Annotated in this window: 53 protein-coding genes and 3 pseudogenes; 21 read left to right on the top strand and 35 right to left on the bottom strand. The window is 41.5% G+C overall.

What is annotated here, in order from left to right; all coding sequences use genetic code 11:
* Nucleotides 1–40: 40 nt before the first annotated feature.
* The 17 genes from ABR397_RS10390 to ABR397_RS10470 form a co-directional block, all read right to left on the bottom strand.
* A complete protein-coding gene (locus ABR397_RS10390) occupies nt 41–250 on the bottom strand; it encodes a contact-dependent growth inhibition system immunity protein (RefSeq protein WP_350305690.1) in 210 nt (69 codons plus the stop codon).
* Between the two features lie 44 nt (nt 251–294).
* On the bottom strand, nt 295–879 hold the full coding sequence (locus ABR397_RS10395) for a contact-dependent growth inhibition system immunity protein (protein WP_350305691.1): 585 nt from the start codon (nt 877–879) through the stop codon (nt 295–297).
* Between the two features lie 83 nt (nt 880–962).
* Nucleotides 963–1,283 (bottom strand): contact-dependent growth inhibition system immunity protein, encoded by a 321-nt coding sequence (locus tag ABR397_RS10400; RefSeq protein WP_350305692.1) that lies wholly within the window; start codon nt 1,281–1,283, stop codon nt 963–965.
* Between the two features lie 66 nt (nt 1,284–1,349).
* Nucleotides 1,350–2,210, bottom strand: coding sequence for an RNase A-like domain-containing protein (locus tag ABR397_RS10405; RefSeq protein WP_350305693.1), 861 nt, complete (start codon nt 2,208–2,210; stop codon nt 1,350–1,352).
* Nucleotides 2,211–2,212: 2 nt separating this feature from the next.
* Nucleotides 2,213–2,692: an Hcp family type VI secretion system effector gene (locus ABR397_RS10410; RefSeq protein WP_350305694.1), complete on the bottom strand. Its 480-nt coding sequence runs from the start codon at nt 2,690–2,692 to the stop codon at nt 2,213–2,215.
* Between the two features lie 389 nt (nt 2,693–3,081).
* Nucleotides 3,082–3,399 carry a YjeO family protein gene (locus ABR397_RS10415; RefSeq protein ID WP_350305695.1) on the bottom strand — a complete coding sequence of 106 codons (318 nt, stop codon included), beginning with the start codon at nt 3,397–3,399 and terminating at the stop codon, nt 3,082–3,084.
* A 575-nt stretch (nt 3,400–3,974) separates the two neighbouring features.
* Nucleotides 3,975–4,865, bottom strand: coding sequence for a 4-hydroxyphenylacetate catabolism regulatory protein HpaA (gene hpaA, locus ABR397_RS10420; protein ID WP_350305696.1), 891 nt, complete (start codon nt 4,863–4,865; stop codon nt 3,975–3,977).
* 26 nt (nt 4,866–4,891) lie between these two features.
* Nucleotides 4,892–6,268 (bottom strand): 4-hydroxyphenylacetate permease, encoded by a 1,377-nt coding sequence (gene hpaX / locus ABR397_RS10425; protein ID WP_350305697.1) that lies wholly within the window; start codon nt 6,266–6,268, stop codon nt 4,892–4,894.
* 98 nt (nt 6,269–6,366) lie between these two features.
* Nucleotides 6,367–7,173: a 4-hydroxy-2-oxoheptanedioate aldolase gene (hpaI, locus tag ABR397_RS10430; RefSeq protein ID WP_350305698.1), complete on the bottom strand. Its 807-nt coding sequence runs from the start codon at nt 7,171–7,173 to the stop codon at nt 6,367–6,369.
* Nucleotides 7,174–7,184: 11 nt separating this feature from the next.
* Nucleotides 7,185–7,988 (bottom strand): 2-oxo-hept-4-ene-1,7-dioate hydratase, encoded by an 804-nt coding sequence (gene hpaH, locus ABR397_RS10435; protein ID WP_350305699.1) that lies wholly within the window; start codon nt 7,986–7,988, stop codon nt 7,185–7,187.
* 4 nt (nt 7,989–7,992) lie between these two features.
* Nucleotides 7,993–9,465, bottom strand: coding sequence for an NAD-dependent succinate-semialdehyde dehydrogenase (locus tag ABR397_RS10440; RefSeq protein WP_350305700.1), 1,473 nt, complete (start codon nt 9,463–9,465; stop codon nt 7,993–7,995).
* Nucleotides 9,462–10,685, bottom strand: a complete 1,224-nt coding sequence (locus ABR397_RS10445) for a Bcr/CflA family multidrug efflux MFS transporter (protein ID WP_350305701.1) — start codon at nt 10,683–10,685, stop codon at nt 9,462–9,464. Before ABR397_RS10445 ends, ABR397_RS10440 begins: the two co-directional genes overlap by 4 nt.
* A gap of 2 nt (nt 10,686–10,687) precedes the next feature.
* Nucleotides 10,688–11,074: a 5-carboxymethyl-2-hydroxymuconate Delta-isomerase gene (locus ABR397_RS10450; protein WP_350305702.1), complete on the bottom strand. Its 387-nt coding sequence runs from the start codon at nt 11,072–11,074 to the stop codon at nt 10,688–10,690.
* Between the two features lie 13 nt (nt 11,075–11,087).
* Nucleotides 11,088–11,966, bottom strand: a complete 879-nt coding sequence (hpaD, locus tag ABR397_RS10455) for a 3,4-dihydroxyphenylacetate 2,3-dioxygenase (protein ID WP_350305703.1) — start codon at nt 11,964–11,966, stop codon at nt 11,088–11,090.
* Nucleotides 11,967–12,030: 64 nt separating this feature from the next.
* A complete protein-coding gene (gene hpaE / locus ABR397_RS10460; RefSeq protein WP_350305704.1) occupies nt 12,031–13,497 on the bottom strand; it encodes a 5-carboxymethyl-2-hydroxymuconate semialdehyde dehydrogenase in 1,467 nt (488 codons plus the stop codon).
* On the bottom strand, nt 13,494–14,258 hold the full coding sequence (locus ABR397_RS10465; protein ID WP_350305705.1) for a fumarylacetoacetate hydrolase family protein: 765 nt from the start codon (nt 14,256–14,258) through the stop codon (nt 13,494–13,496). The genes hpaE and ABR397_RS10465 overlap by 4 nt, the downstream gene beginning before the upstream one ends.
* Nucleotides 14,255–14,887 (bottom strand): fumarylacetoacetate hydrolase family protein, encoded by a 633-nt coding sequence (locus tag ABR397_RS10470; protein WP_350305706.1) that lies wholly within the window; start codon nt 14,885–14,887, stop codon nt 14,255–14,257. Before ABR397_RS10470 ends, ABR397_RS10465 begins: the two co-directional genes overlap by 4 nt.
* A gap of 383 nt (nt 14,888–15,270) precedes the next feature.
* Here ABR397_RS10470 and hpaR point away from each other — a divergent pair, with 383 nt between their 5' ends.
* The 5 genes from hpaR to ABR397_RS10495 all read left to right on the top strand — a co-directional run bounded on the left by hpaR (nt 15,271) and on the right by ABR397_RS10495 (nt 23,459).
* Entirely contained in the window at nt 15,271–15,717 is a 447-nt protein-coding gene (gene hpaR, locus ABR397_RS10475) for a homoprotocatechuate degradation operon regulator HpaR (protein ID WP_350305707.1), read from the top strand.
* A gap of 561 nt (nt 15,718–16,278) precedes the next feature.
* Nucleotides 16,279–19,218, top strand: a complete 2,940-nt coding sequence (locus tag ABR397_RS10480; RefSeq protein WP_350305708.1) for a hypothetical protein — start codon at nt 16,279–16,281, stop codon at nt 19,216–19,218.
* A gap of 342 nt (nt 19,219–19,560) precedes the next feature.
* Nucleotides 19,561–20,715, top strand: coding sequence for an Ig-like domain-containing protein (locus ABR397_RS10485; RefSeq protein ID WP_350305709.1), 1,155 nt, complete (start codon nt 19,561–19,563; stop codon nt 20,713–20,715).
* A gap of 265 nt (nt 20,716–20,980) precedes the next feature.
* The gene (locus tag ABR397_RS10490) at nt 20,981–22,183 is read left to right on the top strand and encodes a hypothetical protein (RefSeq protein ID WP_350305710.1); all 1,203 of its coding nucleotides are present in this window, start codon (nt 20,981–20,983) and stop codon (nt 22,181–22,183) included.
* Between the two features lie 133 nt (nt 22,184–22,316).
* Nucleotides 22,317–23,459: a hypothetical protein gene (locus ABR397_RS10495; RefSeq protein ID WP_350305711.1), complete on the top strand. Its 1,143-nt coding sequence runs from the start codon at nt 22,317–22,319 to the stop codon at nt 23,457–23,459.
* Between the two features lie 180 nt (nt 23,460–23,639).
* Here the strand turns inward: ABR397_RS10495 and ABR397_RS10500 are convergent, their stop codons facing one another.
* From ABR397_RS10500 to ABR397_RS10525, 6 genes are all read right to left on the bottom strand, one after another.
* Nucleotides 23,640–24,383, bottom strand: a complete 744-nt coding sequence (locus ABR397_RS10500; RefSeq protein ID WP_350305712.1) for a 4'-phosphopantetheinyl transferase family protein — start codon at nt 24,381–24,383, stop codon at nt 23,640–23,642.
* Between the two features lie 45 nt (nt 24,384–24,428).
* The gene (locus ABR397_RS10505) at nt 24,429–25,442 is read right to left on the bottom strand and encodes a fimbrial protein (protein WP_350305713.1); all 1,014 of its coding nucleotides are present in this window, start codon (nt 25,440–25,442) and stop codon (nt 24,429–24,431) included.
* Nucleotides 25,443–25,663: 221 nt separating this feature from the next.
* On the bottom strand, nt 25,664–26,626 hold the full coding sequence (locus ABR397_RS10510; protein ID WP_350305714.1) for a fimbrial protein: 963 nt from the start codon (nt 26,624–26,626) through the stop codon (nt 25,664–25,666).
* Between the two features lie 27 nt (nt 26,627–26,653).
* Nucleotides 26,654–29,134 carry a fimbria/pilus outer membrane usher protein gene (locus ABR397_RS10515; protein WP_350305715.1) on the bottom strand — a complete coding sequence of 827 codons (2,481 nt, stop codon included), beginning with the start codon at nt 29,132–29,134 and terminating at the stop codon, nt 26,654–26,656.
* 23 nt (nt 29,135–29,157) lie between these two features.
* A complete protein-coding gene (locus tag ABR397_RS10520) occupies nt 29,158–29,826 on the bottom strand; it encodes a fimbrial biogenesis chaperone (protein WP_350305716.1) in 669 nt (222 codons plus the stop codon).
* Nucleotides 29,827–29,877: 51 nt separating this feature from the next.
* Entirely contained in the window at nt 29,878–30,414 is a 537-nt protein-coding gene (locus tag ABR397_RS10525; protein ID WP_350305717.1) for a fimbrial protein, read from the bottom strand.
* A 1,672-nt stretch (nt 30,415–32,086) separates the two neighbouring features.
* Between ABR397_RS10525 and ABR397_RS10530 the strand changes: the two genes are divergently transcribed.
* Entirely contained in the window at nt 32,087–36,136 is a 4,050-nt protein-coding gene (locus ABR397_RS10530; RefSeq protein ID WP_350305718.1) for a DUF6137 domain-containing protein, read from the top strand.
* A 141-nt stretch (nt 36,137–36,277) separates the two neighbouring features.
* Nucleotides 36,278–36,721, top strand: a complete 444-nt coding sequence (locus ABR397_RS10535; RefSeq protein WP_350305719.1) for a hypothetical protein — start codon at nt 36,278–36,280, stop codon at nt 36,719–36,721.
* Between the two features lie 167 nt (nt 36,722–36,888).
* Here the strand turns inward: ABR397_RS10535 and queF are convergent, their stop codons facing one another.
* From queF to ABR397_RS10550, 3 genes are read right to left on the bottom strand one after another with little or no spacing between them, the layout of a single operon-like run.
* Nucleotides 36,889–37,722 carry an NADPH-dependent 7-cyano-7-deazaguanine reductase QueF gene (queF, locus tag ABR397_RS10540; protein WP_350305720.1) on the bottom strand — a complete coding sequence of 278 codons (834 nt, stop codon included), beginning with the start codon at nt 37,720–37,722 and terminating at the stop codon, nt 36,889–36,891.
* Nucleotides 37,719–38,573: a queuosine precursor transporter gene (locus tag ABR397_RS10545; RefSeq protein WP_350305721.1), complete on the bottom strand. Its 855-nt coding sequence runs from the start codon at nt 38,571–38,573 to the stop codon at nt 37,719–37,721. The genes queF and ABR397_RS10545 overlap by 4 nt, the downstream gene beginning before the upstream one ends.
* Complete coding sequence (locus ABR397_RS10550; RefSeq protein WP_350305722.1) at nt 38,560–39,150, bottom strand: helix-turn-helix domain-containing protein; 591 nt, start codon at nt 39,148–39,150, stop codon at nt 38,560–38,562. Before ABR397_RS10550 ends, ABR397_RS10545 begins: the two co-directional genes overlap by 14 nt.
* A 243-nt stretch (nt 39,151–39,393) precedes the next feature.
* On the opposite strand from ABR397_RS10550, the gene ABR397_RS25025 reads away from it, so the two are divergent.
* The 7 genes and pseudogenes from ABR397_RS25025 (at nt 39,394) to dtpB (ending at nt 45,828) form a co-directional block, all read left to right on the top strand.
* Entirely contained in the window at nt 39,394–39,915 is a 522-nt protein-coding gene (locus tag ABR397_RS25025) for a transcription termination/antitermination NusG family protein (protein WP_407072874.1), read from the top strand.
* Between the two features lie 8 nt (nt 39,916–39,923).
* Nucleotides 39,924–40,025 (top strand): annotated as a pseudogene (locus tag ABR397_RS25030) (IS30 family transposase); the annotation flags it as partial.
* Nucleotides 40,026–40,353: 328 nt separating this feature from the next.
* Nucleotides 40,354–41,052, top strand: a complete 699-nt coding sequence (locus ABR397_RS10560; RefSeq protein ID WP_350305723.1) for a helix-turn-helix transcriptional regulator — start codon at nt 40,354–40,356, stop codon at nt 41,050–41,052.
* 42 nt (nt 41,053–41,094) lie between these two features.
* Nucleotides 41,095–41,303 (top strand): annotated as a pseudogene (locus ABR397_RS10565) (IS5 family transposase); the annotation flags it as partial.
* 598 nt (nt 41,304–41,901) lie between these two features.
* Nucleotides 41,902–43,464, top strand: coding sequence for a 4-hydroxyphenylacetate 3-monooxygenase, oxygenase component (gene hpaB / locus ABR397_RS10570; RefSeq protein WP_350305724.1), 1,563 nt, complete (start codon nt 41,902–41,904; stop codon nt 43,462–43,464).
* 21 nt (nt 43,465–43,485) lie between these two features.
* Nucleotides 43,486–44,004, top strand: coding sequence for a 4-hydroxyphenylacetate 3-monooxygenase, reductase component (hpaC, locus tag ABR397_RS10575; RefSeq protein ID WP_350305725.1), 519 nt, complete (start codon nt 43,486–43,488; stop codon nt 44,002–44,004).
* 354 nt (nt 44,005–44,358) lie between these two features.
* A complete protein-coding gene (dtpB, locus tag ABR397_RS10580; RefSeq protein WP_350305726.1) occupies nt 44,359–45,828 on the top strand; it encodes a dipeptide/tripeptide permease DtpB in 1,470 nt (489 codons plus the stop codon).
* Between the two features lie 239 nt (nt 45,829–46,067).
* On the opposite strand, the gene ABR397_RS10585 is transcribed toward dtpB, so the two are convergent.
* Nucleotides 46,068–46,787, bottom strand: a complete 720-nt coding sequence (locus tag ABR397_RS10585; RefSeq protein WP_350305727.1) for a class I SAM-dependent methyltransferase — start codon at nt 46,785–46,787, stop codon at nt 46,068–46,070.
* Nucleotides 46,788–47,846: 1,059 nt separating this feature from the next.
* On the opposite strand from ABR397_RS10585, the gene ABR397_RS10590 reads away from it, so the two are divergent.
* The 5 genes from ABR397_RS10590 (at nt 47,847) to ABR397_RS10610 (ending at nt 69,851) form a co-directional block, all read left to right on the top strand.
* A complete protein-coding gene (locus ABR397_RS10590) occupies nt 47,847–54,365 on the top strand; it encodes a Tc toxin subunit A-related protein (protein WP_350305728.1) in 6,519 nt (2,172 codons plus the stop codon).
* Between the two features lie 410 nt (nt 54,366–54,775).
* Nucleotides 54,776–61,849: a Tc toxin subunit A-related protein gene (locus ABR397_RS10595; protein ID WP_350305729.1), complete on the top strand. Its 7,074-nt coding sequence runs from the start codon at nt 54,776–54,778 to the stop codon at nt 61,847–61,849.
* 56 nt (nt 61,850–61,905) lie between these two features.
* Complete coding sequence (locus ABR397_RS10600; RefSeq protein ID WP_350305730.1) at nt 61,906–66,339, top strand: SpvB/TcaC N-terminal domain-containing protein; 4,434 nt, start codon at nt 61,906–61,908, stop codon at nt 66,337–66,339.
* Between the two features lie 64 nt (nt 66,340–66,403).
* On the top strand, nt 66,404–66,700 hold the full coding sequence (locus ABR397_RS10605; protein ID WP_023043406.1) for a phage holin family protein: 297 nt from the start codon (nt 66,404–66,406) through the stop codon (nt 66,698–66,700).
* Between the two features lie 172 nt (nt 66,701–66,872).
* A complete protein-coding gene (locus ABR397_RS10610) occupies nt 66,873–69,851 on the top strand; it encodes an RHS repeat-associated core domain-containing protein (protein WP_350305731.1) in 2,979 nt (992 codons plus the stop codon).
* A 568-nt stretch (nt 69,852–70,419) separates the two neighbouring features.
* On the opposite strand, the gene ABR397_RS10615 is transcribed toward ABR397_RS10610, so the two are convergent.
* The 7 genes and pseudogenes from ABR397_RS10615 to ABR397_RS10645 form a co-directional block, all read right to left on the bottom strand.
* Nucleotides 70,420–71,898, bottom strand: coding sequence for an MFS transporter (locus tag ABR397_RS10615; RefSeq protein WP_350305732.1), 1,479 nt, complete (start codon nt 71,896–71,898; stop codon nt 70,420–70,422).
* A gap of 76 nt (nt 71,899–71,974) precedes the next feature.
* Complete coding sequence (locus ABR397_RS10620) at nt 71,975–72,556, bottom strand: DUF1062 domain-containing protein (RefSeq protein WP_350305733.1); 582 nt, start codon at nt 72,554–72,556, stop codon at nt 71,975–71,977.
* 300 nt (nt 72,557–72,856) lie between these two features.
* The gene (locus ABR397_RS10625; protein ID WP_350305734.1) at nt 72,857–74,494 is read right to left on the bottom strand and encodes a bifunctional metallophosphatase/5'-nucleotidase; all 1,638 of its coding nucleotides are present in this window, start codon (nt 74,492–74,494) and stop codon (nt 72,857–72,859) included.
* A gap of 18 nt (nt 74,495–74,512) precedes the next feature.
* Nucleotides 74,513–75,283: a ribonuclease T2 family protein gene (locus ABR397_RS10630; protein ID WP_350305735.1), complete on the bottom strand. Its 771-nt coding sequence runs from the start codon at nt 75,281–75,283 to the stop codon at nt 74,513–74,515.
* 81 nt (nt 75,284–75,364) lie between these two features.
* Nucleotides 75,365–77,320 carry a bifunctional 2',3'-cyclic-nucleotide 2'-phosphodiesterase/3'-nucleotidase gene (locus tag ABR397_RS10635; RefSeq protein WP_350305736.1) on the bottom strand — a complete coding sequence of 652 codons (1,956 nt, stop codon included), beginning with the start codon at nt 77,318–77,320 and terminating at the stop codon, nt 75,365–75,367.
* A 59-nt stretch (nt 77,321–77,379) separates the two neighbouring features.
* Entirely contained in the window at nt 77,380–77,613 is a 234-nt protein-coding gene (locus tag ABR397_RS10640; RefSeq protein WP_350305740.1) for a hypothetical protein, read from the bottom strand.
* Nucleotides 77,555–78,037 (bottom strand): annotated as a pseudogene (locus tag ABR397_RS10645) (RNA-guided endonuclease TnpB family protein); the annotation flags it as partial. The pseudogene ABR397_RS10645 and the gene ABR397_RS10640, both read right to left, overlap by 59 nt.
* 261 nt (nt 78,038–78,298) lie before the next feature.
* On the opposite strand from ABR397_RS10645, the gene rdgC reads away from it, so the two are divergent.
* Nucleotides 78,299–79,210: a recombination-associated protein RdgC gene (gene rdgC / locus ABR397_RS10650; RefSeq protein ID WP_350305737.1), complete on the top strand. Its 912-nt coding sequence runs from the start codon at nt 78,299–78,301 to the stop codon at nt 79,208–79,210.
* Nucleotides 79,211–79,312: 102 nt separating this feature from the next.
* Complete coding sequence (locus ABR397_RS10655) at nt 79,313–80,209, top strand: aminoglycoside phosphotransferase family protein (RefSeq protein WP_350305738.1); 897 nt, start codon at nt 79,313–79,315, stop codon at nt 80,207–80,209.
* Nucleotides 80,210–80,844: 635 nt separating this feature from the next.
* Here ABR397_RS10655 and ABR397_RS10660 read toward each other — a convergent pair.
* Nucleotides 80,845–82,167 (bottom strand): SLC5/6 family protein, encoded by a 1,323-nt coding sequence (locus tag ABR397_RS10660; protein ID WP_350305739.1) that lies wholly within the window; start codon nt 82,165–82,167, stop codon nt 80,845–80,847.
* Nucleotides 82,168–82,405 lie beyond the last annotated feature (238 nt).

Here is an 82,405-nt window from a genome sequence, read left to right on the forward strand (position 1 = left end):
ACCTCTTTGTTTACTGTTGTATTAAAGCAATTTTAATTACTCATCTTTTTTCAGGATGTGCATTTAAAAAACTCTGGGTTCTTTGAGATATATGATTTAAAAATTCAAGTGTTGTGGCATTCCATAATTTAGGGCAGAAACTAGAACTATAATAGAGTACTTGAAAGTTTTTCTCTATATCTCCTGAATTCTGGATAAAAGACTCTATCTCCTTCATTAAAATATCTATAAATGGATACTGTTCGTTCATTAAATTAAACCTATGTGTGTGCTAACTATATAAAAATACTATGGTTAGTTATCGTTATCTAAATGATTTCGTACTCTTTTTGATACATGATTTAGAAAGTCTAAAGCAGTAGTCTCCCATAAATCAGGGTTAAAATCATAACGATACAGTTCTCTGAATTCTTTTTCTAGATCTTTAGAATTATGGATAAAAGACTTGATCTCCTCTAATAATTCTCTTTTCATCCCTTTAGTTGTTGTTTCAAGATAGTCATTTATCGTATCGTCAATCTCTGGACCAGATATTATTTCGCAATCTTGATTAAAATAAGCGCCTATTAAACGGTTTAGTTCCATTTTTTCTCCATTGAATTCTAAATAATCCTGTACTCTTTCTGATACATGATTTAGAAAGTTTAAAGCAGTAATTTCCCATAAATCAGAATTAAAACTATGACAATGCAGTTCTTCGAATTCTCTTTCTACATCTTCGGAATTATGGATAAAGTAATCAATATCTTTTATTAATTCTTTCATAAGCATGGGAGGCTCGCTATTTATATACTCAGTTATTACCTCATCTATTGTTATTTCGCCAAATCTATAACAATCTTGGTTAAAATAAGTGTCGATTAAACGATTGAGTTCCATTTTCTTCTCCATAAATTTTAATTAAATCTTGGGAATACTGTTAATATATAGTATTGTTTGCCGTTAAATTCAGAATGCCTTAATTATTTATCTTTTTCAGTATGTTCGTTTAAAAAAACCTGTGCTCTTTTGGATACATAGTTTAAAAAACCAAGTGCTGTGGCAGTATCCCAAAAATCTGGGTCGAAGTCACTATAGTAGAGAGCGTCAAAGTCTTTCTCTATATCTTTTGAAGTGTTAATAAAAGAGTTAATTTCTTCTATTAATTCTTTTATCATTTCCTGAGTTGCAACATTAAGAAAGCAATCTATGACTTCATCCATAGTTTCTCCATACAATAAGTCATAATCTTGACAAAAATAAGCACCTACTAAGATGTCTAGAAATGGATATTGTCCGTTCATTTTAATTAAACCTTTTATATGTTGGAATGTGTAATCTTAGTCTTTTCAAGTTTGTCTCTGTAAATTCTAATATACTGGAAATGCAGTTAATATATAATAGGGTTGACCATTGTATTCAGAGTACTTTAAAATAACCTTGACTTTATATAATTTGTCTATATATCGTGATCCTCTGGTAATACCAAAACCAATAGAAGTACTTGAAACATATTCAATAGGAGCTGTAATTCCTTCTGGAAGAGCATATTTAGCCCAATTCTCTAGATGTATACTATTTGCTTTTAGAGCTTTTGAAATCACTTGTTCTGCCACATCTTGATTGTAAAAAGTACTTGCTCTAGATATGGTTAATAGCCTCGCTCTCAATTCCTGCTCCGATAACCCAACATGCTTAGCCAAAGTATGACCACCCGGTTTTAATCCAGTCTCTGACTCATGCTCAACTAATTTAATCCTGCCTACCCGAACAGAGGCAACTCTAACAGCTCCCACTATTGAAGCAAATGAAAGCGGTACAGCGATATCAACGGTGAGCCCTATTTCAGACGCGGTGTAATCATCAGCACCAAATTCTTTTGCTAAATCTACCGCCTCGCGATAAGTTTCCGTCATGGTTTCTCTGCCGGTTATTATTTGACTGGCAGAAGCATTCATTACATCAAGACTATGCGCCCCGACAATAACACAGGCCGCTTTAGTGAGTGTTGTCGGGTCGGGTACCAGACAAAGACCGCCGGCACCAATAAGTTCAACCACCCCGGCGGCTAAACCCGCCCCCCCTAATATTCGGTTACTCCAGGTTTCCTCTTCAGTAATGGTATTATCCGACAGAACTGCTGCCAACTGAACCGGCGACAAAACAATGCGTAACCCATTTTCAGATTCTGAATCAACAGCAGCATCAGTCAAATAATTGACGTTATTCATGGTTAATAGATCCTGTCATCCCAGAAGCTGTAAGAACCAGTTGAACAAGCAAGATTGTTCCAGGTGATATTCTTGTAAGTAAAACAGATAACTTCTTGCGGTGTGTCTGAATTATTGTCTTTGGAGTGCGGATAATTGGATTTTATGCTGGATATAAAAGCATAGCCTAGCCTGATAGAATAGTATTTTTCTAACCCTCCGGTTGGCGATGTTCGGTACAATTCAAATAAACATTCCAGTTCTTCATTCTCAGAAAAACACTGCGCCAGTAAAGGAGAAGATTTATCGATAGGCTTTATTATCATGACCGGATGATGAGAAGCATGTTGCTCTCTGGTCATCAAATGTTGAAGAGTGTAAATGAAAATTTCATTTTCATGACCATGCTGGTAATTATTTCCTATGGAGTTTAAGGAGCCGCAGCCTGCGGAGATTAAACCCTGCTTTTTACCTTTCAGTGTTAAATAAATCATGTTTGCCATGTTGATTGCCCCTTACATACTGTTTGTTTTATTCTTCTGTAGGGTGCGTGGAAAAATCAACCAAAAATTTGTAAATTTGGAATAATTTACATTAATAAGGCGGATAGAAAGGAAATATGGCGAAGAAATAGGGTCGATATTATCAATGTCATCAGGTGATTTATCTTTTTATATCATGTTGTTAGTGATAACGAGAGGTTTCTTTCTTCACGATGAGATGTTTATAAAGACATTTTTAATTCTGTGATTTCTATGTGATTTGAATATCAGGAAATACGTGGTTTTCAAATGCCAATATTGTCATAAAATCAAAGTATAAAATGGCGTTTAAACCCGACAGGATATTCAGGTAGCATCTGATAGCTGCTACCTAATTATTTGAAATTATTTTAAATACATACCATTAATCTGATAAAAAACCGCCATATCCAATATCCCAGTAACATAAATGTAATGACATTAAGGGAACGTGATTTGAATCTTTTTTTTGCAGTTGCATAAATTAATGGCGATATAATCAGTAAGCATGTGGGTGCAAATAGATCACGTTTATCATCTATAAGTGCCCTATAAGTTGCACAGATGTTATTTAAATCCTTACCAACTACGTAGTGTTCTTCTTCTAAATAGGACATCAAAAATATAAATAATGCGCAAAAAATGGCATAACTGATATTTAAAGCTAAGGTTATAGCTAATCTGCTCATTCTGACATTCTCATTATTAAATGCATTGTTTTTTCTCTATTTCCACAAATAGTAAAATAGCGCTTTCTCTTTAGTGGGCGTACTTTATTATTAAGTTTCTTTGTGTTGTAAATAAGCCAATTTATGTGCCCATAAATAACTTTGACTAGTTACATCATGTGGACTATCAACGTGCCATTTATAGCACATAAAGAACGTTGCATCAGAACTCAAGGATCCGCATTCATCTGCCGCATAGTAAGGATTTTTCATATGTCATTTCCTTTTCTTGAATAAATTTATCTATATCGGCACTCCGGTCGCCATAACTTATCCTTAATAGTTCTAGTAAGTCATATAACTCCAGTATATTCATAATTTTAATTCTGGGAAGAGATTTTGTAACAAAAATGATTAAATCTGGCGTGAGCTGATAGCAGAAAATATAAAGATTTGAAAAATAGATAGTGTAGTAATCATCACCTCATTTGTAGTTTAAAGTAAAAGTTTCCGGCTGATATTAAAATTTTCAAGTTTCATATTTTTCTTATGGTTAGAATAAAAAGTGCCTATCTTGCTATAAATGGTATTGGTGTTTATGTTTCATGAGTATTTTTTTCCCGCCAAAGACTGGGAGAACAGCCAACTAATCGATTAAAAAAGCGGGCAAAATAGGCGGGATCTTTGAATCCAAGCTGATAAGCAACTTCAAATACCGCGCAATCACTGAAGAGTAATAACCGTTTGGCTTCACGTAGTTGACGGTCGAAAATTAATCGTTTGGGTGGGCGATTGGCAAACCGACGGCACATATCTTTCAATCGCGATTCGGTAATTCCTAGCTTATGGGCATATTCCGGTACGGAAAGATGATTACGATAATAGTTGTCGATTAATTGGTTAAATCGCTGAAATAATCTAATTTCCCCCCGCACCCCATTTACGGGGTGATCATCAAGGGGAATATTGCGCAATAGCAAGGTGAATAGTGCTTGCGCTAAAAATGTCAGTGATTGCGTCCGGCCGATAAAGTTATTGGATGATTCGCGGGCTATTAACGCCCAGTAATGGTTAAAAGCTTCCAGCTCTTCCGGTTTATCTGCGACAGATAAGCAAATCGCCGGAATATCCAGAATATCTTTGTTGACAGGATAGAGGGATTCTAATAGCGGCAATATCAATTCCTGCCGCACGGTAAGTACATATCCGTCACTGTCATCCTGAGTAAAAAAAGCATGAGGAACGGAGGGCGGCGTCAGGATAAACAGCGGCGCTTGTACAGAATAGTGTTGATCGTCCAACTGCAATTCAATATGGCCGGTGATCAAAAAATGAAGTTGGAAGAAACCGTCATGACGATGAGCTTGCATATCACGACCGAAAAATGCAGCCATTCGGCCAAAAGTTTGGTAATGCACATCATCTGTGCCTTGGGTCTCATCATAATCTTTGCTGATATCAATATTGGCAATGATAGGCCCGGTCATGAGGGTTTTCCCTTTATTATTGAAAATTACGTTGTTGCTCTCAGTCTGGAATGTTTCATTGGGATCGCACAAATAATGGCTGCGCCAATGACCAGTAATCCGGCAACAAAATAGAGACCCGTATTAAAGCTCCCTGTCTGATCTTTCAGCCAGCCGATTAATAACGGGCTGACGGCTGAACCTATGTTACCTGTGGCGCTAATAACTGCAATGCCGATCGCTCTGGCGCGTAAGCTGATAGCTTGATCCGGTGTTGTCCAGAAGACCGCCATTGCGGTAAATGAACCGGTTGAAGCCATAATAATCCCAACCAACTGAATGAGACTGTGGTTGGTCAGCGAGGTCAATATCCAACCCATGGCAGCGAACAAATAGGGCAGAGCGGTATGCATTTTACGTTCTTGTAACCGGTCTGAACGGCGGCTCCAGTAAACCATCCCGATAATGGTACAAAACTGAGGAATGGCGGTCAGAACGCCGATCATGATGTTACTGCTGCCCTGATTGAAGCTTTGCACAATCTGTGGCGTCCAGATATTAATCGCGCTTAGTGTGTTGGTCAGGCAGAAATAGGACAGGGTATACATCAGCATGATCGGCGTGAAAATCTCACGCCATATACTGCGTTTTTGCATGGCCTGATGAGTTGATGAGCCTGCCGGTTGAACCGGAGCAGGTTGGTCGTTATCCATCATCTCTTGTAAGCATTTTTTATCTTCATCTGTCAGCCACTTGGCCCGCTTTGGTGAATCATCAAGATAGAACCAAACAATAACTCCCAGTAATACCGAAGGAAAACCTTCCAGCAGGAATAGCCATTGCCAGCCGTGAAGGTTCAGAAGGCCATCCATTGCCAGAATATAGCCGGAAGCCAGAGAGCCAAACGCCATGGTCACCGGCATTGCCACCATAAACAGCGCATTGGCGCGGGCGCGATAGTAAGCCGGGAACCAGTAAGTCAGATAGAACAGGATACCCGGTACGAAACCCGCTTCGGCGATACCGACCAGCATACGCAAAATGTACAGACTGGTTGGTCCGGTGGCGAACATGGTGGCCGTGGAGGAGATCCCCCAGAGCACCATGATCGTAGCTATCCAGCGTCGCGCTCCGACAATACTGAGCATGATATTGCTGGGAATGCCGAAGATGACATAAGTGACATAGAACAGGGTTGCTGCCAGACCGAACATCGTCGCATTTAGTCCAAGATCTTTGCCCATGGTCAGGCCGGCAAACCCGATATTAATTCGATCCAGAAACGAGAATACAAATAAGACGAACAGGAAAATGATCAGGCGACGGAATAGCTTGTTAATGACGGATTGCTGTTGCGCCGTTAGCTGTTTATGTTGACCCGCCGGAAGATCCGGCTGTTGCGCGGCAGTGGATGAATCGCTCATTGTCATTTTCCTTAATTTACTGTTTTATGCGTATTACGTTGTTTAGGAAATAAAAAGCTTATCGGGTAAATCAGTTGTTAATACTGTGATTGCTGAGATTAATAAACACTGGATGTAGGTGCTGCCGGAAGGTCTTTACCGGCGCCAAACCGTGCCGCCAGCGCTTCTGCCGCACGAGCCAGCAAAGTCGTATCAATGCCGACAGCAACAAACAACGCACCGAGTTTCAGGTAGTGCTCGGCAACATCGGGTGCTGACATCAGAATGCCTGGCGCTTTACCCGCCGCTTTGATTTGAGCGATAGCCTGCTCAATCGCCGCTTTCACTTCGGGGTGATGGGGATTATTGGTAAAACCCATATCGGAGCTTAGATCCGCTGGGCCGATAAAAACACCATCCACACCGTCTACTTTAAGAATCTCCGGCAAGTTACGTAGTGCTTCACGGGTTTCTACCTGAACCAAAACGCATATCTCATCGTTGGCACGATGCAGGTAATCAGGAATCCGGTTCCAGTGGGAAGCTCTTGCCAGAGCACTGCCCACGCCACGAATGCCCTCTGGCGGGTAACGAGTGGCACGAACCGCTTCGTAAGCCTGCTCGGCGTTTTGTATCATGGGTATGAGTAAGGTTTGGGCGCCCACATCCAGTAACTGCTTGATGATCACCAGATCATTCCAGGGAGAGCGTACAACGGGATGGCTTGGATAAGGTGCGATTGCTTGTAATTGGCTCAGAATAGTCTGAACGTTGTTCGGCGCATGTTCACCATCGATCAATAGCCAGTCGAAACCGGCTCCGGCCACTAATTCTGCACTGTAGGGGCTGCAAAGCCCCAGCCATAAACCGATTTGTGGATGGCCTGCTTTTAACGCCTGCTTAAATGTGTTGGTTAATCGATCCATATTTTCCCCCCTTAAACGAAACGGCAACTGATGGAACCGAGTGGACCGTAATCCACATGGAAAGTATCCCCTTTACGTGCCGGAACCGGGCGGGTAAAAGATCCGCCAAGGATGATTTGCCCCGCTTCAAGTTGAACACCATGTGGCGCCAGTTTGTTTGCTAGCCATGCAACACCGTTAGCGGGATGATTAAGTACCGCTGCGGCGACGCCGGATTCTTCAATCACGCCATTGCGATAGAGCAAGGCGCTGATCCAGCGCAGATCAAACTCGTCTGGCTTAATCGGGCGGCCACCCATAATTACACCGCCGTTGGCGGCATTGTCAGAAATCGTATCGAACACTTTGCGCGGGCGTTGGGTTTCCGGATCGATGTTGTGGCAACGGGCGTCGATCAATTCCAGCGCCGGAATGACATAATCGGTTGCATTGTAAACATCAAACAGGGTGCAATTCGGGCCACGCAGCGGTTTTGCCAGTATGAATGCCAGTTCGACTTCAAGACGGGGCACAATAAAGCGGTCGCATGGAATATCGCTGCCATCAGGGAAAAACATATCATCCAGCAGAGCGCCGTAGTCTGGCTCGCTGATTTGTGAACTGGCTTGCATGGCTTTGGAGGTCAGGCCAATTTTGTGGCCTTTGAGTACGCGGCCTTCCGCAATTTTCAAATTCACCCATTCACGCTGAATGGCATAAGCGTCGTCAATAGTGATTTCAGGGTGATCCAACGAGATCTGGCGTATTTGCTCACGGCTTTTCTCTGCCTGATGCAGACGGTGTGCAACCTGTGATACGACTTCTTTCTGTAACATGCGGTTAAACTCCTGTGTCCTCTATGCCGCCAAAGCAGAGATATTTCACTTCCAAATAATCTTCGATGCCGTAACGTGAACCTTCGCGCCCTAGCCCCGATTGTTTAATGCCGCCAAATGGAGCCGCCTCATTAGAAATCAAACCTTCATTGATGCCGACCATACCGCTCTCCAGCGCTTCAGCCACACGGTAGATCCGGCCGATATCACGGGAATAAAAATAAGCCGCCAGGCCGAATTCAGTATTATTTGCCAGATGAATGGCTTCTGCTTCATCACGGAATTTGAAGAGTGGTGCGATAGGCCCGAATGTTTCCTCACGGGAGATAAGCATGGATTCAGTGACGTCAACCAGCACGGTAGGTTCGAAGAATAAGCCGCCCAGAGCATGTGGTTTGCCGCCAGCCAGTATGCGTGCGCCATGAGAAACGGCATCACTGAGGTGTTCTTGCACTTTATCGACAGCTGCCTGATTGATCAGCGGGCCTTGCTGTGATTTGACGTCGCTGGCTGGACCAACCTGCAATGCATTGACTGCTTGTGCCAGACGTTCTGCGAAGGTGTCATAAATGGTTTCCTGAACCAGAATACGGTTAGCGCAAACACATGTTTGACCGCTGTTGCGGAATTTAGCGGTAAGTGCGCCCTGTACAGCAGCATCAATATCCGCGTCATCGAAAACGATAAATGGCGCATTGCCGCCCAATTCCAGTGACAACTTTTTCACGGTATCGGCGCTTTGGGCCATCAGTAATTTACCGACGCCCGTTGAGCCGGTAAACGAGAGTTTACGCACAATCGGGCTTTGGGTCATAACACCGCCGATAGCCTTAGCCTCTTTTCCTGTGACAACATTCAGTACGCCAGCAGGGATGCCTGCTTGTTCAGCCAGCGCGGCTAAAGCCAGAGCTGAAAGTGGGGTTTCTGCGGCGGGTTTCAGTACCACAGTGCAGCCTGCCGCCAGTGCCGGGCCAACTTTGCGGGCGATCATGGCATTAGGGAAGTTCCACGGTGTAATAGCAGCGACAACGCCGATAGGTTGTTTGATCGTGATGATCCGGCGACCGGGCAGCGGGCTTGGGATCGTTTCACCGTAGGTACGTTTGCCTTCTTCCGCAAACCATTCGATGAAACTGGCGCCATAAGCGATCTCTCCCAGCGCTTCCGCCTGCGGTTTCCCTTGCTCCAGACTCAACAATTCTGCCAGAGCCTGTTGATTCTCCATCATTAACCGAAACCAGCGTTGCAGAAGTTGGCTGCGTTGTTTGGCGGTCATTGCTTTCCAGGCAGGCAAGGCTTGTTGAGCGGCGGCAATTGCCCGTTCTGTTTCCGCCGCGCCCATATTACTGACGTGTGCAATAACGTCGCCATTTGCTGGGTTAGTCACCTTAAACGTGACTTTGTTATCGGCATCGATCCATTGCCCATTGATATAAGCCTGTTGGCGCAATAGTTCTGTATTCACATTATTTGTCATTGTTTTTTTTCTCCTGAAAACACTTGGATGAGTGGCGTCTGTTGGTGAGAAGTTGCCAGTAGCTGGCATAACCAACTCAACCCGGCGCAAACGGCCATCACAAGGGCCATAGCAAAAGGGGTTTCATCTTGCAATAAAGAGACGGCAACGCTGGCAAGCGCCGCCATCGCGAATTGCGAAGAGATAGCGAGTGCGCTAGCGCTGCCGGCAAGTTGACCGCGATATTGAAGCAATAGGGAGAGGCCGTTAGTACCAATGGCATTAACCAGCGAGATTACCAACATGACCAAAATAACGATCACAGTCAGATTTTGCTGATAAAAAATAACCAGCAAAATACCAAACAGTAATTGAGCACTGGTTTGGATAAATAACAGACCAGAAGGGCTATAAAATTTTAGTAACCAAACATTGATCAGCACCATCACTATCATGCCCAGTGCATTACAGCCGAACAGTAATCCGTAGTAGTTCGCCGGAACCTGAAAATAATTGATATAGACGAAAGGCGAACCGCTGATAAAAGCGAACATGGCGGCGCAAGTGAATGCCAATGTGCCGATAGTTGCCATTGCTTCACGGTCAGCCAGCAATTTGCCGTAGTTTTTAAACGCGGTGATAAGTTTTCCACCGTCATTATTGGCAGGCAGCGTTTCCGGCAACAGAAATAATAATAATAACCCACTGATACAACCGACCAGCGTCAGCAAAATAAATATGGCTTGCCAGTTGAAATAGGTTAACAGTAAGCCACCGAGTAAGGGGGCGATAAGTGGCGCTATCATCGTCACCAGTGTCATTAATGACAGCACCCGGGGTAATTCCGCTGGGCGATAGATATCACGGGCAATGGCTCGGGCCATAACAACCGCTGCGCCACTGCCAAATGCCTGTAATGCACGCAGTAAAATCAAATGTTCAACTTGCGTCACCTGTGTACACGCCATACTGGCGACAACGAATAACACCATGCCGCTGAGCAACAGTTTTCTGCGTCCTAAACGGTCGCTCAATGGGCCATATAACAGCATGCCAATGCAAAAACCAGCGAAAAACGCGCCGAGAGTATATTGCATTTGCCCTTGTGTTGCCTGCAATTGCCTTGCCATTTCCGGCAAGGCTGGCAGGTACATATCAATCGACAAAGGCCCGAATGCCGCCAGCACACCCAATAACGGGATCAGCCAGCGCGGGGGATGTTGATTAAAGGGCTTCGGCATCACTATTCCTTACGAAACAAAGCGTGAACATTGTTTTGTTTGTAGTTCAGTACTGGGTCCAATTCTTCCATCGAAAAAGAGAGGGCGAGGTAACGCTGCGCCATCAGTGAGGCAAAATGTTCTTTGATCAGGCTGAACAGCATCTCGCCAACCTGTTGACGGCTTTCAAGGCTGCGCCCGGCGCCGATTTTCAGCGTCATATGGACGAAAGCGTAATCATGTTGACCGTCAGCCATGTGCCAGGTATCCAGCCAGACAGCACGGCTGCGTATTCCGGCTAATGGGAAAATACCGGTATCCGCCAGTGCTTGATTCACTTTGGCGAACAGTGCTGGCAGATTGGCTTGTTCACGGATATTTTCCGTACATTCAGCATAAAAATGTGGCATAAGTGACTCCAAATCAGGCTGTGGCTTGCTCATCGGTAATGTCATCAGGCAACGGGAATACCGCGTTGACTTGCCCGGTGCCGGAACTGGGGAACAGTTCGGTCAGGAATTCCACCTTACCGTCATATTTATCCCAACCGAGCAGGCCCAGCAGCATCACGGTATCGTGCATATTGCCTTCGCCGTAGCAGTAATCCGCATATTCCGGCAGCATCTTGCAGAACTCTTTGAATTTGCCCTCTTTCCAAAGCTGTACCACCCGGCGATCCATCTGTTCATCAAATTCGCGGGTGTAGCTGTTCATGCCCTCTTCTGCGCGCTGATCATCAATAAAGCGGTGAGAAAGAGAGCCGCTAGCCAGTACAGCAACTGTGCCGTCATATTTCTCAATGGCTTTCAGAATGGCTTCCCCAAGACGACGACTGTCTTCAAAAGCATGAACAGTACAGAACGCGGAGATAGAAATGACTTTAAAATGTCGGTCACTATTCATGTAACGCATTGGCACCAGCGTGCCGTATTCCAGTGTCAGGCTTGGGATTTCATGCGCCTGAGCACGAACCCCCATATTGCGCGCCTCTTCCGCGATCATTTGTCCCAATGCAGGGTTTCCGTCATATTCATAGCTCATATCGCGAATGAAATGTGGCAATTCATTACTGGTGTAAATACCGGAGAAATGGTCGGCGCAATTGATGTGATAGGCGCTGTTCACCAGCCAGTGGGTATCAAATACGATAATCGTATCGACACCCATTTCACGGCAACGACGACTGATCTCTTTGTGCCCGTCAATGGCTCCCTGACGGCAACCATGATGTTTTCCCGGCAGTTCAGAAAGATACATTGATGGCACATGTGTAATTTTGGCCGCTAACGCTAACTTACCCATAAAATCCTCATTTGATATCAGGACGGCGAACCGGAGTTCGCCGTGGTTAACGCTGATGAAACCGTTATACCCCCCAACGCGGGATGGGATGATCCCCCATAGAGATACAGACGTTCTTCATCTCTGCAAACACTTCAAAACTGTATTCACCGCCTTCACGACCGGTACCGGAGGCTTTCACCCCACCGAATGGCTGGCGCAGGTCGCGGACGTTCTGGGTGTTGACGAATACCATTCCGGCTTCGATATTACGGGCCAGACGCAATACCTTGCTGACATCCTGAGTCCAGATGTAAGAAGCCAGACCATATTCCACGTCATTTGCCAGACGCAGGCCTTCTGCTTCATCTTTGAATGGCAACAGGCACGCAACAGGGCCGAAGATCTCTTCCTGCGCAATGCGCATTCGGTTATCGACATCCGCCAGAACTGTGGGACGCAGGAAGTTGCCGCCTTTCAGACGCTCCGGCAAATCAGTGGGTTTATCTGGGCCGCCGGCCAGCAACGTTGCCCCTTCTTCAATGCCCAGACGAATGTAACCGGAGACTTTTTCCCAATGCTGTTTGCTGATAAGCGCGCCAACCTGCGTGCCGGGATCTTGTGGATCGCCAACCCGCAGACGATTCGCACGTTCAGCAAAACGTTGCACAAACTCAGGGTAGATGCTTTCTTGAATAAAAATGCGTGAACCGGCAGTACAACGTTCGCCATTGATAGAGAAAATGGTGAACAGAGCGGCATCCAGCGCACGTTCAATATCAGCGTCTTCGAAGATCAGAACCGGCGATTTACCGCCCAGCTCCATGGAGTATTTTTTCAGGCCGGCATTTTTCATGATCTGGCGGCCGGTTGCGGTACCGCCGGTAAAAGAGACCGCCCGAACATCGTGATGTTTCACTAATGCATCACCGGCAGTAGCGCCGTATCCTTGCACTACGTTTAAAACACCGGCAGGGATGCCGGCTTCCAGCGCCAGTTCTCCCAGACGGTTTGCGGTTAATGGGGAGAGTTCTGACATTTTCAGCACAGCAGTGTTTCCCAGCGCCAAACAGGGTGCAACTTTCCAGGTCGCGGTCATAAATGGCACATTCCACGGCGAAATCAGCGCACAAACACCGACTGGCTGCACCAGCGTATAGTTGAGCATCTTATCGTCAACCGGATAGGTCCGGCCGTTCATTTGCTGACAAATCTCAGCAAAGAAGTTGAAGTTGTGAGAAGCGCGTGGGATCAGGACATTTTGCGTTTGATGAATAGGCAAACCGGTGTCTTTGGTCTCCATTGCCGCGATTTCAGGCACATTCTCATCAATTAGCTCACCCAAACGGCGCATCAGGCGTGCACGTTCTTTCATCGGCAGATCAGCCCATTTGGGGAAAGCTTCTTTTGCCGCGGCTACCGCTTGATCAATCTCTTCCTGACCACCGGAAGCCACTTCAGCCAGCTCTTCACCGCTAGCCGGGTTGGTGGTTACAAAATACTCTTTACTGCTGACGTTTTTGCCGTTGATCCAATGATTAATCATCGTCATGACAGGCTATCCTCATATTCTTTCTGGCTGACAATATGGTTGACCAGACGTCCAACGCCTTCAACCTCAACAATAACTTCATCTCCCGGTACGACATCAGACAACCCTTTGGGTGTCCCGGTGGCGATCATGTCTCCCGGTTGCAGCGTCATAAAGTCGCTCAGATAGGCGATCAGGAAGGGGATATCGAAGATCAGATCGGCGGTGGCGCCGCGCTGACGCAATTCACCATTGACCCAGGTGCTTAATGTCAGATTATGCGGATCCGAGACATCTTCTTTATCAATGATCCACGGGCCGATGGGGGTCAGGGTGTCGCGGCTTTTTACCCGGAGGTTAGGGCGATAATAGTTTTCCAGATAGTCACGGATCGCGTAGTCGTTACAAACGGTGTATCCGGCAACGTAATCCATCGCCCGTTCTTTAGCGACTTTATGGGCGGTTTTGCCGATGACAACCACCAACTCGGATTCATAGTGCATGTATTCCACATTATCCGGGCGAACGGAAACCTGACGATGGCCGATCAGCGTATTGGAGGCCTTGATAAAAACCAGTGGTTCTTCCGGCGGCTTAAATTCAAGTTCAGTGGCGTGATCAGCGTAGTTCAGACCGAGGGCAAACAGGGTTCCGTCGGCGGGTGGCAGCCATTGGACGGATTCGCTGCTGACTTTGCTGCCATCCGGCAGGCAGACATTTTCCTGATCATCAACCGTCACATTCAGATCCTGGCCCTGATAACGAACTCTTGCGTGTTTCATGCGTTTTCTCCTGCTTGCACAACCTGATTCTCCAGCGATGGGAAACCTGCTGCCCGAATAACCACATTGTCGCCTGGTTTGATGGAAACCCGTTGATGCGGAGTACCAAGCAGGATCACATCACCTTCTTTCAGGGTGGCGAAATCACTTAATGCTGCGACTAACTCCGTTGCTGAACGCACTAGATCGGTTGTTGACCAGCGATCAACTTCCTGACCATTGATTTCAGTAATGATATCCAGAGCATCAATTGATTCAGGATGAGTCATTTGACCTATAGGGCAAAAACCATCACGACATTTCGCTTTAATGGCCGGGCGATAGAATGCCGTTTCAGGTAGGCTGACTTCATTGGCTAATGCATAACCTGCGATATATTCGGCTGCGTTTTCAGCGGCAACTTTACGGGCGGTTTTACCTATCACCAGCGCCAGTGTTGCGCCGCTCTGAACCTCTTCCCCCGCAGGATGCGGAATAGCATCACCGGAGGTGATAACGGTATTCCGCGGTTTGATAAACCATACCGGGGTTTTAGGCAGAGTGTTATAAGGTGCTTGCTGAAATGAGTCATGCCAGAAATCAACCTGGCTCTGATGGTTGAGGGTTACGGCGAAGACAGTGCCTTTCATTAACGACTCCTCTGAGCTTAAACAGACAGCTTTAAGATGTATTTATTAATATATTAATAAACCACAAATCAACTTGTTGCAATATGTTAATGTAATTGTTAATTTTAATTGTGATCTCAGTAACAATATCTTTGCTAAATTTGTTTTTTATCATTATTAATCAACATATTAATATTTTTCCAAATAAAATTATTACTATTGTATTAACTTTTTATTGACCTTGTTTTCAGGGTTTATTTTTGTTTACTTATTAATATTTTTATGATTTTTTCTTTGAGGTTGATGGAGTGACGTGCTAGTCTTTTTACTGTGGTTATAGTGACATAGACGCTCTCGACAGAGAGTAAATCAGTGATTAACTAAGATGAGAGCCTTCATTACCCATGCATGAATCTCTGACAATTGCATTACTTCAGGCGCGGGAAACTGCGATGGGTTTTTTCCGCCCAATCCTTAAGAGTCATAATTTGACTGAACAGCAGTGGCGTATTATTCGCGTGCTGTCTGATAGCCGGTCAATTGATTTTTATGATTTATCCTGCCAGACCTGTATTCTTCGTCCAAGTCTGACCGGGATACTGACTCGCATGGAACGTGATGGATTGATCTTTCGTCTTAAACCGATGAATGACCAGCGCAAACTTTATGTTTCTTTGACGCAGGATGGTCAGAAACTTTATGAAAAGGCGAAAGAACAGGTGGAACAGGGATATCAGGCCATTGAAAAAGCCTTTTCGCCGGAGAAGATGGTTCAGCTTTCAGCGTTGTTGGAGGAGTTAATTGCTGTTGGTAAGAGCTCAGCGGTAAGTGTGGATAAAGAAGCGAAATAAATAAAAGCCTTATTCAAATAAATTTATTGGGTAAGGCTGGTTTTTTTTCATAATGATAATTATTTTATTTTTAGTAATATACATTCGGGATGATATCAATTTGTAAATATTTAAGCTTGGCGAATAACTCTCCATATTCTTTCTTGTCATTCAGTTTTTAATTTAAATTTTGATAAGCTTTAGTTATGGAAAACTTCACTTCAATGGTTGGTTAATGCCCAATTTTTGAGACATATTTCACATATTATAACTAAAGCAGAGGCAATATTTATTAATTCTTCTATTTTAATATTAGTGCATTATGCATTTTCATTCAGGAAAATAGATATATCAGTTGCAGGATGAGTGCTACGAATTCTTAGTGGTTAACTATCTATTTTGGTTATATTATTTTATATTTTCAGATAGAAAATTACTGTTCTGTTTGATAAATGATCCATGCATTTAAAAATGCTCTTATCTCTAAGTATATTTTCTTCAATTAATTACCTGTTGCTATATATAAATTAGAATTAACTATAATAGAGTGAACTAATTGCTACTCAAGAGAATGGTGAAATAATGCTTATAACAATGATAGAACCAACGGTTAGCAGAATAATTCACGATAATTCAGGGATCGATATCGTTGTTAGAGTGACGGATAATGACGGTAACGTATTGCCTGAGGAAAAAATGCAATGGATGATGATTAGTGCTGTGGGCCAATTGAAAGTGGGGGGAACAGTCAGCGATCATCAAGGTATTTCACGTAATCATTTCAATTTAGTTTTAGCAAATTATGTTGTTGAGAAAGAAAGCCTGCTAATTGAAACATCTGATGGCTGCATACATGTTGTGGGTGAGTTGAATATCGTTGTTCCTGCCCATGGTTCCTCTGAGAATAAGGATTTGATTGTTTTCCATCCGGTATCTCCCCATATTGTGACGAGAAGGCCAACTGTTCCAGGGGCGTTTATCGCTGGGCAAAATACATTGACGATCGCTTATCCTGCCGACGGTGCTCATCTTCCCTATAATGCCCGTACCATTTGTTGGGCCTCGTATGTCGATGGTAATGGCATTGGCATCCCTAATTGTGACATAAATGTGAGTACATCTGGATATCTGTCGGTGCCGAATGTTAGTGAAAGCACCAAGCTGAAAACGGATGACAAGGGATGGCTCTGTTTGTGGTTGGGACAGTTTCCAACTAGTCTTATGAATACGTCTGGGTTTACCGATGAATTTCTTGGTGGAATAAAACTTACCGCAGCTGGTACTCAGGATTCGGATAGTAAAACGTTTAATATCAGTAAGCAATGGGGAGGTCGGCAATATTCTATGCCATTTAAATGGGAAACTGTTTTATCAGGAAATACGGAATATGCTCCTTTGGCTCGTAAAGGACGGTACGTTAATTTAACAAAAAATCCGATGGCTTATAGAAAATTAATCTATATTCCGAATAATCAAACTCAAACTCAAATCTATGATCTGATAACAGATATAAATGGTGAGTATATTTCCGTATTTACCCTTCCTGACCCTGTTTCTTCACCTGATACACCGAGCAGTGCCAAATACTTCTACTCTCGTACCATTTTAGGCGATAACACGGTGGATGATGATCGCTATGGGGTTATACTAGGTTCTTTGTTGAAAGGATCCCCTTTTTCTCCTAACGGAACTCTGACTCTTTCTTGTCCTAATACTACAATAATAACTAAACATACACCGTATACTATTGAAGCTACTTATACGCCGCTATCGGGTTCTCGCAGGGTGCCAATCGTATGGAGTTGTACTTCCCAGGATGTCGCTTTTGAAAGAACAGAAACGTGGACAGATGCTACTACAGGCATTACCCGTAATATAATCACCGGTGGTGGGAACAGTTTCGTTTATGATGCAGGGATCATTGTCGTCACACCGGATAAGGATAATCAGGTGGCTAATGGCACAGTAGTGGTACGCTTTAAAGATCCAGGACCGATACCTTCTTTCTCTGGGAAAATTACCTTAGATTCCCCAGAGGGTAACAGATTGCCAGTCAGAAAATTGCACCGCATTTATGCTCAATGGAAGAAATATGACGGTGAAAAAGTTACCGAACAGCCCATTGAATGGAGTGCTGATCCAGCAACCAAAATCACGTTTTCTCCTCTATTTCCTACGGTAACGGATAAAGATGGTCGATGTTTCGTCGATATTATTTGTGATGTTATCGAAGACGATCTGACAGTGGTTATTTCTGCACAGGGAAGCAATTGGGATATTGACCAATATGATGTCTCTTCATTATCGCTTGTTTTTGAAGCCGAACTATCCCCGTCGAAAGTGAATAAAATAACAGGCATTACAATAGACAAGCAGTTGGCGGATAACCTTCCAAAAAGCCAACCTGTTATTGGAGAAAAGATACCCGCTAGCCAGCTTATTCAGGTTACAGCAACTGTTGTGAATAATAAGGGTGATGCTCAATCAGGAGCAATAGTTCAATTCAGAACGATGGCTAATGTAAGTAATATGCACATTTTTGATAAAAACAAGAAGGAGATAATACCTAGTCCTAAGGATGATGTGAATACATTTAAAATAAACACGGATGGTAAAGGAAAAGCGATAATTTATATGGCTTCGCCGATTAAAATAATTACCAATATTTCCGCTTCATTGACATTGCCAAAGGAGAGTGGTTCGCCGGAGTATGAACAAACATTGGTGTTTTGCACTTTTGACGATAGCGGTACTTTGCCTGCACCGGAACTGCTTACCGATGAACATGGAAGGGTGGAGATTAAATCTGAAGTCTATTCGGTGAAGGCATTTACTGAAGAAAAACCATCTAAACCTGATTATTGGTGTGCAGCGTGGCTATATGGAAAAGTTGACGGCTATTTGGATGATGCTCTTAAAGGCAGACTGATAAATGTTTTTCCAGTACAGAAAAATAGCCCAGTGACTTTTGATGTACCTTATCAATGGATGGATACGAAAAATAAGTATGGTAACCAATTAGCATATTTGCTTTATGAAAATAACGGTAGTTCTAAGCTGTCTAAAAAATTAGTTTTTCCTGCAACTGGTGCAGCGACTGCAATGCCAGATATTGATGAACCTGGAGAAGAGGGTTATTGCAAAGTAGTGTACTTATATGATGAGTCGGCGACGTTGCTGACAAATAATGATTTGAATAAGTACGGTAATATTTTAGAATTTTATATTCCTCGCTACCCTGATTGTAACACTAATGATAAGCTGGAAATTAATATTTATTTGAATGGTTGGGACTTAAACGGCATTAATCCTCGTCATAAGCAAATACAGCAAGTAAAGTATCTTAAAGAATTGGTTAGCAAAAAAGGCCAGTATACTTTTTTCATATCAAAGGATCAGGTAGCTGGTTTTGGTATTAGTTATAAAAAAGAATTTGGCAATATGTTTATCCGGTATAAAGTGAATGATGAATATTTGTCTATGATATATATAGTAAAAATAGATTTTTCGGATATATTATGAAAAAGAGCCGTAGAACTTAATGAATGGCGAGTTTTTTATGATACACGTAAAATGAAAGTTTTGACTATATTCTCCACAGATGACAATGGTCGGATAGGATATATTGATTTAATAGTGTAATAATAGGTAATAGAAAATTAAAAATGTTTCTATATAAGTTAGATATAAATTTATGGGATTATTAGGAATGATCCTATTGGTAGAAGGAGGTTTGATAAATAGCTATTATCTGGCTTTTTATCTTACGGTTGTAATGGTAGTGCTGACAGTCATAGTGATAATTTAAATATATTACTTAAGCACATTGATATTTCTGACATATAGATATTTATGGAGTAAATAATGAATATAACAGATCTTCATATAGACAAGCAATTAGCAGATAATATTCAGAATGATAAAATACAATCAATTCCACCTGGTAATCAATATATTCGGGTTGTAGTTACTGTTAAGGATAATAACGGTAAGCCTGCTCTATCTGGAGTACCGATTTACTGGGAGACAACGGTTAATACAAGTGATATGGTTATTTTTAATGACCAAGGTATCAAAATAAAGCCTAAGACTAATGTGTTTGAAACAAATACGAATAGTTGGGGACAGGCAGTTATTTATATTTCTTCGTGGGTGAAAATAATTACTAGTATCTCCGTGGCATTACAAAAGGGCAAAAGTCCAGAGTATACCCAAACGTTGGTGTTTTGTAATTTTGATGATAATGGTACTTTGGCGCAACCGGAACTGCCTACCGATGAGCATGGAAGGGTATCAATTAGACCTGAAGTCTATTCGGTGAAGGCATCTACTGGACAAAAACCACCTAAACCTGATTACTGGTGTGCGGCGTGGTTATATGGAACAGTTGAAGGCTATTTAAATAAGAACATTATTCAAGGCAAATTGATAAATGTTCTTCCAGTACAGCAACATAGTCCAGTGACTCTTGATGTGCCTTATCAATGGATGGATACGAAAAATAAGTATGGTAACCAATTAGCATATTTGCTTTATGAAACTAACGGTAGTTCTCAGATGTCTAAAAAATTAGTTTTTTCTGCAAGTGGTGGTGCGACTGCGATGCCAGATATTAACGATAATGGTAATGAAGATTATGGTAAAGTAGTATATTACTATGATAAATCGGCAACTTTGCTAACAACGGATGATTTAAACGCGCACGGTGATTTAAAATTTATTATCCCTGCTTATCATAATCACGACCGTAATGATAATTTGAAGATTAGCGTTTATCTGAACGGCTGGGACTCGGATGATGTTCACAACCATGCGCAGCATAATTTGGAATACCGTTTAAGTCAGATTATGGGAGATAGCACCTTCTCTATATCGAGAGAGCAGCTGGTTGGTTTCGGAGCTAGTGATGAAGGCACCCTTGGAACGATGTATATCCGGTATATGGTGAATAATAATGATGATGGTGACAGTTTGTCTATGATATATAAAGTAGATATAAATTTTTCGGATGCAGAGTGAGAAAAAACCGTAGAATTTAATGAGTAATTAGCCTGTCGAAATTTTATTATTGGGTATCATGGTTTTTTTTCATGGTACGCGCAAGGTGACAGTTCGTCTACTGGTAAATTTTAACTTAGAAGGTAATTAAAAGGTGGGGTTTTTTAACTTCGCCTTTTTAAGGTCTTTGTTAAATGCTTGTGTTTTTATTAATTTTTTTTGTAATTAAATGGAAGTTACCTAACTACGTTATTATTTCTAGTGTATAGATATTTTGGGAGTAAAAATGAACAAAATAATAGGTATTACAGTAGATAAACAGTTGGCGGATAATTTGCCAAAAGACTTATCTATTGTTGGCGATAAGATACCAGATAACCAGAGTATTCAGGTTACGGCTACTGTTATGAATGATAACGATGATGTGCAATCTGGAGTCATCGTCTACTTTAGAATGTCAGTTAATTTAAGCTACATTTGTATTTTAGATGAAAACAAAAGGGCCATACAACCTGACTCGAATGTATTTACAGTAACCACAAATGATGATGGTGAAGCAATCATTTATATTGCTTCATCGGATAAAATAATTACTCATCTTACTGCAACACTGATCATATCAGAGGAGGATGAATCTCCAAATGATGAACAAACGCTGGTGTTTTGCACTTTTGATGATAGTGGAACCTTGGATATAGCGGAATTGACTCTCGATCAGCATGGCAGGGTGCATATTGAACCTGATGTCTATTCAGTGGAGGCAAGCAGTACGCAAGTGATACCTGGTCCTAATTATTGGTGCGCGACGTGGCTGTATGGAAAAACTGATGGTTATCTGGATGATGATATTAAAGGCCGAATAATAGATGCCTTTTCAATAACGCAAAATAATTCGGTAAGTTTTAATGTGCCTTGTCAATGGATGGATACCAGACATGGACATCGTAATCAACTGGCATATTTGCTTTATGAGGTTAACGGAGAAGGCAGGCTATCTAAAAAATGGTCTTTTTTGGCAACGGGTGTTGCTACTGCTATGCCGGATATTAACGGATTAGTAAATAAGGACTCAGTAAGTACGGGTTATTGTGAAGTAGGATACTTATATAGTGAGTCAAAGGGTTTGCTACTGACAGATGATGATTTAAACGCACACGATGATAACTTAGCGTTTTATATTCCTTCCTATCCTGGTCTTATTAGAGCTATCGATAAGCTAGAAATTAATATTTATCTGAGTGGTTGGGATTCAGAAGGAGTTAATGTCCGTAATAAGCAAATCCAGAAAAAAATGAGATTCAAAGACTTAAGTCGTAGATCTGGTAAACATGTTTTCTATATATCGAAGCAGGATGTGGCTGGTTTTGGTAGTAGTTATGAAGGAGAGCCCGGAAAGATGTTTATTCAATATCAAGTGAATGGTAGGTATTTATCTAAGCCATATCAAATAGATATAAACTTTGAGGACATATCATTAAGAGAGATCTAGAATTTAATGAGTGGTAAATTTATTGATATTTTACTATTGGATATCACGCAATGTATTTCGTGATATCCTAAAAATGAAAGATTCATATACAGATAAATATGCAGCAGATAGCGTAGTTAATCTGGAGTGAGAAATGAACAAAATAGCAGGCATTACAATAGATAAGCAGCTGGCAGATAATATTTCGGGGAGTCAATCAGAACCACAGGAAACCCAGCGAATTCAGGTTACGGTCACTGTTATGAATGGCAACACTGCGGCTCAATCTGGAATAACAGTTTACTGGAATACAACGGTTAATTTTAGCAATATGCTCATCTTTGATGAAAGTATGAATCGTATATTACCTCTACCTGGTCAGGTGAATACGTTTACAACAATTACGAATGGTTGGGGGAATACTATAATTTATATTGCCTCTTCGATTAAAATAATTACCAATATCACAGCCTCATTGATATTACCAGAGGAAGGGGAATCTCCAGATTATGAACAAACGCTGGTGTTTTGCACTTTCGATCATAGTGGTACTTTTACAAGTCCAAAACTGCCTAAGCCTGGAACTTTAAATATTCTATCTTCTCATTATTCGGTGGAAGCAACTGGTGGGATAGTATCTGGCCCTAATTATTGGTGCGCGGCGTGGCTGTATGGCAAAACTGACGGTTATCTGGATGATGCAATTAAAGGTCGATTGATAGATGTCTTTCCGGTAAATAAGGATGCTCAAGTTTGTTTTAAGGTACCTTATCAATGGTTGGATACGAAAAATCAATCTGGTAATCAATTGGCATATTTTCTTCATAGCATTAATGGTAATCCAATTCTGTCTAAAAAATTGTATTTTTCTGCGATTGGTACCGCTACTGCAATGCCGGATATTGATGAATCAGGAGATCAGGAATATAAGAAAGTAGAATATTTATATACTCCGGCAGTCAGTGGATATCTGACAAATAATGATTTAAACGCGCACGGCGATATTTTAGACTTCTATATTTCTCCCTATCCTGATTTCAACAATAATGATAAGTTGGAGATTAATATTTATCTGAATGGATGTGACTCAAATGGAGTTAATAACCGCCATAGTCAAATCCAGAAAATAAAAAATCTCGGCGATTTAGTTTGGAAAAATAATCAGCGTACTTTCTCTATATTGAAGGATGAGGTAACTGATTTTCGCAAAGGAGATATGTTTATTCGATATGAAGTGAATGATTATTATCTGTCTATGGTGTATCGAGTAAAAATAGAATTTTCGGATATATCATAAAAAGGCGATATAGCGTTTGATGGGAAGGTTGTTGATATTTTATTATAATATCTACCTGCTTATTCAGCAGGTTTTTACCAAATATTGTAGAAGATGTAATTATCTAGGTAAAAACCCAACTGACGATAAGAGTACCCGTTTTTTGACCTGGAACAAATACCCACTCAGTACCGGTCTGAGCTACTGAATAATCAGCGTTAATATTTCCTGTGGATAGATAATAAACTGCCCACGGAATACTGTACCTGCCGGATAATGAGGAGTGAGTGTTTCCCGTAACACTAATGTTATTTCATTATTTTCGAGGGATAGGTCAGTAATTTCAGCCGCTTCAAAGCCAAAGAACCGTTTTACTTGTGGATAAAGCGCTTTATACAAGCTTTCTTTTACCGAAAAAGCGAGGGTAAATGCCTGTTCAAAGGGGAAATGACAATGTTTCAGGCGTTGTATTTCTCTGTCATCCACGATCATTGTTATGAGTTCATCCATATTTTGACGGCTGACAATAGTTTCGATATCGACACCAATTAATCTGTTATTCGTTTGTGGTGCTGCCAATACAATTGCACAATGCGCTGAATGAGAAACCGAACCGCAAATATCTTTTGGCCAAATTGGGGCACGATCATTGCCTGAGATCAGATTAAACGCCGGTTGCCCTAATTGTGCTAAAAGTTGTCTGGCGCAATAACGTGCTGCCAGATATTCAGCCCGCCGTTTATTGACGGCCTTGGCTAACTGAGCAGGGAAAGGAAGATCTAACTGTTCGAACAGTTCATCGTGATAATGTGACAGATCAAAACGGGCTTGCCAAAGATGTACCTGAGGATACTGAATAACGGTTCCATACTCGATTTGAGTGATAAAGCCATTGCCATATTCCGGCAGCGGTGCTTGGGTGGTGTGTATAACTGTCTGTTCCATGTTTATTATCCAGATAATGAAATATCCTACAGTCTATACTTAATATCACTCATATTGAATTGTAAAATGTGCGATAGCGTTAGCTTCTCCACCTGTTATTTTACTATCGGTTTGGTAATAACGAGCGGTGAAAGGTAATGTATAGGTGGCGTTTGCTGTTGCATATCCGAAAACCAGTGGGTTTTCCAGAGAAACCGGTGTTGTTCCCATATATAAGATTTGTACGCCAACGCCTTTAGCTGTATTTCTCCTATTGGGATTATTTAATTGAATGACACTATCTGGAGCATAATCTATTTTTTCTGCTGAAAAAGTAATTTTGGGCTTAACATTTTCTGTACATTTAATTTCGATATTAAAACCCATATTACCCGCAGTAGAGCCTATACCTTTAAATAAAGAGCTGTTCACACTACCAAAATTTACCATTGGCCTTGGGGTTGTTGTCGAGCAAGTTTGTGTTTTTATCATATAGTTATTTTTAATTTTTATTCTTATTAACTCTGTACCTGCAAGTGTCTGTAATATAGCAATCTTTCTTGGCCTGAGTACTTTACCGGATGGCAATGCCCCTTCTTGGTAAAGATAAACACTGATTTTTCCTATATCTTTTAATGTCATTCCATCTTTATATTTATAAATGTAATTACTGCCGCTTGTTGCGGGTAATTTCATATTCTCTTCTTCTCCAGAGGCAATAAGATAGAAATAGAGATTATCTATTCCTGTGGTTATCATACCTGTACCATGAGGCGTATTTCCAGGTTTAGATGGATATACATCTCCCATAAAAATAAGCGATTCGCCTGTTGGATCACAATCATGGGGATTAAGAAGGGGCGTGTTTTCATTAATATTCATCAGTTGGGCGAGTTGCAATGGCCTAAACTCGCCTATAAGAATGCTTTTTTTCTCATTTATATTGGGATTAATGTTAATACTATTAAGATCAATGTCTAAGCTAATTTGTCTTGCGTTTAATAAGCAGCGTGCGTATGTATTTGTCATGCTGAGTAATATTAATGTAAATATTGTGATTATCATTAAGTAGCGTTTCATATAGATTCCAGTTGAGATTTATTCTTAATTACTGATAATTCAATGAAGCCAGAATAATGCTATTATCTTTCTGATATAATTTACTGATGAAATTAATATGGCAGATTTATTTTTGGTATAAATCTGCTTTTAATTCTTGCTTAATACTACTGTGGAGAGTTTCTCTTTTTATATGTTAGCATAATGTTAATATGCTAATCTCAATGGAGAAGATTGTAAAGCTATTTATATTCAATTGTAAAATGTACTGTGGCGTTAGCCTTTCCCCCAGTTATTGTTTTATTGGTTTGATAATAGCGGGCAGTAAGTCGTAAATAATAGAGATCTTTTTCACTTCCCCATTTAGCTATAGGAATACGTGTGTTCATATAAACAGGTCTATCTTCATGTAACAATTGAACACCAATACCGTTGGCTGTATTTCCATCGCCGTATTGATGTAATTTAATAATGTTATTTAGGCTTGAGCTCACGACTTCCCCTGAGAAACTAATATCAGGGATATTTTCATCTTTACATTGAATCACAATATAAAAACTATTATCGCCTGCTGTAGAACCTTCTCCTTTAAATGCAGAAGAGTGAATCTTTTCGAACTTTATTTCTTGATAGGGTGTTGATGTCATGCAGCTTTTACTGCCAATGATATTGTCCTTGTTATATATGATATTTATTAATTTTTTACCATCATCTGTTGATAAAGAAGATATTAGCCCTTTTTTTAGTGTGGAGCCTGATCGGATATCGCTTTCTTGAATAAGCTTAATTTTTATTTTCCCGATATCTCTTAAAGTTATTTTTTTATTGATACCATCATGAGAACTACCATTTCCATCATAAGATACGAAAAAATATAAATTATCTACACTTGTATTTATCCAGCCACTATCTTTGTATAATTTTATTTCACCTGATTTTGTTTTATAAATTATGTTTTCATTATTATCACAGGTAGCAATAGTTGTATCGGCTTTAATTCCCACTTTGTTAGCCAACTCCATTGGACCATATTCAGCAATGGTAATAGGTCTTCGAGTGTTAAAATCTGCATTGATAATTTCATTTATATTAACATTTAAATCAATAGCTTTAAATTTTTTGTTTAATGTACATGTGGCAATTGATTCTGTAATATTGAATAGTGTCAATATTAATATTGCCAGTGTAATTAATTTATTTTTCATATTGTTCCGAGATAAATATTATGTTAGTTACTGACAACCCAATGAAGCCAGGATAATACCATTATTTTTCTGATATAATTTGCTGTCAAAATTAATATAACAGCTTTGTTTATCGCCTAAATCGGCTTTTAATTCTGCTGTGTCACTCACACCGCTAAGGAAGACTTCACTTCTTTCATTCACCATACCATTGACGCCATTCTTGCTGGTGATTACTGTTCCGAACGGGAGTTTTTTACCTTTATGCTGTAAAGATAAAAATACTCGATGACCAACGCGAATCGAATAATCCGCCAGCACCAATGCGCCTTTCGTTGGAATAACTTTAGCCGTCGGGTTATCAATATCGACGTCATCACTGAATGTATTGGTATCAAGAGATAACGAATTTTCCCGATATTGCGATATATAAGGAACAACGGTATATCCCCGCCAGTCTGTACTGATAGAAGTATTATTAAGGACTTTTGCGTTGACTGCCCCAGGGGCGCGAATTAAGGCACTGGCGCCGCTTTCGCTGATATTTTGAGCCAGAGTAACGCCATAGGGATGGGCAATAATTGCACCTTCTAACCCATAATTAATGCGTTGATTTTTACCATGATCCGTGGTGTAACCGGCATTAATTGAACCATATGAGCCTCTATAATACAGACTGGCGGCATTACCTGATTGTTTTTCTTTCTCTGATTTTTCATAACTGTAATCCTGAGAAATCGTATAACTTAGATTTTGTTGTTCCAGTAATGAGCCGGATAATGACATCGAATGCTGGCTGTCACCGTTTGTATTATAAGAGGTGTTATAATCTACGGTTGCACTGTGATTATCTGATGGCAGCCACTTGTCCAAAGGAACACTGATATTAAGTGAAAAAACCTGATCGTTATTAATTTTTGAACGATTACGGTGATAGTTATATCCCAATGATAAAGAGATATCACGAATACTGGTGTTATAAGACATAGAATATGATTGATTCTTGCTGGTCTTATCTTGCCAATAATCTTGTTGCCAAGCAGATAATGAAAAACTGCCATATTGACCTAAGCTCTGGCCCATTGTTATTTGCATCCGGTTTTTTGGCGCGTTATTTCGGTGGTTATCAGTAAATTGGCGGCTATTATTAGCATCGCTAAAGCTGTAATAACCATTGGTATTATAGCGATAGCCGGCCAATGTCACCGTTGTATTGGTCGCGGTAAAACCTTTGCTGTAACGTATCTGATAAGACTGGCCGGTTTTCTTTTCTCCGGTTGAGAAATGCGTTTTTGCATTTGTCACATCTATTGACACTGCACCAAATGAGCCAAGATTATGCCCTAAGCCTAATGCACTGCCTAAATAGTCAGGAGAAATAATGGCGCCGCCATAAATCGTGGTGCTGTCCCATAACCCGTAAATCGCCTCTGTTTGAATAAACCTTTTTTTACTGGTTTGTTTGCCGCCACTGAATTTACCGAGATTAACCAGGTATTTTATTTGACCTTCACGGATCATCAACGGTGAGGCAGAAAAGGGCTGAGTAAATTTCCTGACTTTGCCATTTTCTTCATAAATGGATACTTCCAGATCACCATTAAGGTTGCTCGGATAAATATCGGTAATTTCAAAGGCGCCCGGTGGAACAAAAGTTTGATAGATAAGATTATCTTTCTGATGGACTTCTATTCTGGCGTGAGTCATGGCAATACCGCGAATAACAGGGGCAAAACCTTGCTGGCTATCTGGCAGCATTTGGCTATCAGACATCAATTTAACGCCATTAAAAGTAAAACTATCGAATACCATACTGTCGGTTGATGTTTCCCCCAGTACCAGACGAGATCTTAATGGACGAATGTCCCGTTCAGCATAGGCTTTAAGTGATTTCCATTCAGATGTCGTGCTATTACGGCTGTAATAACTACTATGGCGAACACGCCACGGACCTAAATTAAAGCCACTGCGTAAATTCAGATATTGATTCTGTTCACTCTGATTTTTATTCCAGGATTGCATCCCTGTCAGATGATAATTGGTGAAAAACATAGGCACACCATCATTCCATTGATCAGGAGAGATATCGCCCCTGATTTGTGATCTCATTGCCGCCTGAGGAAAATTCAGGTGCAAAGTAAGCTGGCTTAAATCCAGCTCTGTTGATGCCTGTTTGATATATTTCTCTGGTTGAGAAATGATTTCTTGTTCAGAAAGTGACGCTAATTCAGGAAAGCTTTCCGTTTTTACCCCGATTTCCTTGAGTAAGCTGACAGATAGTTCAGGGCAAAGTTTATCTCCACACTCGATAAAGGAGAGATTTTTAATGCCGATATCTTTCTTATTGACAATAACATTCACTTTATAGATGCCTGGAATGTGAGAATCTGTTTTTGCCAAGCTATCCAGGTTAATATTTTCCCGGTCTTCATCTGATAATTGTAGTGCATTGATATCAAAGTACAGCTCTGCATATACTGGTAATGATAAACAATAAGCAATTAAAGCAAAGCTGATTATCTTTTTCACAATACTCTCATCAGATTATTTTATTAGAAACTAAACAGGCGCTCTTCTGTTGTTCCACCGTAGTCATTGATAGCCGTCAGAGTGACCTTTTTTATACTACTTTTAGTTGGAAATACCTTATCGCTAAAAGGCGGAATAAACCCGGGTTTATCGATTGATTTCCCGTCAATTTTCATTTCATTAAGATTAACGTAATAGGCTGTGGGGTTGGTTAATTGAATGCCATTGGTATTACGTGATATTTCTAAACGATTGATGGCATTATTAGCGTCATTATCAGATAACCCGGTTGGACGATAAATCAGTTTGATAATGTTTTTTATCGTGATGATCATTTTGCTGTTGTCATTTTTTTCCACGGCTGGAATCGCGTTGACATTTAGCAAAAATATTGATTCCCGATCCGCTGGCAGATGATTGCCGATATATGAAACACGGATCTGGTGTTCGCTCTCTTTCGATACCTTAAACAGTGGCGGTGTGATAACAAACGGTACTTTGTTTTGACTGTTATCGATATTATCTACCCACGATTGAACAAGATAAGGCCTTTCTGTGTCCGAGTTTGTGATAGAAATAGTGGCTTCTTTTTGTGAGCCATTATAGATAAGGCGAGTTCCACCTAAAGTTATTCCTGCTTGTGCCTGAAATACAAATATGGCAAGAATAAATGAGATAATAATACGAAACATTTTTGTTCCTTAAACTAAAAATGACTCACAGGATGTGAGGTAAATATTTACTTATGGATAAGTAATTGTGAATCTTACTTCACTGGTAAAGGCACCAACAGTAATTGGATTTTTTGTTGATACTAAATCAGCATCAAGATTAATAGTTGTAGCCCTATTCTTTACCTTAATAATACCATTAGGTTGTATTTGTTGGTTACTATTATCTTTGTCATATAGAGCAATCGCGACATTTTTAAGTGTTGTCGGGAAATAATTAGTATGACCGTTGGTAGATCCATTGTCTACCGTTCCTGCTGTAAACTGAGCCTTAATATTTGAGTAATCAGGACAGCTTGTAAGGTTAATCGTAACTGGTTTCTTGCTGTTTAATAAGGACGTATTAGCCGGTTTATTTAATGCTGTAGTTACAACTCCAAAATTTATGTCAAACTCTTTGCCACCAGCGCCAGTGCCACCAGTAATAGAACAAGTTGAATCTAAAATTGTCCCTCTGAATTTAATGACTCCATCAGCAGATAACGCATTGAAGCTGGTAAAGATTCCCAATACCATAGCCAAAGAAGCCCAAATAAAATTCTTTTTCATTTTAAAAATACCTTACCTTAATAAAGATGTGTGTTTATGTATAATAAAACCATATACCCAACCAGAGTTATAATTTAATGGTTGATTATATAATTGAATTAATTTACATAGTGATATATAACTCGACTGAGTTTTTACCTCTATTTTGCATATGCTTTTAATTTTCTACTAAGCGTTTTTTACTGATAAATAGTTGGTCAGTAATTTCTGTGATCTTTTCTGGATATATCATCATGTTTGTTAATAATAATCTTTGATATTAATTTTAGCCTAGGAAGCAATTTTTTCTCCCAAGTATCATCTATTACTGCAAATCTCTTAACGTTATTAATAATGATTCTTATTTTTGTTAAAATATCGCAAATACTCAGATATGATAAATTTTCATACCAACCATGAAACTTTTACCAGGTGATTGTTATAATGCAGTGAAAAGCTCTTTTGGGTAAGATATATGCATGGATAAATTTATCTTTATTGTCTGTTAAGCGGATGCCCACTAGTGAAATAACTGCATTAATGAAAACGAACTATCATTGTTAAGCTCGGTACATGTATCTTACACCAATGTTCTGATTGAGCCAACCATAGGGCTGCTATATTAATACAATTAACCAAATTGCCATCTTGATTATAACTACGATAGCAATAAATTTTTCTTAATATCATTAACTTGTTTTCAAGTTGGAACTTTCATCTTTCTTTAGGGCTATTCTCATGCGATGGAGAGGAGTATTAACTAAAATATGATCTTTTTCAACAACTTAAATAAAAAAAGAGAGTTTTTTTTCTGTTTTATAAAAATATCTTGTTATTTCATAATGTTATAATTATAAATTAATCGTTTGATTTGGTGTGGTTGTATGTAATTTTCAGATTTAAACAATTGATTAAATGATTTGAGCAGAGGAAATAGTAGTGATATTTATTATCCAATCTAATGTTTTATCATTAATAATGATATGAATCAGACGATTTAGTTCGTTTTTTCTGGTGGTTTGTTGGAATATTCTATTGTTAGTGATTCTGACGTGTATTTTATGATCAAAATCATTATCGGTAGTTTTGATTGTGAAGATTTAATCATTAATCAGGCAAGAATAACTGTATTAGCAAGGGTTAATCTGTGTTTCCGCTGTTTTTTTACCGTAGGCCTTAATAGTAGTAACTTAGGGAAATTACATGGAAATCATGAATATGGGCGTTGTAATGGAAAGATGAACTATCATAATAAGGTAGATGGAAAAAGAAACCATCAGTTCCAGATAGGTTTTCCGACAAAATAATAATTGATTTTTAAATGTGCTATGTGATGCATGGATTCGATGGTTTTATATCTCATTTTGTCGTTAGTGAAATTCAACTCAAGGAAAAATTCAGTCAGCAGAGAAGCCAAGGTGATTAACAGGACGTATACACAGTGTTGAGTGAAAAAAATCAGCCAGTAAAATACTGGCAGGTTATATGAAAGCACATAATGTCGATACAGGTAGTTATTAAACTGTTTAAAATTATCCATTGTTATTTTCCATGTATTGACTATCGAGCAGGCAATTTAACACAGCATCGCATGTTATAGAAAATAAAGCGGTGGGAGGAAAGTCGCGACTCATACTTGTCAACGCCAAAACTCACCTAGGATTCTGGTTTTAAAAATAAGAAAATAAAACGTATGACTGCAAAATTTGAACGATTGCACCAACTTGCCCAGCACGTCGATTTTTCGGCCCTTATTCCCCCTTTGGTAGCACTTCCTGCCGATGAAGCGCTTGCTATCACAGCGGTTTCTCCACAGGCTGATGCTGCTCTGCTATGCACCCTCTACAGCAAGCATATTACCGAGCGGCACGATTGGCTTAAACAGGTAGTGGAAGTCTGTGGCCCGCCTCCCTGGATTGTTCGTAGCGCTGGTCTGGAGGATGGCGGCACTTTCGTCAATGCGGGTGGTTATGCCAGTGTAATTTGCCATCGCACAGCAGATTTTGCCGATACTGTTGCTACGGTTACTTTTAGTGGATTTGAATCTCAGGCTATTGCACAGCAGCGGCTAATAAATTCTGATTATCAACCGCAGCCAATCACCTGTTTTGTTCAGCGGTTGATTGAAGGCATTCCCTCTCTCGTGGAACCCTTACAGGCACCCTATTTGACCGCTGATGTATGTCATGACTTGTACAAAATTATCATGCAGTTGCATCAACATTTCGCTGAAGTTGCGTTAGATACTGAGTGGGTATTGGAAACAGATCATGGCCTGGTATCAGCCACCGGACTGACCTTGGCTACCTCCGATGGCGTCCGGGGAGAACTGGCGTTTGGTTTTGGCTTTGCGTCGGCGCAATCACCTGGTTCAAGAGTAAACTCGGTCGCCTATCATTGGCCGACATTATCTGCTCCCTTGTGGTATGGCTCACAATTACGCCAAGTGCACGTCAATAAACTTTGGTTAGTACAGGCGCGCCCTGCACCGGGTTACACGCTTGAACGCCGTGTTCAACGGTTAACAGCCGAGGTACGAACCGAGTTGGCGCGTTGTATGCGCGCAGTACCGGTAACAGCACTATTGCATCCTACTGCGCCCTCTTTAGGTAGCTTCCTTTCTGCATCGACATTGGATGATGCCTGGTCTCGTTACCTGCGTCTCCCCCCGTCGGTGCAAACGGCGCTTACCGCTGTCTTCATTGAATATGGGGTAGCCAGTGAACATGCCGGCATCATGTTCCGCCAACAAAATTTGCCGGTTTTTCTTATCCAACTAACAGATCTACCCGCTGTTCCTTGGGTAGTCATTGATGGTATGGGTGAACTGGCCTACTTTAGTGCACAAAAGCCGCTTATCGTACTGAAAACGGAAACAGCCAAATCGGTTAATTTGCCGGCCTCAGTACAACATGTGTTTGACGGCCGTGAATCCCTGCCAATAGCGGAGCTTACATCTCAACGTATTACCGATCTTCTGCAAAACGCGTTGACCGGTTTACCCGTGTTAACGGAAAAAGCCTATACCACTCTTAAACAACGCTCAATTTTTCCAACAGACACCTGGCTACAAAAGGGTAATGTTGTCCGGAGCCCCAGTTTGACCGGTTGGCTCCTTGCACAGGCAGGTGAGAGAGCCATGGAGTTTCTACCTTTTGATTGGTCGGCAACTGATGTAACAGCAGATTATCTTTGTGTTCTTACAGCCAAAAGCAGTCCGCAATCTGCGTTACCGTGCTTATGCAAGGCTATCCCAACACTTGCAGACAGGATTATCCAACTCAATGATCTGCGTCTACTTATGCAATTAATCAAAACCGAAGCATGGATTGAGAAATTGCCATCCATCCGACTGGCTCCATGGGTTGATGCTGCGATAACCGAACCATATAGCGATGCACACCTGTTGCTGGAATGTATACTTCATATACTCGCAGATACAGAAATTCTGCCCATTTACGAGGCTGCCGATCGGCTAGATATCGTACATTGTTTGGTCGGCGCAGCAGAATCCGGGCTTTCTCTTGTCTCTCTATTAGAAATAATACACCACAACCAGCTAGCACCGACTGCGCTCGCTAGCCTGGTATGCGCACCCAAAGCATTTGCTGCCTATCTGGCTTTTTTGGCTCCTCTGAAACGCTTTAAGGTGGCTGCTGCATTGGCTGGCGCCAGCGAAGCAGCCGATTTACTGCAAGCTACAGCCAGCCTGGTGAAGGCCCTGCATGACGCAAACTTACCAACATTGAAGGGACTTTGTCGTATTGACCTGGTGGATACTTATGATCAGGTGCTTAAAGCTGTATTAACCGATGTGGTAGATCGGCGCGATCCCGTCACATATCAGTGTTACCTCGATCTGCTAAGTGGTTGGATTGCCTTTGCTCAACTGTCGACTCTTTCTGCCACGGAGGAGGCTGCATTACGCTCTTTTCTAAGATGGATAGAGCGTGCTCGTTATCAATCCATGCCCGACAATTTTTTTCTTGAGTTAAAAGAAGATATTGCGGAATGTTTGGGCGATGACTTCTTACGCTGGCAAGTTCTCATACCCATTGCCGGTAATATGGATCTTGGTCAACTCCCTCTAGAAAATGCACATCAACTACACAATCTCTTACATCAGTGGATGCTGGCTCGCTTCCGAACTGGAACAGGTTCTGAACTGCCTGCTCCTCTACGTAAATTGATAAATATCGCAGATGGTTTTGGCGATGCGCGTTCTTGTCTGCTGAGGTTAACACGGAACATTTTAGAGATCTCACTCCCCTTTGTGGTACACAAGGCCAGCTTCCTTTTCAATGAGAAAGAGTTGATTGTTGAATTTGCCGAACTACCGAACGCTCCGGAAGAGGACATTGGTCGTTTACATGTATTCGAAGCGTTGGCATTACGTATCGTCGAATGGGAACCTACATGGCGGGTATCATTGAATCGGGTCTGTCAGTTAGGCACCTGGACGCTTTTTTTGCGCATGCAGCGTACTGATGGCGCAGGCTGGCAAGCTAAGGATTTACATCAACTGGTGCTCTGGTTACGAGTGCTGTTCGATACTGCTTATGATTTCTCGTATGTTCCTAATGATGACGTTTTACATGTATATGAAATGGTTGATCATGCTCCTTGGCGTGAGCTGTTTCGCGCTTATGCTACTTACCGGGCGGCGATTAATTTTTCTACTCAACGTATCACCGTCTATTCATTGCCCTTTGCCACAACGCTGGCAGCACTTTGCCTGAATCAGTCTGTACGTGATGAGGTAACAGCAGCCTGCATTGCTGGTTTTGACAGCGCCTGGAAAGCCTTTCACTACATTGTTGAAAAATTGGAGAGAGCCGCAACTGACCAAAACCAGTGGGGGATCCTTCACACCACAGCAGGGCAACTGGGATTGTTGCTTTCAGCGATGTGGCCGGAACAGACATTGATACGGATGGCGCAAGCGCCGCTATCACCAGTTGCCGCTGAACGAATTGGTGTCAATCTGTTACATCGCCGTGACCTGACTGCCACATTGCAACAATTGATTACAGTGCCGGAAAATGCGGCTTTGCGTGATTTGGTGTTACACCATATTCCTGAAATCGCTGTGAATGTAAACTCTGCCTCTACAATTGCAGATGAAGTTACAGGTTGGCAAAGTAAGTTTAAGCGCTGCAAGGAATACCTGCTTGCTCATCATGCCAATTTACTCTCTGACAGCCAATGCCAGCAATGCGTCAAGCAGCTCGGACTGGTGCCCTATGGCATAACTGAGGAAATTGAAACCTCGATTCAACGTGCTCTGGTTCACACAGCCGCAGAGGTGAAAGGCCGTTTTAAACTGGCCGAAGTTGACCCTATTGCTATTATTCGCGCCATTGGTACAGAGGCTGGCGCCAGTGTGCTTCAATGCAAATCAGGTAGTTTGTCATGCGGAAAGATTTTGGGAGAAACCAATTCAATATCAGTGAATTACATTCGGCAATTGATTATCAAAGTCGCCTGCGACACGACAGGTGATAATGCAGAAGAATTAATCAAGCGCGGACGGCTGGAGATCCCTCCACGCGATGCGATTGAATTTGTGGTACGCCTGGAAGCACTGTTTGACTGTGTTTTGGGATGGTTGCGATATGAGCCTTTGTCAATAGAGATTAATGAATTTTCGGCGGTCGTGAATAATGCTCTTAATGCGCGCGTATATACTGTATCAACATGTGTGACATATGAGGAATTGATGCCGCGCCCGCACAAATATTGAAACCATTAACTGTTTTATTTTAAATTATTTTGAGGGCAGATTAAAATGATGTATTTTTGGCCTAACTTTTGGGGCTTCATCTTTTTCGTGTCCATTTTTTTGTTATCTGTTCGTGTGTTTCTTTCGTTGGAAAGGAAATTTATGAAGGCCATTTTTTGTATCATAATTTTCTTTTCTTCATTTTGTTCTATTAGAACTATGATTGGTATGTTTGGGGACAATTTTGAAGCTGAAACTAAGATGTTACTTAGAGGAAATTTTGTAGGTAACGATAAAACCGATCCTGCTTTTTTAGCATCAATAAGAGATATTAGAAAAATTACAGGATTTCAGTTAGTTAACATATATGTTCATTCAGTATGGCATGGCAAATACCATTTTCGTGGTAAAAAGATTCCATTTAATATTTATGAAGTTAATCTTGAATGGAAAAATAAGAAAAAAGATAGGGTAGAGTATGATTGCTTTATGATGTCTTATGCTAATGATATAGAAAACGATTATTTGAGAGAAATGAAATATTCAGATGATTGCTGTAGAAAAGATGAATGGATTCTTAAAATAAAAGAAAGCATTAATCAATAAGAATATCTCTATGATAAATAAGGTGTTGGATGCAATGCCTTTTTTGATTGAGTGGGCCTAAATTTAGGCTCACTCAGTATCTTGATATGAGGTTGAACTGATCCAGATTTGGCACTAATATTTATCTGTAATCCCTTAAAAGAATAAAAGGGATTACAGCATATTGATTATTGCCTTGCCAGTCGGAAATGGGAAGGTTTAAAAGGCATATTGCTACGCCAAGGATTAATATCCAGGCCTCCTCTGCGAGTATAACGCGCATAAACTGCAAGATATTCTGGTTTACAGAAATAATTCAGATCATTAAAAATACGCTCCACACATTGCTCATGGAACTCATTATGCTGTCTGAATGATACTAAATATCTAAGAAGTGCTTCCCTATTAATACGACGACCCTGGTAATGAATCTGAACCGATCCCCAGTCAGGTTGATTTGTAATGAGACAGTTCGATTTCAGCAAATGGCTGACAAGTGTTTCTTCTGTATATTCATCATCTATTGCATTGTTCAGGTAAGCATTACTGAATTTAAAATCAGCGATATTTATATCCTGATTATCAATGCATACTCCTTCAAAGTTTCCAGCCTGTTGAACACTGATGTCAGTAACAGGATAGAGTTCCAATGCTACGTTTCCAGAAGCACAATTTTGGAGATCGTTAACGATGGTATTATGCACATCGTCCCAATTTTCAAAGTTTGTCTGATTCAGGCTGTTCAAATAAAGTTTGAAACTTTTGGACTCTATCAGATTTTCACTGTGAGCATTAATGGCCACTCTTCCTGTGGCAACTTGTGGTAAACCATTTTTATTTAACCAAGATAGCTCATAAAGATTCCAGATATCCTCGCCATACTCAGGTGTATCCTTAATTGATAAGGATGATCTGCCGAGAGATCTGGGGACACCATGAAGTAAGTCTGGTGAATATTTTTCTGGATAAGTTGTATCTTTACCAAGTGGTAATTCTGAAATAGTGAAATGGGAATCGCTCATTTTAGCTCCTTTGATCTCTGGTAAATAAATTTATTAAATAGATATCTGAACATGTATATAGGTACGATGCCAATAATTGCATAAATGAGTTTAATAAGAAGCTGACCTCCAATCATACTCCATATCATATGTTGCCCCATGTGGTGGAAGGCCAGGTTTATAAATATAAAACTATCAACAAAGGATGATATGATCGTGCTAGTTATTACCCTGAATGGGAGGAATCTGGCCTTTGTCAATAATTTTAGCCGGTAAAGAAGATAAGCGTTTGTGTGTTCAGAAACTATGTATGATACAGATGAGGCAAACAAAACACCCATCATATCGAACACAATATTGTTGAAACTGGAAGAAAATTCCCAATTATCCAGTGCTGGTATTTTCGTACTTAGGTAAAGCAGAAAACAAAATGTAAGGTTATTCAGAAAAGCAGAATTAATCGCTTTTCTTGCAAAACGTAATCCATAAAATTCGTTAAGTATATCTGAAATTATATATGTTAATGGATAAATGAATATGGCGGCAGGAACTGTTAATCCAAATACATGGGCTGGTTTTATACCAATAATGTTAGATGATAGATATAACACTGATAAAAAGATGCAAAGATAAAGATATAAAAACCAATTTCTTTCGTTTCGCTCCTCAAATTCATAATATGATTTTGTTGTTCCACTCGAGTATAACTTTCTGTATATCTCCTTATTTTCCCTGTGAGAAAGATTTTCAATTATGTCGCTTTCTACAATTTTATCCAAGGGAGACGTGAATGTTTTCCCTGTTGTAGTAACTAATATTATTGCCTTTACACACTTTCCCCGTTTAAATCCCATTAACTTAAATTTTCTCATCAATCCTTTCCTCAATAATATAACCAATCAACAAGTCGTCAGAGATTATTTCACCTTTAATCTCAATATTTTTATTCCTAATTGTTACGAGTAATTCATCATCATTACCCTTAAAAAAACGGCGAACAAATAACATCTCGCCGCGAAGATAATATGGTTTTTTATCTGATTCTAACTTGATGCAAATGATGTTCCTTTCATTTGTGTAACAGTATGTGTTATCACACTCAACGATTAATTGGCTAATTTTTCTTGAAAAAATTTTATGAAGTTGGCTTTCTTTTATGATGGGTACGCTTATAGGGTTTATATTTCCGTCAGGATTATTCTCTGATTCTTCTATGGAAGCAATGTCGTGTTCTTCCAATAGTTTTACAGAAACGCCAAAGAAATTGGCAACTTTTTCTACTGTGCCTTTCTGTATGTTTTTTATCTTGCCATCAAGAATCTTATATACAGTGGATCTTGTTACACCTGACTTTTCTGAGAAAGATAATTTGGACTCTTCTCTGCTCTTTATTAAATAGTTAATGTTTTTAACTACATTATCTTTTGTTTTTTTGACAGGTAAGGACATTTTTCATTCTCTAATGTGTTTCGGCAATACAGCAATCCTATTCTATTAAGAAACTATTTAAAAATCAAAAGGATTCATAAAAAAGGACAGTTTGTGTGTTTTTTTGTGTTTTAATCTGGTACGATTTCCATCGATAACTATTTTTCTTTATTTCAATTTTCCGATGTAACGTCAGACAACTCCCGACTGGTACGAGTTGGGCGGAGGAGTTGCCTGTCCTACAAATTAAATCTGGGTAACTATATGAAATCGTGGTATATTCTCTATCATCATGAACGCCGTTCCCCTTCAATAATGAATACTCTCTCTCGCGAGGGAGTAGAATGTTATATGCCCGTCAGGGAATGCTTTGTTCCTCGTCCAGATCGCAAGTCATTGCGTAGGGCAAAACCCAAAGCTTTGTTTCCTTGCTATATGTTTGTTTTTTTTAATCCTGAAGATATTCATACAACCAAGATATCGGCGATTGATGGTGCCATTGGGTTTGTTCGATTCGGGAGTTATCCCTGCAAAGTACCTGAAAGCGTTATTGCTGAACTTAAACTTTGCCGTCCAGAGATGTTGAGTGCAAATAATGAATGCCTTGAGTTCAGAAATCCTCCTGATATTTTGTCAGAGAATATCCACCTTCTAAGTACGGCTCTAGCCGGAAAATTAAAAAGGGAAATCAGAAAGGTCATCGAAATGCCGGATGGACATCTACGCTTAATGGCTCTGCTTGATCTTATTGGTATTAGTGAACAACACATTAAGCTTACGGCCTGAGATTTATGTTTTGGAAAGACTTAAGCCCTGAACAGGTGGCTGATTATTTGGAGCAACATGAAAAGATATCTTTGCATCAAGAGACGATTTATAGACTGATTTATCAAGATAATTAACACTCATTGACCGCAAAACACGGGGTGGGAAAACACCAAATGAATTATTTAAGAGAATACGGACATATTTACTTCCAGATTAACGATGTTGCACTTATTATGTGAATCTACCAAATAATTTTATTTTGAATGCCTAATTGAACGATGCAGAAGAAATATAATGCGTAATCTTCATCGATTATGTGTGCTTTTGTCTTCTGTTATATCATTTTTTCCGTTATTTGTTATTTATGATAAATTGGGGGCACTATTACCTGCCAGGACATACACTTATATATTAAATAGTTTAATGGAAAAATAATATCTTAAGGGCTGCTTGTATATGAATCAATCGAGATGCAAAAATTTTCCTTTAGTTACGCATCAACTAACAAATATGTGGGATAGAAGCTCTGAACTGTGGTTTGTAAAAGATAGAGAATGTCGTTTAATTTATGCAAACAGAGCATTTATTAAAGTTAACAAACTCCCTAAAAATTTTGATGTTATTGGATATTCTGAAAAAGAATTACTCACACCATTTAGTCATTTTGCCCATTTGTTTGAAGAGCACGACAGTAAGGTTTTAAAGCGTATGCAGAGAATATCCGCCATAGGCATTTACCCAGTAAATAAAAGTAAACAATTTAGATCTTATTTTTATAGCAAATTCCCATTCATGGATGAAAATAATCAATGTATTGGTGTAGCTTCTCATGCCAGAGAAATAGAGTCTTCTACAATATCTCATTATATTAAACATCATATATTTGTTCCTGTTAATTTTAGGCCGCCGAACGATATATTAAAAGAGAAAGAATGGATAGTCATTTACCTGTTTTGCTACGGCCTCAATAACAAAGATATAGCTGTAGAAATGGAGATATCATGCCGTATTGTGGAAAAATATTTTGAAAGTATCTGTGAGAAATTATCTGTCGGATCAATTATAGAATTAAGATCCCTTTGTAAAGAAAAGGGTTATGACCTATATGTTCCGCCAAAATATTATCAAGATGTGGGTTATTTTTTATTAAATTAGTTTAATGTCCAGTGAGGGGAATATCTACAATTACCGCGCCGCATTCCTTATAAAATCAATAAAAAAGGGAATAGTGATGGTCGTACACAATTTGATGAATAGGCTTATTATGACCGTAATGTTGTCGAACGCTGTTTTGGTTTTTTGAAAGGTAATCGACGTGTTGCAACACGCTAGAAAAAACAGCACGAAACTATCTGTCGATGGTGAAATTAGGCTATATTAGACTCTATTTTCCGGAGATTATATAATTAAGGGACAGTGACTAGTACTACAGCCGTAATTACTTCTCTCAACAGAAAAGACACTCATAGAAAAGCTTAATTCATGCGGTTTTTCAGAGTTGTGAGCATCAAGGAAAATGCAACTTTCTGGTACCTACGGCTGTAGTACTAGATAAATAATATGCCACAACGCTCGTCCAGCTTAGTGCGCATCCTTCGCGGTCACCAGATAGCCGATATCCAGCAGCACCTCGACAACTACCGAACCAAAACCGCCTGCCTCATCAGTGATGACGGCAACTTGCCGACTCATGTATCAATCCCTTCTTTGAAAGTCGTGTCGATGATCTTACGGGGTATCCAGGGACTGGAGCGCTTTCGGCGTAGAGGTTTATCGGCAGCCAGAGTGGAATTTGCCTATAACATCGTCTGGATCACACTTTAATCACAAATCGCCATTTCCCAACGAAAAGTACCAGCGAACCTTCCAAAAATCTATTCAAGAAAAACCGTTCTGAGGTTTCAATTAAGAAACACAAAATAAACATTAAATTAACATTTCCGTGCCAATATTGATTATATTTATATCAAGATCGGCGCTTTTTATTCAGACTGTGAGGTAGACATGAAACCAGAAAATTTCCGCGCCGATAAAAAACGCCCGTTTACCGGTGAAGAGTACCTGAAGAGCCTTCAGGATGGCCGCGAAATTTATATTTATGGAGAGCGCGTAAAAGATGTCACCACACATCCCGCATTCCGCAATTCTGCTGCCTCAGTCGGTCAATTGTACGATGCCCTGCACGCGCCTGAAACCCATGATGCTTTATGCTGGAATACCGATACCGGTAATGGCGGGTATACTCACAAATTCTTCCGCTTCGCCACTTGCGCTGACGATCTGCGCCAACAGCGTGACGCTATCGCCGAGTGGTCACGTCAGACCTATGGCTGGATGGGCCGTTCACCTGACTATAAAGCGGCATTCGGCAGTGTGTTAGGCGCATTCCCTGAATATTATGGTCAATTCGCTGATAACGCCCGTCATTGGTATAAAAAGATTCAGGAAACAGGGGTTTATTTTAACCATGCAATCGTTAATCCCCCCATCGATCGCCATAAACCCGCCGATCAAACCCGTGATGTTTTTATCCAACTGGAAAAAGAGACGGATGCCGGTATTATCGTCAGCGGCGCAAAAGTGGTCGCGACCAACTCGGCTCTGACTCACTATAACTTTATCGGTTTTGGTTCCGCGCAAGTCATGGGAGATAACCCTGACTTCGCCCTGATGTTTGTCGCCCCAATGGATGCCGATGGGGTAAAACTGATTTCCCGCGCGTCTTATGAACTGGTAGCCGGTGCGACGGGTTCCCCGTTCGATTATCCTTTATCCAGCCGCTTTGATGAAAACGATGCGATTCTGGTGATGGATAAGGTCCTTATCCCTTGGGAAAATGTGCTGATTTACCGTGATTTTGACCGCGCACGTAACTGGGCGGTTAAGGGGGGTTTCGCCAACCTGTTCCCATTACAGGCTTGTGTGCGTCTGGCGGTGAAACTGGATTTTATTACCGCCCTGCTGCAAAAGAGCTTGGAATGTACCGGCGTGATAGAATTCCGCGGTGTCCAGGCGGATCTGGGTGAAGTGGTTGCCTGGCGTAACCTGTTCTGGTCGCTGAGTGATGCTATGTGGGCAGAAGCCAAGCCGTGGCAAGGCGGTGCTTATATGCCGGATACTCAGGCAATACAAACTTACCGCGTGATGGCCCCAACCGCTTATACGAAAATTAAAAATATTATTGAAAAAAACGTGACCAGTGGCCTGATTTATCTGCCATCCAGTGTCCGTGATATGCATAACCCAGAAATTAATAAATATCTGGAACGATATGTTCGTGGTTCCAACGGTATAGATCACGTTGAACGGATCAAGGTGTTAAAACTGATGTGGGATGCCATTGGCAGTGAGTTCGGCGGTCGCCATGAGTTATACGAAATCAACTACGCCGGCAGCCAAGATGAAATTCGCCTGCAATGTCTGCGCCATGCCCACGGTTCCGGCAATATGAAGAAAATGGCGGATATGGTTGATCGCTGCCTTTCTGATTATGATCAGAACGGCTGGCTCAGACCACACTTATACAACAATAACGATATTAACCAGTTAGATACGCTGCTGAAATAATCGGTAGCAGGAGGCCAATTTATGTCTGTAGAAAATGAACATCGCCTGCGTTTCAGAGATGCAATGGCAAGCCTGTCAGCAGCAGTGAATATCGTCACCACCGATGGTCCTGCCGGATGCTGTGGTATTACTGCCACTGCGGTATGCTCGATCACCGATACGCCACCCACTCTGATGGTATGTCTTAATCGCAATAGTGCTATGAACGTGGTTTTTCAGGAAAATGGCCGCCTGTGCGTCAACATCTTAAACCATGAGCAAGAATTGATGGCACGCCACTTTGCGGGTATGACCGGAGTCAGTATGGAAGAACGCTTTCGCTGGAATATCTGGCAAAAAGGTCCGCTGGGCCAACCTGTGTTGACCGGTACTCTCGCCAGCCTTGAAGGTGACATTGAGCAGGTTCAGGAAGTCGGCTCTCATAATGTGTATCTGGTTCACATCAGGCATATTACTGTAAGCGAACAAGGCCATGGCCTGATCTACTTCAAGCGTAATTTCCGTCCGGTTATGCTGGAAACTGTTGCTGCCGCAGTTTAACAACCTACTGATTAGGCTCTAAGCTGCTCCTCCAATATTCAGGCCCGAAACGGCCTGAATAGCCCTCTCTGCTTGCTTTATTCAGTTAATAATTCAACTAAATCCTCTTCCTAACCATTTTTGATGTTCACTTGATGAATATGCTGTTAAATTTTATACGCAATCTTTATGTTAGTGTGATCAACCATTGAGAACCTATTTTAACCACATAATAACCTACCTATCTCAATGTTCACCTAAATAAAGTGCATAAAAACATAACTTTAGAAATACATCATTTCACAGGGATGTTAACTACCCTGAATTTCCTGGTGTATTCCAAGATAAATAATGACTAATCAGAGGTAATCAACTATGAATAAACCCGCTTCGCTTGGTTTATTACAACAACCCAAGCCGTTTTTCACGATCTTCTTCGTCGAGCTTTGGGAACGATTCGGCTACTACGGCGTACAGGGCATTCTTGCCGTTTATTTTGTACAAAAATTGGGATTTTCTCAGGAACAAGCATTTACCACTTTCGGGGCATTCGCAGCGTTGGTTTATGGCCTGATCTCTGTTGGTGGCTATGTCGGTGACCATTTACTCGGAACTAAACGAACCATTGTGTTAGGTGCTATCGTTCTGGCAGTGGGTTATTTTATGACTGGCATTTCTATCCTAAAACCTGATTTAATTTTCTACGCATTAGGAACGATTGCCGTTGGTAACGGTCTGTTCAAAGCAAATCCAGCCAGCCTGCTGGCTAAATGCTATCCACCTAAAGATCCTCGTCTGGACGGGGCCTTTACTTTGTTCTACATGTCAATCAACATCGGCTCGCTGTTCTCACTCGCTATCGCGCCGGTTATTGCTGAAAAATTCGGCTATGCCGTTACCTATAATATTTGTGGTATCGGTCTGATTATTGCTTTATTGGTCTATATCTTCTGTCGCAATACGGTTCGTAATATTGGCTCTGAACCAGACCATCAACGAATCAACTACAAAAACCTAATCCTGGTTCTGGCGGGAACTGTTGCGACGGTTTTCGCCTGTGCATGGCTGATGCACAATGTGAAAATTACTAATATTGTTCTGATTAGCTTGTCTGTGATCGTGGTGTTTATCTTCTTCCGTGAAGCATTCAAGCAGGATAAAGTTAGCCGTAACAAAATGTTTGTCGCTTTCATTTTGATGCTTCAGGCCATTGTGTTCTTCATCCTGTATGCTCAGATGCCAACTTCTCTAAACTTCTTCGCAATCCATAACGTTCATCATCAGCTGCTTGGTTTTAATATCAATCCGGTCAGTTTCCAGGCGCTTAACCCATTATGGGTTGTGGTTGCCAGCCCAATACTAGCGGCTCTGTACACTCACTGGGGTTCTAAAGGTAAAGACCTGACCATGCCGGCTAAGTTTACCGTCGGTATGTTCCTGTGTTCTTTAGGTTTCCTGACTGCCTCTGCTGCCGGTTTATGGTTTGCTGATGAGCAAGGTTTGACTTCACCCTGGTTTATCGTTCTGGTTTATCTGTTCCAAAGCCTGGGTGAATTGATGATCGGCGCATTGGGTCTGGCAATGGTTGCTGCACTGGTTCCTCAGTATCTGATGGGTTTCATTATAGGGATGTGGTACTTAACTCAGGCAACCTCATTCTTACTCGGCGGCTATGTAGCAGCCTTTACTGCGGCACCGAAAGGGATTACTGATCCACTGCAAACATTGCCAGTCTATACCAGCGTATTCGGCAAAATTGGTATTGCAACCTTTATTGTTGCAATCATCATGGCGATCACGGCGCCGTTGCTGAACCGTATGATGAATGAGAAACAAAAAGCATGATTTGTTCTAATTGAAAATCTCTCCAAAGGAGGTAATACCGCCCGTTTGAACATTTTTATTCGGGCGGGGTATTTTCGTTTTCCCATTAACGCCTCTGTTCAAAGTAAAATATTAATCATTTTACTTTTCATAAAATACCCTTCAAAACAATATTAAATCACCTTCGAAACTAGTCATGTGGAATCCCTCACCGGCATTTTGCAACAAGCAAGGAATTCCATCAGTCAGATATGGAATATCTAGAATTTAGTCGCTTTGAACATGACGAAAGGTGGGTAATATCGTAGACCTTCAGTATCCTTTGAAGCATCAGCGTCACTGTGTTCAAAAAGCTCAATAGTTTTGAACCCGGCCTCATTCAAGGTTTTGTAATATGTATCTTTATGCCAATTCGTATCTGAAATCTTAAAAATACTTCCATTTGACAGCTCTAAATACACTGGCTTGATTTCTCCATCACTGTATTTTTTATTTAGATCACCACTCATAAAAGAACTGAACTTAATCCCAACGGAATCCGGATTGGTATCCAATACGTAAAAAATGCCACCAGGTTTTAATGTCCTGTGAACTTCCTTAGCGATTTTCAAAAGATTAGATTTTTCACTGTTAGTAATGAAAACGTAACAGCATATCGCTGCGTCGAAAGTATTATCATTGAAGTTAAGGACATCAGTTGTAATTTGATGATAAGAACTATTACCACGATTGATGTTGCTGGAAGCTTTGTCTACCATGGTTTGTGAGATATCTACTCCAGTTACCGTCTTTATGCCTCCAGCAATTAGCCGACGTGACACTTTCCCTCCACCACAACCGTAATCAAGAACTGATATGTTTGGCCCTAAGCTCTCCTTAAGGTTCTCAATCAACGGTGTGTACCCAAGTCTATCTTCCAAATAATCATCATATTGATCGAATAAGTTTGAAGCCTCTTCATTCATCCAGTCAGTATTCATTTGTTATCTCATATTCATTTATGTGTAGTAATAATCCCAAAAGAAGTAGATTTGCCCGTTCAATAAAAAAGATTTGTGATTCAGATCGACGAATTTTCTTCTCGTACTCCAGAACCTGGGATACCACTGAAAAATCCGATTCAGGTATTACAGGCAGTAAACATATTGGCTCAAATGTTTCAAATGGACGATCCCGTATGGATTGGACTTTCTCTTGAATCGAGAGGGTATTTTTGGGGAACATCATAATATCCTTAAATTTCCAATTTCGGAAAATAAGCACTCTTTCGAATTTAGTTTTTAAGGGCTTTTAAGAAAAAACATAACCGAGTTAAATAAACAGGCTTAACAGAGCCTAAAATAACAACTTGGCTTTTGTCAACACCTATATCATATTTAGCAACATTGTTTTTTCTTTAATTTGATCACATTTCTCCAGAACCCCATTGTGAAAAAAATTCAATATCAAAATGACACAAATACAACCATATGTATATAGGTATTATCGATATATTGAGTTAAGTCACAACATTCACTTTTTTACAGGAGGTTTCTTTCATATATACCAAATTAACTTAAATCCTGCATCTTAAAATTAATTAGGAATATTACCACTCTAAAAATAATTTTAAAAAAATAATCACTAAATTCATTGAAAATCATTATATTATACAGAATTTATATATAGCCGATATAATAACCACGCTCTTCGCTCATCACAAAATATTAATCACTTTACTTTTCACAAAACACCTTTCAAAACAATGGTAATTACATCATAACCTTATCATTAGTAAATTTAATTATTATTGATGTTATTATAAATTTTGTTATTGCATTACCACAGTCATTTAGAGAAACAATAGATAATAACGCCATGAAATAGTTAATGACCGAATGATACCGTTTTATCTACCCGTGATTTTCGACTTATTTCAGCCCGTTATCAGACGCCATACTTGCTGCCTTATTGTAATGAATATCAATAACTTCTTTATTGTATCCATGATACGTAGGGCAGCATAAGTGTTTTATTTTTAACATCTAAAAGGAATAAACATGAACACACTCACGCCAGAACGCCTTGAAATCACACCGCAGGAACAAAAAGCTAACCGACTGCATGAAGCAAGTATTCTCAAACGCGCCAATCCTCAATTACAAAATGCGGTACATCTTGCCATTACAGAGCCTCATGCCGATCAGCAAGGTTATAACAGTAAATTTGGCGGCCGCGCCAGTCAATATGTCGCTCCAGGCGCGGTCTCTTCTATGTTCTCTCCCGCCGCTTACCTGACTGAACTTTATCGGCAGGCACGCGGTTTACATGCAGATAGTTCCGATTATCATCTGGATAAACGTCGCCCTGATTTAAAATTACTGACACTCAGCCAGCAAAATATGGATGATGAAGTTTCTACACTTTCTCTATCTAATAAGGTGTTGCTTGAAGGAATTAAGACACTGACCGGGTTGGAAGACCATACTAAAATAATGGAAATTCTATCAACCTTCCGCCCTTCTGGTTCAATGCCGTATCACGATGCTTATGAAAATGTGCGTAAAGTTATCCAATTGCAAGCTCCAGTATTTGAACAATTCAGTGAGTCACCGGAAATCACCAAACTAATGTATCAAACTTCCCTATTGGGAATTAATGCTTCTGTCTCGCCTGAGTTGTTTAATACTCTGACAGAAGAGATCACAGAAGTTAATGCAAATGAGAATTTTAAGGAAAACTTTGGGGATAGAGATCCATCAGAACTTCTCACTCTGGATGCCTTGAAACACTATTACAATTTAACCAATGAAGAATTAGAACAGTTTTTAAATCACGTATTAATAGAAAGTAACTCTACTTATACAAATGACCAACTTATTAATATAAGCATTGATACATCAGGTAAAATACAATTGAGGCGCATAACACGAACACCTGACTCAAATTATAAAAACCTCAATTACATGAATTTATATCCTATTCAAAACAGACGTTTTTATGTTGATATTAACTATAAGAAAAAAGCTGGGCAAGTTAGTATTAGGCTTAGCTATCCCAGAAGTGAATATCTCACAGGTATATATAAAACGACCATAGAAAACACGAATTATTCTTCGCCAATATTTGAATTAACCGACGAAGACATTCAAAAAGAATTTACTCTTCTAAGTTATCGTTATAAAGAAAATAGTGGTTCGAATCTATCTGACGCATCTTATGCCAAGTTCCAAATTCAGGATTATTCACCTGAAATTTTTTTGTTAAAACTTAATAAAACCATTCTTTTGTCCCATGCAACAAAGCTTCTCCCAACAGTACTGAAAAAAATCGTCTTTAGTATCAATAAGAAACTAGATATCAATACAGAAATATTAAAGAAAATCTTTCGTGTTAAATACTATATGCAACGTTACGGTATTGATGCTGAGGCTGCATTGGTACTATGCAAAGTATCAACTAATATAATTAATCTTTCCAATTCCGATCTAATAAAATTACTAGCAAATATCCACCAACTAACTGTTAATGAGCTGAATTTGCTGCTGATTTCCATAGGTGAAGGATCAACCAATTTATCTGAGATCAGTGATAGTAATTTTTCTATTCTGATTGACAAACTTTATAGCGTTACCCAGTGGTTGCGTACACAGAAATGGAATATATGCCTGTTATTCATGATGACTACCACCGACTATAACAAAACCCTGACTCCAGAAATCCAGAACCTGTTAGATACTGTCTACAATGGCTTGCAGGGCTTTAACGGCGAAAATGAGGCAAATCTTCTGTTGAAAATGTCTCCTTACATCGCTGCTGCTTTGCAATTACCGTCTGAAAATACCGCTCACCACTTACTTATTTGGGCAAATCAGCTAAAACCTAGCGACGGTGCAGCAATAACGGCAACAAAATTCTGGGAATGGTTGCAAGCCCAACACAACCCAAAACAATCAACTACTGTAACAAAAGAACAAGCCGTCCAATATTGCCAGTGCCTGGTACAACTGGCGCTGATTTATCACTCCACTGGCCTTAACGAAAGCACCTTACGTCTGTTTGTCACAAAACCACAGCGCTTTGGCTTTACCGAAATAACAGCATCAACACACAATGCATTATCACTGATAAGGCTGACACGTTTTACTGATTGGGTTAACTCCCTGGGTGAAAACGCCTCTACTGTCCTGACCGAATTTGAAAAGGAAACATTAACGGCAAAACAACTGGCTAACGCAATGAATCTTGATGAAAATCTGCTATTGCAAGCCGGTACCCAAGTGCCGAATGCTTTCTCCCACTGGACATCTATCGACACTATCCTGCAATGGGTTAATATCGCGCGTCAATTACACGTTTCTCCGCAGAACGTTTCAAATTTGGTGGAATTATTAACCTCAACCCTCCCCCCTGCCTATGACAAGTGGGAAAACATAGCTACGGTATTAACCGCCGGATTAGACACCCAAAAGGCAAATATCTTTCACGCTTTTCTGGATGAATCTCACAGTGCTGCATTGAGTGAGTACTATATCGGTAAAATCGTCAGTCAAAACTCAGCGATTAAAAACCGTGATGACCTGTACCAGTATTTATTGATCGATAACCAAGTTTCTGCTGCCATCAAAACCACGCCGATTGCTGAAGCTATCGCCAGCATTCAACTGTATGTTAACCGGGCACTGAAAAAGATGGAGGGTGATACAGTCACAAGTGCCATCTGCCACCCGTTCTTTACCAACTGGGATAAATATAACAAACGCTATAGCACCTGGGCCGGCGTCTCTAAGCTCGTTTACTATCCAGAAAATTACATTGATCCGACCATGCGCATCGGACAGACAAAAATGATGGATGCGCTGCTGCAATCCATCAGCCAGAGTCAACTGAATACCGATACGGTAGAAGACGCCTTTATGTCTTATCTGACAGCGTTCGAGCAGGTGGCTAATCTGGAAGTCGTCAGCGCCTATCATGACAATGCCAACAGTGATCAAAGATTAACCTATTTTATCGGACACAGTAAAACCGAAGTGAATCAATATTATTGGCGTAGCGTAGATCACAATAAATTCAACGATGGTAAGTTTCCTGCTAACGCCTGGAGTGAGTGGCACAAAGTTGACTGTCCAATAAATCCCTATAAAGACACTATCCGTCCGGTAATTTTCCAATCTCGCCTGTATCTGATCTGGCTGGAGCAGAAGAAAATTGCTAAACAGACAGATAATAAAACCATCGAAGATTATTATTATGAACTAAAACTAGCACATATCCGTTATGATAGTACCTGGAATACACCAATAACCTTTGATGTCAATGACAAAGTATCTGCTATTTTAAAAATGTCAAATCCACCAGCAAATTCGGAATTATTAGAGTCATCAGAGTCATTAAAACTAGGATTCTATTGTATAAACTATCAAGACAAAGATAAGTTGTTGGTAATATTTTATCGCAAACAAAATGAACTGGATGAGTACAAGAGAAAAGTAGAAGAATTAGCAGAAATAGAAGAAAATATAAACGAAATAGCAGAAAGACTTAGTGCAGAAGATATAGCATCAGTTTCTGCATATCAACAAAAAGAAAAAGAAGAAAAAAAATTAAAAGCATTAATACAAAAGTTAATGAAAGGACTGTATATCTCCTCCAATATGTTATTTGAAAATATAGAGCCTGAACAACACAAAACTATTTATGAACTCACCTATAGTCAATTTGATACTAACAATGTCATAAGGGTGAATAACCGGAATCCTGTTACCCATGAGATTAACGACTATAATATCCTGGCTGTTCACAATGATACCAACGGGGCACAATATATGCAGTGGGAAACCTATCGCATTCGCCTTAATACGCTGTTTGCCCATAAATTAGTCAGCCGCGCCACTGCTGGAATCGATACTATTCTGAATATAGAGACCCAGAATATTCAGGAACCTACTTTATGGCCTGATAATTTTACTGCAATATTACCAATATATAACCAGAATTTTCACGGTAACAGCAGAAATATCACAATAATGTTAGGAAATGATGCAGAAAGACCTGACGAAGAAAATGTCATTTATCAAGGTGAATTAAATGATGCAATTCAATTAATTGATCTCTCTGAAACTTATATATCCGTAATAAATGGTAGTAATAGTACTAAGCCAGGAAATGAGCAGGAGAGTGGCGATTGTTGGATTTATTTATTTGTAAAATATTCTGACCAACCAAGATACATTGGAGAATTTTGGTTTATTAATAAAACTAATTTTCAAGGTTATTATCCAAAAGGTTATATGGAAAATATTGATCCTATTTTTACAGAAAATAAACTGGGAACCGAACCCATGGACTTCAGCGGTGCCAATAGTCCCTATTTCTGGGAACTATTCTACTATGTCCCAATGTTGATTGCCCAGCGTTTACTGCACGAACAAAACTTCGATGAAGCTAACCGTTGGCTGAAATATATCTGGAACCCGTCCGGTTATATTGAGAACGGTCAGATTCAGCATTACAACTGGAACGTTCGCCCATTGCTGGAAGATACCCGTTGGAACGATGATCCATTAAATTCGGTCGATCCTGATGCTGTAGCACAATATGATCCAATGCATTACAAAGTCGCTACTTTTATGCGCACTCTTGATCTATTGCTAGACCGTGGAGATTACGCCTATCGTCAGTTAGAACGAGATGCGCTCAATGAAGCTAAGATGTGGTATATGCAGGCACTGAATCTGCTAGGCGATAAACCCCATCTACCGCTCAACTCAACATGGAATGATGAAAAAAGCTTGAGTGAGGCCGCTGATCCTGAGAGGCAAAAGGCACATTCCCATGCAATAGCAGCCTTACGACAGGGTGAATCTACACAGGTGAGTAACCAGACAGATCTTTTCCTGCCCCAGGTCAATGAAGTAATGCTGAGCTATTGGCAGAAACTGGAACAACGGCTGTACAACCTGCGCCATAACCTCTCTATTGACGGTCAGCTTCTACATCTGCCTATTTACGCTACACCAGCAGATCCGAAAGCATTGCTCAGCGCCGCTGTCGCCAACTCCCAAGGCGGAGCAGCTCTCTCACAACCATTTATGTCACTGTGGCGTTTCCCACACATGCTGGAAAATGCACGCGGCATGGTAAGCCAGCTCATTCAATTCGGCTCCACGTTACAAAATATTATCGAACGTCAGGATGCTGAGGCATTAAATACGCTATTACAGAATCAGGCGGCAGAACTGATATTGATCAATCTCAGCGTACAAAACAAAACCATTGAAGAGCTGGATGCTGAAAAAACTGTGCTGGAGAAATCCAAAGCCGGGGCGCAATCACGCTTTGACAGCTACAGCAATCTATACGATGAAAATATCAATGCGGGTGAAAATAAAGCGCTGGATATGAGAGTGGCTTCCCAAAGTATTACCGCCGGATTAAAAAGCCTGCATATGGCTGCCGCTGCACTGGATATGGTACCGAATATCTACGGCCTGGCTGTCGGGGGATCACACTATGGTGCTATCGCCAATGCGATTGCTATTGGTGGTGGTATTGCCGCAGACGGTTTATTGATTGAGGCCGATAAAGTCTCGCAATCTGAAATATGGCGCCGTCGCCGTCAGGAATGGGCAATCCAGCGTAATAACGCACAAACCGAGCTGAACCAAATCGACGCTCAACTTGGTTCACTGGCAGTACGCCGTGAAGCCGCAGTATTGCAGAAAACCAGCCTGAAAACCCAGCAGGAACAAACCCATGCACAACTGACCTTCCTGCAACGTAAGTTCAGCAATCAGGCACTGTACAACTGGCTGCGTGGCCGACTAGCCGCCATTTACTTCCAGTTCTACGACCTGGCCGTATCCCGTTGTTTGATGGCTGAAATGGCCTATTGCTGGGAAACTAACGATAAATCTACCCACTTCATTAAGCCTGGTGCCTGGCAGGGAACCCATGCTGGCCTGCTCGCAGGTGAAACCTTGATGCTGAATCTGGCACAGATGGAAGATGCCCATTTGAAGTGGGATAAACGCGCTCTGGAAGTGGAACGTACTGTTTCATTAGCAGACGTTTATACAGAGCCTAGTAAGGATAGAATTGATTTAGCAACCGAAATCACAGACTTACTCGAAAAAAGGAAAGATAAATTAGGCAATGACAATAATGGCATCCGTCTCAATGACAATAAATTGATAGCCACAGTCAATCTTGCCAGTTTGAACATTCGGGAAGATTACCCGGCATCTGTTGGCGAAACCCGACGCATCAAGCAGATCAGTGTCACCTTGCCAGCCCTATTAGGACCATACCAGGATGTACAAGCCATTCTGTCCTACGGAGGAGGTGAAACCGGGCTGGCCGAAAGCTGCAAATCACTGGCAGTTTCCCATGGAATGAATGACAGTGGACAATTCCAGCTGGATTTCAATAATGGCAAATTCCTGCCATTTGAAGGCATTGCCGTTGATGATAAAGGAACATTGCTATTGAGCTTCCCAAACGCAACTGACAAACAGCAAGCCATGTTACAGACTTTAAGTGATATTATTCTTCATATTCGCTATACCATTCGCTAATTAACTATCTCAACCAAAGACTAAAACAGGCCTCTAAAAGGGGCCTGAATCTTTCCTCATTGCTCCCTTTGCTCACCACAAAATATTCATCACCTTATTTTTCATAATACACCATATGCAACAAATGCAATTATTTCATTTTGTTATTGTAACTAAAATATATTACTTTGGATGCAATTATAAATTTTGTTATTGCATTGCCACTGCCATTTAATGAAATAATAGATAATAACGTTATGAAATAGTTGATGGTTGAATGATGACTTTTTATTCGTTGTTTATTTTCAACTCACTATCAGACGTTATACGTGTTGCCTTTACTTTAATGGATATAAATAACCTTTCTATATATCTACGTTACTCAGGGCAACATCAGTGTTTTATTTACTTAACATTTCAAAGGAATAAACATGAACAAACTCAAGTCCGAATATCAACAAGCATTAGGAGAAGGTTTTAATAATCTGACTGATATTTGCCACCTCTCTTTTGAGGAACTTCGCAAAAAAGTGAAGGACAAACTCTCGTGGTCACAGACCCAGAGCTTATATCTTGAAGCACAACAGGAACAAAAGAAAAATCTCCTGCACGAAGCCAGTATTCTGAAACATGCCAATCCTCAATTACAAAATGCGGTACATCTTGCCCTGACAACACCCAATGCTGATCAGCAAGGCTATAACAGTAAATTCGGCAATCGCGCCAGCAAATATGCAGCTCCAGGCGCAGTTTCTTCCATGTTCTCTCCCGCAGCTTATCTGACTGAACTTTATCGTCAGGCACGGGATTTACATGATGAGGAAAACTCAGATTATCATCTGGATAAACGCCGCCCAGATCTAAAGTTATTGACACTCAATCAGAAAAGTATGGATACAGAGATTTCCACACTTTCTCTGTCCAATGACATTCTGCTGAAAGGTATTAAAAAACTGACGCAAACTGAGTCTCATAATCATGCTCAAGTGATGGAAAAGTTATCAACCTTCCGCACTTCTGGTATGATGCCGTATCACGATGCTTATGAAAGCGTACGTAAGATTATTCAATTACAAGCCCCGGCATTTGAGCAATTCAGTTCATCACCAGAGACAGCAATCACCAAGCTAATGTATAAAATCTCCCTACTCGGGAATAATGCTTCTATCTCGCCTGAATTATTTACTATCTTGACAGAAGAAATTGCAGAAAACACCGCTAAAGACCTTTATGAGAAGAATTTTGGTGAAATTAAATCTTCTCTTGAAATTGAACCGTCTCTGACAAGAAAGCTGGAATATCTGAAAAATTATTATAATCTGACGGATGAAGAGCTTAACCAGTTTATTGGTAAAGAAAGCAATTTCGACCAACAGAAATACAGTAAAAATCAGCTAATTGCTAAAGCAGTCAACAATGACAAGAAAATCGATGTTTATCAAATTACTAGGGAATATTCCTCCAATGACAGTCAGATAGAAGATGCCAGCTTATTCCCTTACGGAAATAAGAAATATAAATTAATTTTTAAGACTAAAGACAACATAAAGACTGGCACTGAAATATCAATTAAATCAAAAGACACAGAATTTAAACTACAAAATAAATCAATTCAGGCAGACAAAGAATACTCACATGATATTACCTTCGATTTTAGTCAATCTTCTGAAATTAAGCTGGCGTTGGTAAATAATGGCATTCAATCACAAGATACCGTAACATTTACTATTAAAGACTATGATTACTCTTCTCTATTGAAACTTAATAAGTTTATTCGCTTATCCAAGGAGATAAACCTGCCACCGATGGTATTGAAGAAACTTACCCTTAGCGACCTAAATATCAATGCAGAGGTATTAGAGAAAGTTTTTCATGTTAAATACTATATGCAACGTTATGGTATTGATGCTGAAACTGCAATGATACTATGCAAAGCACCCATTTCAGAAAATCCTTCTCATCCCGATCTAACCAAATTACTCGCAGACATCCATCAGTTAACTATTGATGAACTGAGTTTACTGTTGGAAGCCATAGATGAAGGAACAACCAATTTATCTGAGATTACTCATGACAACCTAACTATTCTAATTGACAAACTCTATGCTGTCACTGGCTGGCTACGTACACGAAAATGGAGTGTATATCAGCTGTTTGTGATGACGACCGATAAATATAACGAAACCCTAACCCCGGAAATGCACAACCTTCTGGATACCATCTACAATGGCTTGCAAGATTTTGACAAAAAAATGCTGAAAGCAGAGGAGGAACTAAAGGAAGCCAAAGAAAAGCGGGAAGAATCCAAAGAGAGAGAGGCCAAGGAAGAGCTGAAGAAAGCCAAGGAAAACCTGCCAAAAGCCATATCGCCTTATATTACCGCCGCTCTGCAATTGCCATCTGAGAATGTTGCTCTCTCCGTGCTGACTTGGGCAGATAAACTAAACTCTGGCAAAGAAAATAAAATGACGGCAGATTCATTCTGGAACTGGTTGCGGAAAAAACCCATTGAAACTCAATCGAAAACAACTGAAGCAACTACACTAATTCAACAAGCTGTCCAGTATTGCCACTGCCTGGCACAACTGGCGTTGATTTACCGTTCCACCGGCCTTAACGAAAACGCCTTAAATCTGTTTGTGAAAAACCCTCAACGTTTTGTCACTAAAACCGAGACAACACCAAAACATGATGTATTAACACTGACAACACTAACGCGTTTTTCTGACTGGGTTAATTCTCTGGGTGAAAAAGCCTCTTCTATACTAACTGAATTTGAAAAGGGAACATTAGCTGAAAAACAACTGGCTGATGCCATAAATCTTGATGAGAACCTCCTGTCGCTAGCCAAGGCCCAGGCCCAGAAAGATTTCTCCAATTGGACATCTATCGACACCATCCTGCAATGGATTAACGTTGCGCGTCAATTGAACATCTCTCCAAAGGACGTTTCGGCGCTGGTTCCATTATTAACTAGAGACCCCTCCTCTACCTATGAACAGTGGAAAAATGCAGCTGCGACATTAACCGCCGGACTGGATACCCAAAAGGCCAACACCCTGCATGCGTTTATGGATGAGTCTCGCAGTACCGCACTCAGTACATACTATATTTATGCTCATCACCAAAAAGATCGACAAGATAGAAAAGATGCGGTAATTAAAAACCGTGATGATCTATATCAGTACTTATTGATTGATAACCAAGTTTCCGCCGCTATCAAAACCACAGAGATTGCTGAAGCCATCGCCAGTATTCAACTGTATGTGAACCAAGCATTAAAAAACATGGAAGGGGGCATCGTCACGAGTGTCACCAACCGCCCATTCTTTAAAGACTGGGATAAATACAACAAACACTACAGCACCTGGGCCGGCATATCTAAGCTCGCTTACTATCCTGAAAATTACATCGATCCGACGATGCGTATCGGACAGACAAAAATGATGGATGCACTGTTGCAATCCATCAGTCAGAGTCAATTAAATACCGACACAGTAGAAGATGCCTTTAAGTCTTACCTAACATCATTCGAACAGGTCGCTAATCTGGAAGTTATCAGCGCCTATCATGACAACATTAATAACGACCAAGGATTAACCTATTTTATCGGACACAGTAAAACAGACGTTAATCAATATTATTGGCGCAGTGTGGATCACAGTAAATTCAGCGAAGGTAAATTCCCCGCAAATGCCTGGAGTGAGTGGCACAAAATTGACTGCCCAATTAACCCATACAATGACACTATCCGCCCGGTAATCTACCAATCCCGTTTGTATATAATCTGGCTGGAAGAAAAAAGGATTGCTACACATGAAGGCGATAAAACGACCGAGAGTTTCCGTTATGAACTGAAACTGTCGCATATTCGTTATGATGGTACTTGGAATACACCAATCACCTTTGATGCGAATAGCAAGATAGATGTGCATAGCAAAATATCTGATTTAACACTGGGAGAAAATGAAGCACCAGGACTCTATTGTGCAAGCTTTCAAGGTGAAGATAAATTGCTGGTTATGTTTTATAAAAAACAGGATCAATTAAGTAAATACACAAACACAGCACTAATAAAAGGGCTATTTATCACTTCCAATATGTCTCCTGAGGAAATGACACCTAAAAGTTACATACCTAATGTTCATAAGCAGTTTGACACAAATAGTGTTATAAGAATAAATAACCGCTATGCAGAAAGCTACGAAATCCCTTCATCAGTAAACAGTAATAATAGTTATGATTGGGGAGAAGGCTACTTGAGTATGGTATACGGTGGAAATATTTCGGCTATTAACCTCGAATCCCAATCATCCAATTTAAAAATCAAATTCTCACCAAAGTTAAGAATTATCCATAATGGACTTGTAGGCCGACAGCGTAATCAGTGCAATCTGATCAAAAAATACGGCAAGCTTGGGGATAAGTTTATTATTTATACCACACTAGGCGTCAATCCGGATAACTCATCAAATAAATTGATGTTTTATCCCATCTATCAGTATTACAGAAATACCAGTAAAAGTGACCTTCCTAAAGGAAGACTACTGTTCCATCGTGATACCAATTACTCATCTGATGTAAAAGCATGGATTCAGAGTGTAAATCGCACATTAATTAAAACAAATGCCGCTATTGGTAATGATTATGCTGAAGATGATCTGAATAAACCAAGTGACTTTGAACACTACATTTTTATGATAGATAATAAAGGGACAGCGACTGATGTTTCTGGACCAATGCGTATTAATACGAACATTCTACCTTCAAAGGTTAAAGTAATAATAAAAGGGGTAGGCATAAAAGACGAACTTTTCGTAGCAGACGAAAGTATCTCCCCGTCCCCCAACTTCGAAGAAATGAATTATCAGTTTAAAGAGCTTAAAATAGATATCTCCAAACTGGAATTTCATAATAATGAGGCAAGCATTGATGTCACCTTTACGGCATTTGCTGAGGCATTTACGACATCTACTGATACTGAGGCATCTGAAACGGATAAGAAGGAGCGTAATCTAGGCGAAGAACATTTCAGTATTCGTGTTATCAAAAAAGCGAATGTTGATGATGTCCTGACCCTTCACCACGATCCAAGTGGGGCGCAATATATACAATGGCGAGCCTATCGTACTCGCCTTAATACCCTGTTTGCTCGTAAATTGATTAGCTGCGCCAATGCTGGGATCGATACTATTTTAAGTATGGAAACCCAGAAGATTCAGGAGCCCAAATTAGGGGAAAATGCTCCTAATGCTACGGAACCCATGGATTTCAGCGGCGCTAACAGCCTCTATTTCTGGGAATTGTTCTACTATACCCCGATGTTAATTGCTCAACGTTTGCTACACGAACAAAATTTCGATGAAGCTAACCGTTGGCTGAAATATGTCTGGAACCCATCTGGTTACATTGTAGATGGAAAACCCCAGCAAGATTACCACTGGAATGTTCGCCCATTACAGGAAGATACCAGTTGGAACGATGATCCCCTGGATTCGGTCGATCCTGATGCTGTAGCGCAAAACGACCCAATGCACTACAAAGTCGCCACGTTTATGCGCACCCTTGACCTATTGATGGCGCGTGGAGACTACGCCTATCGTCAGTTAGAACGGGACACTCTCAACGAAGCCAAAATGTGGTACATGCAAGCACTGCATCTGTTAGGTGATAAACCTCATCTATCACTCAGTACAGCATGGAGTGAGCCACGTTTAGATGATGCAGCCAGTACTGAGAGACAAAACGGACATTCCCTCGCAATGACCGACCTGCGACAAGGTCAGTCTACAGACGAAAACAAGATAGATCTTTTCCTGCCACAAGCGAATGAAGTGATGCTGAACTACTGGCAGACACTGGAACAACGGCTGTACAACCTGCGCCATAATCTCTCTATCGACGGTCAGCCCTTGCACCTGCCTATTTACGCCACACCGGCAGACCCCAAAGCGTTACTCAGCGCTGCTGTTGCCAGCTCACAGGGCGGAAGCAGTCTACCGACGTCATTTATGTCACTGTGGCGTTTCCCACACATGCTGGAAAATGCACGCGGCATGGTAAGCCAGCTCATTCAATTCGGCTCCACGTTACAAAATATTATCGAACGTCAGGATGCTGAGGCATTAAATACGCTATTACAGAATCAGGCGGCAGAACTGATATTGATCAATCTCAGCGTACAAAACAAAACCATTGAAGAGCTGGATGCTGAAAAAACTGTGCTGGAGAAATCCAAAGCCGGGGCGCAATCACGCTTTGACAGCTACAGCAATCTATACGATGAAAATATCAATGCGGGTGAAAATAAAGCGCTGGATATGAGAGTGGCTTCCCAAAGTATTACCGCCGGATTAAAAAGCCTGCATATGGCTGCCGCTGCACTGAATATGGTACCGAATATTTACGGTATGGCCGTTGGGGGATCACACTATGGTGCGATCGCCAATGCGATTGCTATTGGCGGCGGCATTGCCGCAGACGGTTTATTGATTGAAGCCGATAAAGTCTCGCAATCCGAAATATGGCGCCGTCGCCATCAGGAATGGGCAATCCAGCGTAATAATGCACAAGCCGAGCTGAAACAAATCGACGCTCAACTTGGTTCGCTGGCCGTACGCCGTGAAGCCGCAGTATTGCAGAAAACCAGCCTGAAAACCCAGCAGGAACAAACCCATGCACAACTGACCTTCCTGCAACGTAAGTTCAGTAATCAAGCCCTGTTCAACTGGTTACGTGGCCGACTAGCCGCTATTTACTTCCAATTCTACGACCTGGCCGTATCCCGTTGTCTAATGGCTGAAATGGCCTATCGCTGGGAAACTAACGATAAATCTACCCACTTTATTAAGCCTGGCGCCTGGCAAGGAACCCATGCCGGTCTGCTCGCGGGTGAAACCCTGATGTTAAATCTGGCACAGATGGAAGATGCCCATTTGAGACAGGATCAACGCGTATTGGAGGTGGAACGTACCGTTTCGCTAGCCAAAATCTATAAAGATGGTAACGGTGAATTTTCCCTGACTGAGGAAATTGCAAAACTAGTGAAGTCTGGATCAGGCAGTGCTACTAGCGGGAATAATACCTTGAAGTTTGGTACAGAAGATGCCCAAACCTCACTACAAGCGTCCATTTCGTTAGCTGATTTGCAAATCCGTAAAGACTACCCGGAAAGCAGTGATGTGGGCAACGTTCGACGTATTAAACAGATCAGCGTCACCCTGCCCGCTCTACTGGGGCCATACCAGGATGTGCAGGCGGTATTGGCCTGCAAGGAGACCGGGTTAGCCAAAGGCTGTCAAGCGCTGGCGGTTTCCCACGGTATGAATGACAGCGGCCAATTCCAACTGGATTTCAATGATGGCAAATTCCTGCCATTCGAAGGGATTGATGTTGATCAAGGCACATTAACGCTGAGTTTCCCGAATGCAACCGGTAAACAAAAAACCATGCTGGAGAGTCTAAGCGACATAATTCTGCATATTCGCTACACCATTCGCCAATAACGATTTCAACTCAGTGCTAAAACAGGCCCCTAAGTGGGGCCTGCAAGGAGTCTTTCATGCAAAATTCACAAGAATTCAGTATTACGGAACTATCACTGCCTAAAGGGGGAGGCGCTATCACTGGTATGGGTGAAGCGTTAACACCCAGCGGACCGGATGGTATGGCGGCGCTGTCTCTGCCATTACCTATTTCAGCCGGACGCGGCTATGCCCCCTCCCTCACGCTGAATTACAACAGCGGTGCCGGTAACAGCCCGTTTGGTCTGGGCTGGGATTGTGGCGTTATGACTATCCGCCGCCGTACCCATTTTGGTGTTCCTCACTATGACGAAACCGATACCTTTCTGGGACCAGAAGGTGAAGTACTGGTCATCGCGGATCAACCTCGCGATGAGTCCATATCAAAAAATCCCTACTTAAAAAATACCGGTTTGGATGCCACGTTTACTGTTACCGGCTACCGTTCCCGTCTGGAAAACCATTTCAGTCGATTGGAGTACTGGCAACCTAAGGCAAAAGGCGAAACAGATTTTTGGTTGATATATAGCCCAGATGGGCAAGTACATCTACTGGGTAAATCGTCTCAGGCGCGGATCAGCAATCCATCAGAAATCTCACAAACAGCACAATGGTTACTGGAAGCTTCCGTGTCACCGCATGGCGAACAAATTTATTATCAATACCGCGCCGAAGATGACACAAGTTGCGAAACGGATGAAATGACAGCCCATCCACAGGCCACAGCACAACGTTATCTACACATAGTGTATTACGGCAACCTGACAGCCAGCGAAACGTTACCCAGTCTGGATAGCAGCGCTCTCACACAAAAAAACTGGTTGTTCTATCTGGTATTTGATTATGGCGAACGCCGTAACGACCTGAAAGTACCACCAGCATTTACAGCAACGGATAACTGGCTTTGTCGTCAGGACCGTTTTTCCCGTTATGAATATGGCTTTAAGATTCGTACCCGCCGCTTATGCCGTCAGGTACTGATGTATCATCACCTGCAAGCATTGGATGACCAGACAGAAGAGCACGATGAACCTTCGCTGGTTTCACGCCTAATACTCAATTATGACGAAAGCGCAATAGCCAGCACGCTGGTATTCATTCGTCGAGTGGGACACGAACAAAACGGTACTGCCGTCACCCTGCCACCACTAGAGCTGGCATATCAGGATTTTTCACCGACGCATAACAATAAATGGGAACCGATGGATGTGCTGGCAAACTTCAATGCCATTCAGCACTGGCAGTTAGTTGACCTGAAAGGCGAAGGACTACCTGGTCTGCTATATCAAGATAAAAGAGCCTGGTGGTACCGCGCTCCGCAGCGTCAGACAGGAAATGGCCCAAATGCTGTCACTTGGGAGAAAATACAACCTTTGTCTGTAATCCCTTCCTTACAAAACAACGCGTCACTAGTAGACATTAACGGCGATGGACAACTTGACTGGGTTATCACTGGAGCGGGGTTGCGGGGATACCACAGCCAACGTCCGGATGGCAGTTGGACACATTTTACGCCGCTCAACGCCCTGCCGGTAGAATACACGCATCCGCGTGCGCAACTGGCGGATTTAATGGGTGCCGGACTGTCTGATTTGGTGCTGATCGGTCCTAAAAGTGTACGCTTGTATGCCAATACCCGCGACGGCTTTACCAAAGGACAGGATGTAGTGCAATCCGGTAACGTAACATTACCGGTACCGGGTGCCGATGCCCGTAAGTTGGTTGCTTTTAGTGATGTATTGGGTTCCGGTCAAGCGCATCTGGTTGAAGTCAGTGCAACTAAAGTCACCTGCTGGCCGAATCTGGGACACGGGCGTTTTGGTCAACCAATCACCCTGCCGGGATTCAACCAGCCAACAACTGAGTTTAATCCAGCGCAGGTTTATCTGGCTGACCTTGATGGCAGTGGTCCAACTGACCTGATTTATGTTCACAAAAACCGCCTGGATATCTTCCTGAATAACAGTGGCAACAGTTTTTCAGCACCAGTAACACTAACTTTCCCAGATAATTTGCGTTTTGATGATACTTGTCAGTTACAAGTGGCCGATGTACAGGGGTTGGGGGTAGCTAGCCTGATACTGAGCGTGCCACATATGGCACCCCATCACTGGCGATATGACCTGACCAACGCAAAACCGTGGCTGCTCAGTGAAATGAATAACAATATGGGCACCCATCACACCCTGCATTACCGCAGCTCTGCCCAGTTCTGGCTGGATGAAAAAGCCGCAGCACTGGCTGCTGGGCAAACACCGGTTTGTTATCTGCCCTTCCCAGTACACACTCTCTGGCAAACGCAAACAACGGATGAAATCAGTAGCAATAAATTAGTGACAACTCTGCGTTATGCCCACGGCGCTTGGGACGGACGTGAACGCGAATTTCGTGGGTTTGGTTATGTAGAACAAACAGATAGCCATAAATTATCTGAGGGCAGCGCACCAGAACACACACCACCCGCTTTGACCAAAAATTGGTATGCCACCGGACTGCCTATAGTAGACGATGCATTATCAGCAGAATATTGGCGTGGTGATGATCAAGCTTTTGCCGGTTTTACACCACGTTTTACCACCTGGACAAATAACGAGGATGTTCTGCTGACGCCGGAAGATGACAACAATCGGTACTGGTTCAACCGGGCATTGAAAGGTCAACCACTGCGCAGTGAACTGTACGGACTGGATAACAGCGCACAAAAAGAGGTTCCCTATACGGTCACTGAATTCCGTCCACAAGTACGCCGACTACAGAATGCAGAGAACCAACCTCCTGTATTTTGGCCATCGGTAGCGGAAAGTCGTCACTATCACTATGAACGTATTGCCAGTGACCCACAGTGCAGTCAGAATATCACTCTATCCAGTGACCTATTCGGCCAACCACTGAAACAGGTTTCGGTACAGTATCCACGCCGCAAGCAGCCTGACACCAGCCCGCATCCAGATATATTGCCTGATACGCTGTTTAACAACAGCTATGATGATCAGCAACACAAATTGCGACTGACTTATCAACAGTTCAGTTGGCACCATCTGACCAGCAACACCGTTCGGGTGCTGGGATTACCGGATGGCACCCGCACTGATACTTATGAGATCAAACACGATAAGGTTAAATACGATGAAGTTAACTGCGGTTTAAACCTGGAAATCCTGTGTGACAAAGACATCCTGATTACATATGACGAACTGCGTAAATACTTCGGCCAACAGAGAACGTTTTATACCGGTGGGCAAAATAATGCACCGACACGGCAGGCATTAGTTGCCTTTACAGAGACAACAGTATTCGATGAGTCCACATTGTCAGCGTTTGATGGCAGTATCACATCTGATACTTTGCCAACAACGCTGGCAAAAGCCGGATATCAACAGGCGGATTACCTGTTCCCTCGCACAGGGGAAGGCAAAGTCTGGACAGCCCGTCACGGCTACACCGATTACGGGACCGCTGCACAGTTCTGGCGTCCACAAACGCAGAACAACACACAACTTACAGGAAAAATCACACTAACCTGGGATGCACATTATTGTGTCGTGATAAAAACACAAGACGCTGCTGGCCTGACAACCTCAGCCAAATATGACTGGCGTTTTCTGATTCCCGTGCAGCTCACTGATATCAATGACAATGAGCATCTTATCACGCTGGATGCTCTGGGCCGCCCAATAACACAGCGCTTTTGGGGAACTGAAAACGGCAAGATGACTGGTTACTCATCACCGGAAAAAACATCATTTTCGCCGCCATCCGAAGTAGACACAGCTATTGCTCTGCAAAAACCGCTTCCTGTAGCACAGTGCCAGGTCTATGCACCGGAAAGCTGGATGCCGGTATTAAATCAGCTAACCTTCAATAAGCTGACAGATAAAGACCGGCAAACACTGTACAAATCCGGAATTATCACTGAAGACGGATACATCTGCACATTGGGCCATCGCCGCGGGGTACAACGCCAAAATGCAGCCACCCAGTTGGTCAGCCCGCTAAACCACAGCACTCGTTTACCCCCTCATCGCCTCACGCTGACCACGGATCGTTATGACCACGATCCTAAGCAACAAATCCGTCAACAAGTCGTATTCAGTGATGGATTTGGCCGCTTGCTGCAAGCAGCCGCCCGGCATGAGGCAGGCATGGCCTGGCAACGTAATGAAGACGGCTCCCTGAGCATAAATGTCAAACATACGGAGACCCGCTGGGCAGTGACTGGACGAACAGAGTATGACAATAAAGGACAACCGATACGAACCTATCAGCCCTATTTCCTCAACGATTGGCGTTATGTCAGTGATGATAGCGCGCGACAGGCAAAAGAAGCTTATGCAGATACCCACGTTTATGATCCTGTTGGTCGGGAAATCAAGGTTATCACCGCAAAAGGCTGGTTTCGTCGAACCTTGTTTACTGCTTGGTTGACTGTCAGTGAGGATGAAAATGATACAGCTGCTGAGGTGAAAATGTAACTTGATAAACCCCGCCCGACTAACGGGCGGGAAGCATAGATAGAGGTGAAAAGTGTCGTTAAAAATGCCGTCAGATACTCAACTTGTTATCTGGTTGATCATTGGTTTTATTGCGGCCTGGGGCGGATTAGTAAGATACCTCATTGATATACAGAACAAACAATACAAATGGAGTTGGATTAACGTCCTATGCCAACTCATCATCTCCTGTTTTACCGGTATCTTGGGAGGATTACTGAGTTTTGAAAGCGGCGGCAGCATCTATATGACTTTTGCAATTGCCGGGCTATTCGGCACAACGGGAAGTACCGGGCTGAACTGGCTCTGGCGTCGCCTTCTTATGCATCAGGGAGGAAAATAATGGAGGATTTTCGCTGCAACAAATGAAGTCGTCTGTCTCCCGCTATAACGGGAATATCGCAACAGGGAAATGATATCCAGTGAACAGAATTTAGCATGAGTAAATTATCATGCAGATAAAACTGCGATTGCAGAAATAATTAAACACAGCAACACAACAAAAGAGGTAAATCATGGAAAACTTTGACTCCAAATTTTATCAACATACCCCTACAGTCAACGTCCTGGATAACCGAGGCCTGACTATTCGTGACATCAACTTTCGCCGTTTCACCGCAAGCGGTACTACCGATACCCTTATCACCCGCCATCTATATGACACCTGCGGACACCTGATCCAGAGTATTGATCCGCGCCTGTATGAAGCCAAACAGAAAGACAGCAAGATAAAACCTAACTTTCTCTGGCGGCATGATTTAACCGGTAATATTTTGTGTACAGAAAGCGCCGATGCCGGTCGCACTGTCACACTAAATGATATTGAAAGCCGCCCAACACTGACCGTAACCGCAACAGGCGCCAGACAAACTCGACAATATGAATCCCCTTCTCTGCCCGGTCGTCTATTATCAGTGACCGAACAAGCATCAGAGGAAGAAATACCCCGTATCACCGAACACCTTATCTGGGCCGAAAATACGTCAATAGTGAAATCTCATAACCTTGCCAGGCAGTGTGTACGTCACTACGATACGGCAGGAGTCACCCGACCAGAAAGCCTGTCGCTGACCGGTACCGTTTTATCACAGTCTCAACAATTACTAGATGATAAGAATGGCAAGGGAGAAGTTAACTGGGCAGGTGATAACGAAACCACATGGCAGAACGCACTAACCAGCGAAATCTATACTACCCTGAGTACCTGTGACGCCACCGGCGCGCTACTGACTCAGACCGATGCGAAAGGCAACAAGCAGCGTCTGGCCTATGATGTGGCCGGGCAATTAAAAGCAAGCTGGCTGACCGTGAAAGACCAGAATGAGCAGATTATTGTTAAATCCTTGACCTATTCCGCCGCCGGACAAAAATTACGCGAAGAACACGGCAACAACGTTATCACTGAATACACTTATGAACCGCAAACTCAGCGTCTGATAGGTATCACCACCCAACGTACAAACAACGGTAAACCAGAAGCCAAAAAGTTGCAGGATTTACGCTATAAATATGATCCTGTAGGGAATATCATCAGCATTCGTAATGATGCAGAAGCCACCCGCTTCTGGAAAAATGAGGAAGTAAAACCAGAGAATACCTATACCTACGATTCCCTGTATCAGCTTATCAGCGCGACAGGGCGTGAAATGGCGAATATCCGTCAGCAAAGCATCTCCTCTCCAATAATCCCCCTGACTGCTGATAACAACACCTATACCAAATATACCCGCAATTACACTTACGACGATGGCGGTAATCTGACCAAAATCCAGCATCGTACATCTGCCAGTCAAAACAACCACACCAGAGGGATCACAGTCTCGAATCGCAGCAACCGGGCGGTGCTGAGTACACTGACTGATAAGCCGGAAGAAGTGGATTCATGGTTCGATGCGGGCGGCCATCAGAAAGCGTTGCACCGGGCGGTAACGAATAAATTAATTGATAAGCCGGTAGAAATGGATTCATGGTTCGACACGGACAGTCATCAGAAGACGTTGAACCCGGTAGTACTGAATTCACTGGTTGATAACCCGGCGCAAGTGGATACATTGATATGGATGCGGGAGCAAAACCTGAATTGGAATACACGGGGTGAGTTACAACAAGCGACACTGATAACACGAAGCCAAAAACCACCAGAAAAACCGCAAGAAACATCACAACAGGAGACACGGGACAGTAACACCAATAATGATCATGAATGGTATCGCTATGGCAGCGATGGAATGAGGCGACTAAAAATCAGTGAACAGAAGACCGGAAACAGCACACAACAGCAACGAGTAACTTATCTGCCGGGCCTTGAGCTACGTACCACTGGCTCAACCAGTAAAACAACAGAGGATCTACAGGTCATTACAGTCGGTGAAGCAGGCCGCGCACAGGTGCGGGTGTTACATTGGGAGAGCGGTAAACCAAAAGATATCAGCAATAATCAGCTGCGTTACAGCTACGATAATCTTATCGGCTCCAGCCAGCTTGAACTGGATGACAAAGGGCAAATTATTAGTCAGGAAGAGTACTATCCATTTGGCGGTACAGCGCTGTGGGCAGCAAACAGCCAAACAGAAGCTAATTACAAAACTATCCGCTACTCAGGCAAAGAACGAGATGCTACAGGGTTGTACTATTACGGTTACCGGTATTATCAGCCATGGGTAGGGCGGTGGTTAGGTGCCGATCCAGCGGGAACGATAGATGGTCTGAATTTGTATCGGATGGTGAGGAATAATCCTGTACTACTTAATGACTCAAAAGGTCTGTCTTCTGAATCTCAGAAAGAAAATCAATCTCTGATAAAAGTATTTAAAAAGGGAGATATTTTATATGGTTTGGACGAACCCAGAAAAGATGCATTGGATAAATTAGAAAAAAAAGGATATAAGCGTAAAACCGCTTCAGGGGGATTTCTTTCTAAATTGACTAGAATTTTTGGCAAAAGGAATGAAATCAAAAGGAATATATTGATACAAAATGACATAACAAATGCCGTTTGGGATAATTTAAATCCCAAAGTCTATTCTAATGACGAAAATATAAAAAAAGAAACACATGACCATGAACGTGTTATTGAGTTTAAGAAATTTTTATCAAAACATGATAAGTATAATGTTGCAAGTGATAATCTGGCAGATGAATTAGCATCCGAATTGAAAAAAAACCCATACGGAAATAAGAGAATAGATGAATTAGGAAAACTTCTTTGGAAAAAAACAAGTAAAGCTGGATTAGAGTATCAGCTACTTCAGAGGAAAGCGCCTGTTCATTTTCTGATTGATACTATTGGTGATGATATCAAGACAGTTATATCAAAAAGTGGTCATGGAGCAAGTATAACATCCAGTGAGCTACGTTGGTTATATCGGCATAAGGACGTAGCAGAAGTTCAACAACACCTAAAATTTTGGAGAGAAGGAAAGCCTGTAGCCCATAACGAAGTCTTTTATGAAACTAAATGGGATAACTATCAACCTAAACATAAATATAGATGATAGCTACAAAAAATATCAATTAAGAGATGTCTGATAATGCCCGTGATTCTATTGTCACAGGCATTATCAATGTGATTCGAAACCCCAAAAAAGTATCAGGAAATTTGTTTTTAGTTTATGTCTCAGAGGCACCAGAATTATGAGCAAAGTGGAATACCGCTATATGTAGCGGTTACTGGAAAATACCCCCATTGATGAAAACGGTAAGCTCTTTTCCAGGCAGACAGGATAAAACCGAAAAAGTGCAGTAATATTCAACGAGTTAATCCTCAATAACAAGTTCCAATATTCGCTGTCTGACATGTTCGAAAATAAGTGAGCCGATCTTTGCACTCGCACCGGATGTTTTAGCAAGAACCCCTCTCTTAAATACGCATTTATCTCGTCAGTCAAAAACCCCATATACATCGAAGTATACCCACCGTTCAAAAGATAAGAAGCCACAAAAATGTGGCTTCTTATTAAAAAACCTTATAAATTAATAAATTAACCTATTTTCACCAAGTTACACACCCTCTGCTTTGATTCGATTACACCGACTATGAAACCGAAGAATGAGAGAAGTCATTCAGGAGGACCGACGAAAATTGAACCATACCAACGCAGCCACCACCAGAAGAAACAGGGATGCGACCCCCATCACAGAAAAAACGGCATCGTCGAATGCTGACCTGGCAAGGTTTGCAAGAGCCAAACCAGCATCAGGCGCCATTCCTTCCGCCGCTATCAAAGCGCCATCAATACCATCTCCGGCAACATCATTAACTGGAGAATCAGCCGGAAGCTCAAGGGCATAACTATAAACAACCGACATGATACTCCCCATTATTGCAATTCCCAGTCCACCACCCAACTCATAGGAAACCTCTTCAACTGACGCGGCCATACCTGCCCGATTTGGCGGCGTAGTCTGCATGATAGTACTGGACGCGGCAGTCATTGTTGCCCCAAGACATGTTCCCAGAACAAAAAAGCAAATGATCTGCACAGGCAGAGGAGCGGAAAAACTGGCCATGAGTGCAAGTATGGCAAAGGCGTACATCAACAAAGATGTAATGAGCAATCGAGCACTCCCCAAACGGGGAAGAGCCCAACCACTCACAGGACTCGCAACAATTGCGCCCAATGAGAATGGCAAGAAATAGAGCCCTGACTGCAAGGGGGTTAATGACAATACAAGCTGCAAGCGCTGGCTTAAAACCAGATTAATTCCCATCAAACAGGCGGAAGCCACCAACCCAGCGATGACTGAAGACGAAAAAGCCGGACTTTTGAAAAGATCGAAATCAATCAACGGATGTACACTTCGTTTCTGGCGTCGAATGAATAACAGCAGAAGCCCCACCGTCAAAGTGAAAGTCACAAGTACCCCGATATAAGAAGGCTCTCGCTTGGCGAACTCCTTGATGGCATAGGCAAAGCTGATCAATACAACCATAATCTGCAATGAGCCAATAAGATCCCACGGATGAGACGAATCTGTTTTAGACGTCGGGACAAACAACCACGACAGAATTAATGTCAAAATCACAATAGGAACATTGATGAGGAACACCGATCCCCACCAAAAATATTCAAGCAATACACCTCCTATCAGTGGCCCTATTGCCGCGCCCCCAGAGGCAACGGCTGCCCAGATCCCAATTGCAAATGATTTCTCGTCTTCATCATCGAATGTCAAAGCGATAATCGACAATGTGGCAGGCATCATCGTTGCCGCACCGATTCCCAGTAATGCCCGGGAAACAATCAACATTTCCGATGAATAAGAGTAAGCTGCCATCAAGGACGAGCATCCAAATATCATGAGACCACAAACAAGCAGCCGTTTATGCCCAACACGATCCCCCAAAGTACCCGCCCCCAACAACAACCCAGAGACGACAAGAGGGTAAATATTCACTATCCACAACTTTTCCGTTGTGCTCGCGCCCAAACTGTGGGTCAAACTCGGAAGCGCGGTATACAACACTGTCATATCGACAGCAACCAGTGATAACGCAGCTGAAACAGTAGAGAGCACCCACCATTTCTTTATAATATTCATTTCACTCATCCATTCTTACTTTAATATGTCATCTCTGGTAAACCAGATTAATTCAGACAAAATTACCATCAGATTTTTACAATAAATTGTTAACATTAATGCTAAGAGTGATATTTCGCTTTAGCTTTTTATTTAATTCAATTGTAGTTACCCCCTGAATAGCACCTTGATTAACAAAATTAGTTACTCGATTACGTGACAACGAAAGCTTTTTAGTCAGGATCGAAATAAGTCTAACAGGAATGAAATATTCAAGCTGTACTGTGATTTTGGCCGCTAGCGTTTGAGTCATATCCTGAAGTTCTTTACCTTCTATAATAAAGTCAGGGGGACCGCCGAGTTCAGCTCTATTTTTTGCCAATATCCGATAATCAAAGGCATATCGTCGAATTTCATCTTGATCATTATGTAAAAATCGTTCATACAAGTCGCCATCCAATTTATTGACATTAATCCTCGAAAAAATATCAATATTCCAAGTGTAATCGCACTTTTCGCATTTATAGATGCTCCACACATCCAACACTTTTTTTTGCGCATTAACCCTGAATGTACCTGCTGGATAAAACTCCTTTTTCACCTCACAGCCAGGGCAACGTTTCAAAATGGCCTGATAACTTACAGGTCTCACTAACCATATAACATTTCTATCTGTCATAATAGATCTACTTTTGAATTAGTAAAGTTGGTTCCTGCTAAACTGCTCAATTTAAAATTTAAATTTGGTGATATTCTATAACATCAGATCTTGAAACTATTTATCAATTCGTTTCTTAAATGATTTTAATGTTTTTATTTTAGGGATCTGTGGATAAAACGGGGGGAGAATCGGAATGCGGTACGATAGAACATTATTCCCCGTTTCCACATCCTGCTCAATAAACCAGAAAGGTAATTCATTTAGGATCTGTCTCGTTGAGTATTATTAACAAAATAACCCAACGAAACAGGTTGTTGATTATTTTTTATTCACATCAACAATACGAGCTTGTTTAGGATAAGCAATCGGTGATTTCTCAGCAAAATATTTCACCACAGCATCGACATCCGGCACACCGTATACAGGGTTAGTACCCTCTTTAAATACAGAGAAACTACTCCCTCCGGTTGCCAGAAATTCATTAGCCGCCACACGGTATTTCCCTTTTAATTTAACAGGCTTGCCGTTAATTTTCATGGAACTGACAATGACACGATCCCTTATTGGTTTAGAACTGTCCCACTGATATTGGAAGCCGCTCGAAACCGCCAAAATTTGCGGCTCAGAACGATCCCATTGTTGTTCCAACAGACGTTTAATTTGCTCACCAGTTAAAGTCTTGGTCAGCAATACATTAGAAAATGGTTGAACAGTGTAAATAGCATTGTAAGTGACATCACCACCAACCAGATCAGCACGAATACCACCGTTATTCATAAACGCAATTTGAGCGCCGCCGCTCTCTTCAGGCGCTGCGGTATACAGATGAGCATCCGCAATCACTTTCCCCAGAGAGGACTCACCCGCACTATTGGTTTTCCGGCTCAAATTACGATCCAACTTACCAATCACACGGTTTTCCAATGGTGTTGCTATTTTTTCATATGCATCCAACATCTTGGTGATTTCTGTATCCTTTCCATATTTATGGTTATCTACCCAAATATTTTTTGCTTCGAAATCAACAACATCTTTGGTAACTTTATCCAGCTTCAAATCCAGATTAGTTATCAGAGCACCATTAGCCTGAGCAGACGTGACCGGCTTACCATTAATCACACAGTTATAAGCCTGATGCGTGTGACCACTGATGACAAAATCAATCTCTTTGTCCAGTTGGTTAACAATACCCAGCACCTTACCGGTTACCTCATTACAGGCGTTGACATCAATATTGCCGCCATCATGTTTCTGTTCAGCGCCTTCATGAATCAACACCCCGATTGCTTTAACACCTTTTTTCTGTAATTCAGGCACCAAGGCGTTAATCGTCTTAACTTCATTAGCAAAGCTCAGACCTGCGGTTCCTTTTGGCGTCACAATTTCTGGCGTACCTTCCAGAGTCAGGCCGATAAAGGCAACCGGAATGCCCTCAAATTTTTTGATGACATATTCAGGAAACAGAGTCTTGCCTGTTTCGTTAACCGTTACGTTTGCAGCCAGATATTGGAATTTCGCACCGGTAAATGGATTTGGTCCCTGACAACCCGTCACCGGATGGCAACCCCCATTCTGTTTACGCAACAGCTCATCTTTACCTTTATCAAACTCGTGATTACCAACTGCCGTTGCTTCCAGGCCTGCTTTGGATAGAGTTTCTATCGTTGGCTCGTCATGGAACATGGAAGACAATAATGGGCTTCCGCCAATCATATCGCCGGCGCCAACCACGATATTGTTAGGTTTTTCTTTTTTCAGTTCTTTAATCAGCGTGGATATATGTTCAACGCCCCCCGGCTTGTTTGGACCCGATGCTTTCAACGCACCGTGAAAGTCATTTATAGCCAGAACACGGACATCAACCACATCAGTTTTATCATGACCGGGATCAGTGGTACATCCGGCCAATAGAGCGCTACCAACCGCAATAACAAGCAACTTATATTGATAATTCATCATGTTATCCTTTGGTAATTATAATTCACGTTTCGGACAGTCAATCACGTCGAAATTTTTGCTGTAGCAAATGTAAAATTCATTATGATTGATCTGGATAGTTTTACCTTTTAATGATGGGTTATTTTCCTGAAGGAACTTAATTAACTGCTCGTTAGACAGGCGGCCCTCTGGCAATACCAATCTATTGAACAGCTCTTGCTGTTTACTGAAAAATTGATCTGGCGTTTCAAACGCACAGACGCCATGCTTTTCCCACTCGGCTTGCAGCAGATCTACACCTGGAGAAGTACACAGATAGGGTTTAATCACCTGATAATCCAGTGATGGCAAATCCCCCTTACACAAACGTGGATGTTTACGGATATCAGACCAATCACGACACTGATCCATTGATCTACCATCACAGGTTTGCGCCCACAGGCCATGAACTATCCAGTCAAATTTGTTTTCTGAGAAACATTGCAATGCAAACTTTTCATATTCCCTCCGCGCTTTGGCAATTTTGTTATTTTTTTTCAATTTGTTAATCTCATTCTCTTTGTTTTTACAAAATGCCGGAGAATAATTAATCGCCAGTTTGAAATAATCGGTAGAGGCTTTAGCGTTCTGACCATAACGGTCATTTTTAGCAACGTAATCATAATTTGCCGGTGGATTCTCGGGCAATATACAGGAAATCGCTTCTGCTGGTTGTAGTTCAAAAGAATCAATGACTTCTGGTTGCTTGGCACAGCCGACAACCAATAAAACAAATACTGCCGGTAATAAGTTAGAAAAGCGCATCATCGTTCCTCATAGGAAACTATTTCCCTATTGAATGGTAAACAAACAAAAACCTGCCCAAACAAGGGCAGGCGACTATTAAGATTATTTTTTTCCGGTCAGATCAATTTGATACACTGCAAAACCGACATCATCGTTTTCCAGATATTTCACTGGATACTGAGAGAACTCTTTGATGAATTTCGCTGCTTTCTCATTTGGAGAAGTTTCGAAACGAATATCCAGTTTCTTGTCAGTTTTGATTGGCATAATCGACCAATTATTATCGGCCCGGGTCGCTACCATACCTTTCTCTTTAGACACGTTGACAATGTAAGAAGCCAGAATAGCGCGGTTCTCATCCGGTGATGCGAATGCGATATTACTTTCGCCTGTACCGGCAAATTTACCGCCATATGCACGATAATTATTGGTAGCAATGAGAAACTTAGCTTGAGGATCGATAGGCTTACCCTGATAAGTCACCTCCTTGATACGGTTCGCCCCTTGATTGACGATCTGACAATCAACGTCATATTTAGCGGGCTGAGTCAGATCAATCTTATAATTTACGCCACTAATCGTGTCGAAATTATAAGTACGGAAACCACTCCAGTTCAGCAAATATTGAGGCTGAGTTGAATTTGGATCGATCTGGTTATACATGCCGGCAGAACACTCCAACCACTCAATCACATCAGCACCGGTTACCTTCACAACAGCCAGAGTGTTTGAATATAGATAGAGATCCGCCGCGTTACGGAACGTCAAATCACCTTTTTCAACTTCAACGAAATCTGCGGGCGCATTCTTACGACCGCCGACTTTGAATGGCGCCGCCGCTGCCAGAACAGGAATATCTGCTAAATCCGGATCACCCTGAATAAAACGCCGCGCGTAATCTGCCTGTGCATCATTCACAATCTGGACTGTCGGGTCGCTTTGGATCAAGGCAAGATAACTGTACATATTGGCAGAAGCTTTACCAATCAATTTACCGACAAAACTCTGGGTTCCCTGATGAGCTTGCTCGATAATCTTCACTAACTCGCTATCGCGCCCAACCAGTGCCTTTTTACCCACTTTGTCATAAATCGGACGTGCTTCCGCTTTTGCTTCCGCCACCTTCCAAATCCCACCATCATTGCTGATAACCATATCAACAACGCCCAAATGATCGCCCCACTGACCAGGCATGACGGCCGGAATACCATTAACCGTACCTCTGGCGACATCAACACCTTTAATGTCCGAAAATTCCTTGCTTGGGAACACACCATGCGCATGACCAAACATAATTGCATCAATGCTTTCAACCTCACTCAGGTAATAAACCGAGTTTTCAGCCATTGCCTTATAGGGATCTTTAGAAAAACCAGAGTGAGGAATAGCGATAATCAAATCTGCGCCCTGTTTTTTCATTTGAGGAACAAATTTTTTCGCGGTTTCAGTAATATCGTTAACGACAACTTTGCCATCCAGATTGAACTTATCCCAAATAGCAATCTGTGGCGGTACAAAACCGATATAGCCGATTTTAATGATGTGATCTTTACCCTCCCGATCTTTCACTGGCGTATCAACGATAATATAAGGCGTGAAATAGTTCTTGCCGGTTTTAGCATCCATTATATTGGCATTGATATAAGGGAATTTCGCACCGGCAATGACTTTTTTCAAATAATCCAAACCAAAGTTAAATTCGTGGTTACCAAAGTTACCCACTGTATAACCCATTGTGTTCATTAATTGATGTGCTGGATGAGACTCCCCTTTTTTAAGTCCCTTTGCCGCCATGTAATCTGCCAACGGGCTACCTTGGATCAGGTCACCGTTATCGACCAGGATAGTGTTGGAGGCTTCTGCTTTGGCCGCTTTAATTAAATTCGCAGTACGTACCAAACCAAATTGCTCTGTGGGTTTACCTTTGAAGTAATCAAAGTCAACCAGATTACTGTGAACATCAGATGTTTCCATTACCCGCAAGTCAACCGTTGCAGCATTGACATTAAATGCGACCAATAAGGCTAATGTGGAGACCTTCAACACATGCTTAACCATTTCCCCCCCCCTTTTTAGGCTAGTTAAGGAGAACTTCAGCTCTCCTTATCACTTTCAACTCAGAAGTACAGACGAACTCCTGTTTCCAGAATAGTCTGTTTTTTATTCTCATAAGCTGGGTTGTCGCTGTGTACGTCATCATATGCCACTTCAACGAACAAACGCCGGCTATTAAACTGCAAAACGTTTATATGACTGCTCCCCGCCGTAAAAAACGGCGAGGCTTCCCACTTCTCAGGCCGCAACCGTTGGTGCAACGGATTTACGCAGGCCTCCATGAGCAGAGACGACATGTCCCGCCGCCTGTCATTCAACTATCCCTTTTTGCCGGATGTTGATCGCCGCATTGATGTCACGGTCATGTTCTACCGCGCATTCAGGGCATTGCCAGCGTCGTTTATGCAGCGGCATTTCCGACATCTTGCCACCACAACAATGACACTTTCTGGAACTCGCATACCACTGATCGAGTTTCACCACATAAACGCCTTTTTGTTCCGCTTTGTATTCCAGCCTGCTGATGAAACTATGCCAGACTGCATCCCCAATAGCACGAGCAAGTCTGTGATTTTTCATCATGTTTGCCGTTTTCAGCGTCTCCACAATGATCGCTTAGTTTTCGTCAATCAGTGTACGGGAAAGCTTATGCTGAAAATCGGCTCTGGCGTTGGCTACGTGTTCATGGCGCCTGGCTACCTGTAACCGCGCTTTCGCCCGTGCAGGCGGCGCAACGATTGAAACGTTGAAAACCTATGTCAGATCGCAGGAAACCCCCGGTTAGCTCCCCTTATATCGCCGCCCGATTGGGCGACGGTTTACGGGGCAATTGCTAAACAGACAATCAAGGCTAGATTACCTGGATTATATTCACAATAAATTGACACAAGAGACTAGGGCTTACCTCTGTGATTCGTTATCATGCGGACTTATGTCTGAGATGCTCACCGATTAAACGAGCAAAAATATGGGGTAACTTCAATGTTGTGGTTCAAAAATTTAATGATTTACCGTTTAAACCGGGAAATTTCACTTTCTGCGGATGAACTGGAAAAACAATTAAGTCCGTTAGCGTTCACCCCATGTGGCAGTCAGGATATGGCGAAAACAGGCTGGGTACCGCCAATGGGTTCTCACAGCGACGCTTTCACCCATGTTGCGAATAATCAAATCCTAATTTGCGCCCGTAAAGAAGAGAAGATGTTGCCTTCACCAGTTATCAAACAAGCGCTACAGGCAAAGATTGAAAAACTGGAAGGAGAGCAACATCGCAAACTTAAAAAAACAGAGAAAGACTCTCTGAAAGATGAGATATTGCACACTCTGTTACCACGGGCATTTAGCCGTTTCAGCCAAACTTATATCTGGATCGACATAGCCAATAATCTAATCATTGTTGACGCCGCCAGTGCTAAACGGGCCGAAGATAATTTGGCGTTACTGAGAAAAAGCCTCGGTTCTTTACCTGTTGTTCCTCTGACATTTAAAGATCCAATAGAATTAACCCTGACAGAATGGGTGCGTTCCGGTGATCTGCCGGCGGGCTTTGCTTTAATGGATGAAGCCGAACTAAAAGCTATTTTGGAAGAAGGTGGGGTAATCCGCTGTAAAAAACAGGATCTGGTTTCTGATGAAATCGCCACCCATATTGAAGCCGGAAAATGTGTTACCAAGCTAGCTCTCGACTGGGAAGAGCGTATTCAGTTTATGTTGTCAGATGATGGCGCTTTCAAACGCATAAAATTCAGTGATACCCTGCACGAACAAAATGACGATATCGATCGGGAAGATTATGCCCAACGGTTTGATGCTGACTTTATTTTAATGGCCGGTGAATTAAGTGCGCTGATTAAAAACACCATTGAAGCGCTGGGTGGCGAAGCGGAAAAATAGCAGCAGCCCTTAAGCTATCTGCCGCTTTGGATTATTTTTCAGAGCGGCATCTTTATGCCTTTCTTAACTTTATACTTTCATCAACAACAGTGGAGCGCAGATATGATATTTGATATCCCATTAGCCGGAAACTGGCAAACAATAGAGCCTGAAAATCGTGGCTGGTCTAAAGATCAGAAATACCATATTGTTGATAAACAAGGTAAGCATCTGTTATTACGTCTGGCTGATATCAGCCAGAAAGATAAAAAACAGCAAGAATTTTTCTGGATGAAACAACTATTTAGCCATAATATTCCTATGTCTGAACCCATTAATTTTGGCATTTGCAACAATGGCCAAAGTGTTTATTCTTTGCTAAATTGGATCGAGGGACAGGATGCTATTAATTGGCTGGAACAACATAATGAACAATTGCAATATGAAGCGGGTTTACAAGCTGGAAAGCATTTACAAAAAATTCATCAATTAGCAGCACCACCTCAAACCATTTCTCCCCGCCAGGAAGCAGAAAATATTTATCAGGAAAAACTGGCCAGATATAATCAATGTGAGCTCAAAACCCCTCATGAAGCAGACTTTATTGATTTCATAAAAAATAATTTCTCTCTGCTTGATAATATAAATCCAGTGTTCCTGCATGGTGATTATCATGTCGGAAATATGGTTATCGATGATAAACAAAAACTGTGGATAATTGATTTCAACCGTTATCGTTTTGGCGATCCGGCCAAAGAATTCAGCCGGATGATGGTATTTAGCCGATTACACAGCATAGCGTTTGTTCATGGACAAATAGATGGCTATTTTGCAGGCAAACCAAGCCGAGAGTTTTTAAAAAGAATCGCTTTTCATACTGCCTGCGATACTTTCTTTAGTTTACTTTGGGCACAATCATTTGGAGAAAAAGAAATTCAGAATTGTCTCAGCCGTATTAGTATTATCTGGCAGGATTATCAGGGATTTAAGCTAATGGCGCCAGAGTGGTATAAATTCTGACAACTAACGAAATAGAGCACCTTCCAGTCAGTAATAGTGTCCATATCTACAAATATCAGTAATTGGATTCATTAACTAATCATAATCCTACTTCCTATATAGTTTTCCAATTACTTGATATCAATTTCTCCGTTGAAAATAATTTCACTACAATAATTCAACTTTTTTCTCTCCAAAAGATACAGTTCTGTCCGACATTCCATACCCAATTCAGGAATAAAAAGACTCATACAATTGACCTAATATACCCGCCGCTAATCGGGTCAGTTCTTCAGGTGGATATTCTGATAGCAACCAGCCTGTGTTAAATGAATGTTCATATTAACTGTAATTACATAAATTTAAATAATTTAATTCTGCTGGTTGCTTTGTTTATTTATATTCATGTATATTATGACAGATATCTATTTTATCATTGATATTAATATAATTTTGAATATATAATTTCATTAATTACTTTGCTAGCAGGTTATATTTTTAATTTTATTAATTTGAAAACATATAATATAAAATAACCTTATTGGAAATATTAATTATAATTGGATTTTATTATAAAGGATTAAACCATAGTGCAATTAAATAAATGCAGTCTGTTACCAGACTGCGATTCACTCAATTAATATTTTTGTTTTAACTCAGGAAAATGCCAACAATGGTGAGATACATAATAGGAATCCGGTAAAGATAATCAGGACCAGAGATATTCCTTTATATTTGTGTAACGTTGGCACTTTGTAGACCAAATAAGCGGGGATCAAACAACCGACCATACCGAAAATTGGGCTACAGATTGAAGTAAAACTCAGTACCGGCGCATTCAGAATAATCGCTCCCCAAGCCAGCAAAATAGCGAAAATCATGATGCCTTTTTGCACCCAGTTTTTATTAATTCTTTCTGCTGGCATGATACGCGCCAGAATATTCATCACTATGCCTTGGGTTGCTTCACGGAAGCCAAGATAAACGCCAAAGAAAGCGGTCATCACAGCAAAGATATTCAGCAAGACACTGATAACCGTTACCCAGCCACCGGGGAAGAATTTTGCCGCAATCGCCAGAGCAGAGATATTTTGTTCATAAGCTTGAACCGCTTCATCATGTCCCATTGCTAAGGTAAATGAAACTGCATAGAAGAAGACCGTACAGAACAGGACGCCAAAGGCGATATTCATCGCTCTTAATGCTTTATAGCGGGCAACTTCACGGTTTTTCTCGTGATGACGGTAAGAAATAACCATTGGGCTTAAGGTTTGAATAAACAGAATGGAAGTCAGGGTAAATGGCAGCGTAATAACCGCCTGTTTTATCAGCGTTCCTGCTGGTGGCAGCGCGCCAATATTATATAAGCGCCACATGCCTATCATGGATAAACCAAGTACCGCGACAACAAGCAGTTTAGACAACACCATAAAGCTGGATAATTTAAACAGGAGTCGCTCACCACTGGATGAAAGCGCAACCAGAATACAAATCAGTACCAGCCCGTAGAGCGGATTGTCAGACAACAAACCTTCAGTGACACCGAAAGTTTGCAAATAGGAAGCGCTGTCATTGGTGATGGCTGTTGAGTAAACAAACATCCAAATGACCAGCATAACAAAGTAGAGCGCACCTAGCAGAATACCCCAGTTTTTACCAAGATAACCGCTGATAACGCTGGGATAATCTTTACATTCGGGGGATTCCGCCAGCGTATTGATAAACAGACGTTGGAACAGGTACATCGCCGGATAACCGATCACCGAGGATAGCAGGAAAACCCACAATCCCATTAAACCAACCTGAACCGGCAGGAAGACAATACCGGCGCCGATTGCCATGCCAATACTCATGATGACCCAGCCAACATCAAGATTGTCGAACTTGATAGCTTCCCGCCATTCACTTTCAGTCATGTTTGCCCGCTTTGCCGCAGGAGAATCTGCAACCATAATATGGTTGTTTTTTGCCGTTTCCATAATGGCTCTCGCTTATTATTTCCGTTAAAAATGTCAATGTTATTAGGGAAGAAATGCAGCATGATAATGCAACAACCCTATTTTTTGAGATTCGTATTATAGTTAACCTGAACTTCGCTTAAGAAGGAAATAAAAGTATCTGAGATACGATCAACATTTTTGTCAAAGAAAATTTAAGACATCTCAGTCAGCTCGGTTTCTTGCTTAATATTCCTTCAATATAAAAGAAAGTATGCTA

The organism is Photorhabdus viridis (assembly GCF_040256935.1).
GTDB lineage: Bacteria > Pseudomonadota > Gammaproteobacteria > Enterobacterales > Enterobacteriaceae > Photorhabdus > Photorhabdus viridis.

Bases quoted from the DNA above. Each gene is read 5' to 3' on its own strand.
- ABR397_RS10500 (WP_350305712.1), bottom strand. From the start codon at position 24,383: ATGGAACAGACAGTTATACACACCACCCAAGCACCGCTGCCGGAATAT.
- hpaR (WP_350305707.1), top strand. From the start codon at position 15,271: ATGCATGAATCTCTGACAATTGCATTACTTCAGGCGCGGGAAACTGCG.
- ABR397_RS10440 (WP_350305700.1), bottom strand. From the start codon at position 9,465: ATGACAAATAATGTGAATACAGAACTATTGCGCCAACAGGCTTATATC.
- ABR397_RS10660 (WP_350305739.1), bottom strand. From the start codon at position 82,167: ATGGAAACGGCAAAAAACAACCATATTATGGTTGCAGATTCTCCTGCG.
- ABR397_RS10415 (WP_350305695.1), bottom strand. From the start codon at position 3,399: ATGAGCAGATTAGCTATAACCTTAGCTTTAAATATCAGTTATGCCATT.
- ABR397_RS10485 (WP_350305709.1), top strand. From the start codon at position 19,561: ATGAATATAACAGATCTTCATATAGACAAGCAATTAGCAGATAATATT.
- hpaH (WP_350305699.1), bottom strand. From the start codon at position 7,988: ATGTTACAGAAAGAAGTCGTATCACAGGTTGCACACCGTCTGCATCAG.
- ABR397_RS10390 (WP_350305690.1), bottom strand. From the start codon at position 250: ATGAACGAACAGTATCCATTTATAGATATTTTAATGAAGGAGATAGAG.
- ABR397_RS10600 (WP_350305730.1), top strand. From the start codon at position 61,906: ATGCAAAATTCACAAGAATTCAGTATTACGGAACTATCACTGCCTAAA.
- ABR397_RS10445 (WP_350305701.1), bottom strand. From the start codon at position 10,685: ATGCCGAAGCCCTTTAATCAACATCCCCCGCGCTGGCTGATCCCGTTA.
- hpaI (WP_350305698.1), bottom strand. From the start codon at position 7,173: ATGGATCGATTAACCAACACATTTAAGCAGGCGTTAAAAGCAGGCCAT.
- ABR397_RS10590 (WP_350305728.1), top strand. From the start codon at position 47,847: ATGAACACACTCACGCCAGAACGCCTTGAAATCACACCGCAGGAACAA.
- ABR397_RS10585 (WP_350305727.1), bottom strand. From the start codon at position 46,787: ATGAATACTGACTGGATGAATGAAGAGGCTTCAAACTTATTCGATCAA.
- hpaD (WP_350305703.1), bottom strand. From the start codon at position 11,966: ATGGGTAAGTTAGCGTTAGCGGCCAAAATTACACATGTGCCATCAATG.
- ABR397_RS10505 (WP_350305713.1), bottom strand. From the start codon at position 25,442: ATGAAACGCTACTTAATGATAATCACAATATTTACATTAATATTACTC.
- ABR397_RS10620 (WP_350305733.1), bottom strand. From the start codon at position 72,556: ATGACAGATAGAAATGTTATATGGTTAGTGAGACCTGTAAGTTATCAG.
- ABR397_RS10525 (WP_350305717.1), bottom strand. From the start codon at position 30,414: ATGAAAAAGAATTTTATTTGGGCTTCTTTGGCTATGGTATTGGGAATC.
- ABR397_RS10630 (WP_350305735.1), bottom strand. From the start codon at position 75,283: ATGATGCGCTTTTCTAACTTATTACCGGCAGTATTTGTTTTATTGGTT.
- ABR397_RS10405 (WP_350305693.1), bottom strand. From the start codon at position 2,210: ATGAATAACGTCAATTATTTGACTGATGCTGCTGTTGATTCAGAATCT.
- ABR397_RS10510 (WP_350305714.1), bottom strand. From the start codon at position 26,626: ATGAAAAATAAATTAATTACACTGGCAATATTAATATTGACACTATTC.
- ABR397_RS10470 (WP_350305706.1), bottom strand. From the start codon at position 14,887: ATGAAAGGCACTGTCTTCGCCGTAACCCTCAACCATCAGAGCCAGGTT.
- ABR397_RS10550 (WP_350305722.1), bottom strand. From the start codon at position 39,150: ATGTCCTTACCTGTCAAAAAAACAAAAGATAATGTAGTTAAAAACATT.
- hpaX (WP_350305697.1), bottom strand. From the start codon at position 6,268: ATGAGCGATTCATCCACTGCCGCGCAACAGCCGGATCTTCCGGCGGGT.
- ABR397_RS10490 (WP_350305710.1), top strand. From the start codon at position 20,981: ATGAACAAAATAATAGGTATTACAGTAGATAAACAGTTGGCGGATAAT.
- ABR397_RS10530 (WP_350305718.1), top strand. From the start codon at position 32,087: ATGACTGCAAAATTTGAACGATTGCACCAACTTGCCCAGCACGTCGAT.
- ABR397_RS10655 (WP_350305738.1), top strand. From the start codon at position 79,313: ATGATATTTGATATCCCATTAGCCGGAAACTGGCAAACAATAGAGCCT.
- queF (WP_350305720.1), bottom strand. From the start codon at position 37,722: ATGAGCGATTCCCATTTCACTATTTCAGAATTACCACTTGGTAAAGAT.
- ABR397_RS10480 (WP_350305708.1), top strand. From the start codon at position 16,279: ATGCTTATAACAATGATAGAACCAACGGTTAGCAGAATAATTCACGAT.
- ABR397_RS10605 (WP_023043406.1), top strand. From the start codon at position 66,404: ATGCCGTCAGATACTCAACTTGTTATCTGGTTGATCATTGGTTTTATT.
- ABR397_RS10410 (WP_350305694.1), bottom strand. From the start codon at position 2,692: ATGGCAAACATGATTTATTTAACACTGAAAGGTAAAAAGCAGGGTTTA.
- ABR397_RS10495 (WP_350305711.1), top strand. From the start codon at position 22,317: ATGAACAAAATAGCAGGCATTACAATAGATAAGCAGCTGGCAGATAAT.
- rdgC (WP_350305737.1), top strand. From the start codon at position 78,299: ATGTTGTGGTTCAAAAATTTAATGATTTACCGTTTAAACCGGGAAATT.
- ABR397_RS10395 (WP_350305691.1), bottom strand. From the start codon at position 879: ATGGAACTCAATCGTTTAATCGACACTTATTTTAACCAAGATTGTTAT.
- hpaE (WP_350305704.1), bottom strand. From the start codon at position 13,497: ATGACGATGATTAATCATTGGATCAACGGCAAAAACGTCAGCAGTAAA.
- ABR397_RS10625 (WP_350305734.1), bottom strand. From the start codon at position 74,494: ATGAATTATCAATATAAGTTGCTTGTTATTGCGGTTGGTAGCGCTCTA.
- ABR397_RS10635 (WP_350305736.1), bottom strand. From the start codon at position 77,320: ATGGTTAAGCATGTGTTGAAGGTCTCCACATTAGCCTTATTGGTCGCA.
- dtpB (WP_350305726.1), top strand. From the start codon at position 44,359: ATGAATAAACCCGCTTCGCTTGGTTTATTACAACAACCCAAGCCGTTT.
- hpaB (WP_350305724.1), top strand. From the start codon at position 41,902: ATGAAACCAGAAAATTTCCGCGCCGATAAAAAACGCCCGTTTACCGGT.
- ABR397_RS10465 (WP_350305705.1), bottom strand. From the start codon at position 14,258: ATGAAACACGCAAGAGTTCGTTATCAGGGCCAGGATCTGAATGTGACG.
- ABR397_RS10595 (WP_350305729.1), top strand. From the start codon at position 54,776: ATGAACAAACTCAAGTCCGAATATCAACAAGCATTAGGAGAAGGTTTT.
- ABR397_RS10560 (WP_350305723.1), top strand. From the start codon at position 40,354: ATGAATCAATCGAGATGCAAAAATTTTCCTTTAGTTACGCATCAACTA.
- ABR397_RS10520 (WP_350305716.1), bottom strand. From the start codon at position 29,826: ATGTTTCGTATTATTATCTCATTTATTCTTGCCATATTTGTATTTCAG.
- ABR397_RS10640 (WP_350305740.1), bottom strand. From the start codon at position 77,613: ATGTCGTCTCTGCTCATGGAGGCCTGCGTAAATCCGTTGCACCAACGG.
- hpaA (WP_350305696.1), bottom strand. From the start codon at position 4,865: ATGACCGGGCCTATCATTGCCAATATTGATATCAGCAAAGATTATGAT.
- ABR397_RS10615 (WP_350305732.1), bottom strand. From the start codon at position 71,898: ATGAATATTATAAAGAAATGGTGGGTGCTCTCTACTGTTTCAGCTGCG.
- ABR397_RS10400 (WP_350305692.1), bottom strand. From the start codon at position 1,283: ATGAACGGACAATATCCATTTCTAGACATCTTAGTAGGTGCTTATTTT.
- ABR397_RS10450 (WP_350305702.1), bottom strand. From the start codon at position 11,074: ATGCCACATTTTTATGCTGAATGTACGGAAAATATCCGTGAACAAGCC.
- ABR397_RS10610 (WP_350305731.1), top strand. From the start codon at position 66,873: ATGGAAAACTTTGACTCCAAATTTTATCAACATACCCCTACAGTCAAC.
- hpaC (WP_350305725.1), top strand. From the start codon at position 43,486: ATGTCTGTAGAAAATGAACATCGCCTGCGTTTCAGAGATGCAATGGCA.
- ABR397_RS10545 (WP_350305721.1), bottom strand. From the start codon at position 38,573: ATGAGAAAATTTAAGTTAATGGGATTTAAACGGGGAAAGTGTGTAAAG.
- ABR397_RS10535 (WP_350305719.1), top strand. From the start codon at position 36,278: ATGAAGGCCATTTTTTGTATCATAATTTTCTTTTCTTCATTTTGTTCT.
- ABR397_RS25025 (WP_407072874.1), top strand. From the start codon at position 39,394: ATGAAATCGTGGTATATTCTCTATCATCATGAACGCCGTTCCCCTTCA.